Origin of the sequence: Burkholderia sp. WSM2230 (assembly GCF_000472445.1) — a bacterium.
Classification (GTDB): Bacteria; Pseudomonadota; Gammaproteobacteria; order Burkholderiales; family Burkholderiaceae; genus Paraburkholderia.
Genome location: NZ_AXAJ01000015.1, coordinates 1 through 114,962 on the forward strand (window position 1 = coordinate 1; position 114,962 = coordinate 114,962).

The window sequence follows — 114,962 nt, forward strand, 5'->3', positions numbered from 1 at the left end:
CAGAAGATCGTGCTGCGTCCGCTGCCGGGGCTGCCGGTGGTGCGCGACCTGATCTGCGACTTCACGCAGTTCTTCAACCAGTACCACTCGATCAGGCCGTACCTGATCAACGACACGCCGCCGCCGGAGAAGGAGCGTCTGCAGTCGCCGGAAGAGCGCGACGAACTGGACGGCCTGTACGAGTGCATCCTGTGCGCGAGCTGCTCGACGTCGTGCCCGAGCTTCTGGTGGAATCCGGACAAGTTCGTGGGCCCGGCGGGTCTGCTGCAGGCGTACCGCTTCATCGCGGACAGCCGCGACCAGGCGACTGGCGAGCGGCTCGATAACCTGGAAGACCCGTACCGGCTGTTCCGCTGCCACACCATCATGAACTGCGTCGACGTCTGCCCGAAGGGATTGAATCCGACCAAGGCGATCGGCAAGATCAAGGAATTGATGGTGCGCCGCACGGTTTAAAATGAATAACCCCCACGCTTCGTGTCGTTCGCTGCCCTCGCGGGGCGGCCGGTACGCTTCGGAGCGACCTGGCAAGTATTGACATGAACGATGCATCGCATCAGTCCGACCCTCTCCGCCGCGCGCGTCTTCGCTGGCGCGCCCGGCGAGGCCTGCTGGAAAACGATCTGATCTTCGAACGTTTCTTCAGCCGATATGAGCATGACCTCAGCGATGCCGACGTGGGCGCACTTACGCGCCTGCTCGAGCTGAGCGATAACGACCTGATGGACTTGCTTCTCGCGCGCAAGGAACCTGAAGGCGAGCTTGCCGACCCGGATGTGGTCCGGGTCCTGGAGCTGCTGCGCAACGCTTGAGCGCCGCAAGTGCGTTGTTCCAGGCGTGCAATTATCGAAACCCCGTTTCCATTCTTCGATTGAGGATGTGCTATGACCCCGTCAGATGTTAAAGCCACGCTATCGTTCAGCGACAATTCGCCGAGCGTTGAAATGCCGATTTACAAGGGCACTCTCGGCCCGGACGTGATCGACATCCGCAAACTGTACGGCCAGACTGGCAAGTTCACGTACGACCCTGGCTTCATGTCGACGGCGGCGTGCAATTCGGCGATTACGTACATCGACGGCGATAAGGGCGAGTTGCTGTACCGCGGCTACGCGATCGACAACCTCGCGGAAAACGCGGACTTCCTGGAAACCTGCTACCTGCTGCTGAAGGGCGAACTGCCCAACGTGCAGCAGAAGGCGGAGTTCGTGAAGACCGTCACGAACCACACGATGGTGCATGAGCAAATGCACTTCTTCTTCCGCGGTTTCCGTCGCGACGCGCACCCGATGGCGATTCTGGTTGCCGCAGTCGGCGCGCTGTCGGCGTTCTATCACGACTCGCTCGACATCAACAATCCGCGTCACCGTGAAGTGTCGGCCATCCGCATGATCGCGAAGCTGCCGACGCTGGTCGCGATGGCGTACAAGTACAGCATCGGCCAGCCGTTTGCGTATCCGCGCAACAACCTGTCGTACAGCGCGAACTTCATGCACATGATGTTCTCGAACCCGTGCGAGGACTACAAGGTCAACGACGTGCTGGTGCGCGCGCTCGACCGCATCCTGATCCTGCACGCGGACCACGAACAGAATGCGTCGACTTCGACCGTGCGTCTCGCCGGTTCGTCGGGCGCAAATCCGTTTGCGTGTATCGCAGCCGGTATCGCGTGTCTGTGGGGCCCGGCGCACGGCGGCGCCAACGAAGCCGCGCTGAACATGCTGGAAGAAATCGGCTCGGTCGACAACATTCCTGAGTTCATCAAGCAGGTGAAGGACAAGAACTCGGGCGTGAAGCTGATGGGCTTCGGTCACCGCGTCTACAAGAACTACGATCCGCGCGCGAAGCTGATGCGCGAAACCTGCCACGAAGTGCTGGAAGAGCTGGGCCTGCACGACGACCCGCTGTTCAAGCTGGCCATGGCACTGGAAAAGATCGCGCTGGAAGACGAGTACTTCGTGTCGCGCAAGCTGTATCCGAACGTCGACTTTTACTCGGGCATCGTGCAGCGCGCACTGGGCATCCCGACGTCCATGTTCACGTGTATCTTCGCGATGGCGCGTACGGTCGGCTGGATTGCGCAGTGGAACGAAATGATCGCCGATCCCGAACAGAAGATTGGCCGTCCGCGTCAGCTGTTCATCGGCGACACGCCGCGTGAAGCAAAGCCCATCGCGCAACGCTGATCGGGTTTCGGTCTTCCTCGTCTGTAGTCGCCTGTCTGCTGCGGGCTGAGGTCGACTTCAAGGCTTGAATCTGAAACGCCCCAACGGGTACAACCGTTGGGGCGTTTCCCTTTTGGCGGCCCGGTGGTGCATGGCGGGCCGCCAGCCGTTAGTCACGCAAAGCGTTTCACGCTGGTGGCACGCGTCGTGAGCGCCTTCCCGACTTTTCAAGCGAAGGCGGACGCATCTGCAGATCCTGCGGCGCCGCCGCTGCATCTTTCGGCGCGCGGCCGTGCGTCTCAAAGAACCGGCGGTACGCGCTCGGCGTCATGCCGCGCGCGGCGAGAAACTGTCGATTGAAATTCGCGAGATTGGGAAAGCCGGCCTTCGCGGCGATCAGTGCGACGGGCCACGTCGTGTCCGTCAGTTGACGCGTCGCGTAGCCGATCCGCAGCCGGCTCAGATAGCGTCCCACGCTTTCGCCGAGATGCCGCATGAAGTACCGGTGCAGCGAACGTTCGGACAGGTTGGCGACCTCGCACAGTTCGGCGATGCGCAGCGGCTCGTGAAAGCGCCGGTCGAGCAGATCGAGCACGCGGCTCAGACGCTCAGCCTCGGATGCGCTGCCGCCTGGCATCGCGGCAGTGCCGCCGGTTTTTTGCCGTGCAGCTCGGGATGCGGACCCAGCCGAATCGTCGCCATCGACGAACTGGTTAAGCCCCGCGGCTAGCCCTGAGCGCTGCGCCGACGCACCGCCTACCTTCGCCGCGCGGCTATGCGCAGCCGGCGACGCCAACGGCTCCGAATCGGCTTCCGCGAGTTGCGCCAGCACGTCGAGCACGGCGCCAAGCCGCACGCGCGGCGAAGCGTCGAGCAACGCCGCCATGCGCTCACGCATCAAGGCCGCGGCCTCGCTGGAGAACCGCAGCCCCGGCGCGCCGCGTCGCAGCAGTATGCGCAGCGACGCGAACTCAGGGCAGCAGTCCGCGATACGCCGTGCCCAGTCGCCGCTGAACCACACGACGATCGCCACCTGTGGCGCGCTTGCGTCGATCGGCTCGGTCGACGCCCACGTATGCGGCATGTCCGGCGGCACGAGCACGAGATCGTCGCCGCTGTAGTCCGCAATGTGATCGCCGATGAAACGGCGGCCGCGGCTGTTCATGGTCAGCGTGAGTTCGTATTCGGGGTGGTGATGCCACTCGAACGGAATCTGCGCGAGCTGCCGATGGTAGACGCGGATCGAGCAGCCCTCGGGAATGGTGACGCGTTCGTATTGAGGTTTCACGGCAGACGTTTTGAGGCGGGCAAGCCGGCCGCGCGAACAGAAGCAGCGGCGAATGTCCGAATTGTATCGGTATCTGGCAGTAAAGCATGCTTCGCGAGGGTCGAACATCCTTAATCTGCGAGAAGCACAGCACTACACAGACCATCACACGGAGACAAACCATGCCGCTCGTCATCGACAATATTCCGGAGGCGATTCGCAGCACCAAGCGTGCGCTGCGAGCCGCGCTGCCGAAGTACAAGCAAGTCTTCGGCGAAGTCGAAGGCGCGATCCGTCAGCAGATCGACGCGATTCACCGCGACCGCGCACAGGGGCGCGAGGCGATTCCCGTGTTCGACTATGCGTCGGTGGCGTCCGGCAGCGTCGATCCGGCGACCATCGCAAGCATCAGAACGCGGGGCGCGTGCGTCGTGCGCGGTGTTTTCGACCGGCAGCAGGCAAGCGACTGGAACGACGAAATCGCCGATTACCTGCGGCGCAACGATCTGGACGCCAAGCTCGCGCACCGCGCGGAAGACAGGTATTTCGGCAATCTGTCGTCAAGCAAGCCGCAGATTTACGGCATCTACTGGTCGAAGCCGCAGACAGCCGCGCGCCAGTCGGAAGAACTGACGAACACGCGGGTGTTCCTCAATCGTCTGTGGAAGTCGGAGAGTGAAGGCCGGCGGCATTTCGATCCCGAGCGCGTGCCGGTGTATGCGGACCGGATTCGTCGACGGCCGCCGGGTTCGGAGTCGCTGGGTTTATCGCCTCACGTGGATGGCGGCTCGGTCGAGCGCTGGCTCGATCCGAACTTCCAGAAGGTCTATCGGCATGTGCTGTCAGGCAACTGGCGCGCATACGAGCCGTTCGACGCGGCTTATCGGCCGGATGTGCAGGAAATTCCGTCGCCGGCCGTCTGCTCGATGTTCCGCACTTTCCAGGGCTGGACCGCGCTGACGCCGCAAGGCCCGGGCGACGGCACTTTGCAACTGATTCCAATCGCGAACGTCATGGCTTACGTGATTCTGCGCGCGCTCCAGGACGACGTCCCCGACGATGAACTGTGCGGCGCCCAAGCCGCGCGCGCCCTGTCGATCAACGCTGAGTGCCACAGCCTGCTGCTGGAAGCCGTCATGCCGATCCCGCATATGCAGCCGGGCGACGCAGTGTTCTGGCACAGCGACGTAGTGCATTCGGTCGAGGACACGCATCGCGGCAAGGGCTACAGCAACGTGATGTATATCGCGTCGGCGCCTTGGTGCGCGAAAAATGAAGCGTATCTGAGGCGTCAGTTGCCGAGCTTTTTGCGCGGCGAAAGCCCGCCCGATTTTCCCGCCGACCACTTCGAGACGGACTTCGCCGGTCGCGCGCAGGAAAACGATCTGACGGCGCTCGGCCGCACGCAACTCGGGTTCGAGCTGTCGCGCTGAATCATCGCAGGCGAGGCGGGGGCCAGCCCGCCTCATCCATTGCCGTCAACGCGGCGCAATCAGGTCCGCCGGCGCACCATGCCGTAGATCAAAAGCAGCACGATCGCGCCAATTACCGACGCGATCCAGCCCGCCGCCTGGCCTGGCTGGTACCAGCCGAGCGCCCGCCCGACATAGCCCGCGATCAGCGAGCCGGCAATGCCGAGAATGATGGTCATGATGAGACCCATGCGGTCGTCGCCGGGCTTCACTGCCCGCGCGATCAGTCCCACGATCAGCCCTACGATCACCGTACCAATGAAGGAAAGCATGCAGACCTCCGAAAGAGTGTGAGTGTTACTGTCTTCACTACTATCCGCTACCGTTCCTGCCGCGATGCTTTTGGGAGCATACGCGCTGAACGCGGAACCGGCTGCAAGAGTCGCGCCTGTGTGTGCAGCAGGCGCTCCTCCCAACAACTGCGCCGTTGCCAGCAGCTTGCCGGGTGCCGCCGATACAGGTATCGTCACTACCACCCAACTCACTGTTTTTTATCGCTTTTTTGGATGGCGGGGCGGCCCACGGCGTGACTTCGCGTGGCATAATCGATCGACACAGTCAGCCCGCAGTCATTACTACCCCGCATACCATGGCACAGACTCTCTACGACAAATTGTGGAACACGCACGTGATCCACACGGAAGAAGACGGCACGACGATTCTCTATATCGACCGTCACCTGCTGCACGAAGTCACCAGCCCCCAGGCGTTCGAAGGTCTGAAGCTGGCTGAGCGTCCGGTGTGGCGCATCAGCGCCAACCTGGCCGTGTCGGACCACAACGTGCCGACCACCGACCGCAGCCACGGCATCGCCGATCCGGTTTCGAAGCTGCAGGTCGACACGCTGGACTCGAACTGCGACGCGTACGGCATCACGCAGTTCAAGATGAACGACCTGCGCCAGGGCATCGTGCATATCATCGGGCCGGAGCAGGGCGCCACGCTGCCCGGCATGACGATTGTCTGCGGCGACTCGCATACCTCCACGCACGGCGCGTTCGGCGCGCTCGCGCACGGCATCGGCACTTCTGAAGTGGAGCACGTGCTGGCCACCCAAACGCTCTTGCAGAAAAAGAGCAAGAACATGCTGGTGAAGGTTGAAGGCGCACTGCCCCGCGGCTGCACGGCGAAAGACATCGTGCTCGCGATCATCGGCAAGATCGGCACCGCGGGCGGCACCGGCTACGCGATGGAGTTCGGCGGCTCGACGATTCGCGCGCTCTCCATGGAAGGCCGCATGACCGTGTGCAACATGGCGATCGAGGCGGGCGCGCGCGCCGGCATGGTCGCCGTGGACGACACCACGATCGAATATCTGAAGGGCCGTCCGTTCTCGCCGGAAGGCGCGGAGTGGGACGTCGCCGTGGAGTACTGGAAGCAGTTCAAGTCCGACGAAGGCGCCTATTTCGACCGCGTGGTCGAACTGAACGCGGCGGAAATCGTCCCGCAGGTCACCTGGGGCACGTCGCCGGAAATGGTCACAGCGGTTAACGGCCGCGTGCCCGATCCCGAGCGCGAAAAAGATCCGGTCAAGCGCGATGCGATGGAACGTGCGCTCAAATACATGGCGCTGGAACCGAACGCGCCGATCGAGTCGATCAAGCCGGATAAAATCTTCATTGGGTCGTGTACCAACGCGCGCATTGAAGACATTCGCGCCGCAGCGTACGTCGTGAAGAAACTGGGCCGCCGCGTCGCGCCGAACATTCGCCTCGCCATGGTCGTGCCGGGCTCGGGTCTCGTGAAAGCGCAGGCCGAGCGTGAAGGCCTCGACAAGGTGTTCACGGAAGCCGGTTTCGAATGGCGTGAGCCAGGCTGCTCGATGTGTCTCGCCATGAACGCCGACCGGCTGGAGCCGGGCGAGCGTTGCGCGTCCACGTCGAATCGTAATTTCGAAGGTCGTCAGGGCGCCGGTGGCCGCACCCATCTCGTGAGCCCCGCCATGGCCGCAGCCGCGGCCATCGAAGGGCATTTTGTCGATATTCGCAAGCTGGGATAAATCGCATGATGAACAACATGAATCGCACTACTCTACTGCGTCGCTTCGCGCTCGGTGCTCTGGCTGGGTTGCTGCTCGGTCTCACCGGCTGCAACACGGTGCACGGATTTGGGCAGGACATGTCGCACCTCGGCAATTCGATCAGCAATCACGCTGAGAAATAACCGGTTTTTGATTTTTGCCGGCGATGCGGCGCGCGGCCTTCCTGCCGCCACGCGCATCGCCCGGTCCTGAAACAGGCGCAAGCGTCATGGATAAATTCATCGTACACACCGGCGTCGTGGCGCCGCTCGATCGCGAAAACGTCGACACGGACGCGATTATTCCCAAGCAATTCCTGAAGTCGATCAAGCGCACCGGTTTCGGTCCGAACGCATTCGACGAATGGCGTTACCTGGACCACGGCGAGCCGGGCCAGGACAATTCGAAGCGTCCGCTGAATCCGGATTTCGTGCTGAACCAGCCGCGTTATCAGGGCGCTTCGGTGCTGCTCGCGCGCAAGAATTTCGGCTGCGGCAGCTCGCGCGAACATGCGCCGTGGGCGCTTCAGCAATACGGCTTCCGCGCGATCATCGCGCCGAGTTTTGCCGACATTTTCTATAACAACTGCTTCAAGAACGGCCTGCTGCCGATCGTGCTGACCGAACAGCAGGTCGATCATCTGTTCAACGAGACGTATGCGTTCAACGGTTTCCAGCTGACCATCGACCTTGAAGCGCAAGTCGTGCGCACGTCGGACGGCGCGACCGAGTATCCGTTCGAAGTCGCAGCGTTCCGCAAATACTGCCTGCTGAACGGTTTCGACGACATCGGCCTCACGCTGCGTCACGCGGACAAGATTCGCCAGTTCGAAGCCGAGCGCATTGCGAAGCAGCCGTGGCTGGCTCACCGCATCGTCGGATAAGACCGAAAGTCCCGAAGAAAATCACTAAGGAATTCGCATGAAGATCGCAGTGTTGCCGGGCGACGGCATCGGCCCCGAAATCGTCAAAGAGGCCGTCAAGGTTCTGAACGTGCTCGGCGAAAAGTTCGAACTCGAAGAAGCGCCGGTTGGCGGCGCGGGCTACGAAGCGAAAGGTCACCCGCTGCCCGACTCCACGCTGGCGCTCGCGAAGGAAGCCGACGCGATCCTGTTCGGCGCTGTGGGCGACTGGAAGTACGACAAGCTGGAACGTGCGCTGCGCCCGGAGCAGGCCATTCTGGGCCTGCGCAAGCATCTGCAACTATTCGCGAACTTCCGTCCGGCAATCTGCTATCCGCAACTGACGGGCGCTTCGTCGCTGAAGGAAGAGATCGTTTCCGGCCTCGACATTCTCATCGTGCGCGAGCTGAACGGCGACATCTACTTCGGCGCGCCGCGCGGCGTGCGTGAAGCGCCGGACGGCCTGTTCGCCGGCTCGAAAGAAGGCTTCGACACGATGCGTTATTCGGAGCCCGAAGTGCGCCGCATTGCGCACGTCGCCTTCCAGGCGGCGCAAAAGCGCGGCAAGAAGCTCACTTCGGTGGATAAAGCCAACGTGCTCGAAACCTCGCAGTTCTGGAAAGACGTGATGATCGACGTCTCGAAGGAATATGCGGATGTCGAGTTGTCGCACATGTACGTGGACAACGCCGCCATGCAGCTGGTGAAGGCGCCGAAGTCGTTCGACGTGATCGTGACCGGCAACATGTTCGGCGACATTCTGTCCGACGAAGCCGCCATGCTCACGGGCTCGATCGGCATGCTGCCGTCCGCGTCGCTCGACAAGAACAACAAGGGCTTGTACGAGCCGTCGCACGGTTCGGCGCCGGACATCGCCGGCAAGGGCGTGGCGAACCCGCTGGCCACGATTCTGTCGGCCGCCATGATGCTGCGCTACTCGCTGAACAAGGCCGAGCAGGCAGACCGCATTGAAAACGCAGTGAAGAAAGTGCTGGAACAAGGCTACCGCACCGGCGACATCCTGACGCCCGGCTGCAAGCAGGTCGGCACGGTCGCAATGGGCGACGCAGTTGTCGCGGCACTGTAAAAGCGGCCGGCGCTCGGCTGAAGCGGCGCGCGCTGCGCGCTCAAGCCAGCGCCACTCGGATCGTTAAAACGGTCTTTAATACGCGAATCGGCCCAAAAAAGGCCGATTCGCGCGCAATGCTGACGACAGCGACGGACAACGACGTCGCCGGATTCCGGTTTTCGTGTATATTGTAGCGATGGCACAAATGGCTCAAATCTCCACGATTTCGAAACTGCACGGCAAAACGGCCCGTGTGGTTGAGCTCGCCATTACCACCAAAGCGCTGATTAAAACGATTACCCCGAAAACGATCACGAAACGCTGATCGTCCGTCGTGCCCGCTCATCTTCCCCGCGCGGTCACTGCGGGCAAAGATGCGGGGAAGTTTCCACTCGAAGGGTATGAAGTCATGAATGTAGGTCTCGTAGGTTGGCGCGGCATGGTCGGCAGCGTCCTGATGCAACGTATGCAGCAGGAAGGCGATTTCGACTTGATCGAACCGGTGTTTTTCAGCACCAGCAACGCGGGCGGCAACGCGCCGTCGTTCGCCAAGAACGAGACCAAGCTCAAAGATGCGACAAGCATCGAAGACCTGAAGAAGTGCGAAGCAATCATCTCCTGCCAGGGTGGCGATTACACGAACGAAGTGTTCCCCAAGCTGCGCGCGGCCGGCTGGAACGGCTACTGGATCGACGCGGCTTCGGCGCTGCGCATGAAAGACGACGCGGTCATCATTCTCGATCCCGTCAACCTGGACGTGATCAAGAACGCACTGGTCAAGGGGCAGAAGAATTTCATCGGCGGCAATTGCACGGTTAGCCTGATGCTGATGGCGCTCGGCGGCCTGTTCCGCGAAAACCTCGTCGAGTGGATGACGGCCATGACGTACCAGGCCGCCTCGGGCGCGGGCGCGCAGAACATGCGCGAGTTGCTCTCGCAAATGGGCACGCTGCACGGCGCGGTGAAGAACGAACTCGCGGACCCGGCTTCGGCGATTCTCGATATCGACCGCCGCGTGCTTGAAGCCATGAGCAGCGACAGCATGCCGACCGACCACTTCGGCGTGCCGCTCGCGGGCTCGCTCATTCCGTGGATCGACAAGGATCTCGGCAACGGCATGTCGAAGGAAGAGTGGAAGGGCGGCGCCGAAACCAACAAGATTCTCGGCAAGCCGGCCATGGGCACGCCCGGTTCCATTCCTGTGGACGGCCTGTGCGTGCGGATCGGCGCAATGCGCTGCCACTCGCAGGCGCTCACCATCAAGCTGAACAAGGACGTGCCGCTCGACGAAGTCAACAGCATCCTCGCTTCGGGCAACGACTGGGTCAAGGTCGTGCCGAACGAACGCGAAGCGTCGATGCGCGATCTGTCACCGGCAGTCGTGACCGGAACGCTGACGGTGCCGGTCGGCCGCGTCCGCAAGCTGGCGATGGGCGGCGAATATCTGTCGGCATTTACGGTCGGCGATCAACTGCTGTGGGGCGCGGCCGAACCGCTGCGCCGCATGCTTCGCATTGTGCTCGACAAGTAAAGTAAACTACGCGCTCACGACGCGTAGAAAACTCAAGAAGCGTCGCGCTTGCGCGGCGCTTTTTTCATTTGTGTGCTCCGATTATCTTGTCTCTTTATAACCGCAAAAAAGGGCCGCGCGCTGACGCGCCAGGAGTCCCGATGAATCTTCGACTCTCTTCCCTTCGGGCCATGCTTGCGCGCCCAGATGTTTGCCGCCTGGCGGCCGCAGCCGCTTTGGCGTTCTTGCTGACGGGCGCAGGTCTTGGTAGCGCAATGGCCGCGCCCGTCGACGCCGCAAGCGCGCCCGGCGCCGCTGCGGCATCTGCGCCCGCGGCCGCATCTGCGTCTTACTCGACCGGTGGCCAATATACGGTCAAGCCGGGTCAGTCGCTGAACGACGTGGCGATTGCCGTCACCCAATCGCACGACCGGGCCACGCTTGCACGCGCGGCCCGCGCCTTGTTCGACGCGAATCCGAACGCGTTCATGGGCCACGATCCGAGCCGCATGCGCCTCGGAGCGGTGCTGACCGTGCCGCCGCTCGACGCGTCGGGCGCGGTGGCGGCAGGGACTTCCGCAGCAGCTTCAGCTTCGGTGCCGACGGCTGGCAGCGGTTCGTCGTCGAATGCGTCAGTCGTGGCGGCCGCGAGCGGCGCCACGCAAAGCAATGCAGCGGTTGCGAGCGCGACAGGCGCGGAAAGTCCTGCGACGCAAGCTGCAGCGCCGGCCGTACCTGCGGCTCAAACTCCGGCCAGTGCGGCGACGGACGCAAGTTCGGCTGTTTCCGGCGGCGCTGTTTCCTCGGCGCCTGCCGCTGGCGCCGAGGCGCCCTCCGCCGCAAGCGGCACGCATGTGTGGTCGGGATCCGTCCAGCCGTCAGCGAGCGAAGCCGTCGCCGCGACGGGCGCCTCGCAGCCGCGCGCGCAAGTGTCGAGCTTGCAGCAACTGCTGGCGTTGAAGAATCGCGTGCTGATGGAGTTGCAGAAACATGGCATCGGCGGGGCGCCGGCGGCGCCGGCCGCTCCTTCGGCGAGCGGTACGCAACCGGTGCCGGGCGCATCCGCCGCGGCTGTCGTGCCTGGTCATGCAGGCGCCGCTATGTCGACGTCGAGCGAGCCCGGCATTTCGCAGACGAACCTCGCGGTGGGCGCCGCGGTGGGCGCCGCGCTGGTGGTGCTTTTGACTGCTCTGCGGATGGGCCGGCGCAAGCGCGAGCGGTTGGCCGAGGCGCGGCAAGCGGACGCGTCGGAGAAGGCAGTGGAGGCGGATGGCGTCGAGCCGGCGGCTTCCGTTGCTGCTCGCGGCGAGATGGTCAGCCCCGAAGAACACGAGGCCGACCTTGGAGCGGCTGCCGCGCAGCATGCAGCCACGGCAGCCGCTGCCGAACGCGAAGCGGCTGAAGGCGACGCCGCGGCACGCGAAATGGCGGAGCGCGTCGCGGCAGAGCGCGAAGCCGAGATGCGTACGGCGGCCGCGCGTGAGGCGCAGGCGCGCGAAGCGCAAGAGCAGGCCGCCCCGACAAGCGCCTCGGAACGCGAAGTTGCACAGCGCGTGGCCACCGATGAGGCTGCACACGGCGCCCAAGCGGAGCGCCTACTGGCTGAAAGAACGGCGGCGGAAGAGGCAGCAGTGAGCACCAGCCTCACCGAAGAATCCGCCGCAGAGCAAGCCGCGGCAGACCAGGCAGCATCGCGCCAAGCCGGACTCGCGTCGGAGCAGGAGCCCGCTTCGCCAGACGTGACAGCGCGCGAGCCGTCACCGGAAGATGCAACTCGAGAGACGCCGCACGAGATGGCCGACGACTGGGCCACCGTACAACAACGCGCGCTTCATGAGCCGTCGGCGGCCGCCACGTCGCCCCATGCGCATCTGACCGCCGAACCGGGCTCGCCGCAACAACCCGCTGCCTTCGAGCAAACCGAAGCGGCGACGGAAGAGCACCGCGAGAACCTGCTGAACGCAACGACAGCCGCGAGCCTCGACGCCGCCGCCGAACTGGGCGCCGACGCTTTGCCGCGGGCGCCGCTCGAACCGTTGAATGAGGCGTGGGAGCCGGAACCGTTGTCACATCGCCTGGAATGGGACGACGAACCGCTGCCGCCGGAGCCGATGGAGCCTTCGCTTCCACAGACCCCCGCATCGGCAGAATTCCCGCGCGACGCCGTCGATGCGTTTGGCAGTCTGGACATGCCGTTGCCGCCGCGCGTCGGGTCGGGCGCCGAAGCCGTGCGCGCACCGGAATCGCTGAGCAGCCAACCCGTCGCGTCACCTGAAGCGACTGCGCGGCAAGCTGTTCCCCCGCCGCCCGACTCCGAAGAAGCGCCGCATGCCGCCGACGAGATCACCGCGGGCACCGCCGGCCGCGGCGCGGTAGCAGGCTTGGGCGCCGGCAGTCTGGGCACGGCGGGATTCGGCGCGCTAAAGCTCGACTTCGACCTGGAACTGCCGCCCAGCCCGACGCAGCCGCTGCCCGCGTTCACGCCGGCGGACCTTGCCCGCATCGCGCGAAACAAGCTGGATCTTGCCGCCGAATACATCGAACTGGGTGATCTGGCCGGCGCGCGCACGCTCATCAACGAAGTGATCGAAGCCAACGATCCGGCCACGCGCAGCGACGCCCGCGCGCTGCTCTCGACCCTCGCTCCGTTGTCGTGAAGCGGATTGCGCTAGGCGTTCAGTACGACGGGTCGGCGTTCTGCGGGTGGCAGTCGCAGCCGCATGGCAACACGGTTCAGGATGAGCTCGAACGGGCGCTGCGCGAGTTTGCGCGCACGCCTGTGCACACGGTGGTCGCCGGGCGGACGGACACGGGCGTGCACGGCCTCGGCCAGGTCGTGCATTTCGACACCGAACTCGAGCGGGCCGATATTTCATGGGTTCGCGGCACGAATTCGTTTTTGCCGAAGACAATTTCGGTGCAGTGGGCCAAGCCGATGCCCGAAGCGTTTCACGCGCGGTTTTCCGCATTCGAGCGCACTTATTACTACGTGCTGTACGTGCATCCGGTTCGTTCGCCGATGCTCGCGGCGCGCGCGGGTTGGGTCCACGCGTCGCTGGATATCGACGCAATGCGCGCAGCAGCGGCGCATTTGATCGGCGAACACGACTTTTCGGCGTTCCGCTCGTCGCAATGCCAGTCGAAAACGCCGGTCAAGCATCTGTATCAGATCGACATTCAGCAACACGGCGACTTCGTACATTTCCGTTTCAGGGCAAACGCGTTCCTGCATCACATGGTGCGCAACCTGATGGGATGCCTTGTCTACATCGGCAAGGGGCGTCGCCCGGTCGAGTGGATGGCCGAGGTCCTCGCGAGCCGCGACCGGGAATGGGCCGCGCCGACCTTCATGCCGGATGGGCTGTATCTCGCGCAGGTGGGCTATCCTGAGCACTTCGCCGTGCCCGCGCCGCAGACGGGCAGCGTGCCGTGGAGCACCGTATGGAACGAGCAGGCACAAACATGAGTTCGACTGATATTCTCGCGACTGAAAACCCGGCAACCGCATCGGATACCGGCGGCCAGCAAGCCGTGCCCCGGCGCACGCGGATCAAGCTGTGCGGTCTGTCCAGAGCGGCCGACGTAAATTACGCGATCGACCTTGGTGCCGACGCCATCGGCCTCGTGTTCTATCCGCCGAGTCCGCGTTCGGTCAGCGTCGCGCAGGCGGTCGAACTGGTGCAGGATGTGCCGCCTTTCGTGTCGGTGGTCGGCTTGTTCGTGAACCCGTCGCCGGACTGGGTGCGGGAAGTGGTCAGCAACGTCGGGCTTTCGCTGTTGCAGTTTCACGGCGACGAAACCGCGGACCAGTGCGAATCGCTCGCCGGCATTGCGGGTTTGCCTTGGTTGCGTGCGTTACGCGTTGCGGCGGATACTCAGTCGGCCGATTTGGTAAAATCGGCTCTCAACTATTCAGGCGCCAATGGCTTTCTGTTCGACACGCATGTCGAAGGCTATGGCGGCGGCGGGAAGGTTTTCGATTGGTCACTTATTCCAGCAGAGCTCGCGCGTCGGGCCGTTTTGAGTGGTGGGTTGAACGCGCAAAACGTCAGTGATGCGATCCATCGCGTGCGCCCGTACGCGGTCGATGTCTCGAGCGGCATCGAAGTGCCGGGCGCCAAGGGCGTGAAAGATCACGCCCGGATGGCGGCATTCGTACGCGCGGTGCGCGCGGCGGATGCCGGATGATTCCGCGGTGCGGCGCCTCATCAGCGCGCCGCACGCCACGAAAGAGTGATCCTCATGTATAACTTGCCTGACGAAAGAGGCCATTTCGGCCAGTTTGGCGGCGTGTTCGTCGCTGAAACGCTGGTTCACGCACTTGACGAGCTGCGTACTTCCTACGAAAAATTCCAGAAAGACCCTGAATTCATCGCCGAGTACGAGCGCGAGCTGAAGTACTTCGTAGGTCGGCCTTCGCCTATTTATCACGCGCAGCGCTGGAGCGACATGCTCGGCGGCGCGCAGATTTTTCTCAAGCGCGAAGATCTGAATCACACCGGCGCGCACAAGATCAATAACGTGATCGGCCAGGCGCTGCTGGCCAAGCGCATGGGCAAACCGCGCGTGATCGCGGAAACCGGCGCGGGGCAACACGGCGTGGCCACCGCGACGATCGCGGCGCGTTTCGGTATGGAATGCGTGGTCTACATGGGCGCGGAAGACGTGCGTCGCCAGGCGGCGAATGTGTACCGGATGAAACTGCTCGGTGCCACCGTTGTGCCCGTCGAGTCGGGCTCGCGCACGCTGAAAGACGCGCTGAACGAGGCCATGCGCGACTGGGTGACAAACGTGGAAAACACGTTCTACATCATCGGCACGGTGGCTGGGCCGCACCCTTATCCGATGATGGTGCGCGACTTCCAGCGCGTGATCGGCGACGAGTGCAAGGTCCAGATGCCGGAACTGATCGGGCGCCAGCCAGACGCGGTGATTGCGTGCGTTGGCGGTGGTTCGAACGCAATGGGCATCTTTTATCCGTACATCGATGATACTTCTGTGCAATTGATCGGCGTGGAAGCGGCCGGCGACGGCATCGAGTCGGGCCGGCACGCGGCGTCGTTGATCGGCGGCAGTCCGGGGGTGTTGCATGGCAACCGCACGTATCTGCTGCAGGACGAGAACGGTCAGATCATCGAGACGCATTCGGTGTCGGCGGGTCTCGACTATCCGGGCGTAGGACCCGAGCACGCGTGGCTAAAAGAGTCCAACCGCGCGCAATACGTCGGCATTACCGACGAAGAAGCGCTCAAGGCGTTCCACGACTGCTGCCGCATCGAGGGCATCATTCCGGCGCTGGAATCAAGCCATGCGCTGGCTTACGCAACGAAGCTCGCGCCGACGCTGGCTAAGGACAGGCACCTGTTGGTGAATCTCTCCGGCCGCGGCGACAAGGACATGCACACGGTCGCGGAGCGATCGGGCATTCAGTTCTGAGCGCCGCCGCGATGCGCGACGAGTACGACGAGCCCCAGCCGACGACGACCGAAACGCCGCCGGCTGGCGAACTTCTGGTGCGCGAGGCGCCTGCGCTGCTGTTGCCGCAGGTGCCCGCGGGCATCCAGTTGTTGAACCGCGATTTTCTGACTGATGTAGCGAATATTCCCGACGGATCGATCGACCTGATCCTCTGCGACCCGCCGTATGGGCTCGGAAAGGATTACGGCAACGACTCCGACATGCGTACTGGCGACGACTTCCTCGCCTGGACGCGTGGTTGGCTCGAGCTTGCCATTCCGAAGCTCAAGCCGTCAGGCTCGCTCTATATTTTCTGCACCTGGCAATACGCGCCGGAAATCTTCTGCTTCCTGAAGACGAAGCTCGTGATGATCAACGAGATCATCTGGGACCGGCGTGTGCCGAGCATGGGCGGAACGACGCGCCGGTTCACCTCGGTGCATGACAACATCGGCTTTTTCGCGGTGTCGAAGGATTATTACTTCGACCTCGATCCCGTCCGCATCCCGTACGATGCCGCCACGAAGAAGGCGCGTTCGCGTAAATTGTTCGAAGGCAGCAAGTGGCTGGAGCTTGGCTATAATCCGAAGGATGTCTGGTCTGTATCGAGGCTGCACCGGCAACATGCCGAGCGCGTCGATCACCCCACGCAAAAGCCTTTGGAGATTGTCGAGCGAATGGTGCTGGCCAGTTGTCCGAAGGGCGGTCGCGTGCTCGACCCTTTCATGGGCAGCGGCACCACCGCAGTCGCTTGCGCCCGTCAGCAGCGCGAATTCGTCGGCTATGAGATCAATGAAAGTTACTGCGCGATAGCGCGGGAACGCGTCAGCGCCGCTGCTGCCGCGACCGCCGGGCGTGCGCCTGCCAAAGCGGGAGCGCAACGGCAAACCGAAGTGCAATGACGCGCCACGCGCCCGCGCAGTAGCTCAATCGAGAACAACTCCATGTCCCGTATCAAAAACACATTCGCAGCGCTGTCCGAGCAGGGCAAAAAAGGCCTGATTCCTTTCATGACGGCCGGCGACCCGGACCCGGCCCGCACGGTCGAATTCATGCACGCGCTGGCCGCGGGCGGCGCGGACGTCATCGAACTCGGCGTGCCGTTTTCGGACCCGATGGCCGACGGCCCGGTGATCCAGCAATCGTCCGAGCGCGCCTTGGCGCATGGCGTGTCGCTGCGTCACGTGATCGCAGACGTCAAGCGGTTCCGCGAAACCAACGACACAACGCCCGTCGTGCTGATGGGCTACGCCAATCCGATCGAACGCATGGGCACGGAAGCCTTCGCGAAGGCGGCGAAGGAAGCCGGCGTAGACGGCGTGCTGGTGGTCGACTACCCACCGGAAGAATGCGCTAACTTCGCGGAAAAAATGCGTTCCGCCGGGATCGATCCGATCTTTCTGCTGGCGCCCACGTCGACCGACGAGCGCATCGCCGAAGTCGGCAAGATCGCGAGTGGTTATGTCTATTACGTGTCTCTAAAAGGCGTGACCGGCGCGGCAAATCTGGACGTTTCCAGCATCGCGAGTAAAATCCCGGCGATCAAGTCGCGCGTGCCGCTGCCGGTGGGCGTCGGTTTTGGTATTCGTGACGCCGAAACGGCGCGTCTTGTGGCCGAAGTTTCCGACGCCGTCGTGATCGGCAGCCGTATCGTGCAATTGCTCGAGCAGGCGGCCCCGGAAACAGCCGCGGAGACGCTCACGCGTTTCGTCGCCGAGGTGCGCGAGGCGCTCGACAGCGTCGCGACTGCCCGATAACAGTCATTTTGTCGTCTGTAGTGCGAGCGGCGGGTTCATCCCGCCGTTTGCGCAACCGTTGACCCCAGAAGGATTCAATATGAGCTGGCTCGATAAGCTGCTGCCGCCAAAAATCAAACAAACCGACCCGAAGAGCCGCAAGGGGATTCCGGAAGGCCTGTGGATCAAGTGCCCGTCGTGCGAAGCCGTGCTGTATCGCAACGACGTCGAGGCCAATCTCCACGTGTGCCCGAAGTGCGACCACCACATGCGCATCGGCGCGCGCGAACGGCTGGACAGCCTGCTGGATCCGGAAGGCCGCTATGAGATCGGCCAGGAAATCGTCCCGGTCGACGCGCTCAAGTTCAAGGACAGCCGCAAGTACCCGGACCGCCTGAAAGAGGCAATGGACGACACTGACGAAACCGACGCCATGGTCGTCATGGGCGGCGCGATCCACACGTTGCCGGTCGTGGTGGCGTGTTTCGAGTTCTCGTTCATGGGCGGCTCGATGGGCTCTGTGGTCGGCGAGCGCTTTGCCCGCGGCGCGCAGAATGCGCTCGAGCAGAAAGTGCCGTTTATCTGCTTTACCGCTTCGGGCGGCGCGCGCATGCAGGAAAGCCTGCTTTCGCTGATGCAAATGGCGAAAACCACCGCGATGCTGACCAAGCTCGCCGAGGCCAAGCTGCCGTTCATCTCCGTGCTGACCGATCCGACCATGGGCGGCGTGTCGGCGAGTTTCGCGTTCCTCGGCGACGTGGTGATCGCGGAACCCAAGGCGCTGATCGGCTTTGCCGGCCCGCGCGTGATCGAACAAACCGTGCGCGAAAAGCTGCCGGAAGGCTTCCAGCGCGCCGAGTTCCTGCTGACGAAGGGTGCGATCGACATGATCGTGGACCGTCGCAAGCTGCGAGAAGAGCTCGCTCAATTGATGGCGCTCCTGAGCCACCAGCCGGCGGACGCCGTCGCCTGAGCGGCGAAGTGCTGGGTGTGCCGGCATGTGGGTCTGTGCTGCCCTTTGCGGGCAGTTGCCGTCGAATTCCCCATGGCGGCGCATGGGCCATGCGCCGTCAGCGTCCGAAAACTTGCACAAAAATAGCGCGCCGCATGAGCAATCAAGCGGCGCGCTGTCATTTCCGGGATAATCACGGTCTCACATACTGCGCGGGGCGCTGCTCCGCGCATGTTTGTCACACCGCTCAATGATTTTCTCGCGATTCACCCGATGACCACATTCCCCACCCTCGACGCGTGGCTCACGCATCTCGAATCCGCGCATCCGGTCGGCATCGACATGGGCCTCGCGCGTATCAGTCAGGTGCGCGACGCGATGCAGCTGTCGTTTGCCTGCCCGGTGATCACGGTTGGCGGAACGAACGGCAAGGGCTCGACCTGCGCGATCCTCGAATCGATCCTGCTGCGCGCCGGTTTCACCGTGGGTTGTCATACTTCGCCGCATTTGCTGTCGTTCAATGAGCGCGCGCGCGTCAACGGCCAGATGGCGACAGACGCCGATCTGCTGCCGCACTTCGAAAGGGTCGAGGCGGCGCGGCTGAGCCTCGCCCAACCGGTTTCACTGACCTATTTCGAGTTCACGACGCTGGCGATCATGAGCCTGTTCGCCTCGCGCGGGCTCGACGCGGTGATTTTCGAAGTCGGCCTGGGCGGGCGCCTCGACGCCGTGAATATTCTCGACACCGACTGCGCGATCATCACCAGCATCGACATCGACCACACGGAATATCTTGGCGACACGCGCGAGAAAATCGCGCTTGAAAAGGCCGGCATTTTCCGCGCCGGCAAGCCCGCTATCTGCGCGGACCCGGTCCCGCCGCAAACACTAATCGACTACGCAGAGCAGATCGGCGCCGAACTATGGCTATTTGGGCGCGATTTTCGCTATGAAGGCCAGGCAGGCAGCGAGCGGCAGCAATGGAGCTATGTCGGCCCGACGCTGCGGCGCTCCGCGCTCGCTTATCCCGCGTTGCGCGGCGCCAATCAGTTGATCAATACGTCTGCCGCATTGGCCGGTCTCGAAGCGCTGCGCGACCGTCTGCCGGTTTCGGCGCAGGACATCCGGCTCGGGCTCGCGAACGTCGAGTTGCCTGGCCGTTTCCAGGTCTTGCCGGGCAAGCCGGCCATCGTGCTGGATGTCGGTCACAATCCGCACGCGGCCGCGGTGCTGGGCCAGAATCTCGGCAATATGGGCTTTTTCCCCTACACCTACGGTGTATTCGGGATGATGGGCGATAAGGACATTGCCGGCGTGCTAGCGCATCTGAAGGGCGAAATCGATCACTGGTGCGTGACCGATCTGCCGACGCCGCGAGCGGCATCGGCGGAACAGCTCGAAGCCGCGTTGCGCGAGCAGGGCGTGCAGGACAGCGGCGACAGCAGCGTGACGCGTTACGCGACGCCTGCAGAGGCGTACCAAGATGCGCTAAAACGGGCGTCAGAGAATGATAGAATTGTGGTTTTCGGCAGTTTCTATACGGTAGCCGGCGTCATGGCCTACCGTAAATCGCAGCAACACTGAACGGGCGCCACGCTCGAACCAAGCGATTCATGGGAATTTTCTCGTTCGGCAAGAAAGACGACGCGCCCAGCCGGCGCGGCGCAAACACCAGTTCCACCCGGGCCGCCCGTAGCGAGCGCGTGGAGCGGCGGACCCGCCGCACGGAGCGCACCGTCGACGCCGATGCGATGCTGCTCGACCCCACGTTGCCCGAAAAACAGCGCGCGCGGCGTCGGCTGGTGGGCGCGATCGCCATGGTCGTGGCAGCGGTGGTCGTGCTCCCCATGGTGCTCGACTCGCACCCAAAGCCGGTTACCGACGACATCTCTATCGACATCCCCAGCCGCCCCGCGCCCAAGCTCTCGAAGCACGAGGTAGACACTCAGGCGGGCGTCGCACCGGATAATCCAACGGCGGACGCAGCACTGGCAGCTTCCAGCCTGGCGCCGGCCAGGTCCGCTGCGCCGTCGGTCGCGCAAGGGCAATCGGGCGCCGCAAGGAAGGACGCGAGCCAGCAGGCCACGAAGGAAACCACCCAGGCCGAGGCGAACACGACCCCAGCGCCCGCCGCGAAGCCTGCTGCCAGGCCGCAGGCACCCGCCGTCGCAGCCAACGCCGCGCCGGCGCCCGCGCCTGCCACACAGGCCGCAAAACCTGCCAACAAGCCGGCAACCCGCAGCAATGCGACGGCCGCCGCGCCATCCGCGGACGAAACCAACGTCGCAGCCGGCGCGGACGCGAATTCCGGCACGCCGGCCTCGCCGCCGGGCAGCCGTTTTGCCGTGCAACTGGGTGCTTTTGCCAACGAAACCAATGCGCGCAATTGGGCGACCAAGTTGAAAGCGGCCGGCGTGCCCGCATATACCGAACATCGGAAGCAGGCTGACGGCACGACGCTCACGCTTTTACGCGCCGGACCGTTCGCGGACCGCGCGGCGGCAAGCGCCGCAATCGCGAAGGTTCGCGAGGCCGGTCTGGGGTCGGGCGCGAACAGCGGCGCCGCACAGTAAAGCGAGCGATGTTCACTGCCTTCGACTACGCTGTAATGGCGGTGATCGGTTTGTCGGCCTTGCGCGGCACATGGCGCGGGTTTTTGTCCGAAGTGTTCGGGCTGATCGGCTGGATTGCGGCGTTTTTCATTGCTTGCCGCTTCGTTGGTTATGTCGTGCCGTATATCCCGTCCACGTGGCCGGGCGGCGCGTTGACCCAGTGGCTGCTGGCCTTTGCGTTGGTAGCGATCGGTGTGGTGCTGGTGGCAAGCGTGCTGAATGCGCTGCTCTCGCGCATCGTGCAGGCTACCGGCCTGAGCGGCGTGGACCGCTCGCTCGGTTTAATGTTCGGCCTCGTGCGCGGGGTCGTGCTGGTGCTGATTCTGGTCGCCCTTGCAGGCCTGACCGAACTGCCCCAACAGGAATTCTGGCGCAACGCCTTGCTGCGGCCCTATGCGGTCGAGGGCGTGCACGTAATGAAACCGCTGCTTCCGGAAACGCTCGCTGCCTACGTCCGCGTGTGACGATCAGGTGAGTGGCCAAGGAACCCGGCAGCACTCCGGCGCAAACCGGTTGCCTTTGCATCATGTCGCGAACCGTCGCGTCATATCGCGCGCTCTTCGCGAGGCACCGGCCGCTCTGACGAATTTCGTACCTTTGAAGGACATGCCATGTGCGGCATCGTAGGCGTAGTTTCCCATTCTCCGGTCAACCAGCTCATCTATGACAGCCTGCTGCTGCTGCAGCACCGCGGTCAGGACGCCGCCGGCATCGCCACGGCGAACGGCAGCAATTTCCACATGCACAAGGCCAACGGCATGGTGCGCGACGTGTTCCGCACGCGCAACATGCGCAGCCTGCCGGGCAACACCGGTATCGGCCAGGTGCGCTACCCGACGGCCGGCTCGGCGTCGAGCGAGGAAGAAGCGCAGCCGTTCTACGTGAACGCACCGTTCGGCATCATCCTCGCGCACAACGGCAATCTGACCAACTGGCAGCAGTTGAAAGATGAGATGTTTCGCATCGACCGCCGCCACATCAACACCAATTCCGACACGGAAGTCATGCTCAACGTGCTTGCGCACGAACTGCAGCTTTCGAGCTCGGGCTTGCAGCTCGATCCGGCGGCGCTCTTCAAGGCGGTGTCGGGCGTGCATCGGCGGGTGCGTGGTTCGTATGCCATTGTTTCGCTGATCGCCGGTTACGGCCTGCTCGGCTTCCGCGACCCGTTCGGCATTCGTCCGCTTTGCCTCGGCAAGCAGGAAACGGCAGAAGGCGTGGAGTGGATTCTGGCGTCGGAATCGGTGGCGATTGAAGGTATTGGTTTCGAATTCGTGCGCGACGTGGCGCCCGGCGAAGCGGTGTTCATCGACCTCGACGGCAACGTGCATTCGCAGCAATGCGCGACCAACCCGAGCCTGAATCCGTGCATTTTCGAGCTCGTGTATCTTGCGCGTCCGGACTCGGTGCTGGACGGCGTGCCGGTCTACAACGTGCGTCTGCGCATGGGCGATTACCTCGCTGAAAAGATCAAGCGCGAGTTGCCCGACGTGGCAATCGATGTCGTCATGCCGATTCCCGATTCGTCCCGTCCGGCCGCGATGCAGGTCGCGAAGAAGCTGGGCGTCGAGTATCGCGAGGGCTTTTTCAAGAACCGTTATGTCGGCCGCACATTCATCATGCCGGGCCAGGCGGTGCGTAAGAAGTCGGTGCGCCAGAAGCTCAACGCAATGGGCATCGAGTTCAAGGGCAAGAACGTGCTGATCGTCGACGACTCGATCGTGCGCGGCACCACTTCGCACGAAATCGTGCAGATGGCGCGCGACGCCGGCGCGAACAAGGTGATCTTTGCTTCGGCCGCGCCGCCGGTGAAGTTCCCGAACGTCTACGGTATCGACATGCCCACGCGCGGCGAGCTCGTCGCTCACGGCCGCTCGGACGAGGAAGTGGCGCGCATGATCGGCGCCGACCATCTCGTATATCAGGATGTCGAGGCGCTCAAGCAGGCCGTGCGCGACATCAATCCGGCGCTCAAGGAGTTCGAGGCGTCGTGCTTCGACGGCAACTACGTAACCGGCGACGTGACGACCGAGTATCTCGATCGCATCGAAACCGCGCGTCTTGCGCCGTCGTCGCAATCGGATCGCGACGCCGCGAGCGAAGCAATCGACGGTGGCGGCCCCGCGCGCTCGCAATTGCATCTGCAGTTGTCGGTAGGCTGACTTCGCGTCTTATGGCTTGCGCACGCGGCATGCCGCGTGTGCGCCGCGCTACGGCGCCAGCGTATGGCCTCTGCTTGTCGGCGCCTAGGCCGGCTCGAAGCCATACACGATGCAAAGGTGTTTGCTCCGGTGCGCGGCCCAGCGCAACGCAGGGCCGGCGCTCTCCGGCCTTCGACACATGAATGACCATACGCGGCGCGCTCGGCCAATTGGCCGGCGCGCCTTTTTCATGCAGCAACGCCTGATGCAGCACGGCTGCAAACCGCACACTCAGTGCCGCAACGCGCGCCACTGACCTGGCGCGAGCCCGAACCGCCGCGTGAATGCATGCGTATAGGCGCTTTGATCGCCAAAGCCGATATCGAGCGCGATGTCCGTTAGCGAAAGCCGCGGATCGGCGAGCAGCGTGAGCGACGTATCGAGCCGCAGCCGCTGCAGGTAGCGATGCGGCGTTTCGCCGAACGCTTCGATAAAGAGTTGATGAAAGCGCCGCATGCCGAAGCCGCAATGCGCGGCAAGGTCGGCAATACGCAGCGGCTCTGACAGATGCGCGCGCAACCAATGGTCGATGCGCGCGAAGTCGAGCCCGGCAGCGGGCGCTTGGGCGCCTTGAATGCCCGCGCCCGCCACGAGCGCCGCGCCGAGGCGAGCGGCTGCGTCCCAGTGAAAACGACGAACTTCGAGATCATCCGCCGGTGCGCCATGTGCGCCATGCGCGCCATGCGCGGCGCGCACCGCAATGCGCTGCACGAGCGCGGTGAACGGGGCGTCCACGATAACGGTACGCGCCCGGTCGAACAGCCGTTCCGGGACGGCGAGCGTCGCGGCCGGCAAGTCCAGCACCAACTGCCGGTTTTCGCCGAGCCCCGCGTAGTCGTGCCGCGCGCCGGCGGGAATGAGCCACGCACAGCGCGCGTCGATCTGTTGAGCGATGCCGTCCACGGCCATCACCATCGCGCCGTCGAGTCCTAGCACGACCTGATGGAAGTCGTGCACGTCCGACGCCTCCTCCGCGCCGAAGCGGCGCAGCGAAACGCTAGGTGCGGTCACGGCAGCGTGCGTCATCGAGAGTTATCTGCGCAGCAGACAGCAAACAAAGCAGGCAGAGCCGAAGCCTTAAACGTCGAGCAATTCGACTTCGAACACGAGCGTTGCGTTCGGCGGAATCACGCCGCCCGCGCCACGCACGCCGTAGCCGAGCTGCGGCGGAATGGTCAGCTTGCGCGTGCCGCCAACCTTCATGCCTTGCACGCCTTCGTCCCAGCCCTTGATGACCATGCCGCCGCCGAGCACGAACGCGAACGGGTCGTTGCGGTCCTTGCTCGAGTCGAACTTCTGGCCGTCGGTCAGCCAGCCGGTGTAATGCACGCTGACGGTCTTGCCGGCAACCGCTTCCGCGCCCGTTCCTTCAACAATATCTTCGTACTTCAAGCCGGATTCGGTAGTCACAGTCGACATGTGTCGCTCCTCGGTTCATAAACGTAAAACCGACATTGTAGGCGCGTTGCAGCAGTGCGGTCGAAGAATGCGGCGTGGCACGCGGATTGCGACCTGGATTAGCCATCTGGCCAGGCTGGTGGGGCCCGGTGGCATGCCTATAATGGGACTTTCCCAATCATCATGCATTGCCTGAGAGGTCGATCGTGACAACGTCCACAACCGGAACAGCCGGGGCACAACCGGCGGCTTCCGGGTTCGTCGTATCCGAACGCACCGCGCGTCTGCGGGCCGAATCCGCGCTTTTCATGCGCGACCACGTGCTTTCTCTGGTGTCGCACGACCTGCGCGGTCCGTTGAATGCTATCCATAGCTGGGCGTATGTGCTGGAGCGCAAGCTCGACCCGAACGATCCGAACTCGCAGCGCGCGGTCACGGGCATTCGCAATGGCGTGGATCAACAGGTGAAGTTGCTGGAGACGATCGTCGACGCTACGCGCGCCGAAACCAGATCGCTCGCGCTCGACCATGCGCCGTTCCCGCTGCATCCACTGCTCGATGAAAGTGCCGAAGAAGTGCGCTTGGCCCTCGCTCGAAGACGCGGCGTGGAACTGGTAGTCAACTCTCAACTTTCCACAGAGCAACTGAATGGCGACCGCGAGCGTCTCGCGGCGGCACTGTGGCTCATGCTGACTTTCGCCGTCGAATCGAGCGCACAGGGCGCGGCTGTCACGCTTGAATCGCGTGCGGACGCAACGAGCTGGCATGCCGCGGTCACATACGCGGCGAGCGGCGCGCTGGTCGATTCCTCGTTGGCTCATGTGCTCGAAGCGTTCGCGCGCAAGCAGGCTCGCGAACCGCGCGAGGCGAATCGCATCGCGTGGGTTCTGGCGCTCTGCAAGCGCGTGGCGGAAGCGCATGGCGGCGGCTTCGACCAGCAGGACGCGAGTGAAAGCGCGCCGGCCACACTCTCGCTGCGCATTCCGTTGAGCGCTCCGGCAGCCCGATGAGCGAAGACGCGGGCCGCCTGCCATTCGCAATCGACTTTTCGATAAGGACTTTTCGATAAGCTTTCGCCCTCTATACTGACAACTTTTGTTGCCGGAGCCTCCGCTTTGATCCAGGTTGTCGCCCTTGTCGGTGCATTGCTTCTCGTCGCCCTGAATGGTTTTTTTGTTGCCGCGGAATTCGGCCTCGTCAAACTACGGCAGACGCGCGTGCAAAGCCTCGCAGAAAGGCACGGAATGCGCGGACGCCTGCTCGCCAAGGTACATGGACGCCTGGACGCCTATCTGTCCGCATGTCAGCTCGGTATTACGCTCGCCTCGCTCGGGCTCGGCTGGATCGGCGAGCCCGCGTTTGCTGAACTGCTCACGCCGCTCTTCAGCCTGGCCGGCGTGCAATCCGAGCAACTGATTCACGGCATCTCGTTGTTCTTTGCGTTTTCGTGTATTTCGTTTCTGCACATCGTGGTCGGCGAACTCGCGCCAAAGTCGCTCGCCATTCGCCAGGCGGAGAAAATCTCGCTGTGGACCGCCATGCCGCTGTACGGCTTTTATTGGGCAATGTATCCGGCCATCTGGCTGCTCAACACGAGCGCAAACGCAGTGCTGAAGCTCGCCGGACTCCACGCGGAGCACGCGCACGACTCGCATTATTCAACCGACGAGCTGAAGCTCATTCTGCGCAGCCGCCGTACCAATGTTGTTTCGGAGCGCGGCGCGCCCGAAGACGCGTATAGCCAGGACGAGTGGAACACCATCGCACACTCGCTGGATTTTTCGCGCATGACTGTGTCCGATCTGATGCGTCCAGCTTATGAAATGGTCGGCCTGCGGCTCGATCTGCCGTTGCGCGAAAACATGCAGATGGTGGCGCGGCATCGCTTCAGCCGTTATCCGCTCTTTGAAGACGCATCCGGTGAGCGCGTAGCGGGCATGATCCACCTGAAGGACCTGCTGCTGGCGCGGCATGCCGGCAGCACGCTCGACGATCTCTCGCAGTACGCGCGCCCCGTTCAATACGTCAAACCCGACATGCCGGCGCTCGAACTGTTTCGCCGGTTCCGCAAGGGCGCGCCGCATTTCGCGCTGGTGGGTCGCAAGAATGCGAAGCCCATCGGGTTTCTCACGCTCGACAATCTGCTCGGCGCGCTAGTGGGCCAGATTCACGACGAGTTCCGTCAGGGCGACGCCGACTGGACACGCATGGACGACGGCACGTTGATGGGCAAGGGCAGCCTGCCGGTGGTGTCGCTCGAACGCGCATTGGGTATCGATATCGACGAGGGCAAGGCCGAATCCGTAGGCGGCCTCGTGATCCAGGCGCTCAACGATTTGCCGGCCGAAGGGCAGCGCGTCGAATTCGATCGCTTCGACGTCGTCGTGAAAAAGATGAAGGGCCCGCGCATCGTGCTCGTGCGCGTGTACCCCAAAGTATTCGACGACGAAGGCGGCTAGCGCCTGACTCCCGGCAGCAACGCGCCTTCGTGCGTGGTGCGCAAGGCGGTTAGCGTGCCGTCAACTGCGCGGTACGCCATCTTCGACAAGCACCGCAATCGGCATTGCCGCGAGAGCATCGCGCAAACACAGCGAGCCGTTTTCATCGACCTTCGGCGCAGCCGGGCTCAGCCAGTCGAACAACGCACGCGAGGACAAATCCGCCGGCATCTCGACGGCAGTGTCTTGCCATGCTTCCGGGGCAACCATCGGCAGATCGCCTTGTTCGCCTAGCAGCCCGGCCGCGAGCCGGCTCGCCACGACAACGGCCCACGCATTGCCATGCCGCCGCGCAAACGCGATCACATTCGTAGCATGCGCGCCGCGCACCGTCAGCGGCAAATAGGTGCCCTGGCTCAGCAACTCCGGCAAATGCGCGCGCAATGCGAGCACGCGCTGCACGACCGCGAGCTTCACGCGTCCGTCGCGCCACATCGGCAAAAATTCGGATGGCGGCGTTTGCGCAAGCAGCGCAGCGCGCTGCTCGAAATCGACGGGCCTGCGGTTGTCCGGATCGACGAGACTGAAGTCCCACAACTCGGTGCCCTGATAAAGATCGGGAATGCCAGGCGATGCCAGCCGCAAGACTGTCTGCTGCAGACTGTTCAGCGCGCCAGCGCGCGAAATGCGTGCGACGAAGGCAGCCAGTTCCTTGAGGAAGCCATCGCGTCGCTGTGGCGCGAGGATGTCGAACAGGAAGTCGCGGCAACCGGCTTCGTAGGCTTCGTCGGGCGTGAACCAGTTGGTTTGCAGCTTCGCCTCGCGCAGTGCCTTCAACTGCCATTGCGCGACGCGTTCGGCCAATGCCTTCACGCCTGCTTCGTCGTCGGGCTGAAGTTCGGGCGGCCAGCAACCCACGAGCGTCTGATACAGCATCGCCTCAGCGGCAGGGCCGGGCGCCCAGTCGTAGCTCGTATCCTGGCCCACGCTGCTGATCGGTTTTCCGTCCAGCGAACGGCGCTGCGGCGCGTTCAAAGTCGACCAGGCGCGCAGGGTCGTGGTCCATTCGTGCGGAATTTCGCTCAGCACCGCGAGCCGCGCGCGCACGTCTTCACCGCGCTTGTGATCGTGCGTCGCGGTGCTCAGCATCGCGTGCGGAAAGCGCTGCGAGCGCTCGACGTTGCCCGCATGAAACTGTTCGACCGACAACGCGAATTCGCCCGGATCGGCGCCCACTTCGTTGCGCGACAGCAGCCGTCCATAGCGATAGCAGGCGGTGTCTTCGACGGCCTTGGCGGCAACCGGTGCGGTCAATTGCGAGAAGAGCGTTTGCGCGGTGCGCCGCGCCGAACCGACGTGGTTTTGCGGCGCGCCGTTCTGCCCTTGCTGCGGCTGACCATGGCGCCCCGCGGGCGAATCTTCCGCGCTCGCGCCAAGCCACGTATTCACGCGTTCGAGCACGCCATGATCGGCGCGCGAGAGCGTAGCGCGAGCGCCTGCGAGCGCCTGGTCGAAGTACACGTTGTCCGCGGCGCTGCGCAAGCCGTTTTGCGGATAGATGCGGTACACCGGAAAATGCACGACCAGTTCTGTCAGCACGCGTCGCAAGCTGGTGAAGGTGTAATCGCGCGTCGCCAACGAGTCGCGCGCGATGCGATGCAGCGCTCGCGCCGCGCGGTCGAGTTCCGCTGACAGATTCTCCGCGACAATCTTGCGCCGTGCGATGAGCGCTTCATCTGAGAAGTTGGGACTGCGGCCCGTGAGCTCGGCCCATGCCTGAGCAAGCGGCTCCGCGCCCGCCGGGTCATGCAGCAGCGCGCCCACGTCGTTCATGAAGTCGTAGCCCGTCGTGCCGTCCACCGGCCAGTCGTCGCGCAGTTGTTCGCCGCGCGCGAGAATTTTTTCGACAACCACATAGGGCGTCGTCTCGCGCAATTCCGTCAGACGTTGTCGCAGCCGCTGACAGTATTCGCGCGGTTCGGCGAGGCCGTCGACATGATCGATCCGCAGCCCGTCAATCACGCCTTCCTGATACAGACGGAAAACGAGCGCATGCGTAGCCTCGAATACTTCCGGCCGCTCCGCGCGCACCGCGGCGAGCGTGGAGATGTCGAAGAAGCGCCGCCAGTTGACCTCGTCGGCGGCAGTGCGCCACCACGCGAGCCGGAAATGCTGGCGTTCCAGCAGCCGATGCAGGCGCTCGCGCGTGACCGGATCGCCGGGCGCATAGCTTTGCAGCACGAATTCAATGGCCGATGCCCCGTTTTGCGCGACGAACTCGCGCAACATTTCCCGGCCTTCGGTGGCGCGCGGCTGGTCGGGAGGCTGCGTCGTCAGTCCCTGGAAGCGTTCCGCGAGCGCGCTGAGATCGGCGCGGTCGGCGCTTTGCAGGATCGACGCGTAATCGACCGGACAAACCGGAAACACATGCGGCCCATAGCCGACGTAAAAGTGCCCGCTGTCCGCGGCGAAATGCAATGCAATGCGGCCCGACGCGAGTTCGTCGCCATACGGCGCGCCGAGTGTCGGCAGCAGCACCTTGCCGCGCAAGGCCGGATCGGGCGAATGCCAGTCGACATCGAAATGGCGCGCATAGGCGCTATGGCGTCCCCATTCGAGAATGTCGAGCCACCAGGCATTGCTCGAACCGCCCACGCCCATGTGGTTCGGCACCATGTCGACAATCAGCCCCATGCCGTGCGCGTGCAATTTTTCGACGAGGCGCTTCAAGCCCGCCTCGCCGCCGCATTCGGCGCTGACCTTGGTGTAGTCGACGGTGTCGTAGCCGTGCATCGAGCCCGGCTCGGCGGTCGTGACAGGCGACGCGTACACGTGGCTGATGCCGAGCGCGGCAAAGTAGTCGGCGTGCTTCGCGGCATCGTCGAAAGTAAAGCCCCGGTGAAACTGGAGCCGAAGGGTGGAGCGCGGGACGGTCATGGCGTATCAGGCTCCGAAGCAGGATTGGCTGAAGGAGTGGAAACGGTCGCGGCGCTGCGCGCGCGGTCAACGGCGAGCAAGCGGTCGCAAAAGGTGTCGTCGAGAAACATTTCGTCGATTGGCAGGTTCATGCGGCGGCGCCAGTTCGGATGTTCGTCGATCGAGCCCGGCAGGTTGGGCTGGTCGCTCTGTGCGAGCAGGTCTTCGAGCGGAAACGTGACGAGCGGCCCCGGCGTTGCCGCGACGAAGGCGAGCGCTTCGTCCACAGGCGGGCTGTCGGTGGGCGGCGCGTCGATGTCCGGCGCGGCAACGCCGGCTTGCTGGAACGCGCGCCATAGCTCTGCGCGGTCGCTCGCGCGCTCCTCCTGCGCGGCTTCTTCGGGATCGCGGCCATCGGGGCGCGCCATCGTCTGGCCGATCCGGTTGCGCCACGCGATGTCGCTGCCCGCCCACCAGCCGGCGACGGTCGGCAGATCGTGCGTGGTGGTCGTGCCGACCGCATTGCGGTCCCATGCCTGCGGCGGCTTGAAGCCGGTGCCGTCCTCGCTGCGCTCGAACCAAAGCACGCGGATGCCGGCAATGCCATGCTCATCGAGCCGCTCGCGAAAACCGGGCGGCACGGTACCCAGATCCTCGCCGATCACAATCGCGCGATGCCGCCACGATTCCAGCGCGATGAGCCGCAGCAGGTCTTCGAGCGGATAGCGCAGATACGCGCCGTTGCTCGCGCTTTCGCCTTCCGGCACGAGCCACAGGCGCCGCAAGCCGAGAATGTGATCGATGCGGATGCCGCCCGCATGCGCGAACGCGGCGCGCAGCATGTCGATGAACGCGGAGAAGCCCTGCGTGCGCATTGCGCGCGGCGAGAACGTAGTGAGGCCCCAGCTTTGTCCCGCCTGGTTGAAGAGGTCGGGCGGCGCGCCGACGGACACGCCTTGCAGCATGTCGTCGCAGTAGGACCATGCATGACTGCCGGCGCTATCGCATCCGACCGCGAGGTCGGCGATCAAACCCACGGCCATACCGGCTTCGCGCGCCGCATACTGCGCATGCGACAGACCTTTCGCGGCAAGCCATTGCAGAAAGAGGTGAAAGTCGACTTCGTGGCGATGTGCCTGAGCGAACGCCTCGACTTCCGCACTGCGCGGATCGCGCAATGCTTCCGGCCAGTTGCGCCAATGGCCGTTGCCGCCTTGCGCGAGTTGCGCGGCTTGCAGCGCTTCGAAACGCGCGTGATCTTCCAGTGCCCGCCCCGCGCGTTCGCAGAAACCGTGAAATTCGAGCGCGCGCGGCGTGTCGTCTGTGCCGTCGTGGGCGCGCTCCTGCGTGCGAAAATTTTCGTAGAGCGCACGCAAGACTTTCAGTTTGAGCACGACCGCCTTCGGCCAGTCGATCAGGGGCAAGCCTTCGAGTTCGGACCATGCGTCGGCGGCCTGCGCGGACTGCATCGCGGCGCGCGCGGCCTCTTCGCCGAACACGGCTGCCGGGTCGATATGCGTGACGTTCAACCACAAACGCGAAGACGGCGAGTAGGGACTGAAGCGGTTCGGCTCCGCGCTGAACATGGCGTGCGTCGGGCTGACGGCGAGCGCATGCGCACCGCGCTTCGCGCTTTCCGCTGCAATTCGTGCGAGCGCCGAATAATCGCCGATGCCGCCGTCGCCCACGCGGCGCAAGCCATAAAGCTGCGCGGCGACACCCCACAGCAGCGGAGCCTCGGCGCGCTCGTCGTCGTGCAGGCTGCGCCATGCGTCGGCCACGGTATAGCAACGCGACGGCGCAACCGCGAGCGTCATGCGCTGCTCGTGAATCACAAGCGTGTGATAGCCGGGTTCGTCGATGGGCGCGAGCAACGCCTCCTCGCCTTTAGGCGCGGTAAAACGTCCGTCGATGATCGAGCCGCTTTCCAGCTCGATCCGATAATGGCTGCCCGACTTTAGCGCCGCGGCGGGCAAAGCAATGCCGCGCCCGACCTGCGCGGTCATCAGCGGCGGCAGTTTGCGGCCGGATAATTCCGCGTCGAGCGCGGCCGCGCTTTGGCGGATTTGCGTCGCGTTGCCGCATGGCAGACCCATCCGGTCGAGCAGAATCGCGAGCGTCTTCTCGGGTACGCGATGCACCTTGCGATGCGCGTCTTCCCACTGCACCTCGAAACCGGCGCGTGTCGCTAGCGTGGCGATCGTGTCGCCAGAACGTCGGGTACTCACGAGCGGCGCTCCTCTTTGCCGACAATGCGCGCGTCGTGACCGGTCGCGTAGTCGTTGATGTCGCCGGTCAGCCAGGCGACGAACGCATGCGCGGGCAACACCTTCGCGTCGATCTGCTCGCGCACGCGCGGCGGCGTTTCGAAAATGACCTTGCCGGCGGGTACGTCGCTAAACGGCACACTGTGCTCCGAAAGATTGAGCGCGAGCGACAAGGTCTCGCCATCGCCAAGTTTCCAGCGGGCGACGAGCGCATTCGCGTCCGCGCCATTGGCGTCTGTCAGCACGGTTGCGTTCAGCGCCTTGCCGTGTTTCAGACGCGGCGTGATCAGTTTTGCGCGTACCGTCAGCGCGGATTTGTAGAAATGCATCCAGTCAAGGCGGTCTTTTGTTTCGTCGTCATGTGCAGGAGCCGGCGTCGTCGCTGCCACCGGCGCGGGCGGCGACGAAGCGGCAAACGTCTCTTCGTCGTTCGGATCGGGAATCTGCGCGCGACGCTTTTCGTCGCTGAACGACGAGAAACGCGCGAACTCGCGGCGGCGTCCTTCGCGCACGGCGTCGGCGAGATCGCCGGTGTAGTCGGTGAAGAACAGGAATGGCTGCGTCGAGCCGTATTCCTCGTCCATGAATAGCAGCGGAATTTGCGGCGACAGCAGCAGCAAACCGGTGGCCGCGCGCAATGCTTGATCCGAAGTGAGCTTGCGCAGACGCTCGCCGAATGCGCGATTGCCGATCTGATCGTGGTTCTGCAGAAACATCACGAACGAGGTGGGCGGCAAGTGCCCGCTCGATTCGCCGCGCGGCGCGCCGTCGTGCAGCGGCGACGGATCGCCCTGATACGCGAAGCCCTCGGAAAGCACGCGGGCGAGACGGCGGATCGGCTGGTCCTCGTAGGCGTGGTAATAGCCTTCGGTTTCGCCCGTGAGCAGTACGTGCAGCGTGTTGTGCGCGTCGTCGTTCCATTGCGCGTCGAAGTGCGTCTCCAGCAGGCTCGCGCTGTTGTGCTCGTTTTCCAGCACGAGATGCACATGGCGGCCATGTTGCACATTGGCGCGAATATGGTCGGCCAGCTCGCGCAGCCACGCATGATTGTCGATAGCGTGTACGGCGTCGAAGCGCAGACCGTCTATCCGGTATTCGTTGATCCAGTAGACGGCGTTGTCCATGAAGAAGTCGCTGACTTCACTGCGCTCGAAGTCGATCGCGGGTCCCCACGGCGTATGCGTGCCCTCGCGGAAAAACGAGCGCGCGTATTCGTGCAGATAGTTGCCGTCCGGGCCAAAGTGGTTGTAGACCACGTCGAGAAACACCATGAGGCCGAGGCTGTGCGCGGTGTCGATCAGCGCCTTGAGATCTTCGGGCCGGCCGTATGCGGAATCGGGCGCGTACGGCAGCACGCCGTCATAGCCCCAATTGTGCCGGCCGGGAAAATCGTTCAACGGCATCAGTTCGATAGCGGTCACGCCGAGCGCCACCAGCGCCGGCAGGCGTTCCTGCACGCCCCGATAGCCGCCCATGGCGCCGACGTGCAGTTCGTACAGCACGGTTTCTTCCCAGGGCCGGCCATGCCAGTCGGTATGTTGCCAACGGTATGCGCGCGGGTCGATGACTTCGCTCGGGCCGTGCACGTCTTGCGGCTGAAAGCGCGACGCGGGATCGGGCACCGCGTTGCCGTCGTCGAGACGAAAACGGTACAGCGTGCCGGCGCCGCTCGCGATGCACGCCTCGAACCAGCCGTTCCCGGCCGGCGTCATGTCGTGCGAGCCTTGCGCGGCGCCGTTCTCGATTTCCACCTGTACGCTTTTGCACGACGGCGCCCAGAAACGGAAGCGCGTGCGTGGATTGGCCCCTTGCGGCCCAAGCAGTTGCGCGCCGAACGGCAGGCAATGCGCGTAATGATGCGCGTGAGGATCGATTGGATTTTCGGACATGACTCTTCACCATTCGGTTTTTGCTGTCGCGGCGCTCACACGCCGTTTGCGCGTGCGCGCCGCGACCTACGCAGCCGGCGGAGCGTCGCTCGCCGGCGGATGCTCGCCCGGCCCCGGCGGCAACGCCGTCATCAACCTCGGCCCATGTTGGGCGCCGGCCTTCCAGCCCGCCTGCCAGTCCGCCTCGCCGACCGGTTGCGCGGCGAGTATCACGAAGCCATGCGCCGCCACTTCGAGGTCCGTCGCGGCGAGCCGGTGCGGCGCGCTTGCGGTATCAGCAGTGTCTAACAGCACGTGCCATTCCAGGTGCGGCGCAGGGGGCGTAAAACGTAGTGTTTCCGCACTCGCGTTGAGCATCATCAACAATACTTCTGTTTCGCCGTTCAGACCTGGACCCGCGCGACGCAACGTGAATGCGCGGCCTTCGGGGTCCTCCCAGGCTTCGATTGTCAGCGGATCGCCGTTTTCGTCGAACCAGCCAATATCGAAAAGGCCCGGCAATATTTCGCGGTCGCCAAACAGAAACCGCGTTTCGCGCAGCAGCGGATGCTGTTTGCGCAGCGCTACCACGCGCGCCACGAAGTCTGTCATCTCGCGGCCGTCCGGAGATTCAGCTCTTTCCCAGTCGAGCCAGGATGTTTCGTTATCCTGGCAGTACGCATTGTTATTGCCGGTCTGCGTGCGCAACGATTCGTCGCCGGCGAGCATCATCGGCGTGCCGAGCGCGATGAACAGCGTCGCGATCATCGAGCGCGCCACGCGTTTGCGCGTGTCGAGAATCGCGGCGTCGTCGGTCGGTCCTTCGACGCCCCAGTTGCTGCTGCAGTTTTCGTTGTGGCCGTCGTGGTTGTCTTCGCGATTCGCCTCGTTGTGTTTCTGTTCGTACGCAGTGATGTCGGCGAGCGTAAAACCGTCATGCGATGCGACGAAATTGATCGACGCCCACGGCTTGCGAAAGCGCCGGTTGAAAAGATCTGCGGAACCGGTCAGGCGCGCGGCGAGGTCCGGGCGCAGGCCCGCGTCGCCACGCCAGAACCGCCGCACGGTATCGCGGAAGCGGTCGTTCCATTCGCCAAAACCCGGTGGATGATTGCCAAGCTGATAACCGCCCGGGCCAATGTCCCACGGTTCGGAAATCAGCTTGCGTTGCGAGAGGATCGGGTCCTGGCGCACCGCGTCGAAGAAACCGGAGCCAGGATCGAAGCCATGCGGCTCGCGCCCGAGCGTCACGCCGAGATCAAAACGGAAGCCGTCAATGTTGAACGCCGTCGACCAGTAGCGCAGCGAATCCATCACCATTTGCAGCACACGCGGATGCAGCACGTTGACTGTGTTGCCGCAGCCCGTGTCGTTGATGTGATGCCGCTCGTCGCCAGGGATCAGGCGGTAGTAGCTCGCGTTGTCGAGGCCGCGCCATGACACGGTCGGGCCCATTTCATTGCCTTCGCAGGTGTGGTTGTAGACCACGTCGAGAATCACTTCTATACCGGCCGCGTGCAGCTGGCGCACGGCAATGCGCATTTCGTCGAGCCGGTGCGTGCTCAGATAGGACGGCTCGGGCGCGAAGAACGCCGCGGTGTTGTAGCCCCAGTAATTGCGCAGGCCGCGCTCCACGAGAAAGCGGTCGTTGAGAAACGCATGGACCGGCAGCAGTTCCACGGCGGTCACACCGAGCTTCAGCAGATGCTCGATAAATTCGGGCGAAGCCAGCGCGGCAAACGTGCCGCGTTCATGCTGACGCAGATCGGCGCGCAGCATCGAGGCGCCACGCACATGCGTTTCGTAGATGACGGTTTCGCCCCACGGTACATTCGGGCGCTTGTCGTGCGACCAGTCGAACGCTTCGTCGATCACGACGCATTTCGGCATCGCCGGCGCGGAGTCGCGCCGGTCGATGGAAAGATCCGCGCGATTCGAATGCACGCGGTAGCCGAACAACGCATCGGACCAGCGGAACTGCCCGACGAGCTTGCGCGCATACGGGTCGAGCAGCAGCTTGTGCGGATTGAAGCGATGCCCCTGCTGAGGCTGATACGGACCATGTGCGCGAAAGCCGTAAGCCGTGCCCGGATGCGCATTCGGCAGATAGCCGTGCCAGACCTCGTCGGTGCATTCGGGCAGCGGGTAGCGTTTGATCTCCTTGCGGCCGGTGGGATCGAACAGGCAAAGCTCGATTTTCTGCGCGTTCGCGGAGAACACCGCAAAGTTGACACCAAGGCCGTCCCAACTGGCGCCGAGCGGATAGGGCGAGCCGGGCAGAAGCCGGTCGGGCATTGCATGCGACATGGTTCCCCTTCCTTGTTCTGTTCTGGTGAAGCGCTAGTGCCTTTTTCATGCGACGAGCGCGCGGCCCCGTCGTCATGCGGGCCGCGCGCTTGCTTTCGGTGAAACCGGGCGGCGCCCGGTTCGGCGGCTAGCGCTGCTCAGTCGGCGCGCAGCACGATCGTCGCCAGCGGCGGCAAGATCAGGGAAGCCGAATGCGGCCAGCCATGGCTCGAAATCGCGTCGGTATGAATCACGCCGCCGTTGCCCATGTTCGAGCCGCCGTACACGCTTGCATCCGTGTTCAATACCTCCGACCAGCGTCCTTCGCGCGGCATGCCGATGCGGTAGCCAACGCGCGGCACCGGCGTCATGTTGCAGACCACGACGAGTTCGCGGCCCGCGTTGTCGGTGCGACGATACGCGAAGACGCTATTGGCGCTGTCGTCGCCGATCAGCCAGCCAAAGCCGCCTGGTTCGCTGTCGAGCAGATGCAGCGCCGGCTCATCGTGGTACAGACGGTTCAGATCGCGCACCAGCAGTTGCACGCCGTGATGATGCGTATCGTCGAGCAGATGCCAGTGCGGCGAGGTGTCGTGATCGAACTCGGCGAGCTGGCCGAATTCGCCGCCCATGAACAGCAGTTTCTTGCCGGGATGGGTCCACATGAAGCCGAAGTACGCGCGCAGATTCGCGAATTTCTGCCAGGTGTCGCCGGGCATCTTGCCGAGCAACGAGCCCTTGCCGTGCACTACTTCGTCGTGTGAAAGCGGCAGCACGAAGCGCTCGGAATACGCGTACACCATCCCGAACGTCATGTTGTGATGATGGTACTGGCGGTACACCGGATCCTCGTGCATGTAGTGCAGCGTGTCGTGCATCCAGCCCATGTTCCACTTGAAATGGAAGCCGAGGCCGCCGTCTTCCACGCGCGCCGTCACGCCGGGCCACGCGGTCGATTCCTCCGCGATGGTGATCGCGCCGGGCGCGCCGGGCACATAACCGACTTCGTGATTCAGGCGCTTGAGGAACGCGATCGACTCGAGGTTCTCGCGGCCGCCATAGATGTTCGGCACCCACTCGCCGGCGGCGCGCGAATAGTCGCGATAGAGCATGGAGGCGACGGCATCCACGCGCAGTCCATCCACGTGATAGCGCTTGAGCCACGCGAGCCCCGACGCGATCAGGAACGCACTCACCTCGTTGCGGCCGAGGTTGTAGATCATCGTGTTCCAGTCCTGGTGGTAGCCCTCGCGCGGATCGGCATGCTCGTAAAGCGGCGTGCCGTCGAACTGCACGAGGCCGTGCACGTCGTTCGGAAAGTGCGCGGGCACCCAGTCGAGAATCACGCCGAGCCCGGCCTCGTGCGCCTTGTTGACGAACAGCGCGAACTGCTCCGGCTTGCCGAAGCGCGCCGACGGCGCGAACTGCCCGAGCGGCTGATAGCCCCACGAGCCACCGAACGGATGCTCGGCGACCGGCATGAACTCGACATGCGTAAAGCCCATGGTCTTCGCATACGGAATCAGGCGCTCGGCGAGTTCCGCCCAGTCGAGACCGCGCTGACCTTCTTCGGCGATGCGCAGCCACGACTCGGCGTGGACCTCGTAGATCGAAATAGGCGAGCGCGGCGTCTGCTTCGCGCCGCGCGACTGGATCCATTCGTGATCGGTCCACGCAAACTGCTCGATCTCGTCGACATGCGCGACCACCGACGCCGTGCCTGGCGGCTTCTCGGTTTGCATCGCGCAAGGGTCGGCCTTCAACGGCAGCGGATGGCCCTCGCGCGAGAGCAGTTCGTACTTGTAGCGCGTGCCCGGTCCAACTCGCGGCACGAACAGTTCCCACACGCCCGCCTGATGACGCAGACGCATCGGATGACGGCGACCGTCCCATGCATTGAAGTCGCCGACCACCGAGACGCGCCGCGCATTCGGCGCCCACACGGCAAAGCGCACGCCGGGCACGCCGTCGACTTCCATCGGACGCGAGCCGAGGCATTCGAGCACCGCGTAGGGATCGCCATTCGCGAGACGGCCGAGCGGTTCATCGCCGAGAACGGGGCCGAACGAGTAGGTGTCCTCGATTTCCTGCACGACGCCATGCCAGTCGATGCGCAACCGGTACGGCGCCGCCGGACTCACGCGGCCCGCGAAGAGCCCGGGGCGAAACTGCTGAAGCTCGCCGAGCAGCGCACCGTCGGCGCGCGCAATCACGCTGACGTGCGCGGCGTTCGGCAACAGCGCGCGCACCACCGGGCCAGCGTCCGTCTGATGCAAGCCGAGTTGCGAGAATGGATCGGGATGGCGCGCCTCGACGAGCGCGTCTATCTCCAGCGGCTGAAGGCCTGCGGCCGGATCGTGTTCACTCATAGTCGCCCTCGGCCGGATGAGGCGGGGTGGCGGCGTCTGGCGCCTGGGTTGACGAATCGTGCGAAGCGTGCGAGGTGTGCGGTGTGCCCGTATCGCCGAGCAGCCGGCTCGCGAGCGCCGCGAGGCCGCGCACCGGCAAGCTGAGCCACGTCGGACGGTTGGCCGCCTCGTAACGGATTTCATACGCGGCCTTCTCGATCAGGAACAGATCGAGCAGCGCCTGCTCCGCCTCGGGCGCGACGAGCGGTGTCGGTGCTTCGGCGGTGGCCGCGCGGTATTCCTTCAGGAATGTTTCGGTGGCGTGCGCGCGGAAACGGTCGAACAACACGCGCTTGCGATCCGCCGTCTGTTGCGGCGCGGCTTCCGTCGTGGACTGCGCCGCGGCGCTCGCATACGAGAGCGAGCGCATCAGCCCGGCCACATCGCGCAGCGGGCTCGATTTCTGCCGACGCTCTTCGAGCGAACGCGCCGGCTCGCCTTCGAAGTCGATCAGATACGCGTCGCCCTGTGCGACCAGCACCTGGCCCAGATGGAAGTCGCCATGGATACGGATGCGCAGCGCCTGCGTGTCAGGCGAAATGAGCTTGTTCACGGCATCCACGAGAGCTTCGCGCCGGTCGATCAGACTTTGCGCAAGCGCCTTTGTATCGGCATCGAGCAAGTGTTCGACGCGCGGCGCGAGCAGATCGAGCGCGCTTGCGAGCATGGACTGCGTGCCGTCCACCCACGCCTTCACCTGCTCTGCGCTCGCGGGCTCGGGAGAGAACGCAGGGTCGTCGGTCGGCGAGGACAGCGCGACATGCAACTCGCCCAGCCGTCTGCCGATGATGCCGGCCAACGCCGCGTAGCCTTCCAGCAGAATCGCTTCATTGTCGCGGTCAGGCGCCGAGGTGGCCTCCGTGTCGACCGTGATCGCCAGTTCGTCGACCGAGCGGCGCAGATAATCGAGCGACCAGTTCCATGCATCGCCCTGATTGTCGACGAAGCCTTGCACGATCGCGAGCGTGTGCGGCACGCCCTCGGGGTCCACGCGCACCACTTCGCCAAAAAGCGGAGCCGTGTTTGCATAGCCGAGTTGCGTGAGATAGCGGCTGATTTCCGCTTCGGGATGAATGCCGCTTACGAGACGCCGCACTAGCTTGAGGACTGCGGCATCCGCGACGATCAGCGAACTGTTGCTTTGCTCCGCCGCGAGCCAACGCACCTCAGGACGCTCGCCGAGGTTGTCCAGTTCAGCGAAACGGTCGGTCGGAATGAAGCGGATCTCGCTCTTCTGAACGGTGGGCACGACCGCGCGTTCGCGCAGCTTGCGCAGCACGCCGTGCGCGAAGATCGGCAGCGCGAATGCGTCCGTGAGATGCCCGACATTGCGGCCGCGCCGCACGCGTGCCAGCGCGAGCTGCAGAAACAGCGGCGTGGTCGTCTCGCCGCCCCATGTGATCGCAATCGGCACCACGTAGCGCTCAGTGTGATCGCCGACGTCCGCTTCGATCTCGGTGAACGCGAAGCCGCCGTTCGGTATCGTGGTCAACGCGGCGAGCCGCACGGCATGCATCTTTTGATCCTTCGACGCAAACCAGCGGCGCCGGCTCAGCCACGAAGGCAGCACTTCCGATTCGAGCAGCCGCACGTTCTCGGGCGTCGGTCCAACCTGGCCTTCGCGTATCACGATGGTGACGAACTCGGGCAACGGCTCGGGATGCGCCTGCGCCCACGTCGGACGCTGACCGCCTTCACACAGCAAGAACCACAGGAAGCCATACGGCGGGAACGTCAGCAGATAAGTCAATTGACCGATGGCGGGGAACACCGAATCGGCGGTCATTTCAATCGGCACGGCGCCGTTGAATTCGGACAGGTCGAGTTCCACCGCCTGCGGCGCGCGCGACAGATTGGCCACGCAGAGGATAGGCGGCTCGCCAGGCATCTCGCGCAGGTACGCGAGAATCTTGCGGTTCTCCGGCTTCAGAAAGCGGATCGTGCCGCGTCCGAAAGTCTGTTTCGCGCGGCGCGTGGCAAGCATGCGCCGGGTCCAGTTGAGCAGCGAATGCGGATCGCGGCTTTGCGCTTCGACGTTGACAGCGTCGAAGCCGTAGAGCGAACCCATTACCGGCGGCAGCACGAGTTGTTCCGGATCGGCCCGCGAGAAACCGCCGTTCCTGTCCGACGACCACTGCATCGGCGTGCGCACGCCGTCGCGGTCGCCCAAGTGAATGTTGTCGCCCATGCCGAGTTCGTCGCCGTAATAGATCACGGGCGTGCCGGGCATCGACAGCAGCAGCGAATTGATCAACTCGATGCGACGGCGATCGCGCTCCATCAGCGGCGCTAGGCGGCGGCGAATGCCGAGATTCAGGCGCGCGCGGCGGTCGCTCGCGTAGGTGTTCCACAAGTAGTCGCGCTCGGAATCCGTGACCATTTCGAGCGTGAGCTCATCGTGATTGCGCAGGAAGATCGCCCATTGATTCGACGCGGCGAGGTCCGGCGTTTGCCGCATGATGTCGGTGATCGGAAAGCGGTCCTCGCTCGCAATCGACATGTAGATGCGCGGCATCAGCGGGAAGTGGAATGCCATGTGGCATTCGTCTTCATCGCCGAAGTATTCCTTCACGTCTTCCGGCCACTGGTTCGCCTCGGCGAGCAGCATGCGGTTCGGGTACTCGGCGTCGATGGTCGCGCGAATCTTCTTCAGGACCGCGTGCGTTTCCGGCAGGTTCTCGTTGTTGGTGCCTTCGCGTTCGACGAGATACGGCACCGCGTCTAGCCGCAGCCCGTCGATGCCCATATCGAGCCAGAAGCGCATGATCTGCAGCACTTCGCGCAACACGGCGGGATTGTCGAAGTTCAGGTCGGGCTGATGCGAATAGAAGCGGTGCCAGTAGTACGCGCCCGCGACCGGATCGTGCGTCCAGTTCGACGGCTCCGAGTCGATAAAGATAATGCGCGTTTCCGGGTACTTCTGGTCGGTATCGGACCACACATAGAAGTTGCGATGATTCGAGCCCGGCTTCGCGCGGCGCGCGCGCTGGAACCACGGGTGCTGATCCGACGTGTGGTTGATCACCAGTTCGGTAATCACGCGGATGCCGCGCGCGTGCGCTTCCTGAATGAAGCGTTTGACGTCGGAGAGCTGGCCGTAGTCGGGATGCACGTTGCGGTAATCGGCAATGTCGTAGCCGTCGTCGCGGCGCGGCGACGGATAGAACGGCAGCAGCCAGATAGCGTTCACGCCAAGTTCGGCGATGTAGTCGAGCTTGGCGATAAGGCCGGGAAAGTCGCCGACGCCGTCGTTATTCGCATCGAAGAACGACTTGATGTGCACCTGATAAATGATCGCGTCTTTGTACCAGAGCGGATCGTCGGCGAGCGCCGCGGGCTTGCCGCGACGGTTCGCGCGCGGCCTCGCCGTGTTGCCGGGAGCGTTGCCCACCGGCGCCTGCGTCGTGGTCTGGGAGGGATCGTCACGCTTCATATCGCACCTTCCGTCGGGGTAGGGTTGCCAGCGTCTGCGTGAAGGGCGCCGGTCGGATCGCTGTCGGCTTCGTCGGGGCGCTCCGCTGGCAAGCCGCCGAGCGGCGCGATGCGCCAGATCGAAAACGGCTGGCCCGGGCCGAGCCGCACATGCTGCCAGCGGCCGTGCCAATCGAACCGCGCGCCGGTCATCTGATCGGTGACCTCCAGTCCGCCGTGATCGTGCAGACTCCATTTCTGGAATGTCTCCCACGACAACTCGATATCCGCGCCTTGCTCGTTGAACGGATCGAGATTGATGGCGACCACGATCACGTTGTCGCGCGCTTCGGTCGCCTTCTCGAAGAACAGAATGTTTTCGTTGTGCGCGGGCAGGAACGTGAGGCCGAGGTGCGTTTGCAGCGCGGGATTCGCGCGGCGAATGCGGTTCAATGCGGTGATCTCGGCCATGATGTTGCCGGGCCGGTTCCAGTCCCACGCGCGCAACTGGTACTTCTCCGAGTCGAGGTATTCCTCGCTGTTCGGCAACGCGGCCGCCTCGCAAAGCTCGAAACCGCTATACACGCCCCACAAACCGGCGAGCGTGGAAGCGAGCGCCGCGCGAATCAGAAAGCCGGTGCGTCCCTGCGATTGCAGATGCCGCGGATTGATGTCCGGCGTATTCACGAAGAAATTCGGCCGATAGAAATCGCGCGCGCCGGTTTGCGTGAGGTCGGTCAGATAGTCGATGAAATCGCGCTTCGACTCGCGCCACGTGAAGTACGTGTACGACTGCGAGAAGCCGATCTTGCCGAGCCGGTTCATCATGCGCGGCCGCGTGAATGCTTCGGCGAGGAAGATGGTGTCCGGATAGCGTGAGCGCACGTCGTTGATCATCCACTCCCAGAACGGCAGCGGCTTCGTGTGCGGATTGTCGACGCGGAAAATATGCACGCCCGCTTCTATCCAGAAGAGGATCACGTCGCGCAACGCGAGCCACAAATCGGGCTTTGCGTCGTGCGCGTAAAAGTCCGGGTTGACGATGTCCTGATACTTCTTCGGCGGATTCTCCGCATAACGCAGCGTGCCGTCGGGACGCCACGCGAACCACGTCGGATGCTCTTTCAACCACGGATGATCCGGCGAACATTGAATCGCGAAATCGAGCGCGATTTCGAGTCCGTGTGCATGCGCGGCGGCGAGCATTGCCTTGAAGTCGTCGAGCGTGCCGAGCTGCGGATGCACGGCCGTGTGGCCGCCTTCCGCCGCGCCGATCGCATACGGGCTGCCTACGTCGCCGGACTGCGCGTTGAGCGTATTGTTGCGGCCCTTGCGGTTAGTGACGCCGATAGGATGAATCGGCGGAAAATACAGCACGTCGAAGCCCATGTCGCGAATGCGCGGCAGCTTCTTCGTGACATCGGCGAAGGTGCCGTGGCGCGATTCGTCGTCGCTCATCGAACGCGGGAAGATCTCATACCAGCTTGCGAAGCGCGCGGCGGTGCGTTCCGCGTCGATCTTGTACGTCACCGGGTCGCGGCTCAGGAACGGACGGTGCCGCGCGGCGGTCATTGCCTTCGCGGTGGCCGGGTCGAGCAGCAGCTTGAGCTTCGCCTGATCGTCGGCTTTCTTGAACTGCGTGACGATCTGTTCCAGCGGCGCTTTGTCGGCGCCTTCAGCCGTTTCCACTTCCGCAAGCACGAGCGCGAACAGATGCGCGGCTTCGTCGAGTTCGATCTCGACTGTCTGGCTCGCCTTCAACTTTTTCTCGACGTGCTCGACGAGCGAAGCAAAGTCGTCGCGCCAGGCGATCACGGTGAATTCATGACGGCCCATGCGTTCGAGCGGAATGCGCGCCTTCCAGATGTCGAGGCCTGCCGGTTGTGCGGGGCTCATCAGTACTTCGTGCCAGGTGTTTTCATCCGCGGCGCGCCACAGCACGGCGGCTGCGATCTTGTCGTGGCCCTCGGCGAAAATCGCGGCGCTGATCTCGGCGCGTTCGCCGACGCTGCGCTTCGCAGCGAAGCGGCCGTTGTCGACGGAAGGCATCACGCTTTCAATCGCGACGCGCGGCGCGTTGATCGCTTCGAGCACGGTCTTGCGGCCGCTGCGCTTGCTGTTCGCTTTGTCGATGGGCGGCGCGAGACAGATCGGCTTTTCCGTCACTGCCTGGAAGAGCCGCACGGCGCCCGGCGCGAGCGTGAACGGCGCCAACGCCGCGGGCGACGCGCGGCAGTGCGCATCCAGCGGAACGAAGCGCGTGAAATTGCCGGGCACGCCGGCAAGGAAGCGCGCCGGGTCCACGCGAACCGCTGCACTGAGTTCGGGATTGATTGCGATGAGCACCGCTTCGCCGGCATCGCGCATATCGGGTTGATCGGCGCGCAACAGGACTGCGGCAGGCGCGCCCGGCCCGCTCAATGGGCGCAATTCGCCGTTCACCTGCAGCGCCTTGACATTGCGAGCGAGTTCGTTGGCGAGCGTGATGGATTGCGACAGGTCGAACCGTTTCGCCTGGCAAGCGAGCGCGAATTGCGACGCGTCGCCTCGCGTTTGCGACATGGGTTCGCTCACGCCGTATTCGAAACCCATCGGCATCATCCAGCCGGTGCCGACGGCGGACGCCGTGAACAGCGCGCGCCGATAAGCGCGTTCGACGACGCTCGAATCATGCGGATCGCTCAACTCGGCGGCGAGCCGCGTACCGTATGGCGCTTCGGGAAAAGCGATCGGTCCGCCTATGCGCGCGAGCGCGGCGTGCTCCTCGACCATCCAGCTCGCGCGATAGTCCCACCAGCGCACCGACGAAAACACACTGTCGAAGCCGGCGCCTTCGAGCCCCGGAAGATCGCTGCGCGCGAGGCCGGGTGTCGCCGCGAGAAAGCGCACTTCGGGATGAGCGTCGCGCACGGCGTCGCGCAACTGCCGCCAGAAATCGGTGGGCACGCGATGCGGCGAATCGAAACGGAAGCCGCCGATACCCGCGTCAGCGAGCGCCAGAAGCTGCTGTGTCCACCAGTCGGCGAGCGCGGCACGCGTACCGGCATCGCTGAAGTTCGCGTAGGCGACGTTGTCCTCGCGATGGACATGACGCGGATCGAGACGGGCCTCTTCTGTTTCCAGCGGATGGAACCAGTCCGCGTGCTCGGCATAGAGCGCGCCATCGGCGGCGACGCGGTCGATCACCAGATCGGCCAGCAAGGTCAGGCCATGTCGACGTGCCTCGTCCGCGAGCGTGCGGAGCGCGTCACCGGCGGACTGCTGCGCTTCGAACGCCGGATGCAGGCGCGCATGGTTGCCGACCACCTGACCATGACTCGCCCGGCCCGGCTCGAAGAGGCTGCCGATCAGCGCGTGATCGAAGCCGAGCGCGGCCGCGTGAGCGAACTGCGCAGGCCACGCGTCAAGCGGACCAACCAGAGGCGAATGAAAAAAATAGATCCGCGGCGCGTACCCTTTTGGAGGTTCCATCGGTCGTTTCCAGATTTGTCCTGCTGCGGTGTGGATGCAATTGGCATGCGATCACAGCGCTCATTGGGCTTCCAGAGCCGGCTGCCGCGCGATCCGTGGACTGACGGCGCGTACTTGGTCAATGTAGTGCAAAGATCGTCACGCCGCTGGCCAGTTACGGATGCCTCGCCGCCAGGCGTCGCGACAGAGGCCGGCCAGAACGTCTGCGGAAGTCAGCAAAGCCTGTGCCCGTCAGGTCGGCGTAACGGCGTTTGGAGCAGCGAGTGTCTCAAAGGAAGCGTTGTGGCGGGCGGCCGCGCGCGGCGCTGCTGGATGGCGCGAGCCCGTGTAAAACGGGCTGCGATGGTCCGCGTTTTACACGGGACGCGGCGTGACCGAAGGTCGGTTGTCACGCAGTTGTCAGCTAACGCGACGCTGCGGCCTCACCGCGAAAATCACGAGCCGAGCAAGCCTGCCGCGATGTTCACGCACAAGCCGAGCACCGCGACGTTGAAATAGAACGACAGGATGGATTGCGCGAGCGCGGCGCGGCGAATGGTGCGCGAGCGGAGCACGACATCCGACGTCTGTGAAGCGACAGCGATAGTGAACGAGAAGTACAGGAAGTCCCAATAGTCCGGCGTTAGCGACTGATCGGGAAACAGAAGCGGCGTTTCCTGAACGCCGGTATCGTAGTAAAGCCGCGCGTAGTGCAGCGTGAAGATGGTGGGAATCATGAACCACGCGCCGATCAGCGTCAGTCCCGTCAGCGTGTAATGCCATACCGTCGACGCACCTGCCGTGCCCTTCGCCGAAGCGAGTTCAAGCACGATCGCGGCAATGCTCGCAATCGTGGCCACGCAGATCATGAACAGCACGACGCCCGCGTTTTCGTCGTCGCGGCGGGCGGAATCGCGCACGCGGTGCTCGTCGGCGGCGGCCATGTGCACCCAGATCAACGCGAGATAACTCCATACCGTGGTGTCCCAGCCCACCAGCACACGGACCATCGGCCGCATATGTTGCGGCATCAACACCGCTGCGACGACGCCGAAGGCGAGCGCGATCAGCATGCGCGGACGGTTGCGAAGCGTTTGCGGATAGTATTTTGTGAACATGAAATGGACAGTGAGGCGCCGAGTGTCGCGAATTCTACGCGTGCGCCGCGCACCATTCGCGAGCGGCGCAGCACACGCATAGTGTTCCGCAACGGCCTTGCCAATGCCTTTCAATCGAATGGCGATTGCAGGCGCGAGTGTTGTGTGCGCAACTTCGCTCGCCGCCTGGCGTCGAATTCGTTTATCGGTGCATGCGCGCGAGGCGGCGCACCTTCCCGCACAAGCTGGATTAGCGGATCGCGAAGCCAGCAAGGACGGCCCTTCACGATGGCTATTTGCGGCAAGATTTGCCCGCAAAGGCGCGGTTTTCGCGTGATTCTGTGTCAATTTTTCGCGTTCTATCGTCGCGCTACGAGAGGCAGCGCGCATACCCATCGGACATTGCGCATTATCATGAGCTTATGGCTTCCGTACTCGATACCTCTGTTTTGCATCATCCGGCCAACCGGAGCGGCCGCGACTTCGTAGTCGGCGACTTGCACGGTTGTGTCGATGCATTGCGCTATCTGCTTCGCCTCGTTTCGTTCGACCCGGCTTGCGACCGGCTGTTTTCGGTCGGCGATCTGGTGGATCGCGGCGAGCATTCCGAGCAGGCGCTGGCGTTGCTCGACAAGCCGTGGTTCTTCGCAGTGCTCGGCAATCACGAAGACGCGCTCTGCGCGGTCGCGGATGGCCGCTTGCGGCGTCAGTGGTGGTATGGCATTGGCGGTGCGTGGGCGGCCAATCTGCCCGACGAGAGCCTGCGCCGCTATGCAGAGCGGCTGCGCACTTTGCCGCTTGCTCGCGTAGTGGGAAGCGGGCCGGAGCGCTTCAATGTTCTGCACGCCGAATTCTTCGGCACTGACGCCGAGCTCGACGCCGGCAATTTCTCCGCCGAAACGCGTCAGCAAATGCTGTGGGGACGCGAGCTCGCAATGGGTAATGGCGATCCGCAACGGCAACGCGGTTTGTCGCTGACTTACTGCGGCCATACGCCGATGCGCGACATCAGGCAGATCGGCTCGCAGGTGTTCATCGACACCGGCGCGTTCGGGCCAGGCGGCAGGCTGACGCTCGTCGAGCCGAGGGCGCTGCGGCGCTGGTCCATTTCCGTTGAAGAAGCGCGCGCGGAAGGCGCTGCGGCGCTGGCGCTGCCCTGATTCGGCGCTACCTTGATGCCGCGCTGCTCAAGACGCTGTCAGCCGACCTGGCTCAATTCGAACACCATATCCACGCTGGTGCCGTTCCAGTTGTATTCCAGATAGGCAGCGTGATGACAGTCGCGCAGCAGCGTTGTCCTGAAAGCCGCGAGACATTCGCCCTCAGGGTCGCGCACCGACGGATATGCAATGCCCGGCGCTCCCGCTTCGCGCACCGCGCGTCCGAGCGACTGGCCGGGGAGATAGTCGTCCGGTGAGAGCACCGCGAGGTCCAGCTTCGGATCGCCGCGCAGGTCCACCACTTCGCCTTGCGCCACCACCGTGTAGAGACGCATCTGTTGGCGCATGGGCGGCTCGGCGGTAGCTTCCATGAATTTGCCCGTGTGATAGCGCGTTTCGGCGATGGCGGTCGCGCGCGAGCGGGCGCAATAAAACACGCCGTACGTGCCGTCGGAAAAGCGGCTGCCAAGCGGATTCAGATGCGTGAGCGCGGCCATGATCGGTCCAAAGCCCGGCCCGAAACGGCGTTCTTCGCGCGGCACGAGGTCGAGTTCGCCAACTTCGGTGCGAAGCCGGTCGTTGGTCATTGCTTCGAGCGCGTACAGCGCGTCGAAATCTTCCGCCGATGCGACCCGGTCGAACAGATTGACGGCCGGAAAGCGTGTGGGAATCACGCGATACGCGGGCGACCAGTCCAGTGGCGCGCTGCGCCAGCGGTCCTGCCAATGCGGTTCTGTCACGCCCAGCCGCCTCGCATTGCGTCGAGATACTGGCGCACGGCCACGAGGTCGCTGATGTTGCCGGCCAGCATGCGGTCCAGCGCGCGGCGGCCGCCGAACGGCGGCGCGCTATTGGGACGCTTGATCCAACTATCTGCGGCACTGGGTTGCGGCAGGAGAATTTGCAGCGCCTTGTAAATACCGAGCAGCAGCGACAGACGCTCCAGCGTGTCGCGACCGAGGCGCGCGGTTTCCGGCGCCGACTTCCATTTAAAGTAAGTCGAGCGGCCTGGCTCGCCGAGCAGGACGATCTGCTCCTCGGCGCTCAGGTCCCAGTCTCGTGCGATGTTGAAGAACGCGCGCAAACCGGCCGCGGACATTTCCGCAAACGAGGGTTCAGCAAGTGGCCGGCGAACTGGCGCTGCAGACTGGGTGACACGGGCGGCGTGAGCCATGATGGGGTAAGTCCTTATATGTACTTATTGCCTATGCTAGTCCAATTTCGGATTTTTGCAAGGGAATATAATCCCGGCTCGCCAGAAAGCAAAAGATTTTGGGAGTTCAGCAGATGTGGTTTCGAGCAGCAGCAACGGCGGTGGCGGTGTGGTGCGTCTCCAGCGCAGCAATGGCTAACGGTTATGCGGAAGTGTGGAATCCGCCTGAAGCCGCCGCGCATGCGAGGCATGGCGCAGTGAAGCGGCCAGCGGCAAAGCCGGCAACGAAGGTGACGGCGAAAAATGCGGGCAAGCATGGGGTTTCTGTAGCAAAGGCGAAGCGGGCCACGCGCGATGGCATCGGGCATGCGGCGACCGCGGGGGCTAAAGGAACCAGGGGGACTGTCGGGACTGCGGCGGTGGCGGGCGGTAACGCGAAGTCAAGCGCCGCTCGGGTCGCGCAAGGGAAGACAGCCCACGCGCAAATCGTCCGGACGAAGCCGGGCCAGGCCAAGGCCGTGCATGCCGACATCGCGCAAGGTCATGCTGCGCATGGCGATGCACTGAAGCGCGCCGGGACGGGCAAAGGCGCGGCTACCCAGCCGGCGCCCGCGGAGCCGGACCCGCGGACGCTCTCCGCGAACGCCGGCGCCGAGCAGGCGGACGCCGCGACGAATCCGGCGACCGCGCGCAGCGGCTCTCTCCCGCCGATCCTGCACTGAGCGGGAAAAGCGCTGGCTGAAGCGGGCGGTTTCACTTTGCGATCCGCGCGATGGTCCGCCGTTCGTTCGCCGCTCGTTCGCCGCTCGTTCGTCGCTCGTTCGTCGCTCGTTCGTCGCTCATTCGCCGCTCGTTCGCCGCTCGTTCGCCGCTCATCCACCCGCCAACCCGCTGGTCACCAGCCGCAGCGTTTGCTTCGAACGCTCGTCGCGCACGCGCGAGTGCAGCGTCACCTGCGATTGCGGCAACGACGGCAACCCAAGCCGCGCGCCGACATCGATCAAACCGCGCGGCACCACTCTGCGCGCCAGCGGCGACACCGCGAGCCCTGCCGCCACCGCCGCGCCCACGGCCGCCACGCCGCCGCCGACGAACACCTCCTGCCACGCAACCGACGCATCCGCGAGCGTCCGCAAGGCCACGTCGCGCACATTGCACGGTGGGCTCAACAGCGCGAGCGCCAACGGCTCGCCGACGCGCGGCAGCCACGTCGGCGTGGCGAGCCAGCCGAGCGGCTCGCTGAACAGCACTTCTGCGTCGTCGCGCGGCGGCGCGTCCGCACCGTGGCGGACGATCACGGCGTCCAGCCGGCGCTCGTCGAATTGGGCCAGCAATGCAGCCGATGTGCCGAGGTGCAGTTCGACCACCAGCGTCGGGTCGTGCGCATTCAGGCGCGCCAGCAAATGCGGCAGGTCACGCCCGGCGACATGCTCGCTCAGGCCGAGCGCCAGCCGCCGGCGTTCCACCGACAACGCGCCCAGCGCGCGTTCATGCGCGTTCAGCAGTTCGCGTGCGGCGCTGAGAAACGCCTTGCCGTCGACGGAAAGGCGCACGACCCGCGGCGTGCGCTCGAGCAACTGCTTGCCCAGATGCGCTTCCAGCCGCTTGAGTTTCAGGCTTACGGCGGATTGTGTGGTGTCGAGCGCGTCGGCGGCGCGCGTGAAGCTGCACAGGTCTGCGACGAGCACGAAGGCGCGGACGGCGTCCAGATCGAGCACTTTCATTTCAATTCAACATAGATGAAATAGCGATAGATGTCTGTTAATTATGACTGACGCCGCCTAGGCTGTGCGCATGCATTCACCACTTCAAAGGAGAACGTCATGCCTTTTACCCGCATCGCTTTGCGCGCCGGTAAACCCGTCGAATACCGCAAGGCGCTCACGGAGAGCATCCAGCGCGCGCTCGTCGCTACCTTCAACGTGCCGAAGGACGACATCTTCATGCTGATCACCGAGCACGAGGCTGGCAATTTTGTGTATGACAACCAGTATCTGGACGTCCAGCGGACAGATGACCTCGTGATGATCCAGATCACCGTGAGCAACACCCGTACGATCGAGCAGAAGAAGGCGCTCTATCAGCGCATGGTGGGCGAGTTGCACGAGTCGCCGGGCTTGCGGCGAGAGGACGTGCTGATCAACCTTGTCGAAGTGCTGAAGGAGAACTGGTCGTTCGGCAATGGGATTGCGCAGTACGCGGTTTAAGCGGCGAGACTTCTATCCTCCAGTCGCGGCGCCGCCGAGGGGATCCCCTGCTCGCGGCCCGCGGGCCGGTCGCTATAATGGTTCGCTCTCCTTGATCATTCATTAGCCGAGCGCGCCAGCCATGGCATCAGACCGCAACGATTCTTCGCACGAGCCGCTGGAAATCGGCGGGTCCGTCTGGTTCCAGGCGGGCGCCAATACGCTTGGCGGCGCGTCGCGGATCGCGCTGCTCGCGGCCATCGGCGAGACGGGTTCCATCACCAGCGCAGCCAAAGCGGTCGGCATGAGCTACAAGGGCGCGTGGGACGCGGTGGACGCCATGAACAATCTCGCCGGCGAGCCGCTCGTCGTGCGGCTGACCGGCGGCAAGGGCGGCGGCGGCACCACGCTGACGCCGCGCGCGCTCAAGCTGATCGAGACGTTTCGCGCTGTGGAGCGCGAGCATCGGCGCTTTCTGGAGCGTGCGGGCGCGGCCATCGAGGGTTTCGCGACCGACTGGGATCTGATCGGCCGCATCGGCGTCAAGACGAGCGCGCGCAATCAGCTCTACGGCACCGTCTCGCAGATCACGCGCGGCACCGTCAACGACGAAGTGTCGCTGACTCTGCCAGGCGGACAGACAATCGTCGCGGTCCTCACGCACGAAAGCACGGAGGCGCTCGGCCTCGCCGTGGGCGCGGCGGCGTTCGCGTTGATCAAGGCGTCGTGGGTCGTGCTCCTGGTTGCGGATGAAAGCGGCGCGCCGCTCAAACTGTCGGCGCGTAATCAGCTGCGCGGCGCTGTGCAAAGCGTGAAGCGCGGCGCGGTCAATGCCGAGGTGTCGCTTGCGCTGGAAGGCGGCGCGGTGATCACCGCCGTCATCACCAACCAGAGCGCCGATGCGCTCGGTCTTGCCGAAGGCGCCAGCGCTGTCGCGGCTTTCAAGGCATCAAGCGTGATACTTGGTGTGAAGGACTGAAGGACTGAAGGACTGAAAGCGCGAAAGCGCGAACGCGTCAGGCGTGAAGTCCCAAAACCGCGGCAACGCACCTGCTCAAATCAAGTCTCGCTGCGCAAATAGCCGCTGAACGCCTGATGCTCGCGAACCCGACCGTCACTGATCTGCACGACCTGATCGCCGAAGGCCGCAACGTCGTCGGGATCGTGCGTGATCAAAACCATCGGAATATCAAGCCGGGTTTGCAGCTCGGACAGTTCCACCCGCATGCGCTGGCGCAAGCTGCTGTCCAACGCGGAAAACGGCTCGTCCAGCAACAGCAGTTGCGGTTTGGCCACCAGCGCGCGCGCCAGCGCCACACGCTGCTTCTGCCCACCGGAAAGCTGCGCGGGATAATTGCTCGCGACATTGCGCAGCTCCAGCGCGCTGAGCCAGTAATCGACCTGCGCGGAACTGCTGCGCGCACGCGGATTGAGCCAGCCGCGCTGCAAGCCGAAGCCGATGTTTTGCCGCACGTTCAGGTGTGGAAAGAGCGCGTAGTCCTGGAACAGATACGCGACCTGGCGCGCCTGCGGCTTCAGATCGATATTGCGCACGCTGTCGAAGAGCGCATTGCCGTGCAGCGCGATGGAGCCTTCGTCGGGACGCAGCAGGCCGGCAATCGCCTGCAGCGTCAGACTCTTTCCCGCGCCCGACGGACCGAACAGGACCACGCGTTGCGTGGTCGCATTGAAGGCGACGTCGAGCGTGAAGCGGCGCTCGGCGGTCTCGAACGTTTTGCGGATGTCGACGTTAAGCGGCATGTCAGCGGGACACCAGAAGCGTGCGTTGCGGCACGAGCCGGCCAGCGAGCAGCAGAATGACAACGCATGTCACCGAAGTCACGATTACGAGGAAGTTCGCGGTGTTGTCGTCGCCGGCTTGCACGGCTGCATAGACGGCCACCGAGAGCGTCTGCGTGCGGCCCGGTAAATTGCCGGCGATCATCAGCGTGGCGCCGAATTCGCCGAGCGCCCGCGCAAACGCCAGCAGACCGCCCGCGAGAATGCCGCGCGCGGCGAGCGGCAGGCTCACGCGAAAGAAAACCGCCGTCTCGCTGACGCCGAGCGTGCGCGCGGCGCGCTCGAGCTGCGGGTCGACGGCTTCGAAGGCGGCCCGGGCGGACTTCAGCACCAGCGGAAAAGCGACCACCGTCGACGCGATCACGGCCCCTTGCCAGGTGAACACCAGTTGAATGTCGAAGCGGTCGAGCCAGGCGCCGATCACGCCACGTCGTCCGAGCAGGACCAGCAGGTAGTAACCGAGCACCGTAGGCGGCATCACGAGCGGCAGCGTCAGCAATGAATCGACGACGTCGCGTGCGCCCGAGCGCCAGCGCGACAGGCCGAAACCGGCCGCGACGCCAAACACCAGATTGAGCGCGGTCGCCCAGCCCGCCACCTTCAGTGACAGCATCAGCGGAATCCAGGCCTGTTGCATGATCTTGCGCGGTCCGTGCCGTTGCGAGGGCTCAATGCGCCGGCTTGAAGCCGTACTTCGCGAGCACCGCCTGACCGGCCGGCGACAGCACGAAGTCGACGAATGCCTGCGCTTCGGCCGCGTGACGGCTGCCTTCCACTTGGGCGATTGGATAAGTAATCGGTGTTTGCGTCGGTACGCTGAGCGCAACTTTCACCTTGCCGGGCAAGATCGCGGCGTCCGTGCCGAACACAAAACCGGCGTCCACTTCGCCGCGCGACACATAGTCGAGACTTTGCCGCACGTTCGCGGCGAGTACCGCTTTCGCGCTGACGGCATCCCACACGCCCGCGGCTTGCAGCGCGCCTTGCGTATAGCGGCCGACCGGCACGGAGGCCGGATCGCCGTAGGCAATCCGTTTCACGTTCGACGACGTCAGTTCGGTGAGGCTCGACGGCGCAAAACGGCTGTCCGCCGGCACGATCAGCACCAGCGAATTGGCGGCGAAATCCTTGCGCGTGGCCGGCGCGATGACCTTTTCGGCTACGGCCTTGTCCATCGCCTTCTGATCTGCGGAGGCGAACACGTCGGCGGGTGCGCCTTTGGCGATCTGCTGCATCAAGACGTCCGACGCGCCGAAGTTCAGCAGCACCTTCGTGCCGGCGTGCTGTTTCTCGAACGCTTCGCTCACTGCCTTGAATGCATTGGTCAGGCTCGCGGCGGCCGAGACTACCAGCTCGTCGGCGCGTGCCTGGGCGCTAAAGGCAATGGAAATCGCGCTGGCGACCAACAGCGCTTGTTTCGGCAGACGGCGGGACGGTGTCATGAACGTGTGGAAATCCGGCGCGTGCCGGAGCAGTGGTTAAAAACGCATATCGTAATATACACGAGGTAATAGCGCTGGCATGACGGACATTACGCCGGTCAAACACGGCAGCCAGCCGGACGGGGGGAAGGTTCAGGCGTGAAGGGAAGCGGGCGGTGCTAGGGCGTTGCGCGGCTGCGCGACAGGCGCCGCGGCGGGCGGGGCGCTGCGGATCGCCTTCCATTTCGCGCGAATGAACGGCCGGTCATGGCCGGAAACTTTCAGCGCGATGTGAGTGACCCAGCGCTGCGTCGGTACATGCACGCCGTGCATCAGTACCGCGAGCACCATTAGACTCACCGCGACGGGAAGGGCGGAAAGGCGCTCGGGTTGGGCCTTCCACGCCATCCGCACGAACAGCAGCGCGGCGAGGGCGCCGACCAGACAGCCGGTGACGGCTTCCGACGGCGAGTGCGCACTCAGCGCAACGCGCGACACGCCCACCGCCATGCCGGCCGCGAGGCCTAGCAGCACGCCCAGCACGCGCACGGCCGGATGCGTCCGCAGCAGCATGAGGAACAGCGCGACCGGATAGACCGCCGTAGACAGCATCGCGTGGCCGCTGACGCCCGTGAAATCGAGTTCGCGCACGCCGACGCCCCAGCCGAGGAACGCCAGCTTGGTCACGGTCACCACGCCGATCGCCGCGCCGAGCAGCAGCAGCCAGCCCGCCGCCATGCGCCACGTGTAGCCGACCGCAAGCCACAGGGCAATGGCGAACGCGAGCGGCAGCGTCATGCCGGCGCCGCCGAGGCTGGTGATGGAGTACCACAGGTGGTCGGACAATTCGGGCATCGGGGAAAGCGCTCAGGGCCGCATGGAATCGTTGATATCACACTGCAACGCGCGAGCGGGGCAAACCGCCGACGCGCTGGAATAACCGCCAGTATAGACGGCACCCGTCGGCGGCTCGCGCCGTGCAAAAAGCTTTTTGGTCCGGGGCGTTAGGTCGCCAACAAGGCGGCTTGGTTTGATGCCAACGAGGCGGCAAGGTTCGGCGTCCGCCAATGGGGGGCGGATTGACGCGTTCTGCATAGCATTGGGATTGATGTTATTGTGCATTGCACAAGAAGCAGCTTCGTTACCCACCAATCCTGCCCCTTTTTGCGAGGTTTGCGCCGATGGCAAAAAGTCTATCCAAAATCTGGCTTCGCGGTCTGAAGCGCCTGCTCGCCATTCAGACGGAGCACGCCCACAAGACCGCCAAGCGCGCCACCACGCGTCCGGCCCGCCCGGCGGCCAGCAAGCCGTCCACGAAAGTTCGTCCGGTGAAGTCTGCCGCGCTCCGTACCCCGGCCAAACGCGAGGCGCCGCGTCCGGCCGCGCGCGAATCGCGGGTGCGCCCGCGGGCGGCGGCGTGGGCGAGCGGCTCCTGGACGCGCTCGTTCCATTCGGCGCCCGCCGCGCCCGGGCGGCTCGTCAATCATCTTCACTATGCTCTGTATGTGCCTTCGGGACACGCGCTGGAAAGCATGCCTCTTGTCGTGATGCTGCACGGCTGCACCCAGTCCATCGACGAATTCGCACAAGGCACGCGGATGAACGTGCTCGCGGATCGCTACGGCTTTGCTGTCGTCTATCCGGAACAGTCGAAGCATGCGCATTCGCACCGCTGCTGGCATTGGTACGACTCGGGCGAGAGCGCGGGCGGTGCCGAGGCGCGCGCGGTGGCTTCGCTCGTCGATGCGCTCATCGCCCAACATGGTTTTGACGGCGAACGCGTGTATGTCGCCGGGATTTCGGCTGGCGCGGGGTTGACCGCGTTGCTGGCGCTGCATTATCCGGAGCGCTTTGCGGCGGTCGCGCTGCATTCCGGCCCGGCTTTCGGCGAAGCCCGTTCTGGCATCACGGCCATGGACGTGATGCGGCGCGGCGCGCGGCGCGATCCTGTCGAACTCGTCGACGAGGCGGTCCACGTTGCGCAGTATCCGGGCATGCCGGCGATCATCATTCACGGCGACGCCGATCATGTGGTCGCGCCGGTCAATGCGGACCAGCTCGCGACGCAGTTTCTGCGGCTCAACAGAATGATCGACCCCAAAGGCGCCCGCAAAGCCGGCGAATTGCGCGAAGAGCGCAAAGGCGGCGTGACGATGCGTGATTATTTCCGCGGCGGGCGGCGCGTGGTGCGCGTCTGCCGTGTGCAAGGACTCGCGCACGCGTGGGCCGGCGGCGACGACGCGGTGCCGTTCCATTCCGCAAAAGGCCCGGATGCGAGCGCGATGGTCTGGGAGTTCTTCAAGCATCAACGGCGGGTGGGCGCGGGCCTGCACGAAGATGTAGCGGCAGAAGCGGCTGCCCATGCGCGCTGAGGTTGCGGTGAACTCGCGGTGACATAACTGCAACACCTGGAAAATGAGTGCTGGCGCGTCACTAGGGTTTTCCCTATAATACGGGTTATCCCTTAGGCGTTAACGCCTGAACTTATTGCCGAGGTCTGATCATGTACCTGCTTACCCGCCTGTTCCTGTTTTTGACGAAGTCGCCCGAGCAACTCGCAAAAGAGCGCGCTGACGCGTTCCTCGCAGAAGCCACGGATCTGTACGACCTCGAATTCCGCATGCGCAAGCTGGATCGCGAAGCGAACTTCCGTCAGCCGTCGTGGATGAGCCAGCACTAAGCTGCGCGTAGATTGAAGCATCGGCGGTAGTGGAGAACGCCGGTGCGGGGCGAAGGCGTCTGTGCTTTTTCGCCCGGGCTCATATGCCGTTTTCCGTCGTTGCCTTCAGATATATGTGAGCGTGTGCTCACTTGCCGAATCGGGCTAGCGTCCGCGCCCTTGCTTGCGCGTGGTCCACAATCGGCGCCGGGTAGTCCCGGCCCAGCGCGACGCCGAATTCCGCCAGCCGTTCCGCGCCCGCCAACCACGGCGCGTGAATCCATTTCGCCGGCAGTCCCGCGAGTTGCGGCAAATAGCGTTTGATGAACCGCCCGTCGGCATCGAATCTTTCCGACTGCGTGACTGGATTGAAGATCCGGAAATAGGGCTGCGCATCGCATCCCGTCGACGCCGCCCACTGCCAGCCGCCGTTATTCGCCGCGAAGTCGTAGTCGTTCAGTTGCTCGGCGAAATAGCGTTCGCCCAGCCGCCAGTCGACGCCTAGATCCTTGACCAGAAAACTCGCCGCGACCATTCGTAAGCGGTTGTGCATGTAGCCGGTGCGATTCAGCTGAAGCATGGCCGCGTCGATCAGCGGGTAGCCCGTGCGGCCTTCGCACCAGGCGGCGAAGGCAGCGTCCGCCTGCGGACCTTGCTCCCAGCGCAGCTGGTCATATTCGGCCCTGAACGATGCGCCGCCCGCAAGCCTCGGGTGATGCGCGAGGATCATGAAGTAAAAGTCCCGCCACACCAGTTCCGAGAGCCACGTGGCCGCGCCCCGGCCATCCGGCTGCAGCGACATCTCATGAGCGAGCCGCGCGAGTGTGCGAATCGACACCGTGCCGAAGCGCAAATGCACCGACAGGTAACTAGGGCCCTTCACCGCCGGGAAATCGCGCCGTTCGGCGTAGCTGTCGATTCGCGAGAGGAAGTCGTCGAGCAGACGCTGGGCGCCGCTCATGCCTGCGGGCAATTCCAGATCCGCGAAATTGCCCGGCGCGAAGCCGAGTTGTTCGAGCGTCGGTAGCTGTCGATTGAGTCGAGGCGGCAAGGAGGCGAGGCGACTCGCATAAGTTTCGACTGGGTAAGGCTTCAGATCGAAGCCCGTCAACTGCCTGAGCCAAGCGTTCTTATACGGCGTGAAGACGGTGAACGGCTTGTTTTGGCCGGTCAACAGTTCCGCGCGCTCGAAAATTACCTGATCCTTGAAAGTCCGCAGGGCGCGTCCCGCATCTGCGAGATGCTCGCGCACCGCTTCGTCACGTTCGATCGCGGCGGGTTCGTAGTCGTGATTTGCAAACACTGCGTCGACCTGAAGCTCGCTGGCCAGTTTCGGCACGAGCTCCGTCGGGTCGCCGTATAACACGATGAGGCCGCCGCCTTGCCCGCGCAGCGCTTCGTCGAGTTCGCGCAGCGACGCAAGAATGAACTCGACGCGCCGGTCTTGCGCCCGCGTGCGCGGATGGCGCGCCTGCCATTTGTCGATGAGCGGCTGCAGGATCGTCGTATCGAACACGAACACGCACCAGACGCGCTCGCAATGTTTGAGCGCGTAGTACAGCGCCGCGTTGTCGGTATTGCGCAGGTCGCGGCGGAACCAGACGAGGCCGGTGTCGAAGGTATCGGTCGAATGTCGGACGCGTGTCATCGGCAAGTGGGGCGGTAAATGGCTGTGCGTCAGCCCTCGGCATCAAGGGCATAGGGCGCACCCGGGCAACAGAAAAGCGCCCGCCTTTGCTTGAAACAGCGGTCGACGGAAAGCCTTTTTCAGGCCGCCGGTGTGGTCGGCAGGTCGGGCGTCTGCGGCGTCTGCACGCCGTAGCAGCCGCGGTACGTCGCGTAGAACGAGCAATACAGCATGGTGGTGACGATCATCGTGGCGGGCATCAGCACGGCAAAGGCGAAGTCGCCGGCGCCGAGCGCCTGCATCAGCGCCGACAAGCCGAGCGATACCGTCATCGCCACGGCAAACCACAGCGCGCCGAACACGATGAACGCGCCGCGATTGCGCCAGCAACTCACGAGACTGAAGAACATCGCCTTGACGGGCGGCACGTCATGCCAGGCGGCAAGGATCGGCGAAAACCAGAACAGCATGGCAACCGGGACGTAGAACGCGAAAGCCGTCACCACGGCAAGCGGCATGTTGCTGTTGGCAACCGCCTCGGGATCCATGGGCCCGCCCGCGCCGAGCATCACCTTGAGCAACATGCCGCCGTCGGCGAGCGCGGAGCCCGCCAGCACCAGCGCCATCGCGATCACGTAGAACACGCCGAGCACGATCAGCCGGCGCGCGACCACCGGCCCGTAGGAACGAAAACCGTCCGCGAGGATGGTCGGGAACACCGGCTTGCCGGCGATCGTATCGCGGCACGCGGCCATGAAGCCGACGGCGACGCCCGGAATGAACGCGAGCGGCAGGACGCTGCCGATCAGCGGGATTTGCGCGACCAGCGTCATCACCAGCAGGTAGGTGAAGAACAGCGTCAGGAACGCGAGCGGATTCTTGCGGAACAGCCAGATGCCTTGCCGGAACCAGACATAGCCGGCTTTCGCGGGGACTTCGATCAGTTGCATGAGGTATGAATGCCTGGAAGTGCTACGCCGGACAGGCGCTCGCGCAGAATGCGCTCGAAATGGCCGGGATCGTGCGGTTTGAGCAGCTCAGCCGCGCGCGGCAGATGAAAATCATACAGCCGCGAAACCCAGAAACGGTATGCGCCCGCCCGCAGCATATCGCCCCAATGGCGATTTTCCTCGACGGTGAAAGGACGCACGGTCTGATAAGCGCGGAGCATCGCCTCTGTGCGCGCCTGATCGAGCTTGCCGGTCGCGAGGTCCACGCACCAGTCGTTGACGGTCACCGCGACGTCGAACAGCCACTTGTCGCAGCCGGCGAAGTAAAAGTCGAAGAAACCGCCGAGCCGCACTTCGTGGCCGGTCTCGGGCGCGGCGTGCGCGAACATCGCGTTGTCGCGGAACAGATCGGCGTGGCACGGGCCTGCGGGCAGCGCGGCGTAATCCGCAGATGCGAAGAACGCCTCCTGGTATGCAAGTTCCGACGACAGCAGCTCGCGCTGCTCGCCTTCTAGAAACGGCAGAATGGTCGGCACCGTCTCCTTCCACCAAGGCAGGCTGCGCAGATTCGGCTGATAACCGGTGTAATCGCGCCCGGCCAGATGCATGCGCGCGAGCATCTGTCCGACTTCGACGCAGTGCTCGACGCCCGGCGCGAGTTCCGGCGCACCTTCCAGTTTCGTCACAATAGCCGCGGGTTTGCCGAGCAGGATGCCGAATAGCGAGCCGTCCTCGCGCGGCATGGGGTCCGGCACAGGCACGCGGTGCGCCGCCAGATGCCGCATCAGATTCAGATAGAACGGTAGTTGCTCCGCTGTGAGCTTTTCGAAAATGGTGAGGACGTATTCGCCGCGCGTCGTCGTCAGAAAAAAATTGCTGTTTTCGATGCCGGAGGTAATGCCGCGAAATTCGACGACCTCGCCGAGATCGTAATGGCGCATCCAGTCTGCGAGTTGGGATTCGGTAACAGCGGTGAAGACAGCCATGCGGAAAAGTCGGATCAGGTTCGTCGGGCTGGCGCGGTGCGGCCAGCAGCATGCGTGCGGTGGCCAAGGCAGCGGCGAACCCGCGAACAGGCGGGTCCGCAAACGGCAGCGGGATTCACGGCAACAGCGGTGTTGAAACGGTTACAGCGGCTAGCCCCGCGACGCTATATGCGGGAATGCGTTGACGAAAGCGGCGGGACGTTTGCCCGCCATGCATCAATAGCGAAGATTCACCGACGGCAAACGCGTGCTCGCGCGGCCGTTGTCGCGCACGGTTGGCGACGTGTCGAGCGGCGCGCTCATCTGATAGCGCGTGCCAAGGTTCGAACGCACGTTGATTTCGACGGGCTTGCCTTTGTCGCGGTATTCGGTGATTTCAGTGCCGTTTGGGCTGCGCTCATGAAAGCTCGGCGTGCGCGGAACGTTGATTTCGACCTTCGAGCTGACCTGTGCGGCCGGCCGGTTGATTTTCTCCAGGTCGGGCAGTCCGGCGCGTTCGTTGGCGGACTGCGGTGCGCCCGGGGGCGGCGTGTCGTCGACAGGCTGGGCAGCCATCGCGGCGTTGCCAAAGGCAAGGGCCAGTGCAACGGCGACGGGAAGGAGCGGCTTCATGATGATTCTCCGGAATGGTGCCCCGATTCTAGCAAATCCAGCCTCTGCCACGGGCGCGATCCCCTTATTTTGCGCCGCTTTCGCGCGACGCGTCCGCTATCGTGCGAGCGCCGCGCCGGCGCATGCCGCGCGCGCGGCAAGGTCATTTGGCTATCACGGCTTCCGTGGTAATGTCGTCTCATTAATAGAGGCGAACGAAGATGAACAACGATACCAATCAACGCGCGGTGCAAACTCCCGCCAACAGCTTCCCGACCGAATCCTTCGACGACGCCGCCGAAGCTGTCACCCGCTTGTCGGCGATTTACGAAGCGAACACCTCTTTTTTGCGCGACGCCTTCGCGCGCTATCGCCGCAACGAACTGTTCGAGCGGCGTGTGCGCGCGTGCTACCCGTTCGTGCGTATCTGCACCGAAGTGAACACGCATATCGATTCGCGCCGCTCGTATGGTTTTGTCGCGGGGCCCGGCGTGTTCGAGACCACGGTCACGCGGCCCGATCTGTTCGGCAACTACTATCGCGAGCAGTTGCGGCTGCTTGCGAAGAACCATCACGTCAAGATCGAAGTTGGCGTTTCCACCCATCCGATTCCAATTCACTTCGCGTTTGCCGAGGGCATTCACCTCGAGGGCGATCTGGATCGCGAGCGCCTTTTCCTCATGCGCGACGTGTTCGACACGCCGGACCTCGCGCTGCTCGACGACCGCATCGTCAACGGCACGTATGAGCCGCTGCCTGGCGAGCCGCATCCGCTTGCGTTGTTCACGGCGGCGCGCGTGGATTTTTCGCTGCATCGGCTGAAGCACTACACGGCGACCTCGCCGACGCATTGCCAGAACTACGTGCTGTACACGAACTACCAGTTCTATATCGACGAGTTCGTCAAACTCGGCCGCACCATGATGGCCCATACCGACGACGAGGAACTGCGCGCCTATCGCAGCGAGTACACGTCGTTTGTCGAACCCGGCGACGTGGTCACCTACAACGAGAATCTCGGCGAGCAGGCGCAGGAAGGCACCGCGCCGCCGCGCCTGCCGCAGATGCCCGCATATCACCTGAAGCGCGCGGACGGCAGCGGCATCACGATGATCAACATCGGCGTGGGGCCTTCTAACGCGAAGACCATTACCGATCACATCGCCGTGCTGCGTCCGCATGCGTGGATCATGCTCGGTCACTGCGCGGGCCTGCGCAATACGCAGCGCCTCGGCGACTATGTGCTCGCCCACGGCTATGTGCGCGAGGATCACGTGCTCGATGCGGATTTGCCGCTGTGGGTGCCGATTCCGGCGCTCGCCGAAGTGCAGGTCGCACTTGAGCGTGCAGTTGCGCAGGTCACGCAACTGGACGGCGTCGAACTGAAACGCGTGATGCGCACGGGCACCGTGGCGAGTGTCGACAACCGCAACTGGGAGTTGCGCGATCATCGCGAACCGGTGCAACGGCTGTCGCAAAGCCGCGCCATTGCGCTCGACATGGAAAGCGCGACCATCGCCGCGAATGGATTCCGCTTCCGTGTGCCGTACGGCACCTTGCTTTGCGTGTCCGACAAACCGCTGCACGGCGAATTGAAACTGCCCGGCATGGCCGATCAGTTTTATCGCGCGCAGGTGGATCAGCATCTGCAGATCGGCGTGAAAGCAATGGAGCTTTTGCGCGAGAACGGGCTGCATCGTTTGCATAGCCGCAAGCTGCGCAGTTTCGCCGAGGTGGCGTTTCAGTAAGCCGGCGGTCTCGGGAGCGCGCGGTGTTAGCGCCGCGCGCGGTCGCGAACGCGTTCGTCACGAGCCCGTGACCGCGCTCGCAAACAGCGGTCCGACTACTGCCCGAAACCAGTCAGCCCGATGAGGCTGCCGGCGGCCAGCAACCACAGCGGATGAATGCGCGTCTTCAACGCAATCACTGTTGTGAACGCGGTGATCGCCCATGCAATCGCCGTGGAATCCGACGCTTGCGCAATCAGTGCCGCGCTTGCTGCGACAATGCCGGCCGTCACCGGCACGAGTCCCAATTGCGCGTAGCGCCGCCACGGCCGGTCTTTGAAGCGGTCCCACGCGTGCAGCGCGAGTATCGTCACGATCGACGACGGTCCGAACTTCGCGATCGACGTCACGAGCATGCCCGGCCAACCGGCCACGTGCCATCCGATCAGCGTCACGATCATCAGGTTCGGTCCCGGGGCGGCTTGCGCGAGCGCGAAGAGAGCGCTGAACTCGCTGGCCGGCATCCAGTGATGCACTTCGACCACCTGACGCTGCATCTCCGGAAGAATCGTGTTGCCGCCGCCGAAGGCGAGCAGCGAGAGCTGGCTGAAAATGATGGCGAGAGAAACGAGCGTGTCGTTCATTGTGCGTTCCTCGATGCAAGGTAGATGCTGAGCGGCGTCAGTACCAGCATGGTGGGCAACAGCGGCAGCCGCAGGATCGCGATCGCGACGAAGCCGAGTGCGGCGATGAGCGCGGCCATGGGTTTATTGCGCAGCGGCAGCACGATCTTCACCGCCATCGAAATCAGAAGGCCCGCTGCGGCGGCCGCAAGCCCCGCGAACAGATGACGCACGTGCGGGTCGTCTTGCGTGCGCTCGTACAGCACGCCAAGTCCGATAACCACAAGCGAGGGCCCCGCGATCAAGCCGAGCAAGCCGGCAAGCGCCCCTGGAACGCCGCGAAAACGCATGCCGACGGCTACCGAAAGATTGATCACATTGCCGCCTGGCAGGAATTGGCAAAGGCCGAGCAGATCGGTGAAATCTTCGGCGCTCAGCCAGCGGCGCTGCTCGACGAGCGCGCGGCGCGCGAGGGGCAATGCACCGCCGAAAGAGATAAGGCCGAGCCCGAGAAAGCCGCCAAAAATTTCCCGCAATGTGGGCTTTGGAGCCGCCGCGGAGTTCAATGAGGTGAGGTCGTGGTCCATATGCTTCGCTTCCAGTTCAAGCTCAGGAGGTTAGCGCCGAACTGGCCCGCGGCAAAACGATTTTTGCGCCCGGCTTTGTGATCTACAATCACAAGCATGGCTCGCAATCTTCCTCCATTTCCCGCGCTGCGCGCCTTTGAAGCCGCGGCGCGTCATGAGAGTTTCACCGCTGCTGCGAACGAGCTGCATGTGACCCACGGTGCAATCAGCCGGCAGGTGGCGGCGTTCGAATCGTGGCTCGGCGTGCAGGTGTTCCAGCGTCACGGCAAGCGCGTACGGCTGACGGCCGACGGCCGCCGTTATCTATCCACGGTGCAGGCAGCGTTCGACAGCATCGCCCACGCCACGGATCAACTGCGCGACTCCGGCGTCGTGCACGTGCTGCGCGTGAATGCGCTGCCCACCTTCGCGATGAAGTGGCTGCTGCCGCGCCTGCATCAGTTTCAGCGCAAGGTGCCCAACGTCGAGTTGCGGCTCGCCACGTCGAATGCGCCCGTCGAGACATTGGACAGTTTCGACGTCGCCGTGCGGCGCGGTCCAGCACACTGGCCGAACTATGTGAGCGGCCATTTCCTCGGCGAAAGCGAGGTGCCGGTGTGCAGTCCCGCGTTGCTGCAGCGCTCGCCGATCAGAAGCGCGGACGATCTCGCGCGGCATGTGCTGCTGCATTCCGATACGCGGCCCGAAGCGTGGAGCAACTGGTTATCGGCGGCGGGCGTGACAACGAAATGCCGCAAAAAGCAGTCGTTCGATCACTTCTATCTGGCCTTGCAGGCCGCCGTGGATGGACTCGGCGTGGCGCTCGGCCCGTTGCCGTTAGTCGCTGATGAACTCGCGTCAGGCCGGCTCGTCATGCCGCTTGCGGGGCCGCGTCTCGACGCGCGCGGCTATTGGTGGGTTGCACGCCGCGAGGTGGCGAATGCGCCGCTCGTCGCGCAATTCTGCGAATGGCTGCAAGCGCAAGGCGATCAGCGCGACGAGGTGCAAACACAAGCACGAGCGCAAGCGCCGCCATAAACGCAAACGGGCAGCACACAGGCTGCCCGCTTCGCATCAAGATTCCGCGCGTGCGTCCGTGCGCGCGAAAGCGAAAGGCGTATGAGCCCGGACGTTACAGATAGAACATCCGGTCTTCTTCCGATTTGGTCGGCTGCGGCTCCGCGCCCTCACGGTCTTCGTAGAACTTGAGCACCGCTTCGAGCACCTGGTCCGGATCGTCGATCACCTGCATCAGGTCGATGTCCGTCGGATTGATGAGACCCATGGGCGTAAGCGAATTCTTGAACCACGCAAGCAGACCTTCCCAGAACTCTCCGCCAACCAGAATAATGGGCACGTGGCGGGACTTCTTGGTCTGAATGAGCGTGAGCACTTCCGCGAGTTCGTCGAGCGTGCCGAAACCGCCCGGCATGACGATCACCGCGTCGGAGTTCTTGACGAACGTGACCTTGCGCGTGAAGAAATGCCGGAAGCGCAGCGAGATATCTTGCCACTGATTGCCGGATTGCTCGTGAGGCAATTCGATATTCAGTCCGACAGAAGGCGCCTTGCCTGCATGCGCGCCTTTATTGGCGGCTTCCATGATGCCGGGGCCGCCGCCGGAGATTACAGCGAAGCCCGCATCCGAGAGTTTGCGCGCGATCTGCGTGGCCAGTTTGTAATACGGCGAATTCGGTTTGAGACGCGCTGAACCGTAGATGCTGACAGCCGGGCGAATCTCCGAGAGGTACTCGGTCGCCTCGATAAACTCTGCCATAATCGTGAACATCTGCCACGATGCGCGGGCCTTTTTTGCCGTTGCGCGCTCTTGATCTGCGAGTGATCGCAGACTCGGAATCACTTTTCTCTTAGTCATAATGCCTGAAGAACGAAGCCTTGAAGGTAAGACCCTGCTATTGGTCGACGGTTCGAGTTATCTGTACCGGGCCTACCATGCGATGCCTGATCTGCGCGGGCCCGATGGTGGTCCCACAGGTGCGCTCTACGGGATGATCAACATGCTGCGGCGCATGCGCAAGGAAGTCACAGCAGAGTATAGCGCGTGCGTGTTCGACGCCAAGGGCAAAACGTTTCGCGATGACTGGTATCCCGAGTACAAGGCGAATCGTCCTTCCATGCCGGATGATCTCTCGCGGCAGATCGAACCGATTCATGTGGCTGTGCGCGCGCTCGGCTGGCCGCTTCTGATGATCGACGGCGTGGAAGCCGACGACGTAATCGGCACGCTCAGCACCGAGGCGGAAAAGCGTGGCATGAACGTGATCGTGTCGACTGGGGACAAGGATCTGGCGCAGCTCGTGTCGGATCATGTCACCCTCATCAATACGATGACCAACGAAAAACTCGACCGTGCCGGCGTGCTTGCCAAGTTCGGCGTGCCGCCCGAGCGCATTGTCGACTACCTGTCGTTGATCGGCGATACCGTCGACAACGTACCGGGCGTCGAAAAATGCGGGCCGAAAACCGCGCTCAAATGGCTCACGCAATATGAGTCGCTGGATGGCATCGTCGCACATGCAGACGAGATCAAAGGTGCGGTAGGAGACAATCTGCGACGCGCGCTTGATTTCCTGCCGATGGCGCGCAAGCTGGTCACGGTAGAACGCAATTGCGATCTGACCGAGCACATCGCCTCGATAGAGGAAAATTTGCAGAGCCGCCCGGAATCGCGGGAAGAACTGCGCGACGTGTTCACGCGCCACGGCTTCAAGACGTGGCTGCGCGAGGTCGAAATTGCCGACGCGGTGGAAGGTCCGGAAACCGACGTGCCGCCGGCACTCACCGTCGATCACGAACGCCACTACGAAACCGTGCAGACGTGGGAGCAATTCGACGCGTGGCTGCAAAGAGTCAACGCGGCAGAGCTGACTTCGTTCGACACCGAAACCACTTCGCTCGATCCGATGACCGCCCAAATCGTGGGTTTGTCGTTCTCCGTTGAAGCGGGGCACGCCGCTTACGTGCCGGTCGCACATCGCGGCCCGGACGCGCCTGCGCAATTGCCGCGCGAAGAAGTGCTCGCGAAGCTCAAGCCGTGGCTCGAAAGTGCGGAGCACAAGAAGGTCGGTCAGCATCTGAAGTACGACGAGCAGGTGCTCGCGAACTACGGCATCGAAATGCGCGGCGTCGAACACGACACGTTGCTGCAGTCCTATGTGCTGGAATCGCATCGTCCGCATGACATGGACAACCTCGCGTTGCGCCATCTGGGCATCAAGACGATCAAGTATGAAGATGTGGCGGGCAAGGGCGCGCAGCAAATCGGCTTCGACGAAGTCGCGCTCGAGAAAGCCGCCGAATACGCAGCGGAAGACGCCGACATCACGTTGCGTCTGCATCAAACGCTGTACCCGCAGCTTGCTGCGGAGAAGACGCTCGAGCATGTCTACCGTGACATTGAAGTGCCCACGTCGCGCGTGTTGCGCAAGATGGAGCGCACTGGCGTTTTGATCGACGCGGAAAAACTGCGTGTGCAAAGCAGTGAAATTGCCGCGCGGCTCATCGAACTGGAAAGCGAAGCGTATGTGCTTGCGGGCGGCGAATTCAATCTCGGCTCGCCGAAACAGATCGGCCAGATTTTCTTCGAGCGGCTCGAGTTGCCGGTGGTGAAAAAGACGCCGAGCGGCGCGCCTTCCACCGACGAAGAAGTGCTGCAAAAACTCGCCGAAGATTACCCGCTGCCCAAAATCCTGCTGGAACATCGCGGCCTGTCGAAGCTCAAGTCCACATACACCGACAAGCTGCCGCGCATGGTCAACGCAAGCACCGGCCGCGTGCACACGAACTATGCGCAGGCCGTCGCGGTCACCGGGCGTCTTGCCTCGAACGATCCGAATTTGCAGAACATTCCTGTGCGCACCGGCGAGGGTCGCCGCATTCGCGAGGCCTTCATTGCGCCGCCCGGTCACAAGCTGGTCTCCGCGGATTACTCGCAAATCGAATTGCGCATCATGGCGCATATTTCCGGCGACGAATCGTTGCTGCGCGCATTTTCGCAAGGTGAAGACATTCACCGCGCAACCGCTGCGGAAATTTTCAGCGTGACGCCGCTCGAGGTATCGAACGATCAGCGGCGCGTGGCAAAGGTCATCAACTTCGGGCTGATTTATGGCATGAGCTCGTTCGGCCTTGCGTCGAACCTGGGCATTACGCGCGATGCGGCCAAGCTTTATATCGACCGCTATTTCGCGCGCTATCCAGGTGTCGCCCGCTACATGGACGAGACGCGTTTGAGCGGGAAAGCCAAAGGTTACGTCGAAACGGTGTTCGGCCGCCGGCTGTGGCTGCCCGAAATCAACGGCGGCAACGGTCCGCGCCGCCAGGCCGCGGAGCGCGCGGCCATCAACGCGCCGATGCAGGGCACGGCTGCCGACCTCATCAAGCTCTCCATGATCGCGGTGCAGAAATGGATTGAAGAATCGAACATCGGCACGCGCATGATCATGCAGGTGCATGACGAACTGATTCTCGAAGTACCCGACGAAGAACTGCCCGAGGTCCGCAAGCGTCTGCCCGAACTGATGTGCGGTGTCGCCGCGCTCAAAGTGCCGCTCGTCGCCGAAGTCGGCGCGGGGCTCAATTGGGAAGAAGCGCATTGACCGCCGTGTGACGGCGCGCGATATCGTCGTGTGCATGTCACACATGCGTTCTGGCGGCTTGTGACAAAGCGTGCCGCTCGCGGACAATCGGTAAAAACACACGCGCTCGCGCGTGCTTACGACGCACAACCCATCGGCAAACACGGAGAGTTCAATGCATCGTTTTATCGTCGTCGGCGGAGGCGCGGGGGGGCTGGAGCTGGCAACCCGGCTGGGTGATCGCTATGGTCACAAGAGCCGGGGCGCAACGCGTGCGCAGGTCACGCTCGTCGACCGGAATCCGACTCACATCTGGAAGCCCTTGTTGCACGAAGTGGCGGCCGGCAGCATGGACCCGTTCACGCAGGAGCTCGAATACGCGGCCCAGGCGCGCTGGCACGGCTTCGAGTTTCAACAGGGCGAACTCACGGGTCTTGATCGTGCGAACAGGCGCCTCACGCTTGGTGCCGTCATGGACGACGACGGCGCCGAACTGCTGCCCGTGCGTGTGCTCGAGTACGACACGCTGATCATTGCGATCGGCAGTACGACGGCATTCTTCGGCGTGAAAGGCGCGCCGGAATTCTCCCTTGCACTCGACACCGTCAGCCAGGCCGAGCGTTTTCGCAAGCGCCTGATCGCGGCTTGCATGCGGGCCGAGCATCAGGCGCACGAGCCGGTCGAGTCGGGGTCGGGCACGTCGCCTTCCTCCGAGCCGCGCATTCAGGTGGCGATTGTCGGCGGCGGCGCGACGGGCGTCGAGCTCTCGGCGGAATTGCGCAATACGGCGCAGGTGTTGTCCGCGTATGGTTTGCATAAGCTCGATCCGCGGCATGACGTGGGCATTGTGCTGATCGAAGCGGGGCCGCGCATTCTGCCGGCTTTGCAGGAGCGCGTGTCGACGGCAACGGCCGAGCTGCTCACCAAGCTCGGTGTGAAGCTGATGACGAGCGAAACAGTGGCCGAAGTCGCGCCAGGGATCATCCGCACGGCGAGCGGCAAGACCGTGCGCGCCGATCTGACCGTGTGGGCAGCGGGCATCCGGGCGCCGGCTATCCTGAGCGAACTGGACGGCCTGCCGGTCAACCGGCTCGGCCAACTCAACGTGCGCCGCACGCTGCAAACGGAAATCGACGACAACGTGTTCGCGCTCGGCGATTGCGCTGCCTGCCCGTGGCCGGGCAACGAGAAGAACGTGCCGCCGCGCGCGCAGGCCGCCCATCAGCAGGCCAGTTTTCTGCTGAAGGCGCTCGCGGCGCGGCTCGAAAACCGGCCGCTGCCGGAATTCACCTATCGCGACTTCGGCTCGCTCGTGTCGCTCGGACACTTCAGCGCGGTCGGCAATCTGATGGGCGGGGTGATCGGCGGCAATATGCTGATCGAGGGCCTCTTCGCGCGGTTCATGTATATGTCGCTGTACCGGCTGCATATCGCCGCGCTGCATGGCTATGCGCGGATGGTGCTCGACACTTTCGCGCACTGGCTGCGGCGCACTACGTTGCCGCGCGTCAAGCTGCACTGACCGCGCCCCGGCTCGCCCGCCCGCATCTGCAACAGGACGCGCCCGAGGCGTATCCTGTTGCCTCCACCGTTCATGAGGAGCGCCCGTATGTTGAACCCCGATGTCGACAGCCTGGTCCCGCACGTTCCCTTTAATCGACGCACCTTTATCAAGGCCGCGCTCGGCACCGGCTTTGCGGCTGCCGTGCTGCCGGTGTCGGCGCAAACCATCCATACGGATAGCGAAGGTCTCGAGGCCGGCGAGATCGCGGTGCGCTCGGGCGGCACGCTGGTGCCCGCCTATCGCGCGCAGCCGAAGGGCAAGACGCATTTGCCGGTGATCATCGTGATTCATGAGGCGTTCGGCGTTCACGAGCATATCGCCGATGTTTGCCGGCGCTTCGCCAAGCTCGGCTATCTCGCCATCGCGCCGGATCTGTTCGTTCGCGAGGGTGACCCGATGGCGCTTCCCACCATCCAGCAGATCAGCCAGCAGATCTTGAGCAAGGTGCCAGACGAGCAGGCGTTGGCCGACCTCGACGCGACCGTCGCGTGGGCCGGCGAACACGGCGGCGATCTGAAGCGTCTGGGCGTAACCGGTTTTTGCTGGGGCGGCCGCATCGCCTGGCTGTACGCCGAACATGAGCCCCGGCTGAAGGCAGCGGTTGCATGGTATGGGCGCGTGGTCGGCGACCGCACGGCCACCAACCCGGCTAATCCGCTCGACCGCGTGGCGGAGCTTCGCGCGCCAGTGCTCGGTTTGTACGGCTTGCAGGACCAGAGCATCCCGCAGGAATCGCTCGAACAGATGAAGCAGGCCATTGCGCAAGGGCCGCAGGTCGCACGCGGTTCGCAATTCGTCGTGTACAACGATGCGGGCCATGCGTTCTTTGCCGACTACCGGCCGAGCTACAAGAAGGCCGATGCCGAGGACGGCTGGCGTCGCACGCTCGCCTGGTTCAAGCAGCACGGAGTGGCTTGAGGCTTCGCGGCGGGTTGCCCGGATCCGCTGCGTTGGCTGTACGAAAAAGGCCGTTGCCGCTTCCAGAAGCGACAACGGCCTTTCTTACTTTTTTGCGAATGCCGCGTATTGCTCTAGGGATTCGGCCCGGTCGCGATGGGGCGCTTCGGGTCCGAACTCCACTCGCTCCACGAGCCCGCGTAGAGCGCCGCGCCGTGCAGGCCGGCCACTTCCATTGCCAGCGCGTTCACACAGGCCGTCACGCCCGAGCCGCATTGCAGAACGACATGTTCGGGCGGCGTGTCGCCGAGCAGCGCATGGAATTCGTCGCGCAGTGTATGGGCTGGCTTGAAGCGGCCGTCGTCGGTGAGGTTGTCCTTGAAGAAGCGGTTGAGCGCGCCCGGAATATGGCCGCCGACCCGGTCCAACGTTTCGTTTTCGCCGCGATAGCGGTCGGCCGCGCGCGCGTCGACGACCACGCGTTCCTTGGAGCCGAGATTGCGCTCGAGCATCTGCGCGTCCACGGTAACCGAAAGCGGCGCGCCGGCTTTGAAGTCGCCGGTGTTTTGCGGCGGCACGTCTTGCGTGAGCGGCTGGTGCGCGGCTTGCCACGCCTGAAGTCCGCCGTCGAGCAGTGCGACCGCGTCGTGTCCTAGCCAGCGCAGCAGCCACCAGGCGCGCGCGGCATACATGCCGCCTTGCGCGTCATAGGCGACGACCTGCTGGCCTTGCTTCAGCCCGCGCGACTCCAGCGTTTCGACAAGCCGCGCACGATCCGGCAATGGATGGCGCCCGTTCGTGCCGTTCTTCGGCCCCGACAGATCGCGGTCGAGATGCAGATAATGCGCGCCGGGCACATGTCCGGCGAGATATGCCTTTTCGCCAGCTTCCGGGTCTGCCAGATCAAAGCGGCAGTCGATAACGAACACGCTGCCCGGCGCATCGGCGAGCCGTTCCGCGAGGTTCGTCGCGGAGATCAAAGTGGTGTAGTGAGTGTGGGGCATGACGTCTCCTCGATGCAGGCGATGGCGGCTCCGTTGCCGGCGGCCTCATGACGCGACCGGATGGCCGGGCTACCTCGTTAGTCTAAACAAAAAAGACGGGCCGAAGCCCGTCTTTCTATGTTGACGCCCATGCTTGGCGCCATGCGACCCAGGTCGGGCAGAGGCCCGCAAGTCAGATGGTGCCGAGCTCGCGCCGCAGGAACTCGTGGAAGTGCTGCATGCCGTCTTCCATTGGGCTCTGGTACGGACCCACCTGCGATTCGCCGCGTTCCATCAGCGCGCGGCGGCCTGCGTCCATGCGCTCTGCGATTTCGTCGTCTTCGCGAGCCGTTTCCATATAGGCGGCGCGCTCGGCTTCGACGAACTCGCGCTCGAACAGCGCGATTTCCTCAGGGTAATAGAACTCGACGACGTTGGTGGTTTTCTGCGGGCCGCGCGGAATCAGCCATGACACGACCAGCACGTGCGGGTACCACTCGATCATGATGCCCGGGTAGTACACCATCCAGATGGCGCCGAACTCGGGCGGATTGCCGCCGCGAAAACGCAGCACTTCGTCGTGCCATTTGCGGTACGTGGGGCTGCCCGGCTGCTCGAGGTCCTTGTGCACGCCGACGGTTTGCACGCTGTACCACTCGCCGAACTCCCACGTGAGGTCGTCGCAATTGACGAAGCTGCCGAGACCCGGATGGAACGGCGCAACGTGATAGTCCTCCAGATAGACCTCGATGAAGGTCTTCCAGTTGTAGTTGCACTCGTGCACCTCGACGTGATCGAACATGAAGCCCGAGAAGTCGAAGTGTTGCTTTGTGCCGAGTTTGGCCAGATCGCGCGCGACGTTGCGGCCTTGCGCCTCGAACAGCAACCCCTGCCAGTTCTGCAGCGCGGTGGCGCCGAGATTCAGGCACGGGTTGTCCGCAAAATGCGGAGCGCCGAGCAGTTCGCCTTTGAGGTCGTACGTCCAGCGGTGCAGCGGACACACGATGTTCTCCGTCTGGCCGCGGCCATTCAGCATGATTGCCTGACGGTGGCGGCACACGTTGGACAGCAGTTCCACCTGCGATTGCTGGTTGCGAACGAGCACACGCCCCTCGCGTTCGCTCGGCAAGGCAAAATAATTCCCCACCTCAGGCACCATGAGATCGTGCCCGACGTAACGGGGACCTTTCTTGAAAAGGGTTTCGATTTCGCGCGTTAGAAGCGCGTCGTCAAAGTAAGCCGTGACTGGCAGTTGGCTGTGAACAGACCGCAACTGCAATGCATTGCTCAGATTGGACATTCCCACTCCCGATGAAGACGTGAAAGCAGTGAACAACCCAACCATCGAAGATTCGATTTAGGGAGCCCGAGATTATACCTGTTTCCCCCTCCTTGGGACAGTTAAGTCACTGATTTGGGTCAAAAATCACGGGAAAGTTCGGTCTTTTAGGCACAGACCAATGGATTTTTTTCTGCGAGACTGACAGGGCGGCGCAGGCCGGCCGGTGGCCCGAAGGAGGGCTGGCAGATCGGATTTGTCGCTTTTGCCGTAGAATGTCCGACTTGTTTTAATTTTTGCGACTATTCATGGCGAAGACCGCGTCGAACGATACCGCTGCGGCGCCGGCCGAGGGCGTCGACAACACGCCGCTGCCCGAGAATTACGAGGCGGCACAGGCGGAACTCGAGGGCCTCGTTGCGCGCATGGAAAGCGGCAATTTGAGCCTCGAAGAGTCGCTCTCGGCCTATCGGCGCGGCGCGGCTCTGGTGGCGTTTTGCCAGCAGCAGCTCGAGAAGGTCGAGCAGCAGGTGCGCGTGCTGGACGGCGAGACGCTCAAGCCATTGCCCGTGAATACAGCAGGAACAGCCGCTACTGAAAGCGGGGACGACCTATGACATTCGAACAATGGACGCGCTCGGTACTGGAGCGCGTCGAAGCGGCACTCGAACACTATCTGCCGGCTGAGACCACGGAGCCCGCGAAGCTCCACGAGGCCATGCGCTACGCGGTGCTGGGCGGCGGCAAGCGGGTCCGCCCGCTCTTGTGCCACGCGGCCGGCGAACTGACCGGCGCGCGCGCCGAGTGCCTCGACGCGGCAGCGGCGGCACTGGAAATGATCCACGTGTATTCGCTCGTGCACGACGACATGCCTTGCATGGACGACGACGCACTGCGTCGCGGTAAGCCCACGGTACACGTCAAGTATGACGAAGCCACGGCGCTGCTGGTCGGCGACGCCTTGCAATCGCAGGCGTTCGTCTCGTTGACGTCTGATGTTCTCGCGCCCGCGCAGCAGGCCGCGCTGGTCCGCGAGCTGGCGCTGGCGAGCGGGTCCATCGGCATGTGCGGCGGGCAGGCCATCGACCTTGCGAGCGTCGGTCACACCCTCACGCGCGCGCAGCTCGAAACCATGCACCGCATGAAGACCGGCGCGTTGCTGCGCGCCGCGGTGCGCGTGGGGGCGCTGGCAGGCGAGGCGCCCGACGAAAACGCCATGCGTTCGCTCGACGCCTACTCGGCCGCGGTCGGCCTCGCGTTTCAGGTCGTCGACGATATTCTCGACGTCACGACCGACTCCGCGACGCTCGGCAAGACAGCAGGTAAAGACGCGAAGGACGGCAAGCCGACCTACGTGTCGATTATTGGGCTCGACGCATCGCGCGCGCTCGCCGCGCAGTTGCGCAGCGACGCACACGCAGCGCTGGCGCCGTTCGGCGCGCGCGCGCAGCGTCTTGCCGAATTGGCCGACCTGGTGGTGAACCGGGTCAGCTGAACGCGAAAGCCCGCCGCCGCGCACCGTCCCCACAAGGTGCATGTATGAAGTGCGGGCGCGTAAGTTTTCCTACAATGGAACGACGATGTACGACTTGCTGAAAACCATCGACGACCCGGCAGCTCTGCGCCGCCTCGATCGCCGCCAACTGCAACCGCTTGCCGACGAGTTGCGCGCCTTTGTGCTCGACAGCGTGTCGCAGACGGGCGGCCATCTTTCGTCCAACCTCGGCACGGTCGAGTTGACCATTGCTCTGCATTATGTGTTCGACACGCCGCACGACCGCATCGTGTGGGACGTCGGCCATCAGACGTATCCGCACAAAATCCTGACGGGTCGCCGCGACAAGATGCACACGCTCCGACAGTTGGGCGGCATCTCGGGTTTCCCCAAACGCGACGAGTCGGAATACGACACCTTCGGCACCGCGCATTCGAGTACGTCGATTTCGGCGGCGCTCGGCATGGCTATCGCAAGCAAGCTGCAGGGCGACAACCGCATGGGCATCGCGGTGATCGGTGACGGCGCAATGACGGCGGGCATGGCCTTCGAGGCAATGAACAACGCCGGCGTCGAAGACGACGTGCCGCTGCTCGTCATCCTGAACGACAACGACATGTCGATTTCGCCGCCGGTCGGCGCGCTGAACCGCCATCTCGCGCGTCTGATGTCCGGCCGCTTCTACGCTGCCGCGCGCGCGGGCGTGGAGCGCGTGCTGCGCGTTGCGCCGCCCATGCTCGATCTGGCGCGCAAGCTCGAAGAGCACGCGAAGGGCATGATCGTGCCGGCTACGCTGTTCGAGGAATTCGGCTTCAACTACATCGGCCCGATCGACGGCCACGACCTCGATTCGCTGATTCCCACGCTGCAAAACATCAAGGAACTGCGCGGTCCGCAATTCCTGCACGTGGTGACGAAGAAGGGCCAGGGCTACAAGCTCGCCGAGGCCGATCCGGTGCTGTATCACGGCCCCGGCAAGTTCAATCCGGCCGAAGGCATCAAGCCGGCGGTCTCGCCGTCGAAGAAAACCTACACGCAAGTGTTCGGCGAGTGGCTGTGCGACGCCGCCGAACTCGACCCGCGCGTGATCGGCATCACGCCGGCCATGCGTGAAGGCTCGGGCATGGTGGAGTTCGAGAAGCGCTTTCCGGACCGCTACTTCGACGTCGGCATTGCCGAGCAGCACGCGGTCACGTTCGCCGGCGGCCTCGCCGCCGAGGGCATGAAGCCGGTCGTCGCGATCTACTCGACGTTCCTCCAACGCGCCTACGACCAGCTGATTCACGACGTCGCGCTGCAGAATCTGCCGGTGGTGTTCGCCATCGACCGCGCGGGTCTCGTCGGCGCGGACGGTGCGACGCACGCGGGCGCTTACGATCTCGCGTTCATGCGCTGCATCCCGAACATGATGGTGATGGTCGCGTCGGACGAAAACGAATGCCGGCAAATGTTGTACACGGCGTTGCAGCAGTCGTGTCCGACGGCGGTTCGCTATCCGCGCGGCGCCGGCGCCGGCGTGGCAACGGTCAAGCAGATGGCCGCGCTGCCGGTCGGCAAGGGCGAAGTGCGTCGCGAAACCTCGCAACCGGCGGGCAAACGCATTGCGATCCTCGCGTTCGGCACGATGGTCGCGCCGTCCCTCGCGGCTGCCGAGCAGCTCGATGCGACGGTGGCCAACATGCGTTTCGTGAAGCCGCTCGACGCCGACCTCGTGCGTCGGCTGGCGGAAACGCACGACGCCATAGTCACCGTCGAAGAAGGCTGCGTGATGGGCGGCGCAGGCTCCGCATGCGTCGAAGCCCTGCTCGAGAGTGGGGTTATGCGGCCCATACTACAATTGGGCCTTCCTGACCGCTTCATCGATCACGGAGATCCGGCCAAGCTGCTCGCCGCATGCGGGCTGGACGCCGCGGGCATCGCCAAGTCGATTAGCGAGCGCTTTGTGTCGAGCGGCGCGCTCGGCGCCCAGTCGTCGGTCAAGCGGGTCGCTTGAGCAGGGCGCTTGATTGTGGCGTCTAACTGGGTTGTCTGACTGCGGCGGTTGGCCAGGTCAGTTTGACAACCCGGTTAGCTCATCGATTTGCAGCGCGCCGGGTCTGGCTATCAACGCGCCGGCGGCCAAGGGAAATCCCCAACTCCAGTCGATGCGCTGATGCTCATTATCGAACGCCGGCAGGGGCCGGCGTTTGCCGTTGCGGTTTGTGCTGCGCGCGGCCGCTCAGGACCCCGAACCTGTCGCTTTGCGAACGCCCAAAGGTGCGATCGTCGATCGGGTCAAGTTTTTTCCCGCAGTGAGAACTTCCTGCGAAGCGGAACATGGGAGCGGGTCAGCGTCTTCCTGAAAGGACAACAACATGAATCAGATGAATCCCGCCTTTGTGATGCCTGACGTGCAAAGCACGCCCGATACCCGCCAGATTCCAATTCAGCGGGTTGGCGTCAAGGCGGTGCGCCATCCGCTCACGGTGCGCACAGCAAGCGGTGAGGTGCAGCCGACGGTCGGCACCTGGAATCTGGACGTCCACCTGCCCGCCGACCAGAAGGGCACGCACATGTCGCGCTTCGTCGCCCTCCTTGAGGAGCACAACGCGCCGCTGGAACCGGCGACGTTCCGAGCGATGCTCGCCGCCATGCTCGAAAAACTCGAGGCCGAGGCGGGCCGCATCGAAGTGTCGTTTCCTTACTTCGTGAACAAGACGGCGCCGGTGTCGGGCGTGCAAAGTCTGCTCGACTACGAAGTCACGCTGATTGGCGACATGCGCAACGGTGCGACGCGCCTGTTCCTCAAAGTGCTGGTGCCGGTTACGAGCCTCTGTCCGTGTTCGAAGAAAATTTCGCAATATGGCGCGCACAACCAGCGTTCACACGTCACGATCAATGCGGAGCTGGCGGGTGAACTTGCCGTGGAAGACCTGATCCGCATTGCCGAGGAAGAAGCGTCGTGCGAACTATGGGGCTTGCTGAAGCGGCCCGACGAGAAGTTCGTCACTGAGCGCGCGTACGAAAATCCGAAGTTCGTCGAGGACTTGGTGCGTGACGTCGCGCAGCGTCTGAATGCGGACGAACGGATCGTCGCTTATGTGCTCGAGGCGGAAAACTTCGAGTCGATTCACAATCACAGCGCGTATGCGGTGATCGAGCACGATAAGCGGGCAGTGTGAGGTCAGAACGACTGCACTGAATGAGAAAGCCGCTCCTTTGAGAGCGGCTTTTCTTCATGAGCCCGACCATGAGCCCGACGCGTTGGGCGGCAAAATCCGGAGCTTCGTTCAACGCGCGAGCGATGTCAGATCCCAGCGCGGCTTGACGGTAAAGGCGTAATCCTTGCCCGACTGCTCCGGCCAGCGCTGCAAGCGCAACGCGCCGGCGAGCGCGATCATCGCGCCGTTGTCCGTGCATAGCGACAGATCCGGGTAATGCACATAAAAGTTTCGCTTTTGAGCCGCCGCGGAAAGCGCCTCGCGCAACTGCCGGTTCGCGCCCACGCCGCCCGCCACGACGAGGCGGTTGAGCTTTGTGCGCTTGAGCGCGGCAAGCGATTTGCTAGCCAGAACTTCCACGGCTGCATCGACGAAACCGCGCGCCAGGTCCGCTTTCGCCTGCTCGCAGATGTTCGCGCCACCAAGCTTTTTAGCGTGCGTGAGCACCGCTGTCTTCAGTCCGCTGAAACTGAAATCGAGGTCGCCGGAATGCAGCATGGGCCGCGGTAGCACCACCGCGCCGGGCGTGCCGAACTCGGCCATGCGCGACACTTCCGGTCCGCCCGGGTAGCCGAGGCCAAGCAGCTTGGCGGTTTTGTCGAACGCTTCGCCGGCGGCGTCGTCAAGCGTTTCGCCGAGCGTTTCGTAGACGCCCACGTCGGTCACGCGCATCAACTGCGTATGGCCGCCAGACACCAGCAGCGCGACAAAGGGAAACGGCGGCGGCTCGTCGACGAGCAGCGGCGACAGCAGGTGCCCTTCCAGATGATGGATGCCGATGGTCGGCTTGTCCCACGCCATGGCGAGCGAATTGGCGATGCTCGCGCCCACCAGCAGCGCGCCTGCGAGCCCGGGACCTTGCGTGTAGGCAATGGCGTCGATGTCGCTGCGTGCCGCGCCCGCACGCTCCATGACCTCTTCGAGCAACGGCAGTGCGCGCCGGATGTGGTCGCGCGATGCCAGTTCCGGCACGACGCCGCCATACTCGCGATGCATCGCGATCTGCGAGTGCAGCGCGTGCGCGAGCAAGCCGCGCTCAGTGTCGTAGAGCGCGAGGCCGGTTTCGTCGCAGGAGCTTTCGATGCCGAGAACGAGCATGGGGGGTGGGCTTGCCGGGCTTGCAAACAAGCCCGAAACGCTAAAAGGTAAGCCTGAAAGTATAGCAGCGCGGGCAAGGCGCCGCAGACGCGCAGGTACAATGCGCCCCCATGGAATCCTTCGATATCGCAGTGATCGGCGCAGGCGCGGCCGGCATGATGTGCGCGGCCGTGGCCGGGCAATTGGGCCGGCGCGTAGTGCTGATCGATCACTCGCAGCGTCTTGCGGAAAAGATCCGCATCTCCGGCGGCGGCCGCTGCAACTTCACGAATCTGTATGCGGGGCCGGGCAATTATCTGTCGGCGAATCCGCATTTTTGCCGCTCCGCGCTCGCCCGCTACACGCCGCGTGACTTCATGGCCTTGCTCAAGCGCCATCACGTGACCTGGCATGAGAAGCACAAGGGGCAGCTGTTTTGCAACGAGTCGAGCGACGCGGTTATCAACGTGCTGAAAAGCGAGTGCGACGCCGGGCGCGTCGCCTGGCGCACGCCGCTGTCGGTCGAACAGGTGAGGCAGGACGCCGAAGGCCGCTTCACACTCGACGCGAACGGCGGGCCGATCGTGGCGCGAGCGCTTGTCGTCGCAACCGGCGGCCTATCGATTCCAAAAATCGGCGCCACTGACTTTGCCTTCCGTCTGGCCAAGCAGTTTGGCCACAAGCTGATCGACACGCGTCCCGCGCTGGTCCCGCTGACGTTCGCCGCCGCGGACTGGGAGCCGTTTTCGGCGCTGTCGGGGGTGTCGCTGCAAGTGCGGCTCGCGACCGGCAACAAGAAGAACGGCGCGCAATTCGAGGAAGACCTGCTGCTCACGCACCGCGGGCTTTCGGGTCCCGGGGTGCTGCAAATATCGAGCTACTGGCAGCCGGGCGAGCCGATCCACATCGATCTATTGCCGAACCAGGACGCCGTTGCCGCGTTGCTCGAAGCAAAGAGCGGAACCCGTCGGCAAATTGCGAATCTGTTGTCGGAATGGGTGCCGCAGCGGCTTGCCCACGTGTGGCTCGAAACTCACCAGATTCCTGCCGAAGCCCGCGTGGCCGATCTGCCGGACAAGGCGCTGCGGCGCATCGGCGAAGCGCTGTCCCGCTGGACGCTGACACCCAACGGCACCGAAGGCTACCGCAAGGCCGAAGTGACGCGCGGCGGCGTGGACACGCGCGATCTTTCGTCGACCACGATGATGAGCGCCCGCGCGCCGGGCCTGTACTTCATCGGCGAGGCGGTGGATGTGACCGGCTGGCTTGGCGGCTACAATTTTCAGTGGGCCTGGGCGTCGGGCGTGGCGGCCGGCCAGGCAGCCGCCGAGTATGTCCGTGGGGCTTGACGGGCCAGTGGCTTTGTGCAAAAGCTCTGCTATACTCCTGAACCTTTACAAAGTTCCGTTATTGAAAAATGACGACCATCCGCGTAAAAGACAACGAGCCGTTTGAAGTCGCCATGCGCCGTTTCAAGCGCACCATGGAGAAAAACGGGTTGCTGACGGAACTTCGTGCGCGTGAGTTTTACGAAAAGCCTACGGCAGAGCGCAAGCGCAAGAAGGCGGCTGCGGTGAAGCGTCATTTCAAGCGTCTGCGCAGCCAGATGCTGCCAAAAAAGTTCTACTGATTCTGGTGTTGCCGCGGTTCCGGGCAAACGGAGCGGCGACATTCAACGGGTGACGGCACACACAACGAGTGCCGCCGTACTAACAGGTCTTTTCGGACCAGCCGGCAGGGTCGCATCCACTACGCACATTGCGCCAACCCGCTTGAGGAAGCCGTCCCAAGCGGGTGTTCGTGTTCATGCGTATGCTCATGCGTGTGTCCACGCGGCCGGTTCTCAACTTTCAACGCATTCAGGTGAGTGATGAGCCTCAAAGACCGGATCAACGACGATATGAAAACCGCCATGCGGGCACGTGAGACCGAGCGTCTGGGCACGATCCGGCTGCTGCTCGCCGCGATCAAGCAACGCGAAGTGGACGAGCGCGTGACCCTCGACGATGCCGCGGTTACCGCCGTCGTCGACAAGATGATCAAGCAGCGCAAGGACTCGATCAGCCAGTTCGAAGGCGCAGGCCGCACGGATCTCGCCGACAAGGAAAAGGCCGAGCTGGCCATTCTGTCCACGTATATGCCCGAGCAGATGTCTGAGGCGGAAATCGTCGCTGAAGTGCAGGCCGCTGTTGCGCAAACCGGCGCCGCCGGTCCGCAGGACATGGGCAAGGTGATGGGCGTGCTGAAGCCGAAACTCGCCGGTCGTGCCGACATGACGGCGGTTTCCGCGCAGGTCAAAGCCGCGCTGGCAAAGTAACGCGCGTGCTGTGTGGTCCGCGTGCCCGCCGCAGACGGCGGCGCGCGGGCATAAGCCCGGCATCGAGCACCAACGAGCCCCGCTGAGCCCCGTTGAGCCCTTCAGGCAGCGTCATTTACCGTGATTCCTCCGTCATTCCTGCAGGACCTGCTCAACCGCGTCGATATTGTCGACGTGGTGGGCCGCTATGTGCAGTTGAAGAAGGGCGGCGCGAACTTCATGGGACTGTGTCCGTTCCATAACGAGAAAAGCCCGTCGTTCACGGTCAGCCCGACCAAGCAGTTCTATCACTGCTTCGGCTGCGGCGCCCACGGAACGGCAATCGGATTCCTGATGGAGCACGTGGGCGCTTCGTTCCCGGAGGCCGTCAACGAGCTCGCGCAGTCCGTCGGCCTGACTGTGCCGAACGAGCCTTCACCCGGCTATGGGGGCGCGGGCGGTTCAGGTGGCGGTTACTCACCGGCGGCTTCCAAGGCCGTCACCACGGCGCTTTCCGACGTCATGCAGACGGCCTGCGACTACTACCGCAAGCAGTTGCGCGGTGCGCCGGCGGCAATCCAGTACCTGAAGAAGCGCGGCTTGACGGGCGAGATCGCCGCTCGCTTCGGCCTCGGCTACGCGCCGGACGGCTGGCAAAACCTCGAAGCCGCTTTTCCGAACTATCGCGACGACGCGCTGGTCGAATCGGGTCTCGTGATCGTTAGCGAAAAGTCGGACGCGCAGGGTCAGAACCGCCGCTATGACCGCTTCCGCGAGCGAATCATGTTCCCGATACGCAACGTGAAGGGGCAGGTCATCGGCTTCGGCGGCCGTGTGCTGGACGGCGGCGAGCCGAAATATTTGAATTCGCCCGAAACGCCGCTATTTAACAAAGGCAGCGAGCTCTACGGACTCTTCGAGGCGCGCCTCGCGATTCGGGAACAGCACTACGTGCTTGTCGTCGAAGGCTATATGGACGTGGTCGCGCTGGCCCAATTGGGCTTTCAGAACGCGGTCGCCACGCTCGGCACGGCATGCACGCCGGTTCATGTGCAGAAGCTGATGCGCCAGACCGACACGGTTATCTTCAGTTTCGACGGCGACTCGGCTGGCCGGCGCGCCGCGCGCCGCGCGCTGGACGCTTGTTTGCCGCACGCGGCGGACAACCGGACCATCCGCTTCCTGTTCCTGCCCGCGGAGCATGACCCGGACAGCTATGTGCGCGAATTCGGCACCGAGGCGTTCGCCGAGCAGGTCGAACGCGCCATGCCGCTGTCGCAGTTCATGTTGAACGAAGTGCTCGCCGGCAAGGAACTGGACCAGCCCGAGGGCCGTGCGCGCGCGCTCTTCGACGCCAAGCCGCTGTTGCAGGCGCTGCCGGCCAATGCGCTGCGCGCGCAGATCATGCATATGTTCGCCGACCGGCTCGACGTGCCGTTCGACGAGGTGGCCGCTCTCTGCGAGGTCGATTCGCGCATCGCGGCGGCCGCGCGCTCGGCGCCCGCGCGCAAGGACCGGCGCAGCGTGACAGGCATCGAAGAAAAGACGTTGCGCAATCTTGTGATGTACCCGCGCACCGTCGCCGTGCTCGACGAGGAAGCCGAGCAGGCGCTTCTGAGCGTGACGCGGCACGGCGAACTGTTCGAGGAAGTGACGACGCACGCGCGCGCACTTGGCGATTCGGCGGAGTTCCAGTTGCTCTCCGACCTATTGCGAAACGGGGCAAACGCCCCAACTTTCGAGGAAATCTTTCGCAAAATTCTGGACTATGATGAAAATGTCCGGGATTTGTTGCTGAAGGACCCGGAAGATGCGACCGTCATCGAGGAGCGGCGCGAGCAGGAAAGGATCGTCGGAGAGGAACTGAAAGCGGCGATTATGAAGATGCGCTATGACGCTTATTGTGATCGTCTCGAGCAGCTTTCGCGGCAATCCCGGCACACGCCGGAGGAGTTTGCGGAACTCGCCGAGCTTAATCGGAAGCGGGCTGACATGAAGCGCCAGCTCGGCTTGTAGACGGGAGCGCAGAAACCTGGGTGGTATAATAAAAGGTTTCCAGCGGTTTGTTTTTCAAAGGGTTTTCCAAGCAAAGGCGAAAAGGCGATGCGATGGCAAAGACTACAGGTGGAAAGAGCAAAACTGGCCCACGCTCCAGGGAGCAGACCGAAAAGGTCACTTCGGCCAAGTTAGTTTCTTCCGCTCGCAAAGCGTCTGCTGCCAGCGTTACACCTGTTGCCGGGAAAAAGTCCTCGACCACTTCGGCCGCGCGAGCGGAGTCAACGGGAGTGGCAAAGGCGGTGGCGAAGTCGGCGCAAGCCGTGCCACCTCCGGCTGACAGGCGGCCGGGTGTCAGAAGCGCAAAGGAAGCGGCTGTCGCGCAGGACGATGCGGCAGTGCGCGAGACTCCAGTATCCACGGTTCAACCGGCTGTTGTCCACCAGCCGCGAGTCGAGACTACAGCCGGTACGGCGAACTCCATGACGAAAAAGCTGAATGAAGTACCCGTCGATGACGACGCAACCCAGAGCGAAGAAACCCCTGTGGCCGCTTCCGGCAAAGTGGAAAAGGCCAAGGCTCGCGACCGTCGCGCCAAAGAAAAGGCGCTGCTGAAAGACGCGTTTTCGTCGTCGCAGCCCGGCACGGTCGAGGAACTCGAGGAGCGCCGCTCGAAACTCCGCGCGCTGATCAAGCTCGGCAAGGAGCGCGGCTTCCTCACGTACGCTGAAATCAACGATCACCTGCCGGACAACTTCACCGAGACCGAGGCGATCGAAGGCATTATCAGCACGTTCAACGACATGGGCGTGGCGGTCTACGAACAGGCCCCGGACGCGGAAACGCTGCTGCTGAACGACAACGCGCCCGCCGCTTCGTCCGACGACGAAGTGGAAGAGGAAGCTGAAGTTGCGCTGTCCACTGTCGACTCCGAATTCGGCCGCACGACCGACCCCGTGCGCATGTACATGCGTGAAATGGGCACGGTCGAGCTGCTCACGCGCGAAGGCGAAATCGAAATCGCCAAGCGGATCGAAGACGGCCTTAAGCACATGGTGATGGCCATCTCCGCGTGTCCGACCACGATTGCCGACATTCTGGCCATGGCCGAGCGCGTCGCGAATGAGGAAATCCGCATCGACGAACTGGTCGACGGCCTGATCGACGCCGACGCGGAAGACGCGGACGGCTTCTCCGTGCAGGAAGCGGAAGCGATCGAAAGCGAAGACGAGGAAGAAGAGGAAGAGGACGAAGCGGACGAAGAAGAAGACGACGGCACCGCGCAGGCCACGGCCAACGCAGCGCAAATGGAAGCGCTCAAGCGTGCGTCGCTGGAGAAATTCGCCCTTATCAGCGAGTGGTTCGACAAGATGCGCCGCGCGTTCGAGAAGGAAGGCTACAAGTCCAAGTCCTACCTGAAGGCGCAGGAAACCATTCAGAACGAGCTGATGACCATTCGCTTCACCGCGCGTACTGTCGAGCGTCTGTGCGACACGTTGCGTGCGCAAGTGGACGAGGTGCGTCAGGTCGAGCGGCAGATTCTGCATACGGTGGTCGACAAGTGCGGCATGCCGCGCGCGGAATTCATCGCGCGTTTCCCGGGCAGCGAGACGGACCTCGAGTGGGCCGACAAGATTGTCAGCGAAGGTCATTCGTATAGCGCGATCCTCACGCGGAACATTCCGGCCATTCGCGAGCAGCAACAGCGCCTGCTGGATTTGCAGGCGCGCGTGGTGCTGCCGCTGAAAGACCTGAAGGAAACCAACCGTCAGATGGCGGCCGGCGAACTGAAGGCGCGTCAGGCGAAGCGCGAAATGACCGAGGCGAACCTGCGTCTCGTGATCTCGATTGCGAAGAAGTACACGAACCGCGGTCTGCAGTTCCTCGACCTGATCCAGGAAGGCAACATCGGCCTGATGAAGGCGGTGGACAAGTTCGAATATCGTCGTGGCTACAAGTTCTCCACGTATGCAACGTGGTGGATCCGCCAGGCCATTACGCGTTCGATCGCGGACCAGGCGCGCACGATCCGTATTCCGGTTCATATGATCGAAACGATCAACAAGATGAACCGCATCTCGCGGCAGATTCTGCAGGAAACCGGCCTCGAGCCGGATCCGGCAACGCTGGCCGAGAAGATGGAAATGCCGGAAGACAAGATCCGCAAGATCATGAAGATCGCGAAGGAGCCGATCTCCATGGAAACGCCGATCGGCGACGACGACGATTCGCATCTGGGCGACTTCATCGAAGACACGAATACGGTCGCGCCTGCCGATGCCGCGTTGCACGCCAGCATGCGCGACGTCGTGAAGGACGTGCTCGATTCGTTGACGCCGCGCGAGGCTAAAGTGTTGCGCATGCGTTTCGGTATCGAAATGAGCACCGATCACACGCTCGAAGAAGTCGGCAAGCAGTTCGACGTGACGCGTGAGCGGATCCGTCAGATCGAGGCCAAGGCGCTGCGCAAGCTGCGTCACCCGAGCCGGTCGGACAAGCTGAAGTCTTTCCTTGAAGGCAACTGATCGGCACGGTTTTCGTCAGTATTTCTAGCGGTAAAAGAAGTAGCGTCTGCAAGTGGCAATGCAAAGGGGCCTCCCGGTCGTTTCGCACAAGCGAAGCGATTGCGGAGGCCCCTTTTTCGTGTAGTATGGCGGCCACTCAGCAAACAGGGCCCTGCTGCAAAGGCCCTTTCGTTGATCGTCTTCGGTACGGTAAAATTTCGAGTTCTCAGGGCCTCTAGCTCATGCTTGGTTAGAGCAGCGGACTTAGCAAAGACTCACCTAAACCATGTGGTTCGGCATGGTGAGTCATGAATGGGTTGCCTTGGGGTAAGTTAGCTCTGCCCCCTGGTAGAACTGCTCAAATTCGGGGAAACCTCTGCTGTGCTAACAGCGTCAGCGTGGCAATCCCGAGCGAAGCTCTCTTAGAGAGAACGTGTAGAGACTGAACGGGCAGGTCGTAAAGACAAGAGACAGTCCAGACCACAAACCCGAAAGGGGCGGCGAAAGCCGTAGCTGGTTAGCATAATCCGTTGGTGCCGTGTTCGACTCACGGGAGGCCCACCAAACATCTCAAAGCTGCTCTTTACCGAGCGGCTGTGCCATCAGGCATAAGTTGTCCGTCCCGGACACTTATCACCCTCCGCACCCGGTGCTCTGCCGGGTGCAGCTTCAATCTCCCGTTCATGACGGCACGTTCTCTTCACGAAGAACAGGTGGCCGTTCTCCGGGTCGAGTTCGGCGAGGCGCCCGGTCGTTTCTGCGCTTCCGGGCGGCGCGTAACACTGTGCCGACGGAAATAGATTATTGCGAGAACTGAAAATCCCGCGACGGCCGCAGCTTTCGCGCGATAAGTATCGGGCGAAGGCATAGCAGCAGCGGTGCCGGTCTTTCTTGTCCGAGCGAGCGGGTCGATCATTTCAAAAACTGAAAAGAAGTCTTCCGGTCTTGCCAGTTTTTATGGGAACGCTGAATCGCTATTCTTCGGCTATCGATCAACCGTGATCGCCAGCCGCATTCAATAGGAGCAGCACCATGAAACGCATTCTGTCCACCCTGATCGCTTCCATCGCCCTCTTCGCCGCCGCTTCGGGCGTTGCGCAAGCCGCCGCGCCCTCGCAATGCAACGGCCCCGCATCGTACTGCAACGTATTTTTCGGCAACTAACTTACCGATCGAACGGCTGAAGCAGGCCACCGAGCATTACCCTGCCGTTGCTGACGCAAGTCAGCCAAAGAAGGGCGCCCATAGCGGCGCCCTTGCTACATCTGGAGCCGGAGGCGGGCCAAAACTGAACTGGACGGGCTGGTCGAGAGGCGGACGCGCGAGCCTGCACGCCGGTTTCCCAGCCGGAACCTCGCGCGATGCGTCCTGCCTCACAGGCGGTTTATTCGCGTGAAACCCCAGTGGCTGACGGTCGCATGCAAATGGCCCCTGCCTCCAACCGCAATAGGCCGGAGGCAGGCTTGATTGACAAGGCAAAAGTACCAGTTATCCACAAGGTTATTCAGTAAATCTGTGGATAACTTTTGCATGCGCGGGCTTATCCACCGGTCCAGGCCAGAGCCGCCGCGCGATTGGCTTTTCCGGCGGATGCTGTCCTGGCAAGCACCGGAGTCGCGCTTTTTGCTTATGATGGGCAGTTCGTACCCTTCGCGCCTAGAGCGCCTAATTCAAGGAAGCGAATCATGGCCCTACATATCGCAGTCGTCGTCGGCAGCCTGCGCCGCGAGTCGTTCAACCGCCAGTTGGCCCAAGCCGTCGTTTCGCTGGCGCCCCCGGACTTCACGTTCGAGTTCATCGATATCGGTTCATTGCCTCTTTACAGCCAGGAGTACGACGCCGATTTCCCCGAAACCGCGAGGCAGCTCAAACAGCGGGTGGAAGCCGCCGATGGTCTGCTGTTCGTCACGCCCGAATACAACCGCTCGATTCCCGGCGTGCTGAAGAATGCGCTCGACTGGGGTTCGCGCCCGTGGGGCGCGAATTCCTGGCGCAATAAGCCGGGCGCGGTAATCGGCACGTCAGTCGGTGCGACCGGTTCGGCGCTCGCGCAGCAGCATTTGCGCAATGTGCTGGCCTATCTGGACGTCGCGACGCTCGGCCAGCCCGAAGTGTTCATCAAGCACGACCCTGCGGTCATCAACGAGAAAGGCGAGATCCTGAACGACGGCACGCGCAAGTTCCTGCAGGGATTTGTCGACCGCTATGTCGCATGGGTGAAGCGGCATACCACCTCCGCCTGATCTTCGCGGTTAGCCGTTAGCCGGTGGCGGCCGGCAACATCGGTCGCGACAGGTCAACCGGTGTTGAACGCGGCGGCGCTCCCGAAGCTTCGCGGCGCGCCGCCGCTGGCTGTTCCTGCCTTTTACACGTGATGATGTCCCGTCACGCGTTCCCAGCCGTGGCGCACGGCGAGCTTGAAGCGCTCCCACGTGCTGTTGTCCGCCGAAGTCGATTCCCAATGACGCCGCGCTTCCGGTTCCACGTCGTCCCACGCTCTATCGCGATAACGCATGTCCTTGCCGATCTCCGCACCGTAGCGGTAAGCCGGCACATAGTCCTCGTAGCGCGAGTCGTCGGCCGAATATTGCTCGTCGTAATGCGTGCGGAAGTCTTCTTCGTACTCCAGATATTCGTTGGGAATCTGACCGCTCAAACCCGAAGTAGGGTGCGCGGCGCTCGAGACTACTTCCGACGGCTGCATGACTGCGCCGGAGCCCGGCGCCGAACCGGCGGCAATGGCACTGCGTCCGGCGTCCCCGGCTAGAGGATCGCGCACAGGTTCGTTGAGCGGATCTGTGGCAGGGCGCTCGCTGAGCGGCGGCGGCACGAACGGTTCGGCGTCGCTGCTGCGCGGGGGCGCCGCATACAGTGGATCGGCCGCTGCGGCGGAGCGGGCGGCTGGGTTGGAGGCGGGCGTAGCCGCCGCGGCAGAGGTCGTGACGCCGCCCGCAGGCATCGCTGGTGTTCCAGTTCCAGTTCCCGGGGCCGCCGCCGTCTTCGTGTCCCAGCTAGCAGCTCCGGTCGATCCGCCCTCGGCGCCGCGCGCCGCGCCCGGCGCGACGGTGCCGAGTCCGAGTTCATCAAGCAACGAATGCTCGCGCGCGCTTTCGGTGGCCGTTTGCGTGCCCCAATCCGGCGAGCGCTCGCCGATATCCGTCGCGCCGAGCCGCGTCAGCGTGTTGCGAGCGAGTTCGGCGTGGGATTCGCTGGCGGCGTCGATTACGACCAGCACCGCACCCCGGCGCACAGCTTCTGTATAGCGGGCCGTCTCAGGTGCGCGCGGGCCGCTCGCGAACAGGCTCGAAAGGAAACGTTCGATATTCGCGAGCACGCCGGAACCGGCCACTTCTTCGGTTGCCGACCCGACGGACGGCTCCGCGTTTGCCTGCAATTCGATGGTGTCGCGGGCGAAACCGGTCTGCACTAACGTGTCGCGAGCGGCTTCGGCATCTGCATAGGTGTTGAATAACCCAATCACGGTATGTCGCATGGCTGTCTCCCTTCTGGCAGGACAGCGCGCAGCGCGCCGTCCCCATTACCTGACGGATGCCGCAACGTTCGTGCCGGGTATGCTGCGCGCGCGGCTCACGCCGCGATAGGCTTGCGCAGAAAAGTTCCAATGCAATTTCCCACGGGTCGCCGTCCGCGCATTTTTACAATCGAGCGTAAGGGCAGAAAAGGCACCCAAAAAGCCGCTGCCAAACCGCGCTATTGGAGCTGATGCGCCGCCGGATCCAGCCCGCTCTGCGCGAGTTCGCGCTGAATTCCCTGCAGAAGGCTTTCCAGCAGCGCGATGTCGAAGGGCTTGGACAGCACCCGCACATTGACCTGTCGCGCGCGATCCAGCTCTTCCGCGTAGCCGGTCACCAGAATGACCGGCAGGTTGATGCCGGACGCCCCGATGGCCTCCGCCAGATCGATGCCGTTCAACCCGCCCGGCATATGGATGTCCGACAGCACGACGTCAAACGGCAGCGGTTCGCCGGTGCGCATTTGCTGCGTGCGCGCGTCGTCCAGCAGCCGCAGGGCCATGTCCGCATTCAGCACGCATGTGACGTGGTGGCCCATCATCTGTAGCAGCGCTTCTGTGCCCGCGGCCACTTCCTCGTTGTCCTCGACGAGCAGCACGCGCAGTCCGTGTGATGCGCCAGGGTCTTCGCCGCCGGTTTCGGCCGGCCCCTCGACCACCGGTTCTTCAGTCGCGCGCGGCAAATAGAGCCGCACCGAAGTGCCCGCGCCGACCGCGCTGTCGATTGCAGCTAGCCCACCCGAGCGCTCGCAGAAGGCAAATACCTGCGGCAATCCGAGCCCCGTGCCCATGCCCTTTGCCTTGGTCGTGAAAAGCGGCTCGAAGGCGCGCGCCAGCACCTCGGGCGCCATGCCGGCGCCGGTGTCCTCCAGCGACAGCTGGACGAAATCGCCGGTCAGCGGGAAGCCGTCTTCCTGACGGAAGGTGATGTTGGTCGCGCGCACGGTGAAGCGCCCGCCGTTGGGCATGGCGTCGCGCGCGTTCACAGCGATGTTGATGAGCGCGAGTTCCAGCTCGGCGACGTCCACGCGCATCGGCCAGATGCCGACGCCGATATCCATGACCAGCGAAACCTTGGCCCCGAGCGACGCGCGCAGCAGATCGCGACTGGCCGGCAGCCAGCGTTCCAGCGAGACCGTTTCATTGCGCAGCGGCTGCTTGCGCGCGACGCCCAGCAACTGCCGCGTGAGCGACTGGCCGCTCTTCAGCGCCCGTTCCATTGCGGACAGCTCGCGGTCCAGTCCCGCTGCGCCGCGTCGGCGCGCAATCTGCACGTTCGCCGACAGAATCATCAGCAAATTGTTGAAGTCGTGGGCGACGCTGCCCACCAGCGTGCCCAGCGCTTCCATCTTGCGCGATTGCCGGTACGCTGATTCGATGGAACGGCGCATGGACGCTTCCGCCTGCCAGCGCTCCCACGCTTCTTCCTCGGCGCCGAGCCGCCGCAGGGACAGCCAGATCACGCACCACAAGGCGACGCACGGCGTGAATATCGACAGGAACAGCACAGCCAGGTGCCGGTACCACGCGGCCCACATCGCCGAAGCGCGATAGCCGCACATGACATAGACCGGGTACGAGCCGACGTGCCGGAACGCGACGATCATATTGTCGCCGTCGATATTCGAGCGCATGCGCGTCACGCCGGCGCGCCGTCCCTCTTTCATGGCCTCGGCGAACGGCGAGTCCGCCGCGACGGCGGTCGGCTCGCCCGGCCGGCGCGGATAGTGAGCGAGGACTGCGCCGTCGGCGCGCACGAGGCTCATGGTCATCGGTACGCCGCCGTTGCCGCCGAGCAGTTCGCGGTAGAACGCGTCGAAATAGCTCGGGCGCAGCGCGACGGACACGACGCCGGCAAAGGTGCCGTCGGACGCGCGCCGTTCGACGCTGGTGTTGAATACCTGCTCGCCTGCGACGTGCCCCGACATGACCTTCGAAACATGTTCGAGGTCGCGCCCCTCGCGCAGGCCGACGAAGTCTTCGCGGTCGCCGATCGAAACCGGCGTCGCCGGATAAAGCCGGCTGCTCACGAGCAATGCGCCGTCACGGCCAAAAATGGACACGGCGGCGACCTGCGGATAGCCGCCGCCCATCGTGCGCACTTTCTGGTGAATGGCGGCCTCGCGCGCGCGTATGCCGTTGTCGTCGAGGCCTTCGGTCAGATCGACGATGCGCGTGTCGAGCGTTTCGTTCATGTCGAACACTTTGAGCGCGTGTTCCTCGGCGACGCGCACGGTGCGCAGCGTCATGTCGGTGGCGTCGGCTTCGCGGCTGCGCATGTCGTTGAACGCCATGGCCGCGACGTAAAGACACGGCAGCACGACCGCGGCGATCAGCAAGGCGATCAACGTCATGCGCCGCACCTGGAAGTTCTGCTCCGGCACGCTGGGAAACACCGCCTCGCCTTGCCCGTCGGCGGAAAGGCGGCTCGCTCGGTGCGGATCGAACCGGTCAGGTGTCATTGTTAAACGCTTGGCCTTTCAAGGCGTAAAGAGACGAAGATGATACGTGAAGCATAGTCGCTGAACGGCGGTAGAAGTTACCGTAATGGATGGCATTCGCCGTTTTAAGGGGCAATTCGTCAGTCTTTTAAAACAGTGACAAACCGGGAAGCGCAAACGTACACAAAAGTATAAACGGTATAAAAACCAATATTATGCAGCGCGTATGTTTTCGAAAATCGGCTAACGCAGGAAGATATTGTTAGCTGGCGAAAAATACCGCGTATTGCTTTTCGGCGGTATTGCTTTGAGAATCGATCCCACGACAAGAAGTGCGTCCGCAATGTTCGAACGTACACGCCGCGAGGGCACCGGATCATGCGTACGCGCGTGAGTGCCGGCGTTCGCGGAAACCACGCGCGCGCGGCACGGGGATCAGCCAGGTTCCAGCGAGCCGCGCCGTACCTATACGGGGTAGGCTCAGCACATGCCGGTCATAACCGTCGTCCGCCGCACGCGCGCGCATTCCTGCGCGAGCAATGGCTTCGCCCAACGCGCCTCGCCGCGCATTATCCCCGCCTGGCCGCAAGCCGCCTACCAGCAGGCACATGCGCACTGCGACGCTCGCCGTCGGACTTCACCCTAAAGAGATTCCGCTATCCGCCGTTAACCCGTACGAGCTTATTCCGTCTTCAGACCGCCATGCCTTTGCCTATTGTGATCGCCGATGATTCATTGCTTGCCCGCAAGGTGCTCACCAAGGCATTGCCGCCTGAGTGGGAGGTCGACGTGTCTTACGCCTCGAACGGACGGGAGGCGCTCGCTTTATATCGTCAAGGGAAGGCCTCGGTGATGTTCCTCGACCTGACCATGCCGGACATGAACGGCTATCAGGTGCTGGAGGCATTGCAGCATGAGGACCTGAACACCTTCGTCATCGTCGTCTCAGCCGATATCCAGCCGATGGCGCAGGCGCGCGTGCGCGCGCTCGGCGCCGCCGCGTTCATCGCCAAGCCCGTGACGCCGGAGGCGGTACTGCCCATCCTCAAGGAGTACGGGTTGTATGTCTGAGCCAGTCCTCAACGAAGATCAGCGCGACGCGCTGCAAGAGGTCGCCAACCTGGCGATGGGTCAAGCCGCGACGCGTCTCGCGCGGCTGCTCGATTCGTTCATCGAGTTGTCGGTGCCGCGCGTGAGGGTGGTGGCGGTCAGCGAGGCGGCGCAGGCGCTCAGGGAAATGACCGGTATCGAAGACCCGGTCAGCGCGGTGCGCCAGGGCTTTCGCTCGGACATCAAGGGCGAGGCGCTCGTGATCTGCCGCAGCGACAGCGTCGACGACCTGTGCGCGCTCGTGAGCGACCCATACTCGCGCTCGACATATGAGTCGGTGAGTCAGAAAGAACTGATGTTCGATGTCGCGAACGTGCTCACCGGCGCGTGCGTGTCATGCATCCTGGACCAGCTTGGCCGCACGCCGGTGTTCTCCGCTCCCGGCCTGCTCGGCGACTCGCTCACGCTCGACGAAGTGTTTCAGCCCGGCGTGCTTCAATGGGAAGTGGCGTTGCTGGTCGAGGTCAATTTCACGCTGGAAGACCAGAGTTTCCGCGCGCACCTCGTCATGCTGATGGCGGAAGAGTCCATCCGCCACATGAACGACGCGCTCGACGCGCTGCTGTCCAGCCTATGAGCTCGCCCGCCCAGTCGTTGAGCGATCTGGTGGTCGAGCGGGTCGGCTTTGGCATCTTCGTGCTCGACCGCGACATGAACGTGCTGATGTGGAACCGCTTCATGCAGGACCACAGCGGGTTGTCGGCGGAGCAGGTGGTCGGCAAATCGTTGTTCACGCACTTTCCGGAACTGCCGCGCGTGTGGTTGTCGCGCAAGATCGAAAGTGTGTTTCAGCTCGGCAGTTTTGCGTTCAGTTCGTGGGAGCAGCGCCCGTATCTGTTCAAGTTCGATCATGACCGGCCGATTACGGGCGGCGTCGATTACATGCAGCAGGACTGCACCTTCATGCCGCTCACGCGCGAGCGCGAAGTGGTGGCAGTTTGCGTGACGATCTCCGATGTGACGCACGTGAGCATCGTGCAGCGCGAGCGCGAGGAGGCGGTCGCCAAGCTGCAGGAGTACGCGGACCGCGACGGACTGACGGGCATTGCCAACCGCCGCTATTTCGAGGCGCGTCTGCAAGACGAATACACGCGCTGGCAACGCTATGGCGGCGATATGTCGGTGCTGCTCTTCGATCTCGACCACTTCAAGAAGATCAACGACCAGTTTGGCCACGGCGTCGGCGACACGGTGCTGCGCGTGATGGCGCAGCGCGTCGCCGGGGTCGTGCGGGCGCAGGACACGTTCGGGCGTTTCGGCGGCGAGGAGTTCGCGTTGCTGCTGCCGTGTACGCCGCTCGAGGACGCGATGCGCGTCGCCGAAAAAATTCGCTGCACGATCGCGGATACACCGGTGGAAGTGCAGGGCACCAGCGTGCCGGTGACCGCGAGCGTGGGCGGCGCGGCGGCGCGGCCGGGCTTGCCCGGCTACGAGGTGCTGATCAACGAGGCCGACGCTGCGCTCTACAGCGCCAAGCGCCAGGGACGCAACCGCTCCGTCGCACTGACATGAGAATCGCGGCCGGGCGCGATCTGGCGCGGCGCACGCCCTATTCGGCAGGCGAAACTGCGTCGTCTCACAAACGTTGATATACTTTTCGCCGTTTCCGGCATCCCAGCCGTCTGTTTCGCGCGTGTCCGCGCGCGGCCGCCCGCCCGCCCTGCGGCGAGGCATAACAATTACTGAACGCCTTTCAGCGGGCGCCCTCCTGCGGAGATCGTCTTGGCTGTTTCCAATCCTGTCGTGGACGATACTGAAATCGACGCCGCTGCCGCCACGTCCGGCAGCTCGTTTTATCTCGCAATGCGCATCCTGCCGGCCGCGCAGCGCGACGCGATGTATCAGGTCTACGCTTTCTGCCGCGCTGTCGACGACATTGCCGACAGCGACATGCCGCGCGCCGACCGTGCCGCCGCGCTCGAGCGCTGGCGCGCCGACATCGACGCATGCTATGCCGGCGCGCCGCGCGCGTCGTTGCGCGCGCTGACGCGGCACATTCACACGTTCCATCTGCGGCGCGAAGATTTTCACGCGATGATCGACGGCATGGCCATGGACGCCGCCGCCGACATCTGCGCGCCCGACGAAGCCACGCTCGACCTGTATTGCGATCGCGTCGCGAGCGCGGCGGGCCGCTTGTCGGTGAGAATATTCGGCATGCAGGACGAGCCCGGCCGTTTGCTGGCGCACCATCTGGGGCGCGCGCTGCAGCTCACGAACATTCTTCGCGACATCGACGAAGACGCCGGTATCAACCGTTGCTATCTGCCCCGCGAGCTGCTCGCGCGCGAAGGCATCGCGATCACAAACCCCGCGCAGATCGCCGACGACCCCTCGCTGCCGCGCGTGTGCGCGACGCTCGCCGCGCGCGCGCAGGAACAGTTCGCCGCGTCCGACGCGATCATGGACCGCGAGCCGCGTAGCCAGGTGCGCGCGCCGCGCATCATGTCGGGCGTCTATCGCGTGCTGCTCGAGCGCACGCTCGAGCGCGGCTTCGACATTCCGCGCCCGAAGGTCAGCAAGCCGAAGCTGCGCTTGCTCTGGATCGTCGCGCGCTACGCGCTTTTCTGAGCCGATGGCGAGGCTCGTACATGTGGTCGGCGCGGGCCTCGCCGGCCTCGCCGCCGCCGTGCAGTTGCAGCGTCGCGGCGCTCAGGTCGTGTTGCATGAGGCGGCCGCGCAGGCCGGCGGCCGTTGCCGGTCGTATTACGACGAGAAGCTCGGCGCGACGATCGACAGCGGCAATCACCTGATCATGTCGGGCAATGCCGCCACGCTGAACTACCTGCGGGCGATCGGCTCGGCCGACGAACTGACGGGACCGGCGCTACCGGAATTCCCGTTCGTCGATCTCGCCACGCGCGCGCGCTGGACCGTGCGCATGTCGCCTGGGCGCCTGCCGTGGTGGATCTTCGATCCGGACATGCGTGTGCCGAATACCGGTCCGGGCGATTATCTGAACGTGGTGCCGCTGCTTTTCGCTAAGCCTGGCCGCAGTGTCGCGCAGACCATGCGTAGCAACGGGCCGCTGTGGGACCGCCTGCTCGCGCCGCTGTTTCGTGCCATGCTCAACGTGGAGCCGCGCGAGGCGTCGGCGGAATTGGCTGCGGCGACGGTGCGCGAGACGCTGTTTTCCGGGGGGCTGGCGACCCGAACGCTGGTCGCGCGGCACGGCCTCAGCAGCGCGTTCGTCGACCCGGCGTTGCGGCTGCTGCAACATGGCGGGGCGACTATCGAACTCGGTTCGCGGCTCGAAAAGCTGGTGTTTGGCGCAGGGGCGCAAGCTAACACAAACGCAATTTCCGGCCGCGTCGAGGCGCTTGATTTCGCGGGACGAAGCATTGCGCTCGACAGGAACCATGCCGTGGTCCTCGCCGTTGCGCCGGACGTTGCACAGACGCTTGTTCCCGGTGTGCGTGCGCCGACCCGCTTTACCGCGACGGTCAGTGTGCATTTCGCGGTCGAGCCGCCGTTCGGCCTCGCGCCCGTCACCGGCCTCGTCAATGGCACGGCGCAATGGCTGTTCGCATTCGATGGGCGCCTCGCTGCGACGGTCTATGGCGCTCAGGATCTGATCGACACGCCGGCCGACGAGCTCGCGGCACGCGTTTGGGCCGAGGTCGCTCTGGCCGCCAATCTGCCCGCCGCGCCGATGCCGATGTATCAGGTCGTCGTCGACAGAAACGCGACCTTCGCCGCGCTGCCGGACCAGGAAACGCTGCGTCCGGGCACGCGCACTCGCTGGAACAATCTGATGCTTGCGGGCGACTGGACGGCTACCGGCCTGCCCGCGACGATTGAAGGCGCGATCCGCTCCGGCCAGAAGGCCGCGGACACGCTGCTGAATCAACCGATGGAACGCTGATGAACGACCTATCTCAAGCTCATGTGCTGGCCGCCGCCATGCCTGAAACCACCGGCGAAACCGAGAGCGCGCCGGTTGCGGCGAACGCCGCAACCGCGACCACCGTGTCCCCGGACGCGTTTTCTCCCGCGCTCGACGCAGCCATCACGCGCGCGACCGACGCGATTCTCGCCGCGCAGAATGCGGACGGTCACTGGGTCTACGAACTCGAAGCGGACGCAACGATTCCCGCCGAGTATGTGCTGCTGGTCCACTACCTCGGCGAGACGCCGAACCTCGAACTGGAGCAGAAGATTGCGCGCTACTTGCGCCGCATCCAGTTGCCGGACGGCGGCTGGCCGCTTTTCACCGACGGCGCGCTGGACATCAGCGCAAGCGTGAAGGCGTACTTCGCGCTCAAGATGATTGGCGACGCCGTGGATGCCGAGCACATGGTCCGCGCGCGCGAGGCGATTCTTGCGCACGGCGGCGCCGAAGCCGTGAACGTGTTCACGCGCATTCTGCTGGCGCTCTTCGGCGTGGTGTCGTGGCGCGCGGTGCCGATGATGCCGGTCGAGATCATGTTGCTGCCGATGTGGTTTCCGTTCCATCTGTCGAAGGTGTCGTACTGGGCGCGAACGGTGATCGTGCCGCTGCTGGTGCTCAATGCAAAGCGTCCTCTGGCGCGCAATCCGCGCCGCGTGCGCATCGACGAACTGTTCCGCGGCGCGCCGGTGAACACGGGCATGCCGGCGCGCGCGCCGCATCAGCACGTCGGCTGGTTCCGCTTTTTCCGCGTCGTGGACACGGTGCTGCGCGCAGTGGACGGACTCTTTCCGAAAACCACGCGCGAGCGCGCGGTGCGCGAAGCGGTAGCCTTCGTCGATCAGCGGCTGAACGGCGAAGACGGCCTCGGCGCGATTTTCCCGGCCATGGCCAACTCGGTGATGATGTACGACGTGCTCGGCTATCCGGCCGATCATCCGAACCGGGCGATTGCGCGCCGCTCGATCGAAAAGCTGCTCGTCATCAAGGACGACGAAGCCTATTGCCAGCCGTGTCTGTCGCCGGTGTGGGACACGTCGCTTGCCGCGCACGCACTGCTCGAAACGGGCGAGGCGCGCGCCGAGCAGGCGGCGGAACGCGGCCTTGCGTGGCTGCGTCCGCTGCAGATTCTCGACGTGCGCGGCGACTGGATTTCGCGCCGGCCCAACGTGCGCCCTGGCGGCTGGGCCTTCCAGTACAACAACGCGTATTACCCCGACGTCGACGATACGGCGGTGGTCGCGATGGCCATGCATCGTTCGGAAGGCCTCACGCATTCGGGCCTGGACCGCGACGCGATTGCGCGGGCGCGCGAATGGGTCGTCGGCATGCAGAGCAGCGACGGCGGCTGGGGCGCGTTCGAGCCCGAGAACACGCAGTACTACCTGAACAACATTCCGTTCTCGGATCACGGCGCGCTGCTCGATCCGCCGACCGCGGACGTGTCGGGCCGTTGCCTGTCCATGCTCGCGCAACTCGGTGAACTGCCGCAGAACAGCGAACCGGCGCAACGCGCGCTCGACTACATGCTGAAGGAGCAGGAACCGGACGGCAGCTGGTACGGCCGGTGGGGCCTGAACTACATCTACGGCACGTGGACCGCGCTCTGTTCGCTGAACGCGGCCGGCATGCCGCACGACGACCCGCGCATCCGGCGCGCCGCCCAATGGCTTCTGTCGATCCAGAACGAAGACGGCGGCTGGGGCGAGGGCGGCGAGAGCTACAAGCTGGACTATCGCGGCTACGAGCGCGCCCCGAGTACGGCGTCGCAAACCGCATGGGCGCTGATGGGCCTGATGGCGGCGGGCGAGGTGGATAACGACGCGGTCGCGCGCGGCATCGACTATTTGCAGCGCGAACAGCGCGAGCACGGTCTGTGGGACGAAACGCGCTTTACGGCCACGGGTTTCCCGCGCGTGTTCTATCTGCGTTACCACGGCTATCGCAAGTTTTTCCCGCTGTGGGCGCTGGCGCGTTTCCGTCATTTGAAGCGGAACGGGCTGACGCGCGTCCCGGTAGGGATGTAACGGATGTTGCGTTCAACCGCGCCGTCCGCGGATGCCGGCTCCGGCAATCCGCCGGTGATTGTCGTGACGGGCATGGCCTTCGAGGCGCGCATCGCGCGCGGCGAAGGCGTCGAGGTGGTCTATGCCGCGCGGGCCGATCTGCTGGAACGTGCGCTGAGCGCGGCGGTGGTGCGCGGCTGCTCGGGCATCGTCAGCTTTGGGACGGCGGGCGGTCTCGCGCCGGATCTGGAGCCGGGCGCGCTGATCGTTGCCGATGCGGTCGCCGGTCCGTTCGGCCGCATTTCGACCGATGCGGCCTGGGCCGACCGGCTCGCCGCCGCGCTCACGCAAGGATCGCTTGCGTCGCGCCTGCAACGCGGGCCAATGGCCGCAGTCGCCGCCCCGCTCATGTCCGCTGACGACAAGCGTGCGCTCCATCGTTCGACGGGCGCCCTGGCTGTGGATATGGAGTCGCATCTGGCCGGCGCGATGGCCGCGGCGCGCGGCTTGCCGTTCGCCGTGTGCCGCGCGATCGTGGATCCGGCGTGGCGCACGTTGCCGTCCGCCGCGACCGCCGGACTGCGCGACGACGGCAGCACCGCGCTCGCGCCGATTCTGCGTGAATTGCTGCGGCAGCCGTCGCAGATAGGCGCGTTGATCCAGGTGGCCGTCGACGCTCGCGCGGCGCGTCTTTCGCTCGTGCAAGCGCGGCAGGCGCTCGGCGCTGCGCGGGCGCTGGATATGCGCGTCGCCTGACGCCTTCAGATCCCGTCGTCTGCGCTTGCTTGCAGCACACGCTTGCCAAACGCCGGGTCAGCTCTTCACCGTTGTCTGCGCACGCCTTTCAGCGTGCAGTTCTGGACCGGTGTCATTGCGCTGCCGGCACTGAAGCGGGTTGTTCGGTCCCGGCAGGCGCGGGCCGAGGACCTGGCGTCGCCGTGCCCGATGCTGAGGCGGCAGCCGGCGCAGCTGGCGCCGCCGTCGACCCGCTCGGCACGGAGCCCGCCGCACCGCTTGCCGGCGCCTCTTCGGGATCCGTGTAGTTGGGCACGCCCGCCGGCGCTCCTGGGGCGGCTCCAGACGCCGCATTCGGCGTCTCAGCCGTATCGCCCGGGTCCGCGTAATTCGGCAGCGCCGCCGGCGCGCCTGCCGCGGCGCCCTTAGCCGGAGAGGGCACGGCACCCGAGTCGCCCTGATCGTCGTATTCCGGAAGCGGCGCCGCGTTGTCGCCCGTGCCGCGCAGACGCGCCCGCCGTTGCTGCGTATAGGCATCGCGCACGAACGAGTACTTGTCCAACGCCGCCTGTTGCAGAAGATCCGTCGCGCCGAGCAGATCCGAGCGCACGCTCACGAACTGCAGCACGTACAGCGGATTACGCACTGCGGGCTCCATGTAGTTCAACGGATTGAACTTGACGTCCACCACCAGCCCCATGCTGTCACGCACGGTGCTCGGGCCGAAAAGCGGCAGCACGAGATACGGCCCCGACGGAATGCCCCAATGCCCAAGCGTCAGCCCGAAATCCTGATGATGCTTCGGCAAGCCGGCAGGCGTTGCCCAATCGAGCAGGCCGCCCAGACCAAAGGTCGAGTTAAACGCGAAGCGGACGATGTCCTCGGTTGCGTCGGTAATCTTGAGTTGCAGTAGCGCGTTCGCGGCGTTGCTGAGGTCGCCGAGATTCGAGAAAAAGTTGCTCACGGCTGTGCGCAGCGGCTGCGGCGTCACCTTTTGATAGCCCTTTGCAACGGGCACCGCGACGTAGCGGTCGAGGTTGTCGTTGAAGTTGAACACCGCCCGGTTCATCGGCTCCAGCGGGTCGCCGGGTTTGCGGTCGGGACCGGTCGCGCAGCCGGATATCAGGCCGGTGGCGGCAAGCGCCAGCGCAGTGGTACGCAGTTTCATGCTTATATTCCCTTGTACTTCGCGCGACGTGGGCGCGGCGTGCCCATCAGCACCGGTTGGAAAACCACTGCGCCAATGAGCGTGCAAAAGAGCGATAGCGCCAGCAGGCGGCCCATGCTGGACGTCCCCGGATGATGCGATAGCCACAGGCTGCCGAATGCCGTCGCCGTGGTCGCCGCGCTGAACAGCACGGCGTGCGTCAGGCTCGACTGCAACAGGCCGGTTTGTCCATTGCGCCACGCCATCACGAAGTAGATCTTGAAGGCCACGCCGACGCCGAGCATCAGCGGCAATGCGATGATATTCGCGAAGTTCAGCGGCATGCCGAAAACCACGCACAATTCCAGCGTGACGAGCGCCGACACCAGCAGCGGAACCAGCGTGCGCAACATGTCGCCGAGGCGCCGCAGCGCGACCCACAGCAGGATCGCGATGGACAGCAGCGACCAGCAGGCGGCCTGCAGGAACGCCTTGATGATGGTCTCTGCGGAATGAAGAATCGAGATCGGCCCGCCAATGGCGCCCGGCTCGGCCTTCTTCACGGCATGCGCGAAGCGTGCGAGCGCGACGTCGTCGTTTGGATCGGCGCCGGGCTTGACCTTCGGCGCGATGTCCACGAGCGCCCGGCCGTCCTTCGAGATCCAGCCCTTTGAGATTTCCTTCGGCAGATTGTCGCGTGTGATTTCGGTGGGCTGCAGCAGGTTTTCGAGTTGCTTGAGCGCGATGCGCAGCGGCTCGGACATCGCGGTTTCCGCGCGGTCGCGCGTGGCGGCGTCGGCGGCGGCGAGCTTTTGCAGCGTGACTGACAGGTGCTTCGCTTCGGCGGCGCCTGGTCCTGGGTGATCCTCGGCGGCGAGCGAAAGCTGGTTCGACGCGCGCTTGAGCGCCGCGACGCGCACTGCGTCCGTGGCCTGCGGTGCGGGCTGCTGTTGCAGCGCGGGCAGCAGTTGCTGCGCGGCGCTCGCGATCAGCATCATCTTCTGTTGCTGCTGCTGCGGAACAAAGGTGTCGAGGGTCGTGACCCGGCCGACTTCGGGCAACGCGCGCAAGCGCTCGGCCATGCGGTCCGCGTCGGCAAGCGAGGGCGCGAGCGCGTGCACGTTGTTCACCGCGGCCTCGGGCGAGTCCTTGAGCGAGAGCAGCGTGGCCATCGACTCCGTATGCGGATCTTTCAGATGCAGCGGGTTGAAGTCGAAGTGCAGGCGCGTAAGCAGCGGCGTGGCACCGATCACCACGATCAACGTGCCGATCAGCACGGGCTTGCGGTGGCGGGCCAGGAAGTCGTCGACGGGAGCAAGCTGCTTGAAGCCCGGCGAGGCTGGTTCGCCCGGCGGATTGAAGAGCTTCAGCAAGGCCGGCAGCAGCGTCATGTTGGTCAGATATGCGACGAACATGCCGACGCCGGCTATCTCGCCGAGCTCGGATACGCCGCGATACGCCGTCGGCAGAAACGAAAAGAAGCTCAGCGCGACCGCGACCGCGGCGAGCGTCAACGGCACGCCGATACTGTGCGCGGTATGGGCGAGTGCAGCGGACAGACGGTCGTCGCGATTGCGTTCCTCGCGATACTTGACGCCGAACTGCACGCCGAAGTCGACGCCGAGCCCGACGAACAGCACCATGAACGCGACCGAGATCATGTTCAACGCGCCGACCATCATGAGGCCGAGGGCCGCCGTAATCGCCAGCCCCACGAACAGCGTGATGAACACTGCCGCGATCATGCGGCCCGAGCGCAGCGCAAGCCACAGGATCACCAGCACGACGATGAAGGTGCCGATGCCGTTGAGCACCGCGCCGTCCTTGACCGACGCGAATTCTTCGTCGGCGAGCGGCTGTTCACCAGTCAATCGAACAGTTGCGCCGTAGCGAGAATCAAGATGCAGCGAAGCGGCCGTGTCGCGGATGCGCTGCGACGCCGCCGCGCCCGGCTCGAGCGCGTCGTAGTTCACGACGGGCTGCACGACCACGAACGCGCGCGCCGGATTGGTGGACGCGCTCTTGTCCACGAGCGCGCGCCACGAGAAAGCGGCGGGCTTACCGGCCAGCACCAGATCGAGCGTGTTCGCGCTTTGCGACAACAGCCGGCTCATGTCGGAGAGCTTCACCTGACCGATCTGCAGCGGCAGCAAAAGGCTCGTGGTGAGCGTGCCGGCAAGTCCTGTGAGGCTCGGGTCGTGCGCGAGCGTGTTCACGAGCGGCCGCGACTGCACGAGCTGCGACGTGGTGGACATGACTTCTTCCGTCGACGGAAACAGCAGGCCGTTGTGTTCGAAGAACGGCCCGCCGGCGGGCTGCGAGACCGCGACGAATTCCTTGGGCTCGGCCTTGAGGGCGGCTGTCAGCGCATTCGCGGCGGCGTCGGCGAACTCGGGCGCGCGTGCCTCGACGACCACCAGCACAGTCTCGCCGCGGTCGGGGAAAGCCTGGTCCATCGCATGCTCAAGCGTGGACCATTCCTTGTCCGTTTCGATGAGACGGCTGATGTCCGTGTTGATCTTGAAGTGATGCGCGACATAGATCACGCTCAGAACGGCGAGCACGATCGACAGTGCGATGATCCGCAACGGATGACGCACCGAATAGGCGACGAGGCGAACGATAGATGACTTCAGCATGTAGGCGGAGCTGGCCTTATCACGGGTGGCATTTTGACGAAAGTGCACAAGTATACAGAGCCGGAGCGATCCGGACCGCATTCGGCAGCAATGCGTGCTGGCGGCGCGCACTTGCAACGGCGCGCTGAGGATGCGGGGCGGACCATCGCCGTAGCAAATGCGGCTCCCGGACCCGCGGGTGCATGGACCGGCGCAGTGGGGCGGGAACGCAATGTCGGTATACTGGTCTATCCAGCTTTCACCTTCGGCTTGCTTCCTGGTTGCCCCGTGATTGTTAGCCGGTGGTGCACACTCTTTTCAGGTTCCCTGAGCGTATGAAACGTTATCTGTCTGCTTTTCTGGCCGCGGCTGTAGTGTCAACGGCTGCGTTTGCGCAAAGCGCGCCCGACGCGGTGGTAAAAAGTGCTGTGGAAGGCACGGTTTCGGCAATGAAGGCCGATCCGCAGGCCCGCGGCGGCGACATGTCGAAGATCACGCAACTGGTCGAGACGCGCTTCGTGCCGGCAACGGACTTTCAACGCACCACGCGTATCGCAGTCGGCAAGGCGTGGAGCACAGCGACTCCCGAACAGCAGAAGCAGCTTTACGACCAGTTCACGCTACTGCTCGTGCGCACTTATGCTTCGTCGCTTTCGCAGTTGCGCGACCAGGACGTGAAGTTCAAGTTCTTGCCGGCCAATGTGCCCGGCGGCGCGAAAGACGTCGTGGTGCAGTCGCATGTAATCAGCAATGGCGGCGACGACGCCATCGACTACCGGCTCACCAAGGGACCGTCCGGCTGGAAGATCTACGACATCAACATGATGGGCGCGTGGCTGATCCAGGTGTATCAGACGCAATTCGCCGATCAACTGTCGAAGGGCGGGGTCGACGGCCTGATCAAGTTCCTGACCGCGCATAACGCGCGCAGCGCGGGGTGATCTAAAGCGGGAGGCGTGTGCGTAAGCCTTCCGCGCTTCAAACGAAATGCGCAAGAAAAAAGCGCGGCGGCCTGTAAAGCCACCGCGCTTTTTTTGCATCATGCAGCGCGAATCAACAAGCGGCTGACGCGGCCCCACGTAGACGCAGGCCGCGTCGCCTGAACGCTTAGTGCGCAGCCGTAGCGGTTTGCACCTTGTTGCCCTTGCCCGCCACCTTGATCTCTTCCAGCTTGATCTCGACGTGGCGCGAGAACACGTATTCAGCCGGGCGCTGTTTGTCCAGCGGGATGTCCTTGGCGAAAGCGCCGGTGGTCTTCGGGCCGCGCATGCTGACCTTCAGTGCCTTCAGCGGATGCGCGACCGTATCCATCACGGCCGTGGCTTCGAAGCCGCAATGAACCATGCAGTCGGCGCACTTTTCGTAGTTGCCGGTGCCGTACTTGTCCCAGTCCGTGGTTTCCATCAGTTCCTTGAAGGTCTTCACGTAACCTTCGCCGACCAGATAGCACGGCTTCTGCCAGCCAAACACCGTGCGCGCCGGGTTGCCCCACGGCGTGCATTCGTACGTCTGGTTGCCGGCGAGGAAGTCGAGGAACATGGCCGACTGGCTGAACGACCAGTTCTTGCCGTTGTTGCCGCGCTTGAAGATCTCGCGGAACAGATGCTTGGTCTTGTCACGGTTCAGGAAGTGCTGCTGGTCCGGCGCACGCTCATACGCATAGCCCGGCGAGACGGTGATGCCGTCCACGCCCATCGGCCCGACCGTGTCGAAGAAGGCGGCCACGCGCTCCGGCACCGCGTCGTTGAACAGCGTGCAATTGATGTTCACGCGGAAGCCGCGGCGCTTCGCTTCCTTGATGGCGGCGACGGCCTTGTCGTACACGCCGTCTTGCGACACCGAATGGTCGTGCATCTGCTGATCGCCATCCAGGTGGACCGACCAGACGAAGTACGGATTCGGCTCGTAGTCGTCCATCTTCTTTTCCATCAGCAGCGCATTCGTGCACAGGTACACGAACTTCTTGCGCGCGATGATGCCTTTGACGATCTGCGGCATTTCCTTGTGCAGGAGCGGCTCGCCGCCTGCAATGGAGACCACCGGCGCGCCGCATTCGTCGACGGCGCCAAGGCATTCTTCCAGCGACAGACGCTGATTCAGGATGGGGTCCGGATAGTCGATCTTGCCGCAGCCATTGCAGGCGAGATTGCAGCGGAACAGCGGCTCCAGCATCAGTGCGAGTGGGTAGCGTTTGTTGCCGGACAAGTGCTGACGCATGATGTATGCGCCGACCCGGACTTTCTGTAGCAGCGGAATAGACAAGACGTCCTCCTTAAACTTCGCGCGCGGCGAGTGGTTGCATCAGTTTCGATGGCAACTTGAATTCGACTTTCTCTTCACGGCCCGCCATCGTCGTGACGTCGACGGGCCCCATTGCGCTCAGCGCATCGATTACGTTTTTGACCATTTCTTCGGGCGCCGAGGCACCCGCCGTGATGCCGATGGTCTGCGCATTCGCAAACCATTCAGGCTTCACTTCCGAACCGTCGGCGACGAGATAGCTCGCCACGCCGCTTTCGCTGCCAATTTCGCGCAGCCGGTTCGAGTTCGAACTATTGGTTGCGCCGACCACCAGCAGCACATCGACCTGCTTGCTCAACTCGCGCACCGCGGCCTGGCGGTTTTGCGTCGCATAGCAGATGTCGCGCGTATCCGGCCCGACGATGTCGGTGAAGCGACGCAGCAGCGCGTCGATAATGCCACGGGTGTCGTCCACGGAAAGCGTGGTCTGCGTGACATAGGCGAGCGGCGTGTCGACCGGCAGGTTCAGATGCTCGACCTCGGCTTCGCTTTGCACCAGCAGCACTTTGCCTGGAATCTGGCCGATCGTGCCTTCCACTTCCGGATGCCCGGCGTGGCCGATCAGGATCAGCGTGCGCCCGGCGGCCACGTACTGGCGGCCCTGCACGTGTACTTTGGTGACGAGCGGGCAGGTCGCGTCGAGCACGTCGAGCCCGCGGGCTTGCGCGTCGCGCTCGACCGTTTGAGCGACGCCATGCGCGCTGAAAATCGCTACGGCGCCGTGCGGCACTTCATCGAGTTCCTCGACGAAACGCGCGCCTTTCTGGCGCAGATTGTCGACCACGTGACGATTGTGGACAATTTCGTGGCGCACGTACACGGGCGCGCCGTGCTGCTGCAGCGCCCGATCGACAATCTCGATTGCACGAACAACGCCCGCGCAAAAACCGCGGGGTTGGGCAAGGATGACTCGCATAAGTTGGCGGACTCCGACTGACGCGGGTTTCGAGGAAGCCGGAAATTCTGACTTTATCGCCGCGACGATCTAATTAATTAACGTCTTGAGCTCCGGCGACGTGCCGGTAAGGAAAACCAAACGCGCATTCTAACGCTATCGGGCCAGCTTTGCTTTGGCGGGGCCGCCGCAGTGTTGGGCGGACGCGGCACTAGTGGCGGACGCGCCGGCAATTGGTGCGGCAATAATTGCACGCTGCACCGCTTTGGCGGAACCCTTAAACTACGGCGTCCCGCGGAGCGCTTCGCGCCCGCGTCGAAAATAATTCCGGCGCTTGCCGGAAACAGAGGTGACGATTAATGGGCTTGGTGCCGGTAATTCTGTTTTTTCTCTCCTGTTTGTCCTTGCTGATCTGGGCGGTGCTGCTGTTCGCGCGCGGCGGTTTCTGGCGCGCGCGGCCGGCCGCGCCGCTTGCGCTCGCCCCGCGCGCCGCGTGGCCCGCGGTGGCTGCGGTCGTGCCTGCCCGCAATGAAGTCGATGTGATCGCGCAAGCCGTCACGTCGCTGCTCGAGCAGGACTATCGCGGCGACTTCCACGTGATCGTGGTCGACGACCACAGCACGGACGGCACCGCCGACGCGGCCCGCGCCGCCGCATTGCAGCTGCAGTGCCCCGACCGCTTGACCGTGCTGAGCGCGAAGCCGCTGCCGCCCGGATGGTCCGGCAAGGTGTGGGCGCAGTCGCAAGGCATCGACGCAGTGCGCACGCTGGGCTTGCCAGCCGACTTTCTGTTGCTGACGGACGCCGATATTGGCCATCCGTCGGACGCCGTCACGCAGCTCGTTGCCCGCGCCGACGCAGAAAATCGCGATCTCGTCTCGCTGATGGTGCGCCTGCGCTGCGACTCGTTCTGGGAAAAGGCGCTGATCCCGGCCTTCGTGTTCTTCTTCGCCAAGCTGTATCCGTTCGCGTGGGTCAATGATCCGCGCAACCGGACGGCGGCTGCGGCCGGCGGCTGCATGCTCGTGCGCCGCAGCGCGCTGGAGGAAGCGGGCGGGATCGAATCGATCCGCGCCGAACTGATCGACGACTGCAGTCTCGCGGCGCGCATCAAGCATCGCGGTACTGGGCGGCATGCAATCCGGCTCGATGTGGCGGCGCGCAGCGTGTCGCTGCGTCCTTACGACAACTGGCGCGAAATCTGGAACATGATTGCGCGCACGGCATTCACGCAACTGCATTATTCGCCGATGCTGCTTGCGGGCACGCTCGCCGGCATGACCGTTATCTACCTCGTGCCGCCGGTCGCCGCGCTGGTGCTCGGCCCGACGGGCTGGCCTGCATGGCTGGCCTGGGCGGCCATGTGCTGCGCCTATGCGCCAATGCTGAGCTATTACCGCCGCTCGCCGCTGTGGGCGCCGTTTCTGCCGCTCGTCGCGCTGTTTTATGTGGGCGCGACTTTCGCGTCGGCGGTGCGGTATTGGCGAGGCAAGGGCGGGCAGTGGAAGGCGCGGGTTCAGGCGCCTGTGCAGGAACGTTGACGAAAAAACGGCGCAATTTGCGCCGTTTCTCGTTTAGCCCTTGGTGAGCATCATATAAAGCTGAATCACCATATCCGGCGAGAAAGTGAACGGCACCCAGCCGTGACCCGTATGGCGCATGACCAGCAGACGGTCGCCGTTCGACTGCTTCTGCACGGCCATGACCGGATTTTTAGTCGACACGAAACGCCAGCCCGGCGGAATGCCCGGCGGCGGTTCCGGCGTCATGGAGGCGCGCGCGTTCGAAAGTTCTTCGATCAGTTGGCCAATCTGCTCCGGCCGCAGCGCGACGGTCTGACCGCCGATCGTCATGGTGATTTCGTTCTGCGCGGGGCGATTGATTTCGAGCGTGGGCAGAGCCGCGGGTTCAGCGGGCTTTGCCGCGGCTTCATTGCCCGTGGCTTCGCTGGCTGCGGCCTCATCTTCAGCCGCTAGCGCGTTTCCTACCGCGGCAGCAGCGTGTTCCGCCGCCGCCTGTTGCGGAGTGCTTTCGTTGCGTGTCTCGGGGATGTTCTGGGCCTGCGGGGCCACGACAGCCTGAATGAGCTGATCGACGCCCACTTCCAGCGCGCCGAGCTGTTCGTGAAGATTCATGCGAGGTTTCTCTGGTAAGACCCACGATTTTAACTGCTGCGCGTAGGCTTTTACCTTTCGCAATCACAGCGACGTTGTAACAAAATGCGTGCGCTAAGGCTGCACATAGCCCGCGTGCCGGAACCATTCGAGCGCATCGCTCAAACCCTCGCGGTACGGACGCGCCCGGTAGCCCAGTTCGCGCTCGGCCTTCGCGGAACTGAAGTACATCTTGTTCTTCGACATCTTCAGACCGTCGACGGTGACGAACGGTTCGCGCTTCGTGAACCTGGCGACCGCTTCCGCGCCCATCGCAACAGGGTAAAGCGGCCAACGCGGCAAGCTGACGGTGGGCGCCTTGCGGCCGGTGAGCGCCGCGATGTCCGCAAGCATCTGCTGCAGCGGCAGATTTTCGCCGCCGAGAATATAGCGTTCGCCGATCTTGCCGCGCTCCAGCGCGAGAAAGTGCCCGGCCGCGACGTCGTCTACATGCACGAGATTCAGGCCGGTATCGACGAACGCGGGAATCTTGCCGAGCGCTGCCTCGACGATGATGCGCCCCGTCGGCGTCGGCTTGACGTCGCGCGGGCCAATCGGCGTGGACGGATTGACGATGACGGCCGGCAAGCCGTCCTCCGCAATCATGCGCTCCACGGCGCGCTCGGCCAGCACTTTGCTGCGCTTGTACACGCCGATAGCCTGATCGGCCTTCAGCGGCGATGTCTCATCGGCCGAGCTGCCCGAACTCGTGACCTTGAGCGTGGCCACGCTGCTGGTGTACACGATCCGTTCGACGCCTTCCTTCAACGCGGCGCGCATGGTCGCCTCGGTGCCTTCGAGATTCGAGCGCTCGATCTCGCTCGGGTCCGGCGCCCACAGCCGGTAATCCGCGGCGACGTGCAGCAGATAGCGCACGCCGCGCAGCGCGTTGCGCATTGACGCTTCGTCGCGCATATCGCCCACGACGATTTCCGCGTCGAGCGACTCGACGTTTTGCCGTGGACTGGTGGCGCGCACCAGCACCCGCACCTTGAAGCCCTTCTGTTGCGCGATGCGCGCGACCGACGAGCCGACGAAGCCGGATGCGCCGGTCACGAGCACGAGATCGCGATTCTGTTCGGTCATTCTGTTTCCGTTTCCTGCGTGACAGTCGGGGGATTGTACGTGGCGCGCGGGGCCGATGTCGGGGATCGCGCGATATGGCCGATGCCGCGGTCCATCAAGCGCCGCGCGGGCGACAACGCCAGAGGTCGCCATGCAGGCTCGCCGCGACCCGACTAGAATGCCGGCTTGAAAGATTGCGAGGAGAGAACGGCATGGCCCCGGATCTGGATGAGCGGATCGAAACGTATTACGTGCGCGTGCGCGGCACCGTGCAGGGCGTCGGCTTTCGTCACGCGACCGTGCGCCAGGCGCACGCGCTCGGCATCAAGGGATGGGTGGCGAATCTCGACGACGGCTCCGTCGAAGCCGTGTTGCAGGGCGCGGCCAATCAGGTAGACCGGATGCTGTCGTGGCTGCGGCACGGCCCGCCGGCTGCGCGCGTGACCGAGGTGACCGGCGAAGAGCGCGCGACCGAAAAGCGCTACGAGCGTTTCGAGCAGCATTGAGCGGTGCGCGAGCGCGGTGAACCGAAAGCTCGTCGTCAGACGCTCGGCAAGACCGCGTTGAGTTTTGTTGAGACTCAATGGCGGCACGTGTGACGTCAGGAAGCGCCGCGTGACTTGGGCGTCGGCGCGCCGCTGACGCCCTGACGCCCTGACGCCCCTTCGCGCCGCTCCTTCGCGCCGCCGACTCGAAAACCGCCGCGCCAAGACCGTCCGGCTCCAAGAAAGCCTCCGACGCTCAGCGCGCCACCAACAGGCTTTCCGCGAATCCCCACTCGCTTTCCACCCACTGGTGACTGCACGCGAAGCCCGCGTCGTCAGCGATGGCGGGCATTTCGTCCGCGCGATATTTGTGGCTGCTCTCGGTCCAGATCGTCTCACCCGCTTGCAGCGATACGGTCAGTTTCGCGGCAGCCACATGTACGGTGATGTCGCGCTTCGCACGCAAATGCATCTCGATGCTGCGCGCGTCCGGATTGAAGCGCGCGACGTGCTCGAACGCGTCGAGCGGAAAATCGCCGCCCAGTTCGCGATTGATGCGCGCAAGCAGGTTCAGATTGAACGATGCCGTCACGCCGATCGCGTCGTCGTAAGCGGCGATCAGGACCGGCGTCGGCTTGATGAGGTCGGTGCCGAGCAGCAGCGCATCGCCGGGCGCGAGCATGTTGCGGATATCGCGCAGAAAACGCGTGGCTGCGAGTCTGCCGAAATTGCCGATCGTACTGCCAAGGAAAAGTACCAGTAACCGCTCGCCGTCTGCGCGCTTCTTGCTGACTTCCGCGAGACCGGCCAGATAGTCGCGCTCGTAACCCACAATCGAAATGCGCTCGATGTCGCCCAGCTCGCGCCTGCACAACTGCAACGCGGTGCGCGAAATTTCAATCGGGCAGTAAGAAGTGGGGCGCTTTTTACACAGTGCTTCGAGAATGCGCCGGGTTTTCCGGCCACTGCCGCTGCCGAGTTCGGCGACCGTCACATCGTGCGGCAGATGCTCGACGATGTCGACCGCGTGCTTCGCGAGCAGCCGCTCTTCGGCCCGCGTCACGCCATATTCGGGCAGCACGGTGATCACTTCGAACAACGCAGAGCCGACTTCGTCGTACAGATACTTGGAGGGCAGCTCTTTCTGCGGCGTATGCGTGAGGCCGGCGCGGACGTCGGCGGCGAAAGCTGAGCGTAGGTCGGGCGATGCGTCGTGCGAGAGGGCTGGCTGGGTCATGCTGGCTCCAGTAGTCACTTCGGTGAGCGGGATGGGTGTCCGGACGCCGGCACGCTCGATACAGATCGTTGCGTGCCGCAAAGGAAGCGGGTCCGGCAATGCCGGCCCGGCTTGTTGATGTTGCAAACGCTGCGGCAGATTCCGAAGCAAGATTCGCGCTTGAGCCGCGGAGTGCTGCGTTGCCGGTTAAGACGCGCGGCTTGTCTCGCGCGCGTGAAGTTATGTTCTAGTTCATCGACGCGAGATGTGCAGGATTAATTTGCCGCCGCCGTAATGCAGCTCTGGCGCAGCGCAGATGCAGCCGCACCAACGCGTGCGCATGCCGCGTCGGCAATCCGGCTAGAATGCGCGGCTTGCATCCTCAGATAAAACGACAAGACGCCGCGGATATGCGCGGCTCACGACCTTCATCTCAATGACAACAACCATATCGGGGCGCCGCCAGACCGCGCAGCGGGCCGCACCATGAACGAGTATTCGCCGAGGCGCGGCATTGCCTTGTCGGTTGGGGCGTCCGCGATGTTCGCGTTGCTCTCGGCGTATGCGACACTGCTCGCGCCGCTCAGCGGTCTGGACATCTTTGCCTGGCGCATTATGTGGACTGTGCCAGGCGCGCTGTTGCTAGTCGCGTTGCGCAAACGCATGCCGATTCTGCGGCAGCTTGTTTACCGAATGGTGACGCAGTCCGCGCTCGGCGTCGCGACGATTGCGGCCGCCGCGTTGCTCGGCATGCAGTTGTGGGTCTTTCTTTGGGCGCCGCTGCATGGGCGCATGCTCGAGGTGTCGCTCGGTTATTTCCTGCTGCCGCTCGCGATGGTGCTGGTTGGGCGCTTTTACTATCGTGAGCGCCTCGACCCGTTGCAGTGGGCAGCAGTGGTCTGCGCGGCCGTAGGCGTCGTCCATGAATTCTGGGTGACAGGCGCGTTCTCCTGGCCGACATTGCTGGTCGCGCTCGGGTATCCACCTTACTTCGTGTTGCGGCGCAAAATTCAATTCGATTCGCTCGCGGTCTTCACCGTCGAAATGATCCTGCTGCTGCCTGCCGCCGTGGCGTTCGTCGCGAGCGGCGGATCGCTGCCGCTTATTTCCGGACGCCTCGACATGTGGCTGCTGCTCTTGCCGGGCCTTGGCGCGTTGAGCACGCTGGCACTGGCTTCGTATCTGACTGCGAGCCGCCTGCTGCCGGTCGCGTTGTTTGGCATTCTCGGCTACGTCGAACCCGTCTTGCTCGTGCTGGTGTCGGTCACGCTGCTCGGCGAAACGTTGAGCGCCGCGCAATTGGCGACGTACGTACCGATCTGGATCGCAGTCGCACTGACAGCGCTGCACAGCTTGCGCTTCGTGCGTTTCGGGTGACGCAACCGGATGATGCAACCGGGTGACGCGACATGAGCTGCGCGGTCCGAGGCCGCGCGCTTTATCTGTGCGCGGCGGCGTTGTCCTCGTTGATGCGCGCCGGCCCTGCCTCGCGCTCTATCGCCTCACGCAATGCGGGCCGCCAGCCGATGCCGAACAACGCCTCGGCCAATACGAAGAGTGGCCCGATCAGAAGGCCGATCACATCGTCCACGAAAGCCGGTTTGCGATGTTCGTATGCAACGTGGCCGATAAACTGAAACACCCAGCCGATGACGAAGAGCCCCAGGCCCGTTGCAAGCCACACTAACGTGGACTGCGCCGCGATCCACTGGCCGAATGCGAGGCACAGCGCCGACACCGCGGCCATGATCGAACCGAGCGGCACATCGAGCACGAGGTAGTAGAGCGTGGCCGCGATGAACAACAGCCACGCCGGCGACAGCATCAATGGCGGCGCGGCGAGCGCGAAACCTGGACGGCTCAGCAGAACCGCCAGCGCCAGCACGATCAGCGGAATGCCGATGAAATGCGTGGCGATATTGCGCCGGTCGCGATGGTAAGCCGCATACTGCGTAAGCTGCTGCGTCAGCGTTCTCATGGATGCCGCTCCTCGGTCAAAGCCAGCATAATCGCGGCGATCGGAATTTGAAACCATCGGGTAGCCGACAATCGGCACAGGCGCGACTCAATGACAGCAAGTCTTCTTTCGACCGAGCTGGCCGCGCGGCTCGCCGGCAGCGCGTGGTTCCGCGCGGCGCCGGCCGCATTGCAGGCGCAATTGGCGGACGCGGGGCGGATAAAGCGCCTTGCTGCCGGCGAGCGTCTTTTCACGCGCGGCGATTCCGACGACGGCCTTTATTGCGTGCTCGGAGGCCTGATGCGAATCGGCGCCGCGAGCGTGAGCGGCAAGGAAGCGCTGCTCGCCGTGATCGAGCCGGTGAACTGGTTCGGCGAAATCGCGCTGTTTGACAATCGTCCGCGAACGCACGACGTGTATGCCGAACGCGACACCGAACTGTTTCATGTACCGCGCGCCGCACTAGGCGCGCTGCTCGAACGCACGCCGGCCTATTGGCACACGTTCGGCTTGCTGCTCACGCAAAAGCTGCGTCTCGCCTTTGACGCGATAGAAGAAGCCGCGTTGCTGCCGGCTGCACAACGCATAGCACGTAGGCTGCTGCTGATGGCGGGCGGATATGGCGAGGCGGGCGCCATGCGGCGCGTCATCAACGTGCCGCAGGAAGATCTCGCGATGATGCTGGCGCTGTCGCGGCAGACCATCAACCAGGTGCTAAAGCAGTTTGAAACGCAGGGCGCGTTAAGGCTTGGCTACGCGGAAATAGAAATAGTCGATGCGCGCAGGCTTGCAGAGTTCGCGCAGTTGCAAGCGAGTTCTAGTTAACAGCGCGCGCAGCGTTGTCAGCACACTTGTTGCCACGCTTTTTTTGCACTGAAGCACGCATAAAAAAAGGCGAGTCATACGACTCGCCCTCCCTGAACGGCTTGGCCCGGCTTCGATTATCTGTTTCTGACTTCTAATGCCCGCGTGGCCGGTGCGCGCCGGAACCGTACACGTGTTATTGCGTTTTGGCCGTGCCGGTCTTTGCGCCGTCGGCGTTCACCGGCGCATTGCTGGTCTGTTGCGTGGCGTCCGTTTTCGTTTTCGCTGCGCTGGAATCGGCCGGAGTCTTCTTCACGGTTTTATGCTTCTTTGCGACGTGCTTCGAAGACGTTTTCACATGCGATTTCGC

Annotated in this window: 97 protein-coding genes (1 of these 97 running past the window's edge); 56 read left to right on the forward strand and 41 right to left on the reverse strand. The window is 63.8% G+C overall.

The annotated features are described in order from the left end of the window. From A3AC_RS0123805 to gltA, 3 genes are all read left to right on the forward strand, one after another. Positions 1 to 456, forward strand: a 456-nt coding sequence (locus A3AC_RS0123805) for a succinate dehydrogenase iron-sulfur subunit (protein ID WP_025601975.1), incomplete at its 5' end; no start/stop codon positions are given. 83 nt (positions 457 to 539) lie between these two features. Then, positions 540 to 812, forward strand: coding sequence for an FAD assembly factor SdhE (locus A3AC_RS0123810; protein WP_025601976.1), 273 nt, complete (start codon positions 540 to 542; stop codon positions 810 to 812). Positions 813 to 884: 72 nt separating this feature from the next. Then, positions 885 to 2,186 (forward strand): citrate synthase, encoded by a 1,302-nt coding sequence (gene gltA / locus A3AC_RS0123815; protein ID WP_025601977.1) that lies wholly within the window; start codon positions 885 to 887, stop codon positions 2,184 to 2,186. Between the two features lie 166 nt (positions 2,187 to 2,352). On the opposite strand, the gene A3AC_RS0123820 is transcribed toward gltA, so the two are convergent. Then, positions 2,353 to 3,453: a helix-turn-helix domain-containing protein gene (locus A3AC_RS0123820; RefSeq protein WP_025601978.1), complete on the reverse strand. Its 1,101-nt coding sequence runs from the start codon at positions 3,451 to 3,453 to the stop codon at positions 2,353 to 2,355. A gap of 161 nt (positions 3,454 to 3,614) precedes the next feature. On the opposite strand from A3AC_RS0123820, the gene A3AC_RS0123825 reads away from it, so the two are divergent. After that, positions 3,615 to 4,865, forward strand: coding sequence for a DUF1479 domain-containing protein (locus A3AC_RS0123825; protein ID WP_025601979.1), 1,251 nt, complete (start codon positions 3,615 to 3,617; stop codon positions 4,863 to 4,865). Positions 4,866 to 4,924: 59 nt separating this feature from the next. On the opposite strand, the gene A3AC_RS0123830 is transcribed toward A3AC_RS0123825, so the two are convergent. Beyond that, positions 4,925 to 5,176 carry a GlsB/YeaQ/YmgE family stress response membrane protein gene (locus A3AC_RS0123830; RefSeq protein WP_025601980.1) on the reverse strand — a complete coding sequence of 84 codons (252 nt, stop codon included), beginning with the start codon at positions 5,174 to 5,176 and terminating at the stop codon, positions 4,925 to 4,927. Positions 5,177 to 5,493: 317 nt separating this feature from the next. Between A3AC_RS0123830 and leuC the strand changes: the two genes are divergently transcribed. The 4 genes from leuC (at position 5,494) to leuB (ending at position 8,912) form a co-directional block, all read left to right on the forward strand. Continuing rightward, positions 5,494 to 6,903, forward strand: coding sequence for a 3-isopropylmalate dehydratase large subunit (leuC, locus tag A3AC_RS0123835; protein ID WP_025601981.1), 1,410 nt, complete (start codon positions 5,494 to 5,496; stop codon positions 6,901 to 6,903). A 5-nt stretch (positions 6,904 to 6,908) separates the two neighbouring features. Further along, complete coding sequence (locus tag A3AC_RS0123840; protein ID WP_013342061.1) at positions 6,909 to 7,067, forward strand: entericidin A/B family lipoprotein; 159 nt, start codon at positions 6,909 to 6,911, stop codon at positions 7,065 to 7,067. Positions 7,068 to 7,153: 86 nt separating this feature from the next. Next, entirely contained in the window at positions 7,154 to 7,807 is a 654-nt protein-coding gene (gene leuD / locus A3AC_RS0123845) for a 3-isopropylmalate dehydratase small subunit (RefSeq protein WP_025601982.1), read from the forward strand. A gap of 37 nt (positions 7,808 to 7,844) precedes the next feature. Continuing rightward, positions 7,845 to 8,912, forward strand: coding sequence for a 3-isopropylmalate dehydrogenase (gene leuB / locus A3AC_RS0123850; RefSeq protein ID WP_025601983.1), 1,068 nt, complete (start codon positions 7,845 to 7,847; stop codon positions 8,910 to 8,912). A gap of 40 nt (positions 8,913 to 8,952) precedes the next feature. Here leuB and A3AC_RS30550 read toward each other — a convergent pair whose 3' ends face one another. Then, the gene (locus A3AC_RS30550; protein ID WP_198018033.1) at positions 8,953 to 9,357 is read right to left on the reverse strand and encodes a hypothetical protein; all 405 of its coding nucleotides are present in this window, start codon (positions 9,355 to 9,357) and stop codon (positions 8,953 to 8,955) included. Between A3AC_RS30550 and asd the strand changes: the two genes are divergently transcribed. From asd to purF, 12 genes are all read left to right on the forward strand, one after another. Beyond that, entirely contained in the window at positions 9,304 to 10,425 is a 1,122-nt protein-coding gene (asd, locus tag A3AC_RS0123860) for an aspartate-semialdehyde dehydrogenase (protein ID WP_025601984.1), read from the forward strand. The two genes, A3AC_RS30550 and asd, sit on opposite strands and share 54 nt — an antisense overlap. 140 nt (positions 10,426 to 10,565) lie before the next feature. Next, positions 10,566 to 13,061, forward strand: a complete 2,496-nt coding sequence (locus tag A3AC_RS0123865) for a FimV/HubP family polar landmark protein (RefSeq protein WP_025601985.1) — start codon at positions 10,566 to 10,568, stop codon at positions 13,059 to 13,061. Beyond that, the gene (gene truA / locus A3AC_RS0123870) at positions 13,058 to 13,870 is read left to right on the forward strand and encodes a tRNA pseudouridine(38-40) synthase TruA (RefSeq protein WP_025601986.1); all 813 of its coding nucleotides are present in this window, start codon (positions 13,058 to 13,060) and stop codon (positions 13,868 to 13,870) included. Before A3AC_RS0123865 ends, truA begins: the two co-directional genes overlap by 4 nt. After that, entirely contained in the window at positions 13,846 to 14,592 is a 747-nt protein-coding gene (locus A3AC_RS0123875; RefSeq protein ID WP_025601987.1) for a phosphoribosylanthranilate isomerase, read from the forward strand. Before truA ends, A3AC_RS0123875 begins: the two co-directional genes overlap by 25 nt. Positions 14,593 to 14,646: 54 nt before the next feature. Then, entirely contained in the window at positions 14,647 to 15,840 is a 1,194-nt protein-coding gene (gene trpB / locus A3AC_RS0123880) for a tryptophan synthase subunit beta (protein ID WP_025601988.1), read from the forward strand. Positions 15,841 to 15,851: 11 nt separating this feature from the next. Continuing rightward, positions 15,852 to 16,763 (forward strand): DNA-methyltransferase, encoded by a 912-nt coding sequence (locus A3AC_RS0123885; RefSeq protein ID WP_025601989.1) that lies wholly within the window; start codon positions 15,852 to 15,854, stop codon positions 16,761 to 16,763. 42 nt (positions 16,764 to 16,805) lie between these two features. After that, the gene (gene trpA, locus A3AC_RS0123890; protein WP_025601990.1) at positions 16,806 to 17,618 is read left to right on the forward strand and encodes a tryptophan synthase subunit alpha; all 813 of its coding nucleotides are present in this window, start codon (positions 16,806 to 16,808) and stop codon (positions 17,616 to 17,618) included. A 79-nt stretch (positions 17,619 to 17,697) separates the two neighbouring features. Beyond that, entirely contained in the window at positions 17,698 to 18,570 is an 873-nt protein-coding gene (accD, locus tag A3AC_RS0123895; protein WP_025601991.1) for an acetyl-CoA carboxylase, carboxyltransferase subunit beta, read from the forward strand. 252 nt (positions 18,571 to 18,822) lie between these two features. Then, complete coding sequence (gene folC / locus A3AC_RS0123900) at positions 18,823 to 20,133, forward strand: bifunctional tetrahydrofolate synthase/dihydrofolate synthase (RefSeq protein WP_025601992.1); 1,311 nt, start codon at positions 18,823 to 18,825, stop codon at positions 20,131 to 20,133. 29 nt (positions 20,134 to 20,162) lie between these two features. Beyond that, positions 20,163 to 21,122: an SPOR domain-containing protein gene (locus A3AC_RS0123905; RefSeq protein WP_025601993.1), complete on the forward strand. Its 960-nt coding sequence runs from the start codon at positions 20,163 to 20,165 to the stop codon at positions 21,120 to 21,122. 8 nt (positions 21,123 to 21,130) lie between these two features. Continuing rightward, positions 21,131 to 21,625 (forward strand): CvpA family protein, encoded by a 495-nt coding sequence (locus A3AC_RS0123910; protein WP_013342048.1) that lies wholly within the window; start codon positions 21,131 to 21,133, stop codon positions 21,623 to 21,625. A 147-nt stretch (positions 21,626 to 21,772) separates the two neighbouring features. Then, the gene (gene purF / locus A3AC_RS0123915; RefSeq protein ID WP_025601994.1) at positions 21,773 to 23,323 is read left to right on the forward strand and encodes an amidophosphoribosyltransferase; all 1,551 of its coding nucleotides are present in this window, start codon (positions 21,773 to 21,775) and stop codon (positions 23,321 to 23,323) included. Positions 23,324 to 23,593: 270 nt separating this feature from the next. On the opposite strand, the gene A3AC_RS0123920 is transcribed toward purF, so the two are convergent. Together A3AC_RS0123920 and A3AC_RS0123925 are read right to left on the reverse strand one after the other, a co-directional pair. Beyond that, positions 23,594 to 24,388 carry an AraC family transcriptional regulator gene (locus A3AC_RS0123920; RefSeq protein ID WP_025601995.1) on the reverse strand — a complete coding sequence of 265 codons (795 nt, stop codon included), beginning with the start codon at positions 24,386 to 24,388 and terminating at the stop codon, positions 23,594 to 23,596. 51 nt (positions 24,389 to 24,439) lie between these two features. Continuing rightward, positions 24,440 to 24,781 (reverse strand): FKBP-type peptidyl-prolyl cis-trans isomerase, encoded by a 342-nt coding sequence (locus tag A3AC_RS0123925; protein WP_006047612.1) that lies wholly within the window; start codon positions 24,779 to 24,781, stop codon positions 24,440 to 24,442. A 185-nt stretch (positions 24,782 to 24,966) separates the two neighbouring features. Between A3AC_RS0123925 and A3AC_RS0123930 the strand changes: the two genes are divergently transcribed. Together A3AC_RS0123930 and A3AC_RS0123935 are read left to right on the forward strand one after the other, a co-directional pair. Continuing rightward, entirely contained in the window at positions 24,967 to 25,770 is an 804-nt protein-coding gene (locus A3AC_RS0123930; RefSeq protein WP_025601996.1) for a sensor histidine kinase, read from the forward strand. Between the two features lie 105 nt (positions 25,771 to 25,875). Then, a complete protein-coding gene (locus A3AC_RS0123935; RefSeq protein ID WP_025601997.1) occupies positions 25,876 to 27,219 on the forward strand; it encodes a hemolysin family protein in 1,344 nt (447 codons plus the stop codon). 60 nt (positions 27,220 to 27,279) lie between these two features. On the opposite strand, the gene treY is transcribed toward A3AC_RS0123935, so the two are convergent. The 8 genes from treY to A3AC_RS0123975 form a co-directional block, all read right to left on the reverse strand. Beyond that, positions 27,280 to 30,135, reverse strand: a complete 2,856-nt coding sequence (gene treY, locus A3AC_RS0123940) for a malto-oligosyltrehalose synthase (RefSeq protein ID WP_025601998.1) — start codon at positions 30,133 to 30,135, stop codon at positions 27,280 to 27,282. Then, the gene (gene malQ, locus A3AC_RS0123945) at positions 30,132 to 32,342 is read right to left on the reverse strand and encodes a 4-alpha-glucanotransferase (protein ID WP_025601999.1); all 2,211 of its coding nucleotides are present in this window, start codon (positions 32,340 to 32,342) and stop codon (positions 30,132 to 30,134) included. The genes treY and malQ overlap by 4 nt, the downstream gene beginning before the upstream one ends. Next, positions 32,339 to 34,270, reverse strand: coding sequence for a malto-oligosyltrehalose trehalohydrolase (gene treZ, locus A3AC_RS0123950; RefSeq protein WP_025602000.1), 1,932 nt, complete (start codon positions 34,268 to 34,270; stop codon positions 32,339 to 32,341). The genes malQ and treZ overlap by 4 nt, the downstream gene beginning before the upstream one ends. A 66-nt stretch (positions 34,271 to 34,336) precedes the next feature. Then, entirely contained in the window at positions 34,337 to 36,556 is a 2,220-nt protein-coding gene (glgX, locus tag A3AC_RS0123955; RefSeq protein ID WP_025602001.1) for a glycogen debranching protein GlgX, read from the reverse strand. Positions 36,557 to 36,693: 137 nt separating this feature from the next. After that, positions 36,694 to 38,904, reverse strand: coding sequence for a 1,4-alpha-glucan branching protein GlgB (glgB, locus tag A3AC_RS0123960; RefSeq protein ID WP_025602002.1), 2,211 nt, complete (start codon positions 38,902 to 38,904; stop codon positions 36,694 to 36,696). Further along, a complete protein-coding gene (treS, locus tag A3AC_RS0123965; protein WP_025602003.1) occupies positions 38,897 to 42,376 on the reverse strand; it encodes a maltose alpha-D-glucosyltransferase in 3,480 nt (1,159 codons plus the stop codon). Before treS ends, glgB begins: the two co-directional genes overlap by 8 nt. Next, positions 42,373 to 45,825 (reverse strand): maltotransferase domain-containing protein, encoded by a 3,453-nt coding sequence (locus A3AC_RS0123970; protein WP_025602004.1) that lies wholly within the window; start codon positions 45,823 to 45,825, stop codon positions 42,373 to 42,375. The genes treS and A3AC_RS0123970 overlap by 4 nt, the downstream gene beginning before the upstream one ends. A 434-nt stretch (positions 45,826 to 46,259) precedes the next feature. Continuing rightward, a complete protein-coding gene (locus A3AC_RS0123975) occupies positions 46,260 to 46,922 on the reverse strand; it encodes a DUF1345 domain-containing protein (RefSeq protein ID WP_025602005.1) in 663 nt (220 codons plus the stop codon). Between the two features lie 401 nt (positions 46,923 to 47,323). Between A3AC_RS0123975 and A3AC_RS0123980 the strand changes: the two genes are divergently transcribed. Further along, positions 47,324 to 48,061 (forward strand): metallophosphoesterase, encoded by a 738-nt coding sequence (locus A3AC_RS0123980; RefSeq protein ID WP_025602006.1) that lies wholly within the window; start codon positions 47,324 to 47,326, stop codon positions 48,059 to 48,061. 38 nt (positions 48,062 to 48,099) lie between these two features. On the opposite strand, the gene A3AC_RS0123985 is transcribed toward A3AC_RS0123980, so the two are convergent. Further along, positions 48,100 to 48,801 (reverse strand): RES family NAD+ phosphorylase, encoded by a 702-nt coding sequence (locus tag A3AC_RS0123985; RefSeq protein ID WP_025602007.1) that lies wholly within the window; start codon positions 48,799 to 48,801, stop codon positions 48,100 to 48,102. Next, positions 48,798 to 49,235, reverse strand: a complete 438-nt coding sequence (locus A3AC_RS0123990) for an MbcA/ParS/Xre antitoxin family protein (RefSeq protein ID WP_025602008.1) — start codon at positions 49,233 to 49,235, stop codon at positions 48,798 to 48,800. The genes A3AC_RS0123985 and A3AC_RS0123990 overlap by 4 nt, the downstream gene beginning before the upstream one ends. A gap of 113 nt (positions 49,236 to 49,348) precedes the next feature. Between A3AC_RS0123990 and A3AC_RS0123995 the strand changes: the two genes are divergently transcribed. Beyond that, entirely contained in the window at positions 49,349 to 49,936 is a 588-nt protein-coding gene (locus A3AC_RS0123995) for a hypothetical protein (RefSeq protein ID WP_035475758.1), read from the forward strand. Positions 49,937 to 50,086: 150 nt separating this feature from the next. Here A3AC_RS0123995 and A3AC_RS0124000 read toward each other — a convergent pair whose 3' ends face one another. Continuing rightward, positions 50,087 to 50,938 carry a LysR family transcriptional regulator gene (locus A3AC_RS0124000; protein WP_025602010.1) on the reverse strand — a complete coding sequence of 284 codons (852 nt, stop codon included), beginning with the start codon at positions 50,936 to 50,938 and terminating at the stop codon, positions 50,087 to 50,089. A gap of 99 nt (positions 50,939 to 51,037) precedes the next feature. On the opposite strand from A3AC_RS0124000, the gene A3AC_RS0124005 reads away from it, so the two are divergent. Both A3AC_RS0124005 and A3AC_RS0124010 read left to right on the forward strand, forming a co-directional pair. Next, entirely contained in the window at positions 51,038 to 51,421 is a 384-nt protein-coding gene (locus A3AC_RS0124005) for a tautomerase family protein (RefSeq protein WP_025602011.1), read from the forward strand. 121 nt (positions 51,422 to 51,542) lie between these two features. Continuing rightward, the gene (locus A3AC_RS0124010; protein WP_025602012.1) at positions 51,543 to 52,379 is read left to right on the forward strand and encodes a TOBE domain-containing protein; all 837 of its coding nucleotides are present in this window, start codon (positions 51,543 to 51,545) and stop codon (positions 52,377 to 52,379) included. A gap of 80 nt (positions 52,380 to 52,459) precedes the next feature. Here A3AC_RS0124010 and A3AC_RS0124015 read toward each other — a convergent pair whose 3' ends face one another. The 4 genes from A3AC_RS0124015 to A3AC_RS0124030 form a co-directional block, all read right to left on the reverse strand. Continuing rightward, positions 52,460 to 53,161 carry a sulfate/molybdate ABC transporter ATP-binding protein gene (locus A3AC_RS0124015; RefSeq protein WP_025602013.1) on the reverse strand — a complete coding sequence of 234 codons (702 nt, stop codon included), beginning with the start codon at positions 53,159 to 53,161 and terminating at the stop codon, positions 52,460 to 52,462. 1 nt (position 53,162) lies between these two features. Next, positions 53,163 to 53,837, reverse strand: a complete 675-nt coding sequence (gene modB / locus A3AC_RS0124020) for a molybdate ABC transporter permease subunit (RefSeq protein ID WP_025602014.1) — start codon at positions 53,835 to 53,837, stop codon at positions 53,163 to 53,165. Between the two features lie 31 nt (positions 53,838 to 53,868). Continuing rightward, complete coding sequence (gene modA / locus A3AC_RS0124025) at positions 53,869 to 54,642, reverse strand: molybdate ABC transporter substrate-binding protein (RefSeq protein WP_025602015.1); 774 nt, start codon at positions 54,640 to 54,642, stop codon at positions 53,869 to 53,871. 132 nt (positions 54,643 to 54,774) lie between these two features. Further along, positions 54,775 to 55,476 carry a phosphatase PAP2 family protein gene (locus A3AC_RS0124030; protein ID WP_025602016.1) on the reverse strand — a complete coding sequence of 234 codons (702 nt, stop codon included), beginning with the start codon at positions 55,474 to 55,476 and terminating at the stop codon, positions 54,775 to 54,777. A 326-nt stretch (positions 55,477 to 55,802) separates the two neighbouring features. Between A3AC_RS0124030 and A3AC_RS0124035 the strand changes: the two genes are divergently transcribed. Both A3AC_RS0124035 and A3AC_RS30225 read left to right on the forward strand, forming a co-directional pair. Then, positions 55,803 to 56,993 (forward strand): extracellular catalytic domain type 1 short-chain-length polyhydroxyalkanoate depolymerase, encoded by a 1,191-nt coding sequence (locus A3AC_RS0124035; RefSeq protein WP_025602017.1) that lies wholly within the window; start codon positions 55,803 to 55,805, stop codon positions 56,991 to 56,993. Positions 56,994 to 57,124: 131 nt separating this feature from the next. Continuing rightward, entirely contained in the window at positions 57,125 to 57,301 is a 177-nt protein-coding gene (locus A3AC_RS30225; protein ID WP_013342022.1) for a DUF3563 family protein, read from the forward strand. A 127-nt stretch (positions 57,302 to 57,428) separates the two neighbouring features. Here the strand turns inward: A3AC_RS30225 and A3AC_RS0124045 are convergent, their stop codons facing one another. The 4 genes from A3AC_RS0124045 to A3AC_RS0124060 all read right to left on the reverse strand — a co-directional run bounded on the left by A3AC_RS0124045 (position 57,429) and on the right by A3AC_RS0124060 (position 61,455). Next, the gene (locus A3AC_RS0124045; protein ID WP_025602018.1) at positions 57,429 to 58,928 is read right to left on the reverse strand and encodes a cryptochrome/photolyase family protein; all 1,500 of its coding nucleotides are present in this window, start codon (positions 58,926 to 58,928) and stop codon (positions 57,429 to 57,431) included. A 119-nt stretch (positions 58,929 to 59,047) separates the two neighbouring features. Further along, entirely contained in the window at positions 59,048 to 59,857 is an 810-nt protein-coding gene (locus tag A3AC_RS0124050; RefSeq protein WP_025602019.1) for a BPSS1780 family membrane protein, read from the reverse strand. Next, positions 59,848 to 60,843: a homoserine kinase gene (locus tag A3AC_RS0124055; protein ID WP_025602020.1), complete on the reverse strand. Its 996-nt coding sequence runs from the start codon at positions 60,841 to 60,843 to the stop codon at positions 59,848 to 59,850. Before A3AC_RS0124055 ends, A3AC_RS0124050 begins: the two co-directional genes overlap by 10 nt. Before the next feature lie 216 nt (positions 60,844 to 61,059). Further along, a complete protein-coding gene (locus A3AC_RS0124060; RefSeq protein WP_025602021.1) occupies positions 61,060 to 61,455 on the reverse strand; it encodes a hypothetical protein in 396 nt (131 codons plus the stop codon). Positions 61,456 to 61,655: 200 nt separating this feature from the next. Here A3AC_RS0124060 and A3AC_RS0124065 point away from each other — a divergent pair, with 200 nt between their 5' ends. Then, entirely contained in the window at positions 61,656 to 63,182 is a 1,527-nt protein-coding gene (locus A3AC_RS0124065) for an AMP nucleosidase (RefSeq protein WP_025602022.1), read from the forward strand. Between the two features lie 95 nt (positions 63,183 to 63,277). Here A3AC_RS0124065 and A3AC_RS0124070 read toward each other — a convergent pair whose 3' ends face one another. Further along, positions 63,278 to 63,805, reverse strand: coding sequence for a chromate transporter (locus tag A3AC_RS0124070; protein WP_025602023.1), 528 nt, complete (start codon positions 63,803 to 63,805; stop codon positions 63,278 to 63,280). Then, positions 63,802 to 64,371 (reverse strand): chromate transporter, encoded by a 570-nt coding sequence (locus A3AC_RS0124075; protein WP_025602024.1) that lies wholly within the window; start codon positions 64,369 to 64,371, stop codon positions 63,802 to 63,804. Before A3AC_RS0124075 ends, A3AC_RS0124070 begins: the two co-directional genes overlap by 4 nt. Before the next feature lie 96 nt (positions 64,372 to 64,467). Between A3AC_RS0124075 and A3AC_RS0124080 the strand changes: the two genes are divergently transcribed. Continuing rightward, complete coding sequence (locus A3AC_RS0124080) at positions 64,468 to 65,388, forward strand: transcriptional regulator GcvA (RefSeq protein ID WP_025602025.1); 921 nt, start codon at positions 64,468 to 64,470, stop codon at positions 65,386 to 65,388. Positions 65,389 to 65,482: 94 nt separating this feature from the next. On the opposite strand, the gene A3AC_RS0124085 is transcribed toward A3AC_RS0124080, so the two are convergent. Then, a complete protein-coding gene (locus A3AC_RS0124085) occupies positions 65,483 to 66,226 on the reverse strand; it encodes a TIGR00730 family Rossman fold protein (RefSeq protein ID WP_025602026.1) in 744 nt (247 codons plus the stop codon). Between the two features lies 1 nt (position 66,227). Between A3AC_RS0124085 and polA the strand changes: the two genes are divergently transcribed. The 3 genes from polA to A3AC_RS0124100 all read left to right on the forward strand — a co-directional run bounded on the left by polA (position 66,228) and on the right by A3AC_RS0124100 (position 71,430). Next, positions 66,228 to 68,969: a DNA polymerase I gene (polA, locus tag A3AC_RS0124090; RefSeq protein WP_025602027.1), complete on the forward strand. Its 2,742-nt coding sequence runs from the start codon at positions 66,228 to 66,230 to the stop codon at positions 68,967 to 68,969. A 154-nt stretch (positions 68,970 to 69,123) separates the two neighbouring features. Further along, positions 69,124 to 70,470, forward strand: a complete 1,347-nt coding sequence (locus A3AC_RS0124095) for an NAD(P)/FAD-dependent oxidoreductase (RefSeq protein ID WP_025602028.1) — start codon at positions 69,124 to 69,126, stop codon at positions 70,468 to 70,470. Between the two features lie 87 nt (positions 70,471 to 70,557). Continuing rightward, complete coding sequence (locus tag A3AC_RS0124100; RefSeq protein WP_025602029.1) at positions 70,558 to 71,430, forward strand: dienelactone hydrolase family protein; 873 nt, start codon at positions 70,558 to 70,560, stop codon at positions 71,428 to 71,430. 113 nt (positions 71,431 to 71,543) lie between these two features. Here A3AC_RS0124100 and A3AC_RS0124105 read toward each other — a convergent pair whose 3' ends face one another. Continuing rightward, on the reverse strand, positions 71,544 to 72,413 hold the full coding sequence (locus A3AC_RS0124105) for a sulfurtransferase (RefSeq protein ID WP_025602030.1): 870 nt from the start codon (positions 72,411 to 72,413) through the stop codon (positions 71,544 to 71,546). A 172-nt stretch (positions 72,414 to 72,585) separates the two neighbouring features. After that, a complete protein-coding gene (locus tag A3AC_RS0124110; protein ID WP_025602031.1) occupies positions 72,586 to 73,692 on the reverse strand; it encodes an aromatic ring-hydroxylating oxygenase subunit alpha in 1,107 nt (368 codons plus the stop codon). Between the two features lie 287 nt (positions 73,693 to 73,979). On the opposite strand from A3AC_RS0124110, the gene A3AC_RS0124115 reads away from it, so the two are divergent. From A3AC_RS0124115 to folE2, 4 genes are all read left to right on the forward strand, one after another. Continuing rightward, entirely contained in the window at positions 73,980 to 74,288 is a 309-nt protein-coding gene (locus A3AC_RS0124115) for an exodeoxyribonuclease VII small subunit (RefSeq protein ID WP_006047652.1), read from the forward strand. Continuing rightward, complete coding sequence (locus A3AC_RS0124120; RefSeq protein WP_025602032.1) at positions 74,285 to 75,166, forward strand: polyprenyl synthetase family protein; 882 nt, start codon at positions 74,285 to 74,287, stop codon at positions 75,164 to 75,166. The genes A3AC_RS0124115 and A3AC_RS0124120 overlap by 4 nt, the downstream gene beginning before the upstream one ends. 85 nt (positions 75,167 to 75,251) lie before the next feature. Next, positions 75,252 to 77,159, forward strand: a complete 1,908-nt coding sequence (dxs, locus tag A3AC_RS0124125) for a 1-deoxy-D-xylulose-5-phosphate synthase (RefSeq protein ID WP_025602033.1) — start codon at positions 75,252 to 75,254, stop codon at positions 77,157 to 77,159. A 361-nt stretch (positions 77,160 to 77,520) separates the two neighbouring features. Then, positions 77,521 to 78,327 carry a GTP cyclohydrolase FolE2 gene (gene folE2 / locus A3AC_RS0124130; RefSeq protein ID WP_025602034.1) on the forward strand — a complete coding sequence of 269 codons (807 nt, stop codon included), beginning with the start codon at positions 77,521 to 77,523 and terminating at the stop codon, positions 78,325 to 78,327. Positions 78,328 to 78,435: 108 nt separating this feature from the next. Here the strand turns inward: folE2 and tsaD are convergent, their stop codons facing one another. Further along, complete coding sequence (gene tsaD, locus A3AC_RS0124135; protein ID WP_025602035.1) at positions 78,436 to 79,464, reverse strand: tRNA (adenosine(37)-N6)-threonylcarbamoyltransferase complex transferase subunit TsaD; 1,029 nt, start codon at positions 79,462 to 79,464, stop codon at positions 78,436 to 78,438. 110 nt (positions 79,465 to 79,574) lie between these two features. Here tsaD and A3AC_RS0124140 point away from each other — a divergent pair, with 110 nt between their 5' ends. The 7 genes from A3AC_RS0124140 (at position 79,575) to A3AC_RS0124170 (ending at position 88,481) form a co-directional block, all read left to right on the forward strand. Next, the gene (locus A3AC_RS0124140; protein WP_025602036.1) at positions 79,575 to 80,792 is read left to right on the forward strand and encodes an NAD(P)/FAD-dependent oxidoreductase; all 1,218 of its coding nucleotides are present in this window, start codon (positions 79,575 to 79,577) and stop codon (positions 80,790 to 80,792) included. A 68-nt stretch (positions 80,793 to 80,860) separates the two neighbouring features. Beyond that, complete coding sequence (gene rpsU / locus A3AC_RS0124145; protein ID WP_013342001.1) at positions 80,861 to 81,073, forward strand: 30S ribosomal protein S21; 213 nt, start codon at positions 80,861 to 80,863, stop codon at positions 81,071 to 81,073. Between the two features lie 240 nt (positions 81,074 to 81,313). Next, positions 81,314 to 81,760, forward strand: coding sequence for a GatB/YqeY domain-containing protein (locus A3AC_RS0124150; RefSeq protein ID WP_025602037.1), 447 nt, complete (start codon positions 81,314 to 81,316; stop codon positions 81,758 to 81,760). 120 nt (positions 81,761 to 81,880) lie between these two features. After that, on the forward strand, positions 81,881 to 83,755 hold the full coding sequence (gene dnaG / locus A3AC_RS0124155; RefSeq protein WP_025602038.1) for a DNA primase: 1,875 nt from the start codon (positions 81,881 to 81,883) through the stop codon (positions 83,753 to 83,755). Positions 83,756 to 83,847: 92 nt separating this feature from the next. Beyond that, positions 83,848 to 86,259, forward strand: a complete 2,412-nt coding sequence (gene rpoD, locus A3AC_RS0124160) for an RNA polymerase sigma factor RpoD (RefSeq protein ID WP_084515569.1) — start codon at positions 83,848 to 83,850, stop codon at positions 86,257 to 86,259. Between the two features lie 1,011 nt (positions 86,260 to 87,270). Beyond that, complete coding sequence (locus tag A3AC_RS31190; RefSeq protein ID WP_269664831.1) at positions 87,271 to 87,402, forward strand: hypothetical protein; 132 nt, start codon at positions 87,271 to 87,273, stop codon at positions 87,400 to 87,402. 521 nt (positions 87,403 to 87,923) lie between these two features. Then, positions 87,924 to 88,481, forward strand: a complete 558-nt coding sequence (locus A3AC_RS0124170) for an NADPH-dependent FMN reductase (protein ID WP_025602040.1) — start codon at positions 87,924 to 87,926, stop codon at positions 88,479 to 88,481. A 122-nt stretch (positions 88,482 to 88,603) separates the two neighbouring features. Here the strand turns inward: A3AC_RS0124170 and A3AC_RS0124175 are convergent, their stop codons facing one another. Both A3AC_RS0124175 and A3AC_RS0124180 read right to left on the reverse strand, forming a co-directional pair. Further along, positions 88,604 to 89,731, reverse strand: coding sequence for a hypothetical protein (locus A3AC_RS0124175; protein ID WP_025602041.1), 1,128 nt, complete (start codon positions 89,729 to 89,731; stop codon positions 88,604 to 88,606). 218 nt (positions 89,732 to 89,949) lie between these two features. After that, entirely contained in the window at positions 89,950 to 92,232 is a 2,283-nt protein-coding gene (locus tag A3AC_RS0124180; RefSeq protein WP_025602042.1) for a hybrid sensor histidine kinase/response regulator, read from the reverse strand. 681 nt (positions 92,233 to 92,913) lie between these two features. Between A3AC_RS0124180 and A3AC_RS0124185 the strand changes: the two genes are divergently transcribed. The 7 genes from A3AC_RS0124185 (at position 92,914) to A3AC_RS0124215 (ending at position 99,972) form a co-directional block, all read left to right on the forward strand. Next, positions 92,914 to 93,282, forward strand: a complete 369-nt coding sequence (locus A3AC_RS0124185) for a response regulator (RefSeq protein WP_025602043.1) — start codon at positions 92,914 to 92,916, stop codon at positions 93,280 to 93,282. Continuing rightward, positions 93,275 to 93,898: a chemotaxis protein CheC gene (locus A3AC_RS0124190; RefSeq protein ID WP_025602044.1), complete on the forward strand. Its 624-nt coding sequence runs from the start codon at positions 93,275 to 93,277 to the stop codon at positions 93,896 to 93,898. The genes A3AC_RS0124185 and A3AC_RS0124190 overlap by 8 nt, the downstream gene beginning before the upstream one ends. Then, on the forward strand, positions 93,895 to 94,833 hold the full coding sequence (locus tag A3AC_RS0124195) for a sensor domain-containing diguanylate cyclase (RefSeq protein ID WP_025602045.1): 939 nt from the start codon (positions 93,895 to 93,897) through the stop codon (positions 94,831 to 94,833). The genes A3AC_RS0124190 and A3AC_RS0124195 overlap by 4 nt, the downstream gene beginning before the upstream one ends. A gap of 210 nt (positions 94,834 to 95,043) precedes the next feature. Then, positions 95,044 to 95,892, forward strand: coding sequence for a presqualene diphosphate synthase HpnD (gene hpnD / locus A3AC_RS0124200; RefSeq protein ID WP_025602046.1), 849 nt, complete (start codon positions 95,044 to 95,046; stop codon positions 95,890 to 95,892). A gap of 4 nt (positions 95,893 to 95,896) precedes the next feature. Then, complete coding sequence (gene hpnE / locus A3AC_RS0124205; protein ID WP_025602047.1) at positions 95,897 to 97,186, forward strand: hydroxysqualene dehydroxylase HpnE; 1,290 nt, start codon at positions 95,897 to 95,899, stop codon at positions 97,184 to 97,186. Then, the gene (gene shc / locus A3AC_RS0124210) at positions 97,186 to 99,237 is read left to right on the forward strand and encodes a squalene--hopene cyclase (RefSeq protein WP_025602048.1); all 2,052 of its coding nucleotides are present in this window, start codon (positions 97,186 to 97,188) and stop codon (positions 99,235 to 99,237) included. The genes hpnE and shc overlap by 1 nt, the downstream gene beginning before the upstream one ends. Positions 99,238 to 99,240: 3 nt before the next feature. Further along, positions 99,241 to 99,972 carry a phosphorylase gene (locus tag A3AC_RS0124215; protein WP_025602049.1) on the forward strand — a complete coding sequence of 244 codons (732 nt, stop codon included), beginning with the start codon at positions 99,241 to 99,243 and terminating at the stop codon, positions 99,970 to 99,972. Between the two features lie 112 nt (positions 99,973 to 100,084). Here A3AC_RS0124215 and A3AC_RS0124220 read toward each other — a convergent pair whose 3' ends face one another. Beyond that, on the reverse strand, positions 100,085 to 101,119 hold the full coding sequence (locus A3AC_RS0124220) for an MlaA family lipoprotein (RefSeq protein WP_025602050.1): 1,035 nt from the start codon (positions 101,117 to 101,119) through the stop codon (positions 100,085 to 100,087). Positions 101,120 to 101,121: 2 nt separating this feature from the next. Next, the gene (locus A3AC_RS0124225; RefSeq protein ID WP_025602051.1) at positions 101,122 to 103,737 is read right to left on the reverse strand and encodes an MMPL family transporter; all 2,616 of its coding nucleotides are present in this window, start codon (positions 103,735 to 103,737) and stop codon (positions 101,122 to 101,124) included. A gap of 314 nt (positions 103,738 to 104,051) precedes the next feature. On the opposite strand from A3AC_RS0124225, the gene A3AC_RS0124230 reads away from it, so the two are divergent. Next, a complete protein-coding gene (locus tag A3AC_RS0124230; protein ID WP_025602052.1) occupies positions 104,052 to 104,657 on the forward strand; it encodes an MlaC/ttg2D family ABC transporter substrate-binding protein in 606 nt (201 codons plus the stop codon). Between the two features lie 166 nt (positions 104,658 to 104,823). Here the strand turns inward: A3AC_RS0124230 and hpnH are convergent, their stop codons facing one another. Both hpnH and ispH read right to left on the reverse strand, forming a co-directional pair. Continuing rightward, positions 104,824 to 105,978, reverse strand: coding sequence for an adenosyl-hopene transferase HpnH (hpnH, locus tag A3AC_RS0124235; RefSeq protein ID WP_025602053.1), 1,155 nt, complete (start codon positions 105,976 to 105,978; stop codon positions 104,824 to 104,826). 10 nt (positions 105,979 to 105,988) lie between these two features. Beyond that, positions 105,989 to 106,933, reverse strand: coding sequence for a 4-hydroxy-3-methylbut-2-enyl diphosphate reductase (gene ispH, locus A3AC_RS0124240; protein ID WP_025602054.1), 945 nt, complete (start codon positions 106,931 to 106,933; stop codon positions 105,989 to 105,991). Between the two features lie 338 nt (positions 106,934 to 107,271). On the opposite strand from ispH, the gene A3AC_RS0124245 reads away from it, so the two are divergent. After that, positions 107,272 to 108,453: a glycosyltransferase gene (locus A3AC_RS0124245; RefSeq protein WP_035475765.1), complete on the forward strand. Its 1,182-nt coding sequence runs from the start codon at positions 107,272 to 107,274 to the stop codon at positions 108,451 to 108,453. Positions 108,454 to 108,486: 33 nt separating this feature from the next. On the opposite strand, the gene A3AC_RS0124250 is transcribed toward A3AC_RS0124245, so the two are convergent. Both A3AC_RS0124250 and hpnA read right to left on the reverse strand, forming a co-directional pair. Continuing rightward, a complete protein-coding gene (locus tag A3AC_RS0124250; RefSeq protein ID WP_025602056.1) occupies positions 108,487 to 109,047 on the reverse strand; it encodes a hypothetical protein in 561 nt (186 codons plus the stop codon). A 93-nt stretch (positions 109,048 to 109,140) separates the two neighbouring features. After that, positions 109,141 to 110,151, reverse strand: a complete 1,011-nt coding sequence (gene hpnA / locus A3AC_RS0124255; RefSeq protein WP_025602057.1) for a hopanoid-associated sugar epimerase — start codon at positions 110,149 to 110,151, stop codon at positions 109,141 to 109,143. A gap of 191 nt (positions 110,152 to 110,342) precedes the next feature. On the opposite strand from hpnA, the gene A3AC_RS0124260 reads away from it, so the two are divergent. Further along, complete coding sequence (locus A3AC_RS0124260; RefSeq protein ID WP_013591239.1) at positions 110,343 to 110,636, forward strand: acylphosphatase; 294 nt, start codon at positions 110,343 to 110,345, stop codon at positions 110,634 to 110,636. A 235-nt stretch (positions 110,637 to 110,871) separates the two neighbouring features. Here the strand turns inward: A3AC_RS0124260 and egtD are convergent, their stop codons facing one another. Beyond that, positions 110,872 to 111,852, reverse strand: coding sequence for an L-histidine N(alpha)-methyltransferase (gene egtD, locus A3AC_RS0124265; RefSeq protein ID WP_025602058.1), 981 nt, complete (start codon positions 111,850 to 111,852; stop codon positions 110,872 to 110,874). Positions 111,853 to 112,317: 465 nt separating this feature from the next. Between egtD and rarD the strand changes: the two genes are divergently transcribed. Next, entirely contained in the window at positions 112,318 to 113,208 is an 891-nt protein-coding gene (gene rarD, locus A3AC_RS0124270) for an EamA family transporter RarD (RefSeq protein WP_025602059.1), read from the forward strand. A gap of 61 nt (positions 113,209 to 113,269) precedes the next feature. Here rarD and A3AC_RS0124275 read toward each other — a convergent pair whose 3' ends face one another. After that, on the reverse strand, positions 113,270 to 113,809 hold the full coding sequence (locus A3AC_RS0124275; protein ID WP_025602060.1) for an Mpo1 family 2-hydroxy fatty acid dioxygenase: 540 nt from the start codon (positions 113,807 to 113,809) through the stop codon (positions 113,270 to 113,272). A 90-nt stretch (positions 113,810 to 113,899) separates the two neighbouring features. Between A3AC_RS0124275 and A3AC_RS0124280 the strand changes: the two genes are divergently transcribed. After that, on the forward strand, positions 113,900 to 114,613 hold the full coding sequence (locus A3AC_RS0124280) for a Crp/Fnr family transcriptional regulator (RefSeq protein ID WP_025602061.1): 714 nt from the start codon (positions 113,900 to 113,902) through the stop codon (positions 114,611 to 114,613). A gap of 175 nt (positions 114,614 to 114,788) precedes the next feature. Here A3AC_RS0124280 and A3AC_RS0124285 read toward each other — a convergent pair whose 3' ends face one another. Continuing rightward, positions 114,789 to 114,962, reverse strand: partial view of a hypothetical protein gene (locus A3AC_RS0124285; protein WP_025602062.1) — the final stretch only. The gene runs 216 nt beyond the window's last position; 174 of the gene's 390 nt are visible here — the last part of the coding sequence; its start codon lies beyond the right edge, outside the window — the gene reads right to left on this strand; the stop codon is at positions 114,789 to 114,791.

Excerpts from the sequence above, each read along its gene's own strand:
- shc (WP_025602048.1), top strand. The coding sequence starts at position 97,186 with ATGAACGACCTATCTCAAGCTCATGTGCTGGCCGCCGCCATGCCTGAA.
- A3AC_RS0124000 (WP_025602010.1), bottom strand. The coding sequence starts at position 50,938 with ATGAAAGTGCTCGATCTGGACGCCGTCCGCGCCTTCGTGCTCGTCGCA.
- rpoD (WP_084515569.1), top strand. The coding sequence starts at position 83,848 with ATGGCAAAGACTACAGGTGGAAAGAGCAAAACTGGCCCACGCTCCAGG.
- A3AC_RS0124085 (WP_025602026.1), bottom strand. The coding sequence starts at position 66,226 with ATGACTAAGAGAAAAGTGATTCCGAGTCTGCGATCACTCGCAGATCAA.
- A3AC_RS0123990 (WP_025602008.1), bottom strand. The coding sequence starts at position 49,235 with ATGGCTCACGCCGCCCGTGTCACCCAGTCTGCAGCGCCAGTTCGCCGG.
- A3AC_RS0124005 (WP_025602011.1), top strand. The coding sequence starts at position 51,038 with ATGCCTTTTACCCGCATCGCTTTGCGCGCCGGTAAACCCGTCGAATAC.
- A3AC_RS0124100 (WP_025602029.1), top strand. The coding sequence starts at position 70,558 with ATGTTGAACCCCGATGTCGACAGCCTGGTCCCGCACGTTCCCTTTAAT.
- treZ (WP_025602000.1), bottom strand. The coding sequence starts at position 34,270 with ATGTCCGAAAATCCAATCGATCCTCACGCGCATCATTACGCGCATTGC.
- A3AC_RS30225 (WP_013342022.1), top strand. The coding sequence starts at position 57,125 with ATGTACCTGCTTACCCGCCTGTTCCTGTTTTTGACGAAGTCGCCCGAG.
- A3AC_RS0123825 (WP_025601979.1), top strand. The coding sequence starts at position 3,615 with ATGCCGCTCGTCATCGACAATATTCCGGAGGCGATTCGCAGCACCAAG.
- A3AC_RS0123980 (WP_025602006.1), top strand. The coding sequence starts at position 47,324 with ATGGCTTCCGTACTCGATACCTCTGTTTTGCATCATCCGGCCAACCGG.
- A3AC_RS0124275 (WP_025602060.1), bottom strand. The coding sequence starts at position 113,809 with ATGAGAACGCTGACGCAGCAGCTTACGCAGTATGCGGCTTACCATCGC.
- A3AC_RS0123975 (WP_025602005.1), bottom strand. The coding sequence starts at position 46,922 with ATGTTCACAAAATACTATCCGCAAACGCTTCGCAACCGTCCGCGCATG.
- folC (WP_025601992.1), top strand. The coding sequence starts at position 18,823 with ATGACCACATTCCCCACCCTCGACGCGTGGCTCACGCATCTCGAATCC.
- accD (WP_025601991.1), top strand. The coding sequence starts at position 17,698 with ATGAGCTGGCTCGATAAGCTGCTGCCGCCAAAAATCAAACAAACCGAC.
- A3AC_RS0123920 (WP_025601995.1), bottom strand. The coding sequence starts at position 24,388 with ATGACGCACGCTGCCGTGACCGCACCTAGCGTTTCGCTGCGCCGCTTC.
- A3AC_RS0124185 (WP_025602043.1), top strand. The coding sequence starts at position 92,914 with ATGCCTTTGCCTATTGTGATCGCCGATGATTCATTGCTTGCCCGCAAG.
- rarD (WP_025602059.1), top strand. The coding sequence starts at position 112,318 with ATGAACGAGTATTCGCCGAGGCGCGGCATTGCCTTGTCGGTTGGGGCG.
- gltA (WP_025601977.1), top strand. The coding sequence starts at position 885 with ATGACCCCGTCAGATGTTAAAGCCACGCTATCGTTCAGCGACAATTCG.
- A3AC_RS0124245 (WP_035475765.1), top strand. The coding sequence starts at position 107,272 with ATGGGCTTGGTGCCGGTAATTCTGTTTTTTCTCTCCTGTTTGTCCTTG.
- hpnA (WP_025602057.1), bottom strand. The coding sequence starts at position 110,151 with ATGACCGAACAGAATCGCGATCTCGTGCTCGTGACCGGCGCATCCGGC.
- asd (WP_025601984.1), top strand. The coding sequence starts at position 9,304 with ATGAATGTAGGTCTCGTAGGTTGGCGCGGCATGGTCGGCAGCGTCCTG.
- treY (WP_025601998.1), bottom strand. The coding sequence starts at position 30,135 with ATGACCGTCCCGCGCTCCACCCTTCGGCTCCAGTTTCACCGGGGCTTT.
- A3AC_RS0124250 (WP_025602056.1), bottom strand. The coding sequence starts at position 109,047 with ATGAATCTTCACGAACAGCTCGGCGCGCTGGAAGTGGGCGTCGATCAG.
- egtD (WP_025602058.1), bottom strand. The coding sequence starts at position 111,852 with ATGACCCAGCCAGCCCTCTCGCACGACGCATCGCCCGACCTACGCTCA.
- A3AC_RS0123840 (WP_013342061.1), top strand. The coding sequence starts at position 6,909 with ATGATGAACAACATGAATCGCACTACTCTACTGCGTCGCTTCGCGCTC.
- A3AC_RS0124080 (WP_025602025.1), top strand. The coding sequence starts at position 64,468 with ATGGCTCGCAATCTTCCTCCATTTCCCGCGCTGCGCGCCTTTGAAGCC.
- A3AC_RS0123875 (WP_025601987.1), top strand. The coding sequence starts at position 13,846 with ATGGAACGAGCAGGCACAAACATGAGTTCGACTGATATTCTCGCGACT.
- A3AC_RS0123885 (WP_025601989.1), top strand. The coding sequence starts at position 15,852 with ATGCGCGACGAGTACGACGAGCCCCAGCCGACGACGACCGAAACGCCG.
- folE2 (WP_025602034.1), top strand. The coding sequence starts at position 77,521 with ATGAATCAGATGAATCCCGCCTTTGTGATGCCTGACGTGCAAAGCACG.
- A3AC_RS0123905 (WP_025601993.1), top strand. The coding sequence starts at position 20,163 with ATGGGAATTTTCTCGTTCGGCAAGAAAGACGACGCGCCCAGCCGGCGC.
- leuB (WP_025601983.1), top strand. The coding sequence starts at position 7,845 with ATGAAGATCGCAGTGTTGCCGGGCGACGGCATCGGCCCCGAAATCGTC.
- A3AC_RS0124170 (WP_025602040.1), top strand. The coding sequence starts at position 87,924 with ATGGCCCTACATATCGCAGTCGTCGTCGGCAGCCTGCGCCGCGAGTCG.
- glgB (WP_025602002.1), bottom strand. The coding sequence starts at position 38,904 with ATGAGTGAACACGATCCGGCCGCAGGCCTTCAGCCGCTGGAGATAGAC.
- A3AC_RS0124105 (WP_025602030.1), bottom strand. The coding sequence starts at position 72,413 with ATGCCCCACACTCACTACACCACTTTGATCTCCGCGACGAACCTCGCG.
- A3AC_RS0123925 (WP_006047612.1), bottom strand. The coding sequence starts at position 24,781 with ATGTCGACTGTGACTACCGAATCCGGCTTGAAGTACGAAGATATTGTT.
- A3AC_RS0124120 (WP_025602032.1), top strand. The coding sequence starts at position 74,285 with ATGACATTCGAACAATGGACGCGCTCGGTACTGGAGCGCGTCGAAGCG.
- A3AC_RS0123995 (WP_035475758.1), top strand. The coding sequence starts at position 49,349 with ATGTGGTTTCGAGCAGCAGCAACGGCGGTGGCGGTGTGGTGCGTCTCC.
- leuD (WP_025601982.1), top strand. The coding sequence starts at position 7,154 with ATGGATAAATTCATCGTACACACCGGCGTCGTGGCGCCGCTCGATCGC.
- A3AC_RS0124195 (WP_025602045.1), top strand. The coding sequence starts at position 93,895 with ATGAGCTCGCCCGCCCAGTCGTTGAGCGATCTGGTGGTCGAGCGGGTC.
- A3AC_RS0124095 (WP_025602028.1), top strand. The coding sequence starts at position 69,124 with ATGCATCGTTTTATCGTCGTCGGCGGAGGCGCGGGGGGGCTGGAGCTG.
- A3AC_RS0123865 (WP_025601985.1), top strand. The coding sequence starts at position 10,566 with ATGAATCTTCGACTCTCTTCCCTTCGGGCCATGCTTGCGCGCCCAGAT.
- A3AC_RS0124045 (WP_025602018.1), bottom strand. The coding sequence starts at position 58,928 with ATGACACGCGTCCGACATTCGACCGATACCTTCGACACCGGCCTCGTC.
- A3AC_RS0124180 (WP_025602042.1), bottom strand. The coding sequence starts at position 92,232 with ATGACACCTGACCGGTTCGATCCGCACCGAGCGAGCCGCCTTTCCGCC.
- trpB (WP_025601988.1), top strand. The coding sequence starts at position 14,647 with ATGTATAACTTGCCTGACGAAAGAGGCCATTTCGGCCAGTTTGGCGGC.
- A3AC_RS0124280 (WP_025602061.1), top strand. The coding sequence starts at position 113,900 with ATGACAGCAAGTCTTCTTTCGACCGAGCTGGCCGCGCGGCTCGCCGGC.
- A3AC_RS0124030 (WP_025602016.1), bottom strand. The coding sequence starts at position 55,476 with ATGCCCGAATTGTCCGACCACCTGTGGTACTCCATCACCAGCCTCGGC.
- A3AC_RS0124115 (WP_006047652.1), top strand. The coding sequence starts at position 73,980 with ATGGCGAAGACCGCGTCGAACGATACCGCTGCGGCGCCGGCCGAGGGC.
- ispH (WP_025602054.1), bottom strand. The coding sequence starts at position 106,933 with ATGCGAGTCATCCTTGCCCAACCCCGCGGTTTTTGCGCGGGCGTTGTT.
- A3AC_RS0124060 (WP_025602021.1), bottom strand. The coding sequence starts at position 61,455 with ATGAAGCCGCTCCTTCCCGTCGCCGTTGCACTGGCCCTTGCCTTTGGC.
- A3AC_RS0124065 (WP_025602022.1), top strand. The coding sequence starts at position 61,656 with ATGAACAACGATACCAATCAACGCGCGGTGCAAACTCCCGCCAACAGC.
- purF (WP_025601994.1), top strand. The coding sequence starts at position 21,773 with ATGTGCGGCATCGTAGGCGTAGTTTCCCATTCTCCGGTCAACCAGCTC.
- A3AC_RS0123970 (WP_025602004.1), bottom strand. The coding sequence starts at position 45,825 with ATGGAACCTCCAAAAGGGTACGCGCCGCGGATCTATTTTTTTCATTCG.
- A3AC_RS31190 (WP_269664831.1), top strand. The coding sequence starts at position 87,271 with ATGAAACGCATTCTGTCCACCCTGATCGCTTCCATCGCCCTCTTCGCC.
- A3AC_RS0124260 (WP_013591239.1), top strand. The coding sequence starts at position 110,343 with ATGGCCCCGGATCTGGATGAGCGGATCGAAACGTATTACGTGCGCGTG.
- trpA (WP_025601990.1), top strand. The coding sequence starts at position 16,806 with ATGTCCCGTATCAAAAACACATTCGCAGCGCTGTCCGAGCAGGGCAAA.
- A3AC_RS0124150 (WP_025602037.1), top strand. The coding sequence starts at position 81,314 with ATGAGCCTCAAAGACCGGATCAACGACGATATGAAAACCGCCATGCGG.
- A3AC_RS0124110 (WP_025602031.1), bottom strand. The coding sequence starts at position 73,692 with ATGTCCAATCTGAGCAATGCATTGCAGTTGCGGTCTGTTCACAGCCAA.
- dxs (WP_025602033.1), top strand. The coding sequence starts at position 75,252 with ATGTACGACTTGCTGAAAACCATCGACGACCCGGCAGCTCTGCGCCGC.
- tsaD (WP_025602035.1), bottom strand. The coding sequence starts at position 79,464 with ATGCTCGTTCTCGGCATCGAAAGCTCCTGCGACGAAACCGGCCTCGCG.
- A3AC_RS0124225 (WP_025602051.1), bottom strand. The coding sequence starts at position 103,737 with ATGCTGAAGTCATCTATCGTTCGCCTCGTCGCCTATTCGGTGCGTCAT.
- modB (WP_025602014.1), bottom strand. The coding sequence starts at position 53,837 with ATGCAACAGGCCTGGATTCCGCTGATGCTGTCACTGAAGGTGGCGGGC.
- A3AC_RS0124015 (WP_025602013.1), bottom strand. The coding sequence starts at position 53,161 with ATGCCGCTTAACGTCGACATCCGCAAAACGTTCGAGACCGCCGAGCGC.
- A3AC_RS0123810 (WP_025601976.1), top strand. The coding sequence starts at position 540 with ATGAACGATGCATCGCATCAGTCCGACCCTCTCCGCCGCGCGCGTCTT.
- A3AC_RS0124050 (WP_025602019.1), bottom strand. The coding sequence starts at position 59,857 with ATGCAACTGATCGAAGTCCCCGCGAAAGCCGGCTATGTCTGGTTCCGG.
- A3AC_RS0123910 (WP_013342048.1), top strand. The coding sequence starts at position 21,131 with ATGTTCACTGCCTTCGACTACGCTGTAATGGCGGTGATCGGTTTGTCG.
- A3AC_RS0124010 (WP_025602012.1), top strand. The coding sequence starts at position 51,543 with ATGGCATCAGACCGCAACGATTCTTCGCACGAGCCGCTGGAAATCGGC.
- rpsU (WP_013342001.1), top strand. The coding sequence starts at position 80,861 with ATGACGACCATCCGCGTAAAAGACAACGAGCCGTTTGAAGTCGCCATG.
- A3AC_RS0124035 (WP_025602017.1), top strand. The coding sequence starts at position 55,803 with ATGGCAAAAAGTCTATCCAAAATCTGGCTTCGCGGTCTGAAGCGCCTG.
- A3AC_RS0124215 (WP_025602049.1), top strand. The coding sequence starts at position 99,241 with ATGTTGCGTTCAACCGCGCCGTCCGCGGATGCCGGCTCCGGCAATCCG.
- glgX (WP_025602001.1), bottom strand. The coding sequence starts at position 36,556 with ATGTCGCATGCAATGCCCGACCGGCTTCTGCCCGGCTCGCCCTATCCG.
- A3AC_RS0124075 (WP_025602024.1), bottom strand. The coding sequence starts at position 64,371 with ATGGACCACGACCTCACCTCATTGAACTCCGCGGCGGCTCCAAAGCCC.
- treS (WP_025602003.1), bottom strand. The coding sequence starts at position 42,376 with ATGAAGCGTGACGATCCCTCCCAGACCACGACGCAGGCGCCGGTGGGC.
- A3AC_RS0123830 (WP_025601980.1), bottom strand. The coding sequence starts at position 5,176 with ATGCTTTCCTTCATTGGTACGGTGATCGTAGGGCTGATCGTGGGACTG.
- A3AC_RS0124220 (WP_025602050.1), bottom strand. The coding sequence starts at position 101,119 with ATGAAACTGCGTACCACTGCGCTGGCGCTTGCCGCCACCGGCCTGATA.
- leuC (WP_025601981.1), top strand. The coding sequence starts at position 5,494 with ATGGCACAGACTCTCTACGACAAATTGTGGAACACGCACGTGATCCAC.
- modA (WP_025602015.1), bottom strand. The coding sequence starts at position 54,642 with ATGACACCGTCCCGCCGTCTGCCGAAACAAGCGCTGTTGGTCGCCAGC.
- A3AC_RS0124140 (WP_025602036.1), top strand. The coding sequence starts at position 79,575 with ATGGAATCCTTCGATATCGCAGTGATCGGCGCAGGCGCGGCCGGCATG.
- A3AC_RS0124230 (WP_025602052.1), top strand. The coding sequence starts at position 104,052 with ATGAAACGTTATCTGTCTGCTTTTCTGGCCGCGGCTGTAGTGTCAACG.
- A3AC_RS0124175 (WP_025602041.1), bottom strand. The coding sequence starts at position 89,731 with ATGCGACATACCGTGATTGGGTTATTCAACACCTATGCAGATGCCGAA.
- polA (WP_025602027.1), top strand. The coding sequence starts at position 66,228 with ATGCCTGAAGAACGAAGCCTTGAAGGTAAGACCCTGCTATTGGTCGAC.
- hpnE (WP_025602047.1), top strand. The coding sequence starts at position 95,897 with ATGGCGAGGCTCGTACATGTGGTCGGCGCGGGCCTCGCCGGCCTCGCC.
- A3AC_RS0124055 (WP_025602020.1), bottom strand. The coding sequence starts at position 60,843 with ATGGCTGTCTTCACCGCTGTTACCGAATCCCAACTCGCAGACTGGATG.
- A3AC_RS0124070 (WP_025602023.1), bottom strand. The coding sequence starts at position 63,805 with ATGAACGACACGCTCGTTTCTCTCGCCATCATTTTCAGCCAGCTCTCG.
- A3AC_RS0124190 (WP_025602044.1), top strand. The coding sequence starts at position 93,275 with ATGTCTGAGCCAGTCCTCAACGAAGATCAGCGCGACGCGCTGCAAGAG.